This window comes from Photobacterium sp. 1_MG-2023 (genome assembly GCF_030547945.1).
Classification (GTDB): domain Bacteria; phylum Pseudomonadota; class Gammaproteobacteria; order Enterobacterales; family Vibrionaceae; genus Photobacterium.
In genome coordinates this window covers 1-107,321 of the sequence record NZ_JAUORR010000015.1, presented here as the reverse complement: position 1 = coordinate 107,321, position 107,321 = coordinate 1, and the positions used below count along the sequence as shown (strand labels likewise).

At 50.8% G+C, this 107,321-nt stretch carries 103 protein-coding genes; 36 read left to right on the top strand and 67 right to left on the bottom strand.

What is annotated here, in order from left to right:
- Positions 1-257: 257 nt before the first annotated feature.
- The 5 genes from Q4579_RS14380 to Q4579_RS14360 all read right to left on the bottom strand — a co-directional run bounded on the left by Q4579_RS14380 (position 258) and on the right by Q4579_RS14360 (position 4,815).
- Entirely contained in the window at positions 258-776 is a 519-nt protein-coding gene (locus Q4579_RS14380; protein ID WP_303565179.1) for a protein disulfide oxidoreductase, read from the bottom strand.
- Positions 769-2,880 (bottom strand): protein-disulfide reductase DsbD, encoded by a 2,112-nt coding sequence (locus Q4579_RS14375; RefSeq protein WP_303565178.1) that lies wholly within the window; start codon positions 2,878-2,880, stop codon positions 769-771. The genes Q4579_RS14380 and Q4579_RS14375 overlap by 8 nt, the downstream gene beginning before the upstream one ends.
- 59 nt (positions 2,881-2,939) lie before the next feature.
- Positions 2,940-3,305 carry a hypothetical protein gene (locus Q4579_RS14370; RefSeq protein WP_303565177.1) on the bottom strand — a complete coding sequence of 122 codons (366 nt, stop codon included), beginning with the start codon at positions 3,303-3,305 and terminating at the stop codon, positions 2,940-2,942.
- A 151-nt stretch (positions 3,306-3,456) separates the two neighbouring features.
- Positions 3,457-3,846: a DUF805 domain-containing protein gene (locus tag Q4579_RS14365; protein ID WP_303565175.1), complete on the bottom strand. Its 390-nt coding sequence runs from the start codon at positions 3,844-3,846 to the stop codon at positions 3,457-3,459.
- A 66-nt stretch (positions 3,847-3,912) separates the two neighbouring features.
- Positions 3,913-4,815: a LysR family transcriptional regulator gene (locus Q4579_RS14360; RefSeq protein ID WP_303565189.1), complete on the bottom strand. Its 903-nt coding sequence runs from the start codon at positions 4,813-4,815 to the stop codon at positions 3,913-3,915.
- A gap of 227 nt (positions 4,816-5,042) precedes the next feature.
- Here Q4579_RS14360 and Q4579_RS14355 point away from each other — a divergent pair, with 227 nt between their 5' ends.
- Complete coding sequence (locus Q4579_RS14355) at positions 5,043-7,859, top strand: FAD-binding and (Fe-S)-binding domain-containing protein (protein ID WP_303565174.1); 2,817 nt, start codon at positions 5,043-5,045, stop codon at positions 7,857-7,859.
- Positions 7,860-8,104: 245 nt separating this feature from the next.
- Here Q4579_RS14355 and Q4579_RS14350 read toward each other — a convergent pair whose 3' ends face one another.
- Positions 8,105-9,736, bottom strand: a complete 1,632-nt coding sequence (locus Q4579_RS14350) for a methyl-accepting chemotaxis protein (protein ID WP_303565173.1) — start codon at positions 9,734-9,736, stop codon at positions 8,105-8,107.
- A 585-nt stretch (positions 9,737-10,321) separates the two neighbouring features.
- Here Q4579_RS14350 and Q4579_RS14345 point away from each other — a divergent pair.
- The 7 genes from Q4579_RS14345 to Q4579_RS14315 all read left to right on the top strand — a co-directional run bounded on the left by Q4579_RS14345 (position 10,322) and on the right by Q4579_RS14315 (position 16,657).
- Positions 10,322-11,140 (top strand): phosphate ABC transporter substrate-binding protein, encoded by an 819-nt coding sequence (locus Q4579_RS14345; RefSeq protein ID WP_303565171.1) that lies wholly within the window; start codon positions 10,322-10,324, stop codon positions 11,138-11,140.
- Positions 11,141-11,232: 92 nt separating this feature from the next.
- Complete coding sequence (gene pstC, locus Q4579_RS14340; RefSeq protein WP_303565188.1) at positions 11,233-12,144, top strand: phosphate ABC transporter permease subunit PstC; 912 nt, start codon at positions 11,233-11,235, stop codon at positions 12,142-12,144.
- A gap of 5 nt (positions 12,145-12,149) precedes the next feature.
- Complete coding sequence (pstA, locus tag Q4579_RS14335; RefSeq protein ID WP_303565169.1) at positions 12,150-13,037, top strand: phosphate ABC transporter permease PstA; 888 nt, start codon at positions 12,150-12,152, stop codon at positions 13,035-13,037.
- A 16-nt stretch (positions 13,038-13,053) separates the two neighbouring features.
- Positions 13,054-13,803, top strand: coding sequence for a phosphate ABC transporter ATP-binding protein PstB (pstB, locus tag Q4579_RS14330; RefSeq protein ID WP_303565167.1), 750 nt, complete (start codon positions 13,054-13,056; stop codon positions 13,801-13,803).
- A gap of 215 nt (positions 13,804-14,018) precedes the next feature.
- Positions 14,019-14,396 (top strand): hypothetical protein, encoded by a 378-nt coding sequence (locus Q4579_RS14325; protein WP_303565166.1) that lies wholly within the window; start codon positions 14,019-14,021, stop codon positions 14,394-14,396.
- Positions 14,397-14,480: 84 nt separating this feature from the next.
- Positions 14,481-16,121 carry a mechanosensitive ion channel family protein gene (locus Q4579_RS14320; RefSeq protein WP_303565165.1) on the top strand — a complete coding sequence of 547 codons (1,641 nt, stop codon included), beginning with the start codon at positions 14,481-14,483 and terminating at the stop codon, positions 16,119-16,121.
- Positions 16,122-16,222: 101 nt separating this feature from the next.
- Positions 16,223-16,657: an META domain-containing protein gene (locus Q4579_RS14315; protein ID WP_303565164.1), complete on the top strand. Its 435-nt coding sequence runs from the start codon at positions 16,223-16,225 to the stop codon at positions 16,655-16,657.
- An 18-nt stretch (positions 16,658-16,675) separates the two neighbouring features.
- Here the strand turns inward: Q4579_RS14315 and Q4579_RS14310 are convergent, their stop codons facing one another.
- On the bottom strand, positions 16,676-18,352 hold the full coding sequence (locus tag Q4579_RS14310) for a CHASE domain-containing protein (RefSeq protein ID WP_303565162.1): 1,677 nt from the start codon (positions 18,350-18,352) through the stop codon (positions 16,676-16,678).
- A gap of 203 nt (positions 18,353-18,555) precedes the next feature.
- Here Q4579_RS14310 and metR point away from each other — a divergent pair, with 203 nt between their 5' ends.
- Positions 18,556-19,467 (top strand): HTH-type transcriptional regulator MetR, encoded by a 912-nt coding sequence (metR, locus tag Q4579_RS14305; RefSeq protein WP_303565159.1) that lies wholly within the window; start codon positions 18,556-18,558, stop codon positions 19,465-19,467.
- Between the two features lie 45 nt (positions 19,468-19,512).
- Here the strand turns inward: metR and Q4579_RS14300 are convergent, their stop codons facing one another.
- Positions 19,513-19,701, bottom strand: coding sequence for a DUF4250 domain-containing protein (locus tag Q4579_RS14300; RefSeq protein ID WP_211645396.1), 189 nt, complete (start codon positions 19,699-19,701; stop codon positions 19,513-19,515).
- Positions 19,702-19,880: 179 nt separating this feature from the next.
- Positions 19,881-20,552 carry a hypothetical protein gene (locus Q4579_RS14295; RefSeq protein WP_303565158.1) on the bottom strand — a complete coding sequence of 224 codons (672 nt, stop codon included), beginning with the start codon at positions 20,550-20,552 and terminating at the stop codon, positions 19,881-19,883.
- A gap of 312 nt (positions 20,553-20,864) precedes the next feature.
- Between Q4579_RS14295 and Q4579_RS14290 the strand changes: the two genes are divergently transcribed.
- Positions 20,865-22,088 (top strand): GGDEF domain-containing protein, encoded by a 1,224-nt coding sequence (locus Q4579_RS14290; protein ID WP_303565156.1) that lies wholly within the window; start codon positions 20,865-20,867, stop codon positions 22,086-22,088.
- 425 nt (positions 22,089-22,513) lie between these two features.
- On the opposite strand, the gene Q4579_RS14285 is transcribed toward Q4579_RS14290, so the two are convergent.
- The 19 genes from Q4579_RS14285 to Q4579_RS14200 all read right to left on the bottom strand — a co-directional run bounded on the left by Q4579_RS14285 (position 22,514) and on the right by Q4579_RS14200 (position 34,625).
- A complete protein-coding gene (locus Q4579_RS14285; protein WP_303565155.1) occupies positions 22,514-22,774 on the bottom strand; it encodes an AAA family ATPase in 261 nt (86 codons plus the stop codon).
- 136 nt (positions 22,775-22,910) lie between these two features.
- Positions 22,911-23,375, bottom strand: a complete 465-nt coding sequence (locus Q4579_RS14280; RefSeq protein WP_303565154.1) for a hypothetical protein — start codon at positions 23,373-23,375, stop codon at positions 22,911-22,913.
- 130 nt (positions 23,376-23,505) lie between these two features.
- Positions 23,506-23,805, bottom strand: coding sequence for a hypothetical protein (locus Q4579_RS14275; RefSeq protein ID WP_303565152.1), 300 nt, complete (start codon positions 23,803-23,805; stop codon positions 23,506-23,508).
- 77 nt (positions 23,806-23,882) lie between these two features.
- A complete protein-coding gene (locus Q4579_RS14270; RefSeq protein WP_303565151.1) occupies positions 23,883-24,752 on the bottom strand; it encodes a PhzF family phenazine biosynthesis protein in 870 nt (289 codons plus the stop codon).
- Between the two features lie 96 nt (positions 24,753-24,848).
- Complete coding sequence (locus Q4579_RS14265) at positions 24,849-25,319, bottom strand: GNAT family N-acetyltransferase (RefSeq protein WP_303565187.1); 471 nt, start codon at positions 25,317-25,319, stop codon at positions 24,849-24,851.
- Between the two features lie 60 nt (positions 25,320-25,379).
- On the bottom strand, positions 25,380-25,895 hold the full coding sequence (locus Q4579_RS14260) for a hypothetical protein (protein WP_303565150.1): 516 nt from the start codon (positions 25,893-25,895) through the stop codon (positions 25,380-25,382).
- 65 nt (positions 25,896-25,960) lie between these two features.
- Positions 25,961-26,395 carry an N-acetyltransferase gene (locus tag Q4579_RS14255; protein ID WP_303565149.1) on the bottom strand — a complete coding sequence of 145 codons (435 nt, stop codon included), beginning with the start codon at positions 26,393-26,395 and terminating at the stop codon, positions 25,961-25,963.
- A 148-nt stretch (positions 26,396-26,543) separates the two neighbouring features.
- Positions 26,544-27,140, bottom strand: a complete 597-nt coding sequence (locus Q4579_RS14250) for a DUF998 domain-containing protein (RefSeq protein WP_303565148.1) — start codon at positions 27,138-27,140, stop codon at positions 26,544-26,546.
- A 33-nt stretch (positions 27,141-27,173) separates the two neighbouring features.
- A complete protein-coding gene (locus tag Q4579_RS14245) occupies positions 27,174-27,767 on the bottom strand; it encodes a LysE family translocator (RefSeq protein ID WP_303565146.1) in 594 nt (197 codons plus the stop codon).
- 135 nt (positions 27,768-27,902) lie between these two features.
- Complete coding sequence (locus Q4579_RS14240; RefSeq protein WP_303565144.1) at positions 27,903-28,271, bottom strand: VOC family protein; 369 nt, start codon at positions 28,269-28,271, stop codon at positions 27,903-27,905.
- 258 nt (positions 28,272-28,529) lie between these two features.
- A complete protein-coding gene (locus tag Q4579_RS14235) occupies positions 28,530-28,925 on the bottom strand; it encodes a hypothetical protein (RefSeq protein WP_303565143.1) in 396 nt (131 codons plus the stop codon).
- A gap of 109 nt (positions 28,926-29,034) precedes the next feature.
- Positions 29,035-29,400: a VOC family protein gene (locus tag Q4579_RS14230; protein ID WP_303565142.1), complete on the bottom strand. Its 366-nt coding sequence runs from the start codon at positions 29,398-29,400 to the stop codon at positions 29,035-29,037.
- 127 nt (positions 29,401-29,527) lie between these two features.
- On the bottom strand, positions 29,528-30,034 hold the full coding sequence (locus tag Q4579_RS14225) for a GNAT family N-acetyltransferase (protein WP_303565141.1): 507 nt from the start codon (positions 30,032-30,034) through the stop codon (positions 29,528-29,530).
- Between the two features lie 32 nt (positions 30,035-30,066).
- Positions 30,067-30,930: an MBL fold metallo-hydrolase gene (locus Q4579_RS14220; protein ID WP_303565140.1), complete on the bottom strand. Its 864-nt coding sequence runs from the start codon at positions 30,928-30,930 to the stop codon at positions 30,067-30,069.
- Between the two features lie 132 nt (positions 30,931-31,062).
- Complete coding sequence (locus Q4579_RS14215; RefSeq protein ID WP_303565139.1) at positions 31,063-31,596, bottom strand: DUF523 domain-containing protein; 534 nt, start codon at positions 31,594-31,596, stop codon at positions 31,063-31,065.
- A gap of 41 nt (positions 31,597-31,637) precedes the next feature.
- Positions 31,638-31,982: a GNAT family N-acetyltransferase gene (locus Q4579_RS23075; protein WP_368501992.1), complete on the bottom strand. Its 345-nt coding sequence runs from the start codon at positions 31,980-31,982 to the stop codon at positions 31,638-31,640.
- A gap of 55 nt (positions 31,983-32,037) precedes the next feature.
- On the bottom strand, positions 32,038-32,538 hold the full coding sequence (locus tag Q4579_RS14210) for an OsmC family protein (protein WP_303565138.1): 501 nt from the start codon (positions 32,536-32,538) through the stop codon (positions 32,038-32,040).
- Positions 32,539-32,644: 106 nt separating this feature from the next.
- Positions 32,645-32,998 carry a VOC family protein gene (locus Q4579_RS14205; RefSeq protein ID WP_303565137.1) on the bottom strand — a complete coding sequence of 118 codons (354 nt, stop codon included), beginning with the start codon at positions 32,996-32,998 and terminating at the stop codon, positions 32,645-32,647.
- Positions 32,999-33,401: 403 nt separating this feature from the next.
- Positions 33,402-34,625, bottom strand: coding sequence for an MFS transporter (locus Q4579_RS14200; protein WP_303565136.1), 1,224 nt, complete (start codon positions 34,623-34,625; stop codon positions 33,402-33,404).
- Positions 34,626-34,728: 103 nt separating this feature from the next.
- Between Q4579_RS14200 and Q4579_RS14195 the strand changes: the two genes are divergently transcribed.
- Together Q4579_RS14195 and Q4579_RS14190 are read left to right on the top strand one after the other, a co-directional pair.
- Positions 34,729-35,643, top strand: a complete 915-nt coding sequence (locus Q4579_RS14195; RefSeq protein WP_303565134.1) for a LysR family transcriptional regulator — start codon at positions 34,729-34,731, stop codon at positions 35,641-35,643.
- 258 nt (positions 35,644-35,901) lie between these two features.
- Positions 35,902-37,092 carry an amino acid aminotransferase gene (locus Q4579_RS14190; protein ID WP_303565132.1) on the top strand — a complete coding sequence of 397 codons (1,191 nt, stop codon included), beginning with the start codon at positions 35,902-35,904 and terminating at the stop codon, positions 37,090-37,092.
- An 85-nt stretch (positions 37,093-37,177) separates the two neighbouring features.
- On the opposite strand, the gene Q4579_RS14185 is transcribed toward Q4579_RS14190, so the two are convergent.
- Both Q4579_RS14185 and Q4579_RS14180 read right to left on the bottom strand, forming a co-directional pair.
- Positions 37,178-37,483, bottom strand: coding sequence for a hypothetical protein (locus Q4579_RS14185; RefSeq protein ID WP_211645420.1), 306 nt, complete (start codon positions 37,481-37,483; stop codon positions 37,178-37,180).
- A 227-nt stretch (positions 37,484-37,710) separates the two neighbouring features.
- Positions 37,711-38,106 carry a MarR family transcriptional regulator gene (locus tag Q4579_RS14180; RefSeq protein WP_303565130.1) on the bottom strand — a complete coding sequence of 132 codons (396 nt, stop codon included), beginning with the start codon at positions 38,104-38,106 and terminating at the stop codon, positions 37,711-37,713.
- A gap of 363 nt (positions 38,107-38,469) precedes the next feature.
- On the opposite strand from Q4579_RS14180, the gene Q4579_RS14175 reads away from it, so the two are divergent.
- Entirely contained in the window at positions 38,470-39,126 is a 657-nt protein-coding gene (locus Q4579_RS14175; protein ID WP_303565186.1) for a DUF2982 domain-containing protein, read from the top strand.
- A gap of 34 nt (positions 39,127-39,160) precedes the next feature.
- Here the strand turns inward: Q4579_RS14175 and Q4579_RS14170 are convergent, their stop codons facing one another.
- The 7 genes from Q4579_RS14170 to Q4579_RS14140 all read right to left on the bottom strand — a co-directional run bounded on the left by Q4579_RS14170 (position 39,161) and on the right by Q4579_RS14140 (position 47,462).
- Positions 39,161-39,814, bottom strand: a complete 654-nt coding sequence (locus tag Q4579_RS14170) for an MBL fold metallo-hydrolase (protein ID WP_303565129.1) — start codon at positions 39,812-39,814, stop codon at positions 39,161-39,163.
- Between the two features lie 83 nt (positions 39,815-39,897).
- Positions 39,898-40,449, bottom strand: coding sequence for a YcbK family protein (locus Q4579_RS14165; protein WP_303565127.1), 552 nt, complete (start codon positions 40,447-40,449; stop codon positions 39,898-39,900).
- Positions 40,450-40,605: 156 nt separating this feature from the next.
- On the bottom strand, positions 40,606-42,402 hold the full coding sequence (locus Q4579_RS14160; RefSeq protein WP_303565126.1) for a murein L,D-transpeptidase: 1,797 nt from the start codon (positions 42,400-42,402) through the stop codon (positions 40,606-40,608).
- A gap of 137 nt (positions 42,403-42,539) precedes the next feature.
- On the bottom strand, positions 42,540-43,661 hold the full coding sequence (locus tag Q4579_RS14155; protein WP_303565125.1) for a DUF1513 domain-containing protein: 1,122 nt from the start codon (positions 43,659-43,661) through the stop codon (positions 42,540-42,542).
- Positions 43,642-44,649, bottom strand: a complete 1,008-nt coding sequence (locus tag Q4579_RS14150) for an imelysin family protein (RefSeq protein ID WP_303565123.1) — start codon at positions 44,647-44,649, stop codon at positions 43,642-43,644. The genes Q4579_RS14155 and Q4579_RS14150 overlap by 20 nt, the downstream gene beginning before the upstream one ends.
- Positions 44,650-44,658: 9 nt before the next feature.
- Entirely contained in the window at positions 44,659-46,095 is a 1,437-nt protein-coding gene (locus tag Q4579_RS14145) for a di-heme oxidoredictase family protein (protein WP_303565122.1), read from the bottom strand.
- Between the two features lie 113 nt (positions 46,096-46,208).
- A complete protein-coding gene (locus Q4579_RS14140) occupies positions 46,209-47,462 on the bottom strand; it encodes an imelysin family protein (protein WP_303565121.1) in 1,254 nt (417 codons plus the stop codon).
- Between the two features lie 516 nt (positions 47,463-47,978).
- Between Q4579_RS14140 and Q4579_RS14135 the strand changes: the two genes are divergently transcribed.
- Positions 47,979-48,479: a MarR family winged helix-turn-helix transcriptional regulator gene (locus Q4579_RS14135; RefSeq protein ID WP_303565120.1), complete on the top strand. Its 501-nt coding sequence runs from the start codon at positions 47,979-47,981 to the stop codon at positions 48,477-48,479.
- Between the two features lie 159 nt (positions 48,480-48,638).
- Positions 48,639-49,499, top strand: coding sequence for a LysR family transcriptional regulator (locus tag Q4579_RS14130; protein WP_303565119.1), 861 nt, complete (start codon positions 48,639-48,641; stop codon positions 49,497-49,499).
- On the opposite strand, the gene Q4579_RS14125 is transcribed toward Q4579_RS14130, so the two are convergent.
- Complete coding sequence (locus Q4579_RS14125; RefSeq protein WP_303565118.1) at positions 49,444-50,214, bottom strand: TSUP family transporter; 771 nt, start codon at positions 50,212-50,214, stop codon at positions 49,444-49,446. The two genes, Q4579_RS14130 and Q4579_RS14125, sit on opposite strands and share 56 nt — an antisense overlap.
- 203 nt (positions 50,215-50,417) lie before the next feature.
- On the opposite strand from Q4579_RS14125, the gene Q4579_RS14120 reads away from it, so the two are divergent.
- Positions 50,418-50,549 (top strand): hypothetical protein, encoded by a 132-nt coding sequence (locus tag Q4579_RS14120; protein ID WP_303565117.1) that lies wholly within the window; start codon positions 50,418-50,420, stop codon positions 50,547-50,549.
- Between the two features lie 66 nt (positions 50,550-50,615).
- Here the strand turns inward: Q4579_RS14120 and Q4579_RS14115 are convergent, their stop codons facing one another.
- The 8 genes from Q4579_RS14115 to cmoM all read right to left on the bottom strand — a co-directional run bounded on the left by Q4579_RS14115 (position 50,616) and on the right by cmoM (position 62,109).
- Positions 50,616-51,449 carry a PEP-CTERM sorting domain-containing protein gene (locus Q4579_RS14115; RefSeq protein ID WP_303565116.1) on the bottom strand — a complete coding sequence of 278 codons (834 nt, stop codon included), beginning with the start codon at positions 51,447-51,449 and terminating at the stop codon, positions 50,616-50,618.
- Positions 51,450-51,573: 124 nt separating this feature from the next.
- Positions 51,574-52,056, bottom strand: coding sequence for a globin (locus tag Q4579_RS14110; RefSeq protein ID WP_303565115.1), 483 nt, complete (start codon positions 52,054-52,056; stop codon positions 51,574-51,576).
- A gap of 144 nt (positions 52,057-52,200) precedes the next feature.
- On the bottom strand, positions 52,201-53,025 hold the full coding sequence (locus Q4579_RS14105) for a tetratricopeptide repeat protein (protein WP_303565114.1): 825 nt from the start codon (positions 53,023-53,025) through the stop codon (positions 52,201-52,203).
- 342 nt (positions 53,026-53,367) lie between these two features.
- Positions 53,368-54,414, bottom strand: coding sequence for a hypothetical protein (locus tag Q4579_RS14100; RefSeq protein ID WP_303565113.1), 1,047 nt, complete (start codon positions 54,412-54,414; stop codon positions 53,368-53,370).
- A gap of 304 nt (positions 54,415-54,718) precedes the next feature.
- Positions 54,719-59,224: a chromosome partition protein MukB gene (gene mukB, locus Q4579_RS14095; RefSeq protein WP_303565185.1), complete on the bottom strand. Its 4,506-nt coding sequence runs from the start codon at positions 59,222-59,224 to the stop codon at positions 54,719-54,721.
- Positions 59,221-59,949: a chromosome partition protein MukE gene (gene mukE / locus Q4579_RS14090; RefSeq protein WP_303565112.1), complete on the bottom strand. Its 729-nt coding sequence runs from the start codon at positions 59,947-59,949 to the stop codon at positions 59,221-59,223. The genes mukB and mukE overlap by 4 nt, the downstream gene beginning before the upstream one ends.
- A complete protein-coding gene (gene mukF, locus Q4579_RS14085) occupies positions 59,930-61,258 on the bottom strand; it encodes a chromosome partition protein MukF (RefSeq protein ID WP_303565110.1) in 1,329 nt (442 codons plus the stop codon). Before mukF ends, mukE begins: the two co-directional genes overlap by 20 nt.
- Before the next feature lie 56 nt (positions 61,259-61,314).
- Entirely contained in the window at positions 61,315-62,109 is a 795-nt protein-coding gene (gene cmoM / locus Q4579_RS14080; protein ID WP_303565108.1) for a tRNA uridine 5-oxyacetic acid(34) methyltransferase CmoM, read from the bottom strand.
- A gap of 117 nt (positions 62,110-62,226) precedes the next feature.
- Here cmoM and elyC point away from each other — a divergent pair, with 117 nt between their 5' ends.
- From elyC to Q4579_RS14060, 4 genes are all read left to right on the top strand, one after another.
- Positions 62,227-63,039, top strand: a complete 813-nt coding sequence (gene elyC, locus Q4579_RS14075; protein WP_303565106.1) for an envelope biogenesis factor ElyC — start codon at positions 62,227-62,229, stop codon at positions 63,037-63,039.
- 263 nt (positions 63,040-63,302) lie between these two features.
- The gene (locus Q4579_RS14070; protein WP_303565104.1) at positions 63,303-64,691 is read left to right on the top strand and encodes an L-cystine transporter; all 1,389 of its coding nucleotides are present in this window, start codon (positions 63,303-63,305) and stop codon (positions 64,689-64,691) included.
- A gap of 353 nt (positions 64,692-65,044) precedes the next feature.
- Complete coding sequence (locus Q4579_RS14065) at positions 65,045-65,260, top strand: hypothetical protein (RefSeq protein WP_303565103.1); 216 nt, start codon at positions 65,045-65,047, stop codon at positions 65,258-65,260.
- A gap of 9 nt (positions 65,261-65,269) precedes the next feature.
- Complete coding sequence (locus Q4579_RS14060; protein ID WP_303565102.1) at positions 65,270-66,232, top strand: carbon-nitrogen hydrolase family protein; 963 nt, start codon at positions 65,270-65,272, stop codon at positions 66,230-66,232.
- Positions 66,233-66,337: 105 nt separating this feature from the next.
- On the opposite strand, the gene Q4579_RS14055 is transcribed toward Q4579_RS14060, so the two are convergent.
- Positions 66,338-68,131 carry a sigma-54-dependent Fis family transcriptional regulator gene (locus tag Q4579_RS14055; RefSeq protein ID WP_303565100.1) on the bottom strand — a complete coding sequence of 598 codons (1,794 nt, stop codon included), beginning with the start codon at positions 68,129-68,131 and terminating at the stop codon, positions 66,338-66,340.
- Positions 68,132-68,397: 266 nt separating this feature from the next.
- Here Q4579_RS14055 and Q4579_RS14050 point away from each other — a divergent pair, with 266 nt between their 5' ends.
- The gene (locus Q4579_RS14050; protein WP_303565099.1) at positions 68,398-69,918 is read left to right on the top strand and encodes an aldehyde dehydrogenase family protein; all 1,521 of its coding nucleotides are present in this window, start codon (positions 68,398-68,400) and stop codon (positions 69,916-69,918) included.
- Positions 69,919-69,973: 55 nt separating this feature from the next.
- Here the strand turns inward: Q4579_RS14050 and kdsB are convergent, their stop codons facing one another.
- From kdsB to Q4579_RS14025, 5 genes are all read right to left on the bottom strand, one after another.
- Positions 69,974-70,720 carry a 3-deoxy-manno-octulosonate cytidylyltransferase gene (kdsB, locus tag Q4579_RS14045; RefSeq protein ID WP_303565098.1) on the bottom strand — a complete coding sequence of 249 codons (747 nt, stop codon included), beginning with the start codon at positions 70,718-70,720 and terminating at the stop codon, positions 69,974-69,976.
- The gene (locus Q4579_RS14040) at positions 70,720-70,899 is read right to left on the bottom strand and encodes a Trm112 family protein (RefSeq protein ID WP_303565096.1); all 180 of its coding nucleotides are present in this window, start codon (positions 70,897-70,899) and stop codon (positions 70,720-70,722) included. Before Q4579_RS14040 ends, kdsB begins: the two co-directional genes overlap by 1 nt.
- Complete coding sequence (gene lpxK / locus Q4579_RS14035; protein WP_303565095.1) at positions 70,880-71,893, bottom strand: tetraacyldisaccharide 4'-kinase; 1,014 nt, start codon at positions 71,891-71,893, stop codon at positions 70,880-70,882. The genes Q4579_RS14040 and lpxK overlap by 20 nt, the downstream gene beginning before the upstream one ends.
- 11 nt (positions 71,894-71,904) lie before the next feature.
- Positions 71,905-73,662: a lipid A ABC transporter ATP-binding protein/permease MsbA gene (msbA, locus tag Q4579_RS14030; protein WP_303565094.1), complete on the bottom strand. Its 1,758-nt coding sequence runs from the start codon at positions 73,660-73,662 to the stop codon at positions 71,905-71,907.
- Positions 73,663-73,777: 115 nt separating this feature from the next.
- Positions 73,778-76,042, bottom strand: a complete 2,265-nt coding sequence (locus Q4579_RS14025) for a DNA internalization-related competence protein ComEC/Rec2 (RefSeq protein ID WP_303565184.1) — start codon at positions 76,040-76,042, stop codon at positions 73,778-73,780.
- Positions 76,043-76,146: 104 nt separating this feature from the next.
- On the opposite strand from Q4579_RS14025, the gene Q4579_RS14020 reads away from it, so the two are divergent.
- The 3 genes from Q4579_RS14020 (at position 76,147) to Q4579_RS14010 (ending at position 78,184) form a co-directional block, all read left to right on the top strand.
- Complete coding sequence (locus Q4579_RS14020; protein WP_303565093.1) at positions 76,147-76,656, top strand: DUF2062 domain-containing protein; 510 nt, start codon at positions 76,147-76,149, stop codon at positions 76,654-76,656.
- 295 nt (positions 76,657-76,951) lie between these two features.
- A complete protein-coding gene (locus Q4579_RS14015; protein ID WP_303565092.1) occupies positions 76,952-77,602 on the top strand; it encodes a GntR family transcriptional regulator in 651 nt (216 codons plus the stop codon).
- Positions 77,603-77,614: 12 nt separating this feature from the next.
- The gene (locus tag Q4579_RS14010; RefSeq protein WP_303565183.1) at positions 77,615-78,184 is read left to right on the top strand and encodes a dicarboxylate/amino acid:cation symporter; all 570 of its coding nucleotides are present in this window, start codon (positions 77,615-77,617) and stop codon (positions 78,182-78,184) included.
- A 67-nt stretch (positions 78,185-78,251) separates the two neighbouring features.
- On the opposite strand, the gene lolE is transcribed toward Q4579_RS14010, so the two are convergent.
- The 3 genes from lolE to lolC are packed head-to-tail and all read right to left on the bottom strand — an operon-like array spanning position 78,252 to position 81,383.
- Positions 78,252-79,496, bottom strand: a complete 1,245-nt coding sequence (gene lolE / locus Q4579_RS14005; protein ID WP_303565181.1) for a lipoprotein-releasing ABC transporter permease subunit LolE — start codon at positions 79,494-79,496, stop codon at positions 78,252-78,254.
- On the bottom strand, positions 79,493-80,182 hold the full coding sequence (gene lolD, locus Q4579_RS14000) for a lipoprotein-releasing ABC transporter ATP-binding protein LolD (protein ID WP_303565091.1): 690 nt from the start codon (positions 80,180-80,182) through the stop codon (positions 79,493-79,495). The genes lolE and lolD overlap by 4 nt, the downstream gene beginning before the upstream one ends.
- Complete coding sequence (lolC, locus tag Q4579_RS13995) at positions 80,175-81,383, bottom strand: lipoprotein-releasing ABC transporter permease subunit LolC (protein ID WP_303565180.1); 1,209 nt, start codon at positions 81,381-81,383, stop codon at positions 80,175-80,177. The genes lolD and lolC overlap by 8 nt, the downstream gene beginning before the upstream one ends.
- A 188-nt stretch (positions 81,384-81,571) precedes the next feature.
- On the opposite strand from lolC, the gene Q4579_RS13990 reads away from it, so the two are divergent.
- The 5 genes from Q4579_RS13990 (at position 81,572) to Q4579_RS13970 (ending at position 87,654) form a co-directional block, all read left to right on the top strand.
- Complete coding sequence (locus tag Q4579_RS13990) at positions 81,572-82,147, top strand: PilZ domain-containing protein (RefSeq protein ID WP_303565090.1); 576 nt, start codon at positions 81,572-81,574, stop codon at positions 82,145-82,147.
- Positions 82,148-82,153: 6 nt separating this feature from the next.
- Positions 82,154-85,609 (top strand): transcription-repair coupling factor, encoded by a 3,456-nt coding sequence (gene mfd, locus Q4579_RS13985; RefSeq protein ID WP_303565088.1) that lies wholly within the window; start codon positions 82,154-82,156, stop codon positions 85,607-85,609.
- Between the two features lie 29 nt (positions 85,610-85,638).
- Complete coding sequence (locus Q4579_RS13980; RefSeq protein ID WP_303565086.1) at positions 85,639-86,451, top strand: peptidoglycan binding protein CsiV; 813 nt, start codon at positions 85,639-85,641, stop codon at positions 86,449-86,451.
- 61 nt (positions 86,452-86,512) lie between these two features.
- Positions 86,513-87,076 (top strand): GNAT family N-acetyltransferase, encoded by a 564-nt coding sequence (locus Q4579_RS13975; protein ID WP_303565084.1) that lies wholly within the window; start codon positions 86,513-86,515, stop codon positions 87,074-87,076.
- A gap of 104 nt (positions 87,077-87,180) precedes the next feature.
- A complete protein-coding gene (locus Q4579_RS13970) occupies positions 87,181-87,654 on the top strand; it encodes an FKBP-type peptidyl-prolyl cis-trans isomerase (protein WP_303565082.1) in 474 nt (157 codons plus the stop codon).
- A 252-nt stretch (positions 87,655-87,906) separates the two neighbouring features.
- Here the strand turns inward: Q4579_RS13970 and Q4579_RS13965 are convergent, their stop codons facing one another.
- The 8 genes from Q4579_RS13965 to hinT form a co-directional block, all read right to left on the bottom strand.
- Positions 87,907-89,196, bottom strand: a complete 1,290-nt coding sequence (locus Q4579_RS13965; RefSeq protein WP_211645486.1) for an NAD(P)/FAD-dependent oxidoreductase — start codon at positions 89,194-89,196, stop codon at positions 87,907-87,909.
- Positions 89,197-89,296: 100 nt separating this feature from the next.
- Positions 89,297-89,869 carry an alpha/beta hydrolase YcfP gene (gene ycfP / locus Q4579_RS13960; protein ID WP_303565079.1) on the bottom strand — a complete coding sequence of 191 codons (573 nt, stop codon included), beginning with the start codon at positions 89,867-89,869 and terminating at the stop codon, positions 89,297-89,299.
- Positions 89,870-89,963: 94 nt separating this feature from the next.
- Positions 89,964-90,818, bottom strand: coding sequence for a DUF6279 family lipoprotein (locus Q4579_RS13955; protein WP_303565077.1), 855 nt, complete (start codon positions 90,816-90,818; stop codon positions 89,964-89,966).
- 49 nt (positions 90,819-90,867) lie between these two features.
- Positions 90,868-91,725, bottom strand: a complete 858-nt coding sequence (locus tag Q4579_RS13950; protein WP_303565076.1) for a phosphotransferase — start codon at positions 91,723-91,725, stop codon at positions 90,868-90,870.
- Positions 91,726-92,316 (bottom strand): penicillin-binding protein activator LpoB, encoded by a 591-nt coding sequence (gene lpoB / locus Q4579_RS13945; RefSeq protein ID WP_211645498.1) that lies wholly within the window; start codon positions 92,314-92,316, stop codon positions 91,726-91,728.
- Positions 92,317-92,392: 76 nt separating this feature from the next.
- Positions 92,393-92,788: a YcfL family protein gene (locus Q4579_RS13940; RefSeq protein ID WP_211645500.1), complete on the bottom strand. Its 396-nt coding sequence runs from the start codon at positions 92,786-92,788 to the stop codon at positions 92,393-92,395.
- Positions 92,788-94,185, bottom strand: coding sequence for a COG3014 family protein (locus Q4579_RS13935; protein WP_303565074.1), 1,398 nt, complete (start codon positions 94,183-94,185; stop codon positions 92,788-92,790). Before Q4579_RS13935 ends, Q4579_RS13940 begins: the two co-directional genes overlap by 1 nt.
- Before the next feature lie 71 nt (positions 94,186-94,256).
- Complete coding sequence (gene hinT, locus Q4579_RS13930; RefSeq protein WP_211645504.1) at positions 94,257-94,607, bottom strand: purine nucleoside phosphoramidase; 351 nt, start codon at positions 94,605-94,607, stop codon at positions 94,257-94,259.
- Positions 94,608-95,004: 397 nt separating this feature from the next.
- Between hinT and Q4579_RS13925 the strand changes: the two genes are divergently transcribed.
- Positions 95,005-96,951, top strand: coding sequence for a methyl-accepting chemotaxis protein (locus Q4579_RS13925; RefSeq protein WP_303565073.1), 1,947 nt, complete (start codon positions 95,005-95,007; stop codon positions 96,949-96,951).
- An 80-nt stretch (positions 96,952-97,031) separates the two neighbouring features.
- On the opposite strand, the gene Q4579_RS13920 is transcribed toward Q4579_RS13925, so the two are convergent.
- A complete protein-coding gene (locus Q4579_RS13920) occupies positions 97,032-97,634 on the bottom strand; it encodes a CHAP domain-containing protein (RefSeq protein ID WP_303565071.1) in 603 nt (200 codons plus the stop codon).
- A gap of 181 nt (positions 97,635-97,815) precedes the next feature.
- Positions 97,816-98,553, bottom strand: coding sequence for a helix-turn-helix transcriptional regulator (locus Q4579_RS13915; RefSeq protein ID WP_303565069.1), 738 nt, complete (start codon positions 98,551-98,553; stop codon positions 97,816-97,818).
- A 145-nt stretch (positions 98,554-98,698) separates the two neighbouring features.
- On the opposite strand from Q4579_RS13915, the gene Q4579_RS13910 reads away from it, so the two are divergent.
- From Q4579_RS13910 to Q4579_RS13890, 5 genes are read left to right on the top strand one after another with little or no spacing between them, the layout of a single operon-like run.
- A complete protein-coding gene (locus Q4579_RS13910) occupies positions 98,699-99,691 on the top strand; it encodes an AvrD family protein (RefSeq protein ID WP_303565068.1) in 993 nt (330 codons plus the stop codon).
- On the top strand, positions 99,691-100,449 hold the full coding sequence (locus Q4579_RS13905) for an AAA family ATPase (RefSeq protein WP_303565067.1): 759 nt from the start codon (positions 99,691-99,693) through the stop codon (positions 100,447-100,449). The genes Q4579_RS13910 and Q4579_RS13905 overlap by 1 nt, the downstream gene beginning before the upstream one ends.
- 12 nt (positions 100,450-100,461) lie before the next feature.
- Positions 100,462-101,847, top strand: a complete 1,386-nt coding sequence (locus tag Q4579_RS13900) for an MFS transporter (protein WP_303565066.1) — start codon at positions 100,462-100,464, stop codon at positions 101,845-101,847.
- 15 nt (positions 101,848-101,862) lie between these two features.
- Entirely contained in the window at positions 101,863-102,969 is a 1,107-nt protein-coding gene (locus Q4579_RS13895) for an NADH:flavin oxidoreductase (RefSeq protein WP_303565064.1), read from the top strand.
- 25 nt (positions 102,970-102,994) lie between these two features.
- The gene (locus Q4579_RS13890) at positions 102,995-104,014 is read left to right on the top strand and encodes an NAD(P)-dependent alcohol dehydrogenase (protein ID WP_303565063.1); all 1,020 of its coding nucleotides are present in this window, start codon (positions 102,995-102,997) and stop codon (positions 104,012-104,014) included.
- A 352-nt stretch (positions 104,015-104,366) separates the two neighbouring features.
- On the opposite strand, the gene Q4579_RS13885 is transcribed toward Q4579_RS13890, so the two are convergent.
- Entirely contained in the window at positions 104,367-104,975 is a 609-nt protein-coding gene (locus Q4579_RS13885; protein ID WP_303565062.1) for a GNAT family N-acetyltransferase, read from the bottom strand.
- Positions 104,976-105,226: 251 nt separating this feature from the next.
- Positions 105,227-106,417 carry an MFS transporter gene (locus Q4579_RS13880; protein ID WP_303565060.1) on the bottom strand — a complete coding sequence of 397 codons (1,191 nt, stop codon included), beginning with the start codon at positions 106,415-106,417 and terminating at the stop codon, positions 105,227-105,229.
- 95 nt (positions 106,418-106,512) lie between these two features.
- On the opposite strand from Q4579_RS13880, the gene Q4579_RS13875 reads away from it, so the two are divergent.
- Positions 106,513-107,321 (top strand): LysR family transcriptional regulator (locus Q4579_RS13875; protein WP_303565058.1); only part of this gene is annotated, 809 nt, incomplete at its 3' end.

Below are 107,321 nucleotides of genomic sequence, written 5' to 3'. Positions count from 1 at the left end.
GATAACCGCCTGCGCGAAAGTGGCGGTATTATGATGAATTTAAAATCATTCGTCGTTCCCGCGCAGGCGGGAACCCAATGACGTTAATGCGCCGGAGCCTCGTCTGGGTACTGTGAACAATACTGCCGAATGGCTGAACTTGGCTGTGACTTGATCTGTTCAATGATGTTTTGAACGCGCTTTGAGCCCGGCGCTCGATGGATTCCCGCAAGAGCGGGAACCCAGATCACCAATTGATTAAAATGATAAAACCCACCTCAGGCCAGCCAGAGACGCGCAAGCATCCCCATTGGCGTGGTGATACCACTGGTGATGGATTCAACTTTGCCATCCCGGACGATGAAGATCGTTGGGGTGAAAGCCACACCCCACTGGCGGCCCAGCACATTGTTTGGATCGTTCACATTCGGAAAATCCAGCGCTTTATGATCGAAATATCGCTGCAACTTTTCATCCGGTCCGGATGAGAGCGATATCCCGACCGTCGGATAATACTGGCTCAGCCAGTTGACACTCGGCGTCACAAAACGGCAGACACCACACCAGGTGGCCCAGTAATAGACCAGCACGGGCTGGTCCTGACTCAGCGCAGCCAGATCAACTGGCTGGCCGTGAATATCTGTCGTCTTCAGCGTAAATGGCACATCATCCGGTACAGACTGGCTTCGCCAGAGATCGGCCGCCACGGTCACCGCCGTCAGCAGCACGGAAAAAAACGCAATCTCCCTGAGCCACTTTTTCCAGCCCTTCGCTTTCGATGTCGTTTGCTCAGCCATGTTCCGCCTCTCCTTTGGCCTGCTCAATGGCCTGCATCACTTGTTCACTGGTATAAATCACGGGCAGCGGGATCCCTTCCGGGGCCGCGGGTCCGTACACAATATTAAACGGCACGCCAAATCGTCCATAGGATTGTAAATACGACGTGACCGTATCATTCGGGATGGTCCAGTCGCCACGGATCCGGACCATGCCCGGTTGCTGAAGTGCGTCATAAACAGGTTGCTGCAACAGCACTCTGATTTTGTTCGCTTTACAGGTGATACACCAATCCGCAGTGACATCCACAAACACGGTATTCCCCTGCGCAACGGCCTGATCAATGGTCTGAACCGACAGCGGTTGCCATTCGAGTTCCGGTGGCAATGGTGTGGCCCATCGATCAGCCGTCATACTGCCCATCAGCAGCACGGCTGCCCCGCCCAGCAGGAAAACACTGCTCAGAACTCCGACCGGTTTTCCGCCATAAACGCGCACGCTACGCCAGAGAATCCCGGCAACCGCCACGAGTCCGGTCAGCCACAAGAACCAGATCGGCCAGTGGGGAGACAACAACGTCAGCAGCCAGACTGTGGTCGCCAGCATCATCAGGCCAAACACGACCTTCATTTTCCCCATCCAGGCACCGGGTTTAGGGAACAGGCGCACCAGAGCCGGGAACACCGCAATCACAATCCAAGGCAGTGCCATGCCGAGCCCCAGACCGGTAAAGATCAACGCCAGTTGCAGATAACTGCCCGCCAGCGCAAAAGCTACCGCCGTGCCCAGAAATGGCGCCGAACACGGGGTCGCCAGAAACGTTGCAAACATCCCTTGCGCGAAATGTCCGCTGTAGCCATTTCCGTTCCGGGTGCCCAGCCAGGTGCTGAGTCCAGAGGGTAAACGAATCTCAAACAAGCCCAGCATGTTAGCGCCGAAAATCAAGGTCATGCCCGCCATGAGCGCCAGAAAGCCTGCACTCTGGAACTGGATGCCCCAGCCAATCACCTGGCCGGACAATTTCAGCCCCCCCAGCACCAGCGCAATCAGCCAGAAAGCACTGACAATCCCGCCAGATGATGCCAGAAACTGCCATCGAATCTGACGCTTTTCCTGATGTTCTGCGGTCAGCACAGTTGACAGCTTCATCCCCAGTACCGGTAAAACACAGGGCATGATATTCAGAATCAACCCGCCAACCAGCGCCAGACCAAACATCACCAGCACACTGGTTTGTGTCGCTGATTGAATGCGCCCGGCTTCAACCTGGACCGGGTATTCAGCCAGCATGGCCTGATCTTTCACAGTCAGCCGGACAGACTGCCCACTGAGATTGGGTTCACCAAACCAGCTGGACACACGAAAGACCGCCGTCAGCGTATTCCCGTCGATTTGCATACTGGGTTTGGCGAAGCTGCTGTCTTTCACGGCGTCGGTATCACCATCGATAAAAGCATCCGGCGCTTGCCAGCCTTGCGGGCTGGTCAGCGTCACTTGCAACTGTTGCTGCTGTGCATCCCAGATGGCCCGAACCGATTCAGGCGCGGCAGGCGCCGCCGGGACCAGACTCATCGCCTGTGCATAGCGGCTGACTTCAGGACCGGATGGCTGTAGTTCCGACGGAATAAATGACAGATCAACTGGATAATCGGTGATCACACAAACGGTGGAGCAGGATGACAAACTCAGGTTTGCCAGCAGAATCACTGGTTGCGAAAAGTCTTCGACCGTCAGTGTCATCGGGAAGATCACATCCCCGGCATAACCGATGGTTTCCACACCGAGCACGTCATAACGCTCCGGCGCTGGCCAGTGCCAGGACAGATCGCGCAGGTTGGCAGAATCCTGCCAGTTCATCGTGGGCGCGACACCGCCTTCACCCGGGGATCGCCAGTAGGTTTTCCAGCCCTTGGCTAACCGGACTTCCAGATAACCGGCCACCGTGCCCTGCGACGGGTCAGTCTGGCCCGTCAGCACAAAACGTGTTTCCACGGGGGGATGTTTGGGATCGCTCAACCAGGGCGTACTGACTGGCGCCGCCTGAATGACTGCAGCAAAAAACAGACACAGGCCCATCCACCCGAAGCGGAACAGGCGTGATGTTAAGATAGAGTTACTTCGCATTTTCTTTCCTATATGAATTCACAAGACACATTCTCTGAAGGGTTCAGGAGACGGATCTGTCATTCACGGAAAGTACAAAACTGAAGGTGTAATCGTCGTTTGGGAACCTTCGGCTCCCGAAAAGGCGGCGGAGATATCCGGCTGGCACCAAAGAGTCCGGCAATCAGCAGCAACAGACCCAGCACCGGCAGGAAGAATAAATCCAGCTGTTGCCATTGCATCTGCACTAACTGGCTGGAGAGCTCACATTCAGACGCTGAAGTGGCCTCGGAAGTCTTCGCGTCCTGCTGCACCATCGCCACATGCTGTATTGCAGCCCCCCCATTAGGACACATGGACAGCAGACCGAGATTTTTCGTCAGACACACCAAAATCACCCAAAGCGTCAGCATCAGGGCGTAGCGGGCATTTGTCGGATGTTGCAACAATCTCTGCATGTCAATGGTGAACCGGAAACGATAGCCGTTGGACGCAGACGCGCCGTAAAAGTTTCAAACGGAAGGCAAGATAACACGAACCTGTCGAACCGGATAAGCCTCCGTCTGTTACAAGACGTATCCGTTGCCGCACAGCGGACTACACCGATATCCGCCCCATCCCCGGGTCTTCTTTGGGATTCAGGCCATATTCGTTCTCACCGGGCTGACCGTCCTGTACAAAAAAGATCACCAGCACGATGAAGCCAAGAATCGGCACCAGCACCAGAAGCATCCACCAGCCAGAGCGGCCAATGTCATGCAATCGTCGTGCGCCGACGGCCAGAGAAGGCAGCAACACGGCAAGTGAATAGATGCCACCCAGCATCCCTGTTCCCTCCTCAACACCGGGGGTCTGCAACAGATGATCCACAACCCCCAGCGCCAGCGTAATCACCAGATTGATCAGGAAGAAGTACCAGTATTCCTGTCGTTGTGCGCGTCCTGAAAACACCGCGTACTTTTTCAGCGCATATAAATACCAATTCATGCTCTGCCCCCCAGTACATTTACACTCAATTATAGGAGGCAGATCACAATCAAATCGGTTTTGTCTTTAAAAATAATGAGAAATCGCCTGATAGGCTTGCCGGAGATGCTCGATCAGCATGCGAATTTTTTGTGACGGTTGCCGGGTAAACGGATAGACCGCATAGATCCCTAACCTTTTCCCGACCCGGTTCGGCATCAAATCCACCAGCGTGCCCGCCATCAGATCGTGATACACCAGACAACGCGGCATATAAGCAATGCCATACCCTGCCAGCGTCGCTTTTCGCAACGCGGCGGCATTATCTGTCGTGAAGTTCCCGCTGATTTTCAGGGTATATCCCTGTCCCTGCTCATCCAGAAACTGCCATTCGGCTGCGCCCGTCGACTGATAAGCATACTGCAGACAATTGTGGTGGAGTAGGTCTTCCGGGGACACCGGTTTGCCCTCGCGGCGGCAATACGCCCCGGAGGCACAAACCACCCACTGTGAGTCAATCAGGTGCCGGGCAATCAGGCTGGAATCTTCCAGATACCCGGTGCGGATCACCAGATCATATCCCTCGCCGACCACATCGACAAAACGGTTTTCCATCGACATTTCAATGGTAATTTTCGGATGCTGATGACAAAACCCCGCGACAGCTTCTGCCAGCAGTAATTCGCCGGAAATCGTCGGCACCGACATCTTCACGTGTCCGCTCAGACTTTCGCCAAACCCGCTCACGGCATCCACCGCTTCTGCAGCGGCCTGTTTCACATGCTTTGCCCCCTGATACAGCACTTTACCGGCTTCACTCAGGCGGATGCTGCGCGTGGTCCGAAAAAGAAGCTGTACGCCAAGTTCATCTTCCAGCCGGGCAATATGCTTACTCACTATAGACCCGGTGATCCCCAGATTTTCGGCCGCTTTGCTGAAAGAGCCATCTTCGACCACCTGAACGAACAGGATCAGATCATCTGTTTTTATCATCGAATTCAATCAAATTTGGAAGGAATGAATTTCATTATTTCCATTTATTGCAAGAAAAGAAAGCGATAGGGTTCACAACCGATTCACAAAAGCACCCCAAACATGAAAAGCTGAGATCACAAACAGCCGCTGCAGGTGATCAAACGCTACACTTGAACCATCCTGATGTTTCATGAATAAAAACAAAGCATTTCACTGATTTCAGCCTCCGAGCAAGGGCAACTATGACAGACATTCACCAGCAACTCCTTTCGCGCCTTGAACCTGTTCTGGACGCCACACAAATCATCACCGATGAAGCCAGACGACTCGCCTATGGCACCGATGCCAGTTTCTACCGGATGGTGCCCCAAATCGTACTCCGGTTAGACAATCTGTCTCAGGTTCAGCAGGTTATCGCTCTCTGTGCCGAGCTGCACCTTCCCTACACATATCGCGCAGCGGGCACCAGTTTGTCCGGACAGGCCGTGTCTGATTCTGTGCTCATCACACTGAGCGATCAGTGGCGCGGGCATCACATTGAAGCAAATGGCCTGAAAATCACACTTCAGCCGGGCGTGATTGGTGCCGATGCCAACCGTTACCTGGCCCCGTTCGGGCGTAAAATCGGCCCGGACCCGGCCTCGATCAACACCTGTAAGATCGGCGGTATCGCGGCCAATAATGCCAGCGGCATGTGCTGCGGGACGGCGCAAAACTCGTTTCGGACTGTGAATGGCATGACTCTGCTGCTCACGGACGGGACCGTGCTGGATACCCGGGATGAAGCCAGTACCGCAGCCTTTCGCCAGAGTCATGCGCACCTGCTGGGCGAGATTGAAGCCCTGCGGGACGATATTCAGGCCAATCCGGCACTGAAAGAAAAGATTCAGCATAAATATCGCCTGAAAAACACCACAGGCTATGCCCTCAATGCGCTGACGGATTTTCAGGATCCCATCGACATCATTGAACACCTGATGATTGGCTCTGAAGGCACCTTGGGGTTCATTGCCGATATCACTTACAACACCGTTGAAGAACATCCGCACAAGGCCTCTGCCCTGCTGGTGTTCGGCAGTATTGAAGCAGCCAGCGAAGCCACCGCTGTGCTGGCCAGAACACCTGTTTCTGCCGTGGAAATGATGGATGGCCGGGCCATGCGGTCGGTCGCGGACAAACCCGGCATGCCCGAGTTTATCGCCCGGCTGGATCTGGAAGCGGCGGCCTTGCTGGTGGAAAGCCGTGCAGGTTCTGAAGAAGCGTTGCTCAGTCAATGCGAAACCATCATGCACAGCATGGCCGCATTCACCATTATTGAGTCCGTGCCCTTCACCTCGGAACCCACCACGGTGAACACACTCTGGGCGATCCGGAAAGGCATGTTCCCTGCGGTAGGGGCTGTGCGGGAAACCGGCACCACGGTCATCATTGAAGACGTTGCATTTCCGGTGGCCGATCTCGCCAGAGGCGTCCGGGATTTACAGGCCCTGTTTGAACAGTTTCGCTATGACGAAGCCATCATTTTCGGTCATGCGCTGGAAGGCAACCTGCACTTTGTCTTTACGCAGGGGTTCGATACGCAGACAGAAATTGATCGCTATGGCGCGTTGATGGATGCTGTTGCGGAACTCGTGGCCGTGAAATATCAGGGCTCACTGAAAGCCGAGCACGGGACTGGCCGGAACATGGCCCCGTACGTTGAACTGGAATGGGGAAAAGATGCATATCAGCTGATGCAACGCATCAAGCGTGTGTTCGATCCGCAAGGCCTGCTCAATCCCGGCGTCATTATCAACGACAATCCCAAAGCGCATATCACTCACCTGAAGCCGATGCCCGCTGCAGATCCACGGGTTGATCGCTGTATTGAATGTGGTTTTTGTGAACCGGTCTGTCCGTCCCGGACGTTGTCTCTCTCCCCGCGACAGCGCATTGTGTTGTACCGGGAGCTGCAGCATCGCCGCAGACAAGGCCAAACCGCTGAAGCCAAAGCACTGGAGGAAGTCTTCAATTATCAGGGGATCGACACCTGTGCTGCAACCGGGCTCTGCGCAGAACGTTGCCCGGTTGGCATCAATACCGGGGATTTAATCAAGCAGCTGCGCACCGAAAAATATCAGCGTTTTACACCCATTGCCCGCTGGACGGCCAATCATTTCGCCACCACCACCCGACTGGTGAAAACCGGACTGGGCAGCGCACACTCGGCGCAGTCCCTGCTGGGTGAAGCACGTCTGACCCGGATCAGCGATCGCCTCCATCGTCTGAGCCAGGGCCGGACGCCACAATGGCTGCCCGAGCTGCCCACGATGAACCGGCATCCACTCAGTCAGGCGAGCAGCACTCAGTCGCACGGCGAGCGAAAGATTGTCTACCTGCCGTCCTGCGCCAGCCGGACCATGGGCCAGCAATCTGACAACCCGGACACGCGCTCCCTGACAGAGGTGACACTGTCACTCATTGAGAAGGCCGGCTTTGATGTGATCATCCCGGAAACAGTCAATGATCTCTGCTGCGGGATGCCCTACGACAGCAAAGGGATGCAGGAGCCAGCCCATCAGAAAATCAGTCAGCTCGAGGATTCGCTCTGGGAAGCCAGTCAGCATGGCCGCTACCCGGTGCTGATTGATACCAGCCCCTGTGCCAAGCGCAGTCTGGAACACTTCACCAAACTCATGCACATTGTTGAGCCGGTCGGTCTAGTGCTGCACTATCTGATGCCGCATCTGACGCTGAAACGAAAACAGGAAACCATCATGCTCCATATCACCTGCAGCAGCCGCCGCATGGGGCTGGAACATGAAATGGTAGAGCTGGCCAATGCCTGTGCCAGCCGAGTGGTTGTGCCGGAACATATTCAGTGCTGCGGCTGGGCCGGTGATAAAGGCTTTACAACCCCCGAGCTGAACGCGGCATCCCTGTCGCCCCTGAAAGCGCAAATCCCGGATGAATGCACTCGGGGCTTCAGTAACAGCCGAACCTGTGAAATTGGCTTATCGCACCACAGCGGTATTCCCTACGAGTCGATTCTGTATCTCGTCGACGAAGTGGCACACTGACCCACCGAGGATAGAATGGATGATCATGCACGGGTGAGTAAATATGCTCACCCGGATGCATAATATTTCAATCAACAAGAATAAATGCTCACCTGAAAGTGTTAACCAGCGCTCATTTCTCACCCTTAAGACAGTCATTTTGAGGGGCGAGCACTAATATCAGTAATGCCTTTAGGTCTTACAGGTAAAGAAAAAACCCGCCAATGACACTTCATTTGGCGGGTTTGTTATTTTTGATTTTACAATCATTTAACCTGAAAGAAGCTCACCTGCTGTCTCACGTCCTGGCTGACGCGCTGCATGTCGTCACTGCACTGAACCGTATCGGACGCAATGGCTGAGGTTTTATCCGACAGGGCCTGGACTGTGTGAATATTCTGGCTGATATCCGCAGCCACTGCGCTCTGCTCTTCAGCAGCCGTGGCGATTTGCTGGGTCTGTTCATTCACTTCATGGATCATGTTCATGATGTCGGCCAGCAGCTGATTGGTTTCAGCCATGCGGGATTCTGCCTGATCCGCCTCTGATGTGCTGTCGGCCATCATATCGACAGCACTGCCGCATGCCTGTTGCAGCTGAGTCAGCATCTGCTCGATTTCATTCACCGAAGTTTGAGAGCGTTGTGCCAGGCCGCGAACCTCGTCGGCGACCACAGCAAAACCACGGCCCTGCTCTCCGGCACGCGCGGCTTCAATGGCGGCGTTCAGTGCCAGCAGGTTCGTTTGTTCCGCAATCCCGCGAATCACTTCCAGAATGCTTTCAATTTTTCTGGATTCGCCATGCAGGTCATTCACCACACCGGACGTTTCCTGCAAGGTGGACACCAAGCGCTGCACGACGGACTGGGTATGATTGGAGGACTCAATCCCCCGCTGGGCCAGTCCCATCATTTGATCGGAAGCTCGGGCAGAATCTGAGGTGTTGGAAGCAATGCTCTTACTGGTTGTCGACAACTCTTCAATCGCGGTGACCGCCAGAATGGTATGTTCCGACACTTCCCCGGCAGCAACCTGAATATTGTTGTTGGCTTCCTGAAGGATCCGGCTGTTCTCCGCCACCAGAGTACTGGAGCTGACAATGCCGCCCACGGTGTTTTTCAGGCGCTGGACTGTACTGTCGATGGCACGGCTCAGCACAGACACTTCATCTTTTCCGGGGACATCCGACAAGACATCCAGATGACCGCTTGCCAGCGCTTCCGCAGTTGCTTTCACCCGGTTGATCCCTTTGACCAGTCCACCCGCGATCCATTGGCTCAGCACAAAAGCAATCACCACAGCCAGTAAAATAGAAATATAGAAGACGATATTGGCGTTACTGATGGCCGCTACAGTGTCGGCATTGGCCTGAACGGCCCGGTCATTACTGGCCTGTTCTATCTGGTCAAACTGAAGATTCAGCGCTGCATAACTATCGACAAAGGCTCTGAACACCGGATAAGGGGCCTGATGATTGGGCGAGCTTTCCATGTCGCTGACAAACTGCCAGGTATTGTTCTGGTAGGTCTGGAGTTTGTCTTCAAATGAGTTCAGTAACCGGGGATCGCCACTGTAATTGGCCTTCAGTGCCTTCACCAGCTCAGGAGTTTTGGACGTGTTTTCGTCGATAATTGCACGAAACTCTGGCACCTGTTCCAGCAGACCGAGCAGATACACCACCTGCAACCCTCTGACGTTGCCAATGATGTCTGCCTGCGCCTGACGAATCTGACCGATCAATAACGACACCTGATAATTATGCTGATAGAACTGATTGAAGTTATTGCCAATCCGATCATTGGCCGATTTGATGAAAAGCATGGCAATCACGAACAACAAAGAGACCGCACTGCCGAGCACAAGAATTTTGTTGCGAATCGATAAATGACTTAACTGCATGAAAGTATCCCAACAACCGATTGACTGATAGTAGTGTTCACAAACTATTCACAAATTGAACACTAAAGGCAATAAAATGCTGAAAAAAGAATGCTATAATGCCACTTACGCTCAAATTTTTGCATAAAACTTATCAGGAGGTTTAAGTTTGACTTGAAAATCAACACCCCCTCCACCTCATCAGTGTGTACAATTTCATATAAAATAGAGCACATATCTTCGTGAGTCCTGTGAACATGGGTCTGACACACGCTCTATTTCATGCTTTCTGGCATCAGCACAAGTGTCATTGAAGTGAAATAAATCAGCGGCGATGTAGTTTTGCGGTCCGTGATGGCGAGAGATTCATCCCAAAAATCTTCGCTCTTTTTGGCTTTGATTATCGCCGTGAGGCATAGTTAATTTCATTTTCGAAATCTTAACTCCCGCTATTTCAAGCTTTTACGCTATGTATCAGCCACTTGATCCGACGTTCATAGAGTGTTCAACATTCTGTAACAGACCTGTCATAAAACTCTCCTAACCTGTGCCTCGTTCGTTAAACACATGATTGGCAAACACGCCAAAATCGAAAGGATTAGGAAAATGAAAGCAAAGGTTCTCGGCGCAATCGCAGTAGCAGGCTCAATGATTTTCAACCCGGCCATGGCGGCTGAAACCGTGTCAGTGGTCGGTTCATCTTCTGTAAGCCCACTGATGGAAGTTTTTGGCGAAACTTATGCAAAAACGCATGACGTTGTTGTTGAAGTGCAAGGCCCGGGTTCATCTGCCGGCGTTCGTGCAGCGCACGACGGTTCTGCTGACCTGGGGATGAGCTCACGTGATCTCAAGTCATCTGAAAAAGCAGCTGACATTCAAGAAGTTGTGATTGCACGTGACGGTATCGCCGTTGTGGTTCACAACTCCAACCCAGTCAAAGACCTGACGAAAGAACAAGTTTCTCAAATCTATAAAGGCGAAATCACCAACTGGAAGCAAGTTGGCGGTGAAGACAAGCCAATCGTGGTTGCAACCCGTGATACTGCTTCGGGTACCCGTGGCGCCTTCGAAGACATCATGTCACTGAAGCGTAAAGTGAACGGTAAAAGTGTTTCTGCCATTTCTCAGCGTGCTCAGGTTGCCAGCGGCAATGGTCAGCTGAAAACCATGGTTGCCAGCAACCCATTCTCAATCGGCTATATCTCTCTGGGCTCTGTCGACAACTCTGTGAAGCCACTGTCGATTGAAGGTCATCAGCCATCTGTTGAAGCCATCAAAGCCGGTGACTACTCAGTTCAGCGTCCATTCCTGGTCGTTTATAAAGAAGGCCGCCCTTCGAAAGCAGCGCTGGATTTCCTGAACTGGATCAAAACTGCTGACGCTCAGAAAATTGTTGCTGACAAAGGCTTCATTGCAACGCACTAATTGCCATACCTTTTGTCCGGCCTGACCTTCAGGCCGGATATTTTGATTCCTCAGTACCTGAATGATTTTCTTCAGGATCTGGAGTAAGCATGATGACCATCGCGAACAACCTTGAGAGCGCCAATAAAAAAGCCGCACTGAAAGCCGCGGACAAAATCGACTGGCGTGAACTCTTTTTTAAGTATCTGTTTATGGCGAGTGCCGTTCTGGGCATTCTCTCTCTGATCACGATTGCCTATTTTATTTTCCGTGAAGGCTATGCCGCGTTTGCAGAAGCCGGGGTTGGCGGGATTGTTCTGGGTGATGAGTGGCTACCACCTGCATTGTTCGGTATTTTCCCGATGATCGTCGCTTCTGTTGTCTCGACAGCAGGCGCGGTGATTCTGGGTGTCCCTGTGGGTGTGATGACCGCTATCTTCATTGCTGAAATCGCGCCGAAGCGCGTCGCGGATATCATTCGCCCGATGGTGGAACTGCTGGCTGGCATCCCTTCTGTGGTTTACGGTTTCTTCGGCCTGGTGATTATCGTTCCCCTGATTCAGAACGTCTTTGAAGTTCCGGCCGGGAATACAGTTCTGGCCGGGATTATCGTGCTGGCAGTGATGATCCTGCCCACGGTGATCACGGTTTCAGAAACCTCGATTCGTGCAGTGCCGCGTAGCTATAAAGAAGGCTCGCTGGCACTGGGTGCCTCGCACATTTTCACCATTTTCAAACTGCTGGTGCCAGCAGCACGTTCAGGCATCATGACCGGTGTGATTCTGGGGATTGCCCGGGCGCTGGGTGAAACCATGGCGATCATCATGGTGATGGGGAACTCTCCGGCACTGCCACGCGGTATTCTTGACTCCGCCCGGACCCTGACTGCAAACATTGCGATCGAAATGTCCTACGCCACCGGTATCCATGCCAGCGCACTGTATGCCACAGGCATTGTCCTGCTGGTGTTTATCATGATGCTGAATGCGGCCCTGCTCTACCTGAACCGTGAGCGTGCGAGGTAATCACAATGACTGTTTCAAATTCGAATTTCATTCAGCAGGCCGGTAATCCTGCAAAACAAAACCTGAAAGACAAAATTTATCTGGGCGTGATCTGGACGTGCGCCACCATCACTGTGGGCTTTCTGCTGTGGGTGGTCTGGTACATTCTGAGCAACGGCCTGTCCTATGTAGACTGGACGTTTATCTCCAGCAACTACACCACGCTGGGCGAAGAGTCCGGGATCTGGCCGATGATTGTCTCCACCATTTATATGGTGCTGGCATCGATTCTGGTCGCTGCACCACTCGGCATTATGACGGCCATTTATCTGACCGAATACGCCAAAGTCGGCAGCCGTCTGGTGAAAGTGATCCGCTTCTGTACCGAGTCACTGGCCGGAATTCCGTCCATTATTTACGGTCTGTTCGGGATGACGTTCTTTGTCGTCGTTCTGGGATTCGGTTTCTCGATTCTGTCGGGTGCGCTGACGCTGAGTATCCTGATTCTGCCCGTCATTATCCGTACCACAGAAGAAGCCCTGATGGCTGTGCCGCAAACTTATCGCGAAGGTTCTTACGGTCTGGGTGCTTCTAAAATTTACACCATCTGGCGTTTGATTCTGCCCAGTGCAATGCCAGGTATTGTCACTTCTATCATCCTCAGTGTAGGTCGTGTCATCGGTGAATCAGCGCCGGTCTTCATGACAGCAGGTATGGTGGCGCGTCTTCCGGAAAGTCTGCTGGACTCCGGCCGGACGCTGACCGTTCACCTGTACAAACTGACTCAGGAACTCTACACCATTCATGAATGGCACCAGGCCTACGCAACGGCCACCATTCTGATTGTTGTGGTTCTGGTCATTAACCTGATCACCAAGCTGATTGCACAACGTTTCAACACGGCGACTTACTGATTTCGAGGAAAAACACATGAACAAATTTAGCATTGAAAATCTGGACCTGTTTTACGGCGACAATCAGGCCCTGAAGAAAATTAATCTGCCGATTCCAAACCGTCAGGTCACGGCTCTGATCGGCCCTTCCGGTTGTGGTAAATCCACCCTGCTGCGCTGCCTGAACCGCATGAACGACCTGATTGAAGGCGTGAAAATCAAAGGCAAGCTGACCATGGACGACGAAGACGTGTATGGCAACATCGATGTGTCCAAGCTGCGTATCAAAGTCGGCATGGTGTTCCAGAAACCAAACCCATTCCCGATGAGCATTTACGAGAACGTTGCTTACGGCCTGCGCGCCCAGGGCGTGACTGACAAAAAGCAGTTAGATGAAGTCGTCGAGAAGTCCCTGCGCGGTGCTGCGCTGTGGGATGAAGTGAAGGATCGCCTGAAATCCCACGCCTTTGGTCTGTCAGGTGGCCAGCAACAGCGTTTGTGTATTGCCCGCACCATTGCCATGCAACCGGAAGTGATCCTGATGGATGAACCGACTTCAGCACTGGATCCAATTGCCACCAAGAAGATTGAAGATCTGATGGAGTCACTGAAAAAGGATTTCACCATTGTGATCGTCACGCACTCCATGCAGCAGGCACGCCGGATTTCAGACCGCACCGCCTTCTTCCTGATGGGTGAATTAGTCGAGCATGACGATACACACGCCCTGTTCAACAGCCCGCGCGATGATCGCACCCGTGGCTATGTGAACGGTGACTTCGGCTAATCCAGCCCGTCCGCTTTGTTTTGGGCAGGAAACACCTGCCTTCCTCGAAACGCCAAGATAATAAAAGCGATGGTAAACATTTGCCCCCTGAACCTGGGGGCTTTTTTTTGCATGTTTTTTACCCATCTCTGACATTTGCGATTCAGAGCCGCCATACACTGCAACTAAACACTGAATTAACCAGCCAGGCCGTTGTTCGCAGTCAGGTGTTTAAAATGCAAAAAAGCCAAGTCATTTCACAAGCAAGATCATGGATAGACATGTTATCCGCGCTGGAGAGAAAACCGCGCCTGACAGGCATTATCCAGTCATCCCGTATCGTTTCTCAGCAACTCGCCGCATTTTGCCGGCTCAACCATCTGATGTCGTTTGTTTATTCTCAAAACAGTCACCAGCAGTTGCTGGCGGAAACAATCGCCGTCTCGGCTTGCGACACGCTAATCTGTGACCAGCGACACTACCCGGCGCTCTGGTATATGCTGCATCAGGTGAAACGGCCTATGCTGATCATTCTGAATCAGGAAGAATGGACACCAGACTGGTGCTGGCAGTTTGGTCAACATCAGTTCTTGTGTCAGCAAGATTTACGCTGAAAAATATGACACCCTAGACCCTGATTGTTTCGCGGCACCCCGGTGACCGCGTTTTGTTTTTTTATTCACCCGGAAAAATGTTCAATGATACGTCAGTTTTTACGCCTCCTCATCTGCCTGACCTGGAGTGTCAGCGCGCTGGCTCAAACGGAAAGTCCTCCCAGCAAACTGGATGATCTCGCCCAGCTCAATCAGGAAGTCACCGAACTGTACCAGGCCAGCCAGCAGCGTGCCGGTTCCAGCCGGGATGTGCTGCGAATGCAGGTGCTGAATAAAAACAATGATTTAAGAGAGCTGCTCGGAGAATTGGTGAATACCCCGCCAGAAGGTGCTGAAAACACACTGATTCAGTCTGTCAAACATCAGATCCGCTACACAGCCGCTGCGGACAACTATCTGAATGAAAAAATTAAATCCGACGAACGCGTCATGGATGCAGCCCCTCAGGAAGAGCAACTGCTGAAACAGAAACAACTCAATGAAGAACGCCTGTTGTCTGCGGAAATGCTGGGGGATCAGTGGGAAAACTATCTCTGGCTGGAGCAACTGGGCATTCCGGCTGAAAAAGAGAAAGCAAAACTATCGAAGCGTATTTCAGAACGTCTTGAGTTCGTTTCCGCGTCGCTGGAATACAACAACCAGCAGGAACGAGTGCTGGCGAAACAGCTGAAAGAGGCATCTGAAAGCGAAAAAGCCACCCTGCAGCTGATGCATATTCTGGCACAACGCAAAGTGTCCAGCGACACAGAGCGCCTGAATTATCTGATCACCTTAGGCGATAAGGCACAGATCGATACTTCAGCATATAAAATGCAGCAATTTGAAGTCACCGGCGATCTGACCAATAACATTCTGAACGTTCAGGTGATCTACTCCATTCTTTCCACCTGGACAGAAAAACTCAAAAACTGGCTGATCGACAACACGCCGCAAGTGCTGTTCAAAGTCTTCATTTTTGTGCTGGTGATTCTGATTTTCCGGTTGCTGAAAAATCTGACCCGCCGGGTTGTGAAACGCGCCGTCTCCTCGCCAAATCTGAAAATGTCGCAGTTGATGCAGGACTTCTTTATTTCAATGTCAGGTAAGACTGTCTTTTTCATCGGCCTGCTGATTGCCCTGTCTCAAATCGGACTCAACCTTGCGCCGGTCCTGACCGGTTTCGGGGTCGCGGGTGTGATTATCGGTTTCGCATTGCAGGATACGCTGTCGAACTTCGCCTCAGGCATGATGCTGCTGATTTACCGACCTTTTGATGTCGGTGATTTTGTGGAAGCTGGTGGTGTGTCGGGGAAAGTCAGTCATATGAGTCTGGTGAACACCACCATTCGAACTTTTGACAACCAGATCATTATTGTGCCGAACAGCAAGATCTGGGGCGATACCATCAAGAACGTGACGCATGAACGTGTGCGCCGGGTCGATATGGTCTTCAGCATCGGCTATCACGACAGCATTGAGAAAGCCGAAGCCGTTTTACATGAGATTATCGACCAGCACCCGGCTGTCCTGCGGGCGCCGGAGAAAACCATCAAACTCCATACACTGAATGCCTCATCGGTGGACTTTATCGTCCGCCCTTGGGTGAAAACCGACGACTATTGGGATGTGTACTGGGATGTCACCCGTGAGGTCAAACTCCGTTTCGATCAGGCCGGGCTGACCATTCCTTTCCCACAGCAGGATGTGCATTTACACATGGTCAAATCAGACGATTCGAATCAATAACCAACAGCGCGCAAATCGGTTCTACAATAAAATCAGTTGCGCGCGGAATTTTTTGCCTTCCCGCAAGTCAAAAATTTCTCATCCATCTCAGGGGAAAACCAATGAAGAAACACCTGCTGACAGCCATGGGCACTGCCCTGTTTTTATCTGCCTGCGCCGGGACCGGCGGCAGCACTACCTCGAAGTCATCGGATGATCTGACACAGTATGAATGGGAACTGACGAAAATCGATAATCAGGCGGTGACCATTCCATCCATGGGTGCGGTGCCGACTCTGGGGTTTGAAAACACCACCATGGCGCACGGCCACTCTGGCTGCAACCGCTACTTCGGCAGTGCTGAAGTGAAAGACGGGAAATTCCGGATTGAAAAAATGGGCATGACTATGATGGCCTGCCCGGAAGATGCCATGAAGCTGGAGCGCGTGATGAGTGACACACTGAGCCAATGGAGCAACGCGGAAATCAGCGGCAATACTCTGACGCTGACGACTCAGCAGCACACGCTGACTTTTAAAGCCACCCAGTCCATGTAATCTACCAGATCTGATCCCTCAGTCGAGCACCTTCTCGACTGAGGTTTCCCGTTTGATCACCCGCACACTCAATTTCTGATTTCCTTCTTGCTGGGCTGCCTGAAGCTGCGATTCGGCAAGATGAAACACGCTTTCCGCCGTCAACCCTTCCAGATCAAACACCGTCAGCGCTCCGATTGAAATCGTGAGATACGGAGACGGATGCGTCGTCTGGTCTGCCAAATTCAAGCGTTCCGCCGCCGTGCGTAATTGCCTTGCCACCACTTCGCCATTATTCGTGTTGGGTAAAATCGCCACAAAACGATCATCATCCAGGCGGGCCAGCACATCCGCCGGACGCTTCAGCGTTCTGCTCAGTTCTGTCGCCAGCCGGCGCACACTCTCTTCAAACTGCTCAGGCGACAACTGATTTGCGAACAGCGCAACATCATCAATCTGAATCACCAGCAGCGCCATCGGTGATAAATCCCGCCGGGCAATTCGTACCGTGATATCCAGGCTTTCTTCAAACGCACGCTGGTTAGCGATACCGGTCAGCGGATCTTTCAGGCTGAGTCGTTCCAGCTTTTCATTCACGGCCCGTAGCTTGTCATGTTGCGCCGTCAGTTGCTCATACGTCTGCTGATCCCGTTTGAACACAAAGAAAAGGACGGTGGCAGCCAGGATGAACAACACATTCACCCCACCGAATATCCACCAGGGCAGTAATGAAGCATGTGCCTGAATATACTCAAGCCGGGGCACGGCTTCGATCACCCAGCGTCGTCCGCCCTTGGTCAGTACCTGATGAACGTATCGATAGCGAGTGTCATAGGTTTCTGAGATCTGATCAGATGCGAGATCTTTCTGGACGTAACGAAAACGCGTTTGCTGACTGGCCAGCCCTTTTTCAGCTTCCGGAACCAAGCTGAAAACGACCCGGTTCCCCGCCGGGGCCAGCGTATCAATCAGTGTAAAAGAAAAAGGCTGGGCAACCTGATTGCCCGCAGAAGACAGGAAAATATGTGCCGGACTGAACACGCCCCCGACAAAACCAATCAGGCTTTCCTGACGTTCAACCGAGGACATCGGTTCCGGAAATTCATACACAGGCAAGAGGCTGAGAATCCCCTGCGATTCCCCCTGATGACGCAATTGCAAAGGCACCGTTAACTGAAGGCGGCCGCTGTCCCGCGCCCTTTGAACGGCTTCAAAGCGAAATGCATGCGCACCCAGATCGTATCCGATCACAGCTTCATTGCCGGCCATCGGTGCGACATACAGTGCCGGGTAGTACACACTTCGCTCTCCCGCAGCGACACGCTCGCCAGAAGCGACCTGCTCCGTCACAACGTATCCCGGCAGCCATCTTGCCGCCTGAGCTTCATGGGCTTCACGCTGTTCCTGCGGCACCTCCGGAATCCATTCCAGCGCGGTAATCGCCGGGTAACGGCGAAGGATTTTGCCGGTCAGAGTCTCAAATCCTTCTGCATCGGGAATGCCCTGCGTATCCAGCGTTAACTGCAATGAATAGAGCGCTTCAAAATGCGCGTTCATGGCCTGAATAAACGCATGACCCGTTTCCGTCACATCCGACTGAAATTGTCGTTGGATCCGGTTGGTTTCAAGGTGACTAAAGAAAAACCACAGGGCAACCGACAGCAGCAGTCCTGCTGCCAGCAATGACCCCATCACAGTCAAACGTTGCTGCTTCATTGATTTCCCTTGCGATGTTGAAGTTTCACCTGTGTCATCCTAGTTGTATGTGACCGACTGAATATTTGCCAATTTATCAGTAATTATTCTCAATATGCGGCTGTAATTCAGCCCGAATGTAATTATTTATAGACGTCTAGATGTTTACACTGCTTTGAATTCCCAGTACTCTGACGGACAAAGCATTTCAGGGATGAGAACACATGATAGAAATTAAACACCTTCGCACGTTAGCCGTGCTGAGAGATACCGGCTCCCTGACCGCAACAGCGAATACCTTGTGCCTGACACAGTCTGCGCTTTCACATCAGATCAAAGATCTGGAGCAGCGGATTGGTGCGCCCTTATTTCTGCGCAAGACCCGGCCGGTAAGATTCACAGCGGAAGGCGATATTCTGCTGAAACTGGCCGATGACCTGATGCCCCGCATCGTCCGCGCTGAACACGAACTGGCGAATCTGAAGGAAGACGCAAAAGGCCGGCTTCATATGGCCATCGAGTGCCATTCCTGTTTCCAGTGGCTGATGCCGGCATTGAAGGAATATCAGATCCACTGGCCTGCGGTCAGTCTGGATTTTTCGTCCGGATTCAGTTTCGAACCCATTCCGGCGCTGGCAGCCGGTGAGCTGGATTTGGTGATCACTTCAGATATCAATCCACGCGCCGAAGTGCATTATGAGCCTCTGTTTGATTTTGAGATGCGTTTGGTGGTGTCGCCTCAGTCTCCGCTGGCAGAGCTGGGCACCATTAAACCGACCGATCTTGCCAGCCAGACCATGCTGACTTATCCGGTGCATAAAAGCCGCCTGGATGTCGTGAAGCATTTTCTGCAACCCGCCGGCATTGAGCCACGGGTGTGGAAACAGGCCGACAATACATTGATGCTGGTGCAGATGGTTTCGGCAGGGTTAGGTGTTGCCGCACTGCCGAATTGGGCCATTCATGATTTTGCCCGGCAGGGATTGATTGTGAGTAAACCGCTCGGAAAAGGGCTCTGGCGCAGACTCTATGCCGCGATTCGGGCATCAGAGCGCGACAGGCATTATCTTCAGGCTTTTTTTGCCACGGCCCGGCAGCAATGCCAGACCCATCTGGAGGGCATCAAAGCCGCCTGAAACAACAAGGGCGCTGTATTCGCGCCCTGGGTTGAATCTAATCCGCTACTTGAACTGATTTGACAGGGGATCGTACCGAAATCCCAAAGCTGCCATTTTGTCCCGCAGCGCTTGCTGATCAACGTCATAACGACTGGCAAGTTCTTCAATCGTGTCACACTCTAAGCGCAGCTTTTCATTCACGATACCCAGGACAATATTGCCATCCATACTGAGCAGGTTGCTGATTTCCACATGCCCTCCTCCGGCTAAAATGCCGTCTGCATATCCACCCGCCAGACAAAACTGACTTCCCGTAATCAAAGCATGGCGCTGCATTCAGAGCCAGTCGTACAGGTAAAGCCTAGCCTCGCTTTTCATCATGCTTTTAGCATAGACACTTCGCTCAGAGCCTGCATGCGGAATATAACCCCTTAGATAAACGACAGTTGTAATCCAACTGAGCCGGACAGCAGCAGCGCAGCACAGAGCAATTGCCAGAAGTTGACGGTTTTGCTCAGCAAAATATGACCGCCCCATACCACCTGGGCAGCAATCAGAAGCATCAAAGCTGCACAAATTGCCAGCATGTCCGCTTCTACAACGGATACGGGCAGACCATAAAGCACCCAAAGCAGCAACAAGACACTCAGCATGGCACTCAGTAATCCAACCGCAGGTAACACACGGTGGAACGCTTGCAGCCGGGTTCTGGCTTGGGTCAGCAGCACATGCGCCAGCAACGAACCCAGTAAGGCAATGGCGACAAAACTCATTCCGGCAACGGGTAATGTGCGTTCAGAGGCCATCATCAGCCAGCACACACCCGCCAGAACTGATGCTGTATACAGTGCCCATAAGGGGCCGGCATCCCGGGTTTTTCCTGTTTTCACCTGAAACGCAAACCAGGCTAAAGCCAGCAGGGGGAGCACCGCAACAGGCGAAACGATGGTAACCAGTAACCACCCCACCAGTAGAATCGGAAAAGTTTTGTGCACACGCCCGCGCTGACCGGGACAGATTTCCCCTTGGGTCAGAACCAGTGTCAAAATCAGTTGTGCTCCCAATAAAGCAGGGATCAAGAACGTACTATAAGCAATCGTCATAAATATCATGAATACAAAAGGCTGATAAAAAACCGCGGCATTATATCAGACATTCACAGAGAAACCCTGCGCCGGAGAGCATCGCTGAAGGGACTTGTTTTGTATTCCATTGCAGAATTCAGTCAGATAAACGCCCGCCATCAGTCATTTTTCCGTACAATTTTTCGAACGACTCACACCGTTTCACACGCCGTATATGAACCAAGATCACGGTTTTAGGCGCAGTCATGTAGAATAATTGTCCAATTATAATAATGACGGACGATGACCGTCTGTTTTCTTCAACAGATGTCGGCTGAGCTGGAAGCAAAGATGATATCGACTTTTAACCGTTTTCACAGACAACTGTGCCAGTCTCTCAAACTCTATGTCCCTGATTTATGGAGCGCGAAAGCACACAGTCAAAGTTTTCAGAATACTCGCAGCGGATACCTGCGCAGCCGGATTTCTCTGCTGTGTATCGTCTGGGCCGTGCTGATCATTGCATGGATCCCTTTTGATTTCTTCTATCTGGACGATAACGAAGAAATACGGATCGCCATTGCCCGGCTCATTCTGGCAACTTTTCTGATTCTGATTGCGCGCTTCAATGAATCGCACACCACACTGCGGCAATCCCAGTGGTGCCTGGTACTTCTGGTTACCGGGCTGAACCTGTTCTATAGCTATTGTATTTGGGTGCTCGGCTTTCCGAAGGTGTATAGCGGTTTTGAGTATGGCTATACACTCCTCCCGATCCTGCATGTTGCGATTCTGACGATTCTGCCGATCACTCTGAAAGAAAGTCTGTGTTTGCTGGCTCTGACAGCAGTGACAGAAATCATTGTGGATGCTCAGGCAGGCACCCTGCACACACCGGAAACGCTGGCCAACTACTGGCTTCAGAATGTACTGGCGATCATGGTGATCTGGTCACAATTATCCAAACTCTACATGCTGATGCGCCTTTACCGGCAAGCCACACTGGATCCGCTCACAGGCATCTACAACCGACGGATGCTGATGCAGCAAGCGCAAAAAGCGCTGGATGTCTGTCAGGCAAAACGCCAGCCATTCTCACTGCTGTTGTTCGATATTGATCGCTTTAAACGTATCAATGACTCCTGGGGACATGGCATTGGGGATAAGGTGCTCAGAGGATTTGCGGACCATTTGCAACAGTCCTCCCGGAAAACCGACTTGTTTGGCCGCTACGGCGGTGAGGAATTTATTCTGTGCCTGCCCTACTGTGATACGTTTTCCGCACAGAAAATCGCAGACCGGATGCTGCAAGAGATCCGTGATTTAGCAATATCAACGGATATCGAAGATACACAAATTGCCATTACGGCATGTATCGGCATTGCGACCTTTACCCCGGGTGACAGCCTGATGGCCATGATTGATCGGGCTGACCGCGCTTTATACGAGTGTAAAGATGCCGGACGTGACTGTTTCCGTTTTCATCCGCATGGCTATCGTCCATCCGAGCGGGATCGGCGTAAGTCACATAAAGCACGCACTAAAAGTGCACCGCGGATTGTTGTGGTGGAATAGAGCGCCTAAAATGATGAATCTGGCTGGGCCATAGCTCCCAGCCAGATTGATTAGACATGACGACGACAACCCTTTCAAAACCAAAGAAAACACACAACTGATCTCAGGAGGAGCATGCAATTTCCCCGAGTATGCTGTCTTGCTTCACTGATTCTTTTTGAGTGCGACAGGGACTGTTCATTCACCAGTGATCGAGTGATCCCTCGAACAATCACCATTTCAAACGGAAGATATCAAAATGGTTTTCCTGCAAGAATGATGCTTTCAGCATTCTTGGTGAAAGATCATGCTTTCAACATCTCAAACATGAATCATGAGAAGCGCATTCAGCAAAAGCGCTCGGATTTCTGATCAGAACAATGATGTGACAAGACTTCGTCTGACATGTTGAACATGGATACATCTCTATTTGGTGTAGCACGTACTTACTCCCGAATACAACGCCGCCATAAATCCCATTCATCGACCCCTGCACCATGAAGGGTATCTGATTTCAGGTTCATGAATAGCAGGCAATTCACCATGTCGTTATCACATGGATTAAGGTGACTTCTCACCGCCCTATCGGGCGATATGACCTGACGGCTCACCTCACTTGCTGTCTGATAACCCAAATGTCTTAAATAGGTGATCACAGCGGTTTTCCCGGCACCGGGTCCACCCGTGAAAACAATGCGATGATTCACAAAAAACCTCTTCTATTACAGCGAACATTAATTCTGTATATGCCAACGACGGTGGCAGTCATCTGACTCTCTCACCTGCCATACCATGACCTGTTTTTGTACGTGTTTGAAATTGTCCTTGGGGTCTATGCTATATTCACAACCCCATGACATTCACCAACACGTACATGACTATCGTTAAAGCAACAGAATAAAAAGTCGTCAATAGCCCATCCCGAACTAACTCTTGATGAACTTCAGTTATCGTCTTGACTGGATACTCTCTCTCATAAGTTAACCGCTCTCCATAAGACCATGTCATCCGGATATATCGATATACGACATAACCGAGAAGAATAAATCCGAATAAAGAAATTACCCCTGATCCAAAAGCAGGCCATATCATAAAAGATCCTATGCCACCTATATAGTAGATAAGTTGAAGCTTATAAGATTCAGTTTTCTGTGCCCACTTTAAAAGACGTTCTTCTTTTGAACTGTTCACCTGTCGTCTTGTATATAAAAGTCGAAAACGAGCATTTGAACTTAAATGAGCATAATCAGAAGGCTTTCGATAGCCATTTGTTTCTTTTCTTTTTATTCTATTTCTCTTGCCTTTCAAAATGAACATCCAAATAAAACAACAGATACTTTTAAAACGAACATAAAAGCAGAAACAATCATTCCGACAATATAATTGTTACATTTGGGAAGATTGCTATTCGATTAAATACTACAGTTTCAATACTTTGTTATGTTTGTTCAAAATTTGCAGAATCACACCAATAGACCGAATAGCTTTCATCAACCCAGCATTCAATTCTGATCGTGCCAAACTCCTGGCCTGTATTCAGCACTTCGGAAATCACGATCAGCTCAGCCATCAGCATATCACTCACCGAGTCGGCAAGTGCTTCATAGCCATGAAGTGTCAAATGCTGACTTTCAGTTTGTAGATTCACCTGGAGCATCCCTTGGTCTTCAATACGCGTCACATTCAGCCTGGTAATAAACTCAGGCCTCGCGCACTCAAACAGCTTTGTATCATCCACGATTTCCCCTTCCCGCCATTTCATTCGTATCTAATCACCCTGCTTGCCAAAGGTGACGAACCTGCTTGAATGGCTTATCACACAGAAATTGACTGCATTCCAAACGCGTGGGCTTCACCACCGACCCTGACTTTGATCACGGTCTGATCGTCCGACTCAACAGTCGCTGTAATTCTGGAAACACAGTTCATTGCCCGCCCTTGTTCGAAAATGAAATCATTCGAATGCTCACCATGACAGTGCTTGGTTAAATAACATGCCAGTGCGCCACTGGCACTGCCCGTGGCTGACTCTTCCGGAATGCCAAACAAAGGTGCAAAATTTCGGCAACTGGCCGTCAAGCCACTGTCTTTCTCACACAATTCGAAAGCATGAAGACTCACAAGATCATGCGCTTTACAGAAGTCAGATAATAACGTTTCATTCACTTGGATTTTGTCCAGATACCCATGTGGTACAGGAACAATCAGATCAGGTAAGCCGGTTGAAATCACTTCGTGCGGTAACTGTGTCGATTCAAGAACCGTTTTATCAATGCCAATGAGCGCCGATATCGTCTCAGGATTAAATTCACCCAGGTATTCAGGTGACGCCTGCGCCATCACGATATGCCCCAGAGGCTCAATTGTGACGTGAAGCAAGCCGGCTTTCGTCCGTTGAATATATTGCCCTTCGGTTACGAATCCTTTGTGGTACAGTGCTGAAAAAGCAGCTAAGGTTGCGTGGCCACAAAAATCCACTTCACCCGTCACCGTAAAAAAGGATAACGCAAAGTCGGCTTCATTATCCTGAGACACAAAGGCTGTTTCAGAATAACCAACCGCTTGTGCAATGATTAATTTTTCCTGGCGAGTTAAGTCATCAGCGTGCAACACCACACCTGCAGGATTGCCTCCGGTTCCATTTACGGTAAAGGAATTCACCAGATACGCTTCAACGTTTTTCAATGTAACTTTCTCCATGGAGCAATAGGATTGCAATCAGCCAGGCATTGCCCGCGCTTCTGCTGCAAACTGAAATATAAAGTACGCTTCTTGAACGATTTATTCGCCGACCATCTTACACAGCATGTGTGATTGTGCCTTAAACCCCAGCTTCTCATAAAAATGTTGGGCTGGCTGGTTAAAAGCCATCACCTCAAGCCTGATTTGCGCCGCGCCCTGGCTTTTAGCCCATTGGTTACAGGCCTGCATCAGTTCAGTACCAACGCCGGCAGTCCGGCAGTTTTCATCAACAACGATCGTCCCAACACGGCAGATCGGACAGCGGACAAGAAATGGAATCGCCTCATTCTTCGTGATGCATGCCGTGAGAAAACCGACAACACGATTCTCAGTTTCTGCAACCAAGAATAACCTCGACGGATCATTCAGAGCGTGCTTTAAAAATTCCTTATCCGCATCAGAAGGCTTGGTAAATGCTTCAGGTGCATTCTCAAAATGAAGCATGCCTATTTGCTCATTCAAGGCCAGTAATGCGGCTAAATCCGTTGTTTTGGCTTTTCTGATATTCATCATTTCCTTCGACACTGATGCTTCCTCATCACACAACAACAAATGATTTCTTACAATATCTCATTCACCGTAATCTTTATCATTCCTTGAATCGATCAACTGAACTCTAAAACCTTCAGATAAATTATATTGTTGAACAACCGACAAAACAGATTCTGTTTTCACGATAGAAGATACCATGAGGAAAAGCTGATCATAAATACGATGTAACATCTCATAACATGTGTCATCAGGAAGGCCTTCGTGATAAGGTGCTAAATCAAAACTTAATGTGCTTAATATTTCTTCAAGCTTTTCACTGGGTGAAACATCCACATTATATAAATAGAATTTCCAATCTGTCGTATAGTAATCACTATCTTTCTTCACCTTCTCTTCCCAGGCGTCTTCTCCTGTAACTAAGAAGTTAATGATTAACTCACATGCATGATCAGGGTTAAATTCAAAATCGATTACCTGAATTTCATAGTCAGCGAAAAAATCGCGTTGACTATCAAGATAACTTGTCAGTTCGTTTATTAATAACGGTTGATATTTATCAATCACATTGGTTTTAAACTTTTCAATATCAATCATACTTCTATCTTTTGTTAGAACACAGACATGAAAACCGTATCGTGCAAAGCATTGTTAAATGTAACCTAGTTATTTGACGCCAGCGAGAGTTCCATTTCGACCAAACGGTTAACTTCTGATCGCGTCGTGAAACCTTTAGATTCATATAACTTAATGGCTGGATTTTCACGAAACACACGCAGCACAAGTCGCTGACTTTTCCGCTTGAGTGCATGGTGCCGAACGATGTCAAGGCATTGAGTGCCAATCCCTTTTCCCTGAACGTCTGACACAAGCTGTAAATCTCTTAAATAGGTCGTATGCTCACTGTAACTCAAACGAACAACACCAACACGGATCTGACCGTTATAAACCTCGTAATTGTCGAACTCATCCCAAGAGCATAAAAACTGATGCCGCTCCCAGACGATACCACGCGTTTGATAGTAACCAGCCATATTCGTTTTGGTGAGATGTTCTGCAAAGGATGGATCTGTCCCTCTCACGAACGTTACTTTCATACTTGTTCTCTTGTGTTATGTTTTTCTGTCTTTGCGAAGCGACCTGAAAATGAAATAATGGCTATTGAAACACAATCCCCAGCCCTCAATTCATCCACTATATAGAAACCATCGCCAAATTCAGGCAGGATACATGCCCTATTCATGCTCACCCAAGCTCAAAGAAGGAATAACCAAACAGCCAGAGTATTTGAAATCCATAACTGAATCGTTGGTAAATACCCGGTACAGTTTTGGCCTTAAAAGCAATCGCCAAACGATACGAAAAAAACAAGCACCCGACAATACACACCAATGAAAACAGTCTGATAAAAAGAGGATAAGCCGCTGAAAAAACGATGATAGAAGGCGCAATGATAAGTGACAATAACATGACCATGCCCGACCAAGCATGAATGTGACCACTCATTGATGGCTTGGACGTATAGGGATCTGCATCCATTGGAAAAAATCCGCAAATCCAAGTCGACAATCCATGAACGATGACCATCGCTCCAACGAAAAATGTTGGCAAATACGTTACGTCAGTCGTGGTAATGAAATAGCCATATAAGATAAACAGCACACCTAAAGGGTAATTATTGATCAGGGGTGATAATTTCTGAGTCGGGCTTCCGAATGCGCCAAGCTCACTGCAGAACTGTCTTGAATGACTGTAATTCGGATAGAATAAAGAAGCGACGAAGATCCCCATAATTATCCAGACTGAGGCAACAATTCCAGTATATTGAATCCAACTTTCCATATTCACCTCCAAATAATGAACATCACCGATGATTTATTTTAGCTGGGTATACAACAAAAAAAACGCTGTTGAAACCAGCAGGAAACCCATCACCCAATTAAATACCTTTAGCCTGAGATCACTATTTAAAACAATTGTAGACTTTGCCCCCATAAACGACCACAGAGCCAATGAAATATAACAAACAATAAAATAAATCAGTGAGAAAATGAAAAACCGTGTATCACCTTCAGGTGATGAAAAAATCGATACACCAGCAACACATGCAAGCCATGCTTTGGGATTTAACCATTGCAGGAGAAAACCTTGCAGAAAGGTGGGCCGACTCTGTTTTTCTATCTTCACCTCGGGCTTGGCGGTTGCGATCAAATACCCCATATAAATAATCAATGCCGAACCGGCGACAGACAGGTATTTTAGAAAGTATGGGTACAGTTCGATGACTTCATAAAAGCCAAGACCGATGAACACCAGGAGCAATGTAAATCCTATTGTTGCTCCGGAAACAAAATAGAATGTCTTCCTGATCCCATAATTGGCTCCAGAAGATAGAATCACAAAATTGACTGGACCAGGCGAAATAGACATTGCCAGCGAAAATGAAACCATTGCTAAAATCAGAGACATTAATTTTCCTTCCTATGGAGAATTTTCAAATATCATCACATTTAGATCTGGGCGATTCATACCACTGCATCGCGATCACGAAACTCAGTCCGTGCAGATCATACCTGATGTTGCGAATCACTGTGAAAGACTTAATCAGGTCTCTTCATGGCACACCATTTCGATATTGTGTCCGTCCGGCCCAATCACAAACGCCGCATAATAGGTTCCGCTATAGTTCGGACGCAAACCTGGTGCACCATTATCTTGGGCTCCGAATTCAAGTGCGGCACGATGAAAGCGATCAACCTGCTCTCTATTTTCAGCAACAAATGCCAGATGCAGATGAGACGGGGTTTCTATCTGTTGAAGCCGGATACACAATAACGTTTTACCATCTGAGCTCAGTTCTATACCGAGTTCTCCTTCAGAGACAATCTCTATGCCAATCGGCTCTAACACTCTGAGAAAGAACGATTTACTTTGTTCATAATCACTCGCTCCGAATACGACGTGGTCAAACATATATGCTCCTTGCGTTCAGTCGATTCATTAAGGGCTAACAACCCAAACAAAAGTCACCAAGCATTGCGAATCCTTCAGTTAGGCGCGTAGCCGCAGTGGGTAAGGCGGTTTTCGCATACCTTGGATTTTCACGCACAACGACTATCTATAGCACTGATAAAATGCGAATTCCCTTGTGTGTTCTTAGGATTTCTTTACGAAAAAAAACACAATTTCAGGTGGCCATAGCCAATCATCCGTTGCACGATAGCCACGTAACTAAGGTCCTGCATCATCAGCTCTGAGATAAAACCCTGTTGGATGGATTTCATCTGAACAAACTGGGATTGAAGCCACAGTTAAAATCGTTCCCTTGACCTGGGTTCGATACGTCAATCTCAGGTATGCGGCCAGCTCAAATGCACAAGGCGCTAACCCTTGATGTTTGGCTGCTTTCAATATATCGGCAAACAAAGTGCCTTCGGTAAAACCTAATTCATGAACGCTCACCCCCATGAGCTCTACCGTTTGCCGTTCAGTTGAAACTTCAAAGGCTTGAGACATGAACAGCATTGCGGCGTAAGCATTGAGATTGACTTTATACTCCGAAAGCGCAAGCAGTAACTGCGCTTTACTGTGAGTCCCCGTCTCTACTTTCCATGTTTTGCCTTCCATCAAACTGATTCCCTGATACAGATACCTAAGCTAAACTTTCGAGTCTCCAAAAATACATCGATTTTTCCTCAGATTTAGAGATGTGTTTCAGCGAAACACTCTGTCAGTGCTATTGATTTTCAGCGATTCGCCATAACACACCACTGGGATCAGTCAGGCAAAATTCAAGCATTCCCCACGGTTGTTCAACGAGATCGGTCACTTGAACATCATACGTTTCAGAAACATTCAGCTTCACTAAGTGTTCGTGCCAACTTTTCGCATCCTCAACCAAAAGATGCATCATATAATTTTTGCAATGTTCTGGTTCATAAAAATCTTGAAGTAAAAATGCGCAAACGCCTGATTTAAAATAAGCAACACCGTCAAACTCAGATGCCATTTCAAAACCTATCTGCTGATAAAATCGCTTCGAGCATTCAAAGTCCTTCGCAGGGACAAAAGATTTTATTTCAACTGTATTTAAATTATCCATTTCTTTCCCTCTGCTCGACTGTTTTTAGACGCATTTCAATCTGTTTACAATACACGCGCAAGCCAAACCTGTGAATTTTTTCGTACGAAACCAAGGCAAATGAACAGCGCCATATCAACGCAATTTTCTAGCCTTTCACTCGCTTGGTCATCAAAACATCAATGATGGTTGTTTCTTCGAACACCTCGGATATAAAACCATCAGAGAACTTAAAACCATGTTTCGAATAGAATTGAATGGCTGATTCATTATTATCGAGTACATAAAGGTGAATGTTTGTCATTCCCAGAGCTTGAGCATCTATTTCCAGGTAATTTAGAAACCTGCTGCCCAACCTTTTCCCATAAACGGTCGGACAAAGATACAGCTTACGCAGCTCTATTGTTCCAACCTGCTCAGGAAGGACACTGTAAGACATAAAACCCACAACCTTACCACCAGACTCAGCAACAACGACTGTCTCGGCATTCGAACGGATTATTTTCCGCCATTCTTCCACACGATCAGGCAGTGTATAGCTTTCAATATACCTTTCAGGCATTAATCCATCGAATGCCGCTTTCCATGATCGAACATGGATATCTGCGATTGCGTGAACATCTGCTTGTGCTGCGTTTCTTAAATGAATTTCCACGGTATCTTCCTTGAATGATGACTCTCATATCATTAGTGAATGGGGTTCAAATCGTATTGAGCCGGATCGTTTTCCATTCTCTCCATGGCCTGTTTTTCTTGCTGTTCAATAAACTGAAAAATACTTGCTTCATCAACAAATGCATTAGGCGAACTGGCCTTCGTATTTCTATCCCGATTCGCAAACAAATGATTTTTATGTGGATGGTTCGATAAGTTCACCGTGACTGTTGGACTTTCAGTCACCAGTTTCTTGATTCGAGCCATACTCGCCAAAAACATCTTGGCGAGTTGTGGCTGCTCGAAATTCACACCATGCCCACCCACGACAAAAGCCCGAAATGACTGGCCATTCTCTTTCACCATGAAGTCGATGGAAAGATCGCCCTCGGTATGCCCTGGTGTAATATAGAATTTGAACTCGATATCACCCACCACAATATGGGAGCTGTCCTTGGCAAAGGATTGAACATCAGGCGGCAAGAATTGACTGTTGCCTCTACTTTTATTCGCTTGCTCTATGGCCAATTCAAGCCCTTTTTCAGTCAGAATCACTTCGGAACCATACATTGATTGAAGATACTCTGCGCCCCCGACGTGGTCTGAATGCCCATGAGTGACGAGGATATGGCTCACTGGCTCCTGCTCTAATCCCAGCTTTTTTAAGTTCGCCGGTATCCACTTGCTATACGGAAAATCAAGGGTATCTATCAGGACAAGCCCAGATGAAGTTTGAACAACATATGACGAAACCCACTGGTCACCAACGTAGTACAAGTTATCAAACATTTTAAAAGGCTCAACATAGCCATTTTTGCCCGTCATTTCTGGCGCTTCCATTGCCGCCAAAGCTTTTATTGAGATCAAGAAAAGCACAACAACGATCAGTCGATTCATCTAACTTCCTTTTTACTTACACCGCATCCGATGTGCACCATGACCACCAAACTGAGACCAGTTCCCGTAACACGACACCCAACGTTGCACTGAAAATTCCAAGCGTCGGGAATCACGCTTCAATACCTCTTCTCAATGTTGTTCCAGCTCAGCCCGGAGACTAGCTATCGTATGCTGGCTGAAGACTTTAATACCCGCTTGCTCGAATAATGCGGCGGTTACACCTGAACCATCGATTTGAGTGCCATTAAATGTCCCGTCATAGATTTTAGAACTGCCACAGGAAGGACTGCGCTCTGCGAGGATGGCATACTTTATGCCTTGTTGCATACACAGCTCGAATGCGTTTTGTGCTCCAGTAACAAATTGCGCCGTCACATCAATGCCATCATTGCCGACAACACTTGCAGACCCCTGGAGGACATCGATACCTTTACCTGCGATGATTTCAGCAGGCGCTCTGGGCACAGGCAAACCTGATGAGAGCTCAGGGCAGAAAGCAACCAATTCAACATTTGATTGCAGCCAGTTGAAATCATGGGCTGGTACTGAAAGACAACTCGCATTGTATCGGACCTTATTTCCGACCAAACACGAACTGATGAAAACCTTTTCCAAAATGCGTTCCTTTGAATGAGAGCACAAATTAATCACACGCTCAGCCATGGCACATCTGAACCATTTTAATTTTCTTGGAGCAGAAACATTTATTTCCAGTTATGCCAGTTTAAAACCGACCTTTTCATAGGTTGTATTCGCTGAACTATTCTTGGTATATACATCAAGATAAAAGTCAAACATACCTCTGCTTTTACCCGAAGCCATTCACGACCGATGCGCTTATAATGAATCCCTTGGCTCCGATGACCTGGAGATACATACATGAATTCAAGATAGAAGTGCTGTGTTTTCTTCAACGATGGCTTCGAGTCGCTGACTTGCGCATACCCAGCACCAATAACCTCGTGTTCTATTTCAGCAACCAAAAGATGCAAGTCAGGACATGAAATCAGCCTTTCTAGATCGTATTCGTTCGCAGAGTTACCTTGCAATAAAGAATTATAAAACGGAGTGAAATCCTAAATTTGGTTCGGAAACAGTCGCCCCCTATTCAGCATCAATGTCCGATGTCATGCTTGTTGAAGAAATAATCTCAGTGATAACTTCAGTTTTTACAGAGTTTGCAATAAAGCACTGCTCATGTGATTGATGATGCATTTTTTCAAGTTGCTCTAGGGATGGTTGTTTCTCGCCTGAGAATTTCACTTCCGGACGCAAAATCACTTTCGTCATTGCTATTTTCCCATTGCTGTCTTTCTCCATCAAACCAACAGCATTGTCTGTATATTGATCAATGATGAATTTTTTCTTTGCAGCAATAGCCAGAAAAAACAGCATGTGACAGCTTGATAAAGACGCGACAAATGCTTCTTCTGGGTCAACATTGGCTTCAACGGAATATGGTAAAGGCACCACGTGAGGAGACGAAGACGCTGGAACCGTCACGCCTCCATCAAACATCCATTCATGACCTCGACTGTACTGATTATCTGTATACTGCTCATCACTTCCGCGGGTCCACACAACTTTTGCATAATACTTTGACATGATTTTCCCTTTTCAAAATTTTGCCTTCAAATCGAGTAAAAACGATAATGCGACGAAACATGCTTCCTTGATGACCAAGCATAGAAAATCGGCCTGAGACACTTAGTTATTTGGTTTCACCCCGGAGACCAATTAAGTTTCCAAATGGATCTTCCAGTTGGCACATGGAGAGCCCATTTTCTATTTGCATTGGACCCCGATAAAGATGCGCACCCAGTGATTCGAAGCGCGCTAAAGTCGTTGATAGATCGTCAACAGACCAATAAATGACAGTCCCATGTTTACCCGAACCCACTTTTTCGTCTGCCTGAACGAGCTCTATGGAAAATCCATTGAGGTCAAGTACGGTAAAATCGAAATCCTGATGATAGATTGGCACTGCTTCAGGGAAAGCTTTCTGATACCACTCAAGCCCTTTAGCCACATCGGAAACATGAACAAGAACAGCGGACGGGACCATACGTATCTCCAGCCAAATAACGCAAGTGCAACGTTGGATGGTAAATCGTGACTTTACAAGTTACTTTTGCTCAATAAAACGACTCAAGCCAGTACAGGAATTACGCCGGCTTTAACGCTCTGAAATACTACACCGATTCTTAGTCCGGCCAGCATCCATCACTTTGGGGTGATCAATCCGATTGATACGCCGTTTCAGGCACGCTACCGCCCCTGACAACCAAGTCACGACTGATGCGATAATAAAATTGTCAGATATGATAAGGAGTTAACAGAGGGCTTTCACGAACTGATGCGTTTGACGTTGCATATCTGTGGAGAACCGCAAAGTTGTCTTGTTCACCCCGGAGAAAAAAGGCAATTGCGTCACTGCGCTATCCGGCAGCCGGATAGCGCATCATGAATCAACCACTTGAAGAAGAACTTGACGCTGCAGAGACAGATGTTTCTGATATCGTGCTCAAGCTCCCCAGTTTCCAGCACAGGGCGTAGAGCACCAGATAAAGCACACTCCCCCCAGCAAGCACGCCGTACCAGCCCCAGTGTTGCCAGCAGGTGATCAGATAAAATCCACCGAAACTGCCTCCCACATAATAGTGAACCAGATACAGCGCTGTGGCTGTTGCTTTGGCACTTTTCGCTTTCTGGCTGACCCAGGCATAAGCCAGTGAGTGCGTGAAAAAAGCACCAGAGCTGATCAGTAACAGGCCGCTCAGCATGGCAGAAACAGAATCAATCGCGGCGACCCACATCCCCAGCACGCTGATTGTGGTCCCCAGCACCATCCCATTCAGCGGCTTAAAGCGCAGGCTCCAGCTTCCGCTCAGCTTTGCGGTCAGTGTCCCGCTGAGATAGCACAGAAAGATCATCGACGCCCAGCTGACCGGCAAGTGGTAAGGCGGTGCAACCAAGCGAAAACCCATCACGGTATAAAGGTTCACAAAAAGCGCAAAGTTGATCCCGCCGATCAACATGGGCACCCAGAGCACGGGTTGCTTCAGGTGACGAATCACATGCTTGGTGTGATGTCGTAACTGGCCGCGCTGGGGGGTAAAATGCTGCTGTGCGGGTAGTAATCGAGCCACCAGCACCGCACCCACCAGACTGATCACCGCCATGCCCGCAACTGCACCCTGCCAGCCCCAGGCTTCCGAAGCAAAGCCACCGAACAAGCGACCGGCAATACCGCCCAGAGAGTTCGCGCTGATATAACCACCCACGGCTAACGACAACGCCTTCGGAGAAAACTCCTCGGCCATATAGGCCACGGCAACTGCCGCAAACCCGGCCAGCGACGCGCCCATCAGGGCTCTGGCCAGACTTAGCATCAGCAAGCTTTCTGCAAATAACATCAGCCCGCCCACGACAGGCAGCAAAAACAGGCTCAGCAGCATGACTTTGCGGCGGCCAATCATTTCTGAACTCACCGCCCAGGGCACCAGCGTAATCGCCAGCGCCAGGGTTCCCGCCGCCAGCAGCCAGTTCACTCGGGTCGCACTGGCTGAGAAAGCCTCAGTCATCACCGGCAGCATCGGCTGGAACAAATATAAGTTACAAAACACCAGAAATGAGCCAAGAGCCAGCGCAAAACTTGCGCGGCGATAAGCAGCGCTATGGGTTTCTATCATGAAATGAGCCTCAGACGGCAAACTGATGTGAAAACGTTAGCAATTTCTATCTGATAGTGAAAATATATTAAACATATCGAACTAATAAAAAATATTTATAGACATGGATATCCGTCAACTCACCTACTTCATCGCGATTGCCGAGTGCGGCAGTTTTACCCGCGCGGCTGAGAAACTGCACATCGCGCAACCTGCGCTGAGCATTGCCATGAAGAAGCTGGAGCAACAGCTGGACATGCCCCTGTTCGATCGCAGCGATCGCCATATCGCCCTTACTCATGAAGGTGAGGTGTTGATTCAGCATGCCAGGCTTATTTTGCAGCAGGTTGAGGATGCCCGGATTGCGATGAATGAACTCAAGGGACTGCAGAAAGGTGAAGTTCGTCTGGGCGTACCCAGCATGCTGGGGTCTTACTACTTTCCGGATATCCTGATGGGATTTAAATCCCGCTACCCCAAGCTGAAACTCACCCTGGTGGAAGCCGGGACGCAATCGATTCGCTCCATGTTACTGAATGGCGAATTGGATCTGGGGGTGATCCGCAGTGCCGATCTGCCCGACAGTCTTGAAGCTGAGCCTTTACTTACCTCGGAGATGGTTGCAGTTGTCAGTCCGAATCACGAATTCAGTCAGTATGAATCCGTCACCTTCGAGCAGTTTTTCAGTCAGGAACTGGTGATGTTCAAACAAGGCTATTTTCACCGGGACTACATCGACAATGTCTGCCAGAAGCACCACCTCAAACCAGAGATAGCTTTCGAAACTAACCTGTTACCCATGATCCTCAGCATCATCCGACAGGAGTTTGCGATTTCAGCCCTGCTGGAAATGGTCACCCGCCATGAACCCGGACTGGTTGCCGTGCCGTTCAGTACGCCCGTCCATTTAAACCTGGCCATTGCCTGGCGCAAGAACGGATATCTGTCACTGGCAGACCGAGCTTTTATGGAGTTCATCAAAGAACATCAGCGGCACCGGAAGGAAGCGGTTTCCCGCGGAGTGCATGCCGAATCATAATGAGAATTTTGCAAATAGCATTGTGATGTAAATCACATGAAAATTTCTGATTGATGATATTTGTGTGTCATTTTCTTTTACAATGGAAAGCGACCTGGGAGCCTGATCGCAGCGGAATGTCAAAACCCGTACCGGATTTCTGTTTACCTGATCCCTTTGCGATCGACAGAACTTCGATCAGAGTCACATGACCATATTAATTTCATGGTCTTTCCGGGCCCGTCAACCGTATCACTGACTAGCATGGATGATTCACGAATGTTTGAAAAAATCGTTGCCGCACCTGCCGACCCGATTCTGGGTCTGACTGAAGAATTCAAAAACGACGCCCGCGCTGAAAAAATCAACCTGGGCGTGGGTATCTACAAAGACGAATCCGGCAATACACCGGTTCTGGCGACAGTGAAAAAAGCTGAAGCTATCCTGCTGGAAAAAGAAACCACCAAATCTTACCTGAGCATTCCGGGCACCGCAGAATATGGTCTGGCCGTACAGGAACTGCTGTTTGGTAAAGATGCAGCCATCATTACCGAAAAACGCGCTCTGACAGCACAGGCACCTGGCGGTACAGGCGCACTGCGTGTTGCGGCAGAGTTCATCAAACGCCAGCTGGGTGATGTCACCGTTTGGATCAGCAACCCAACCTGGGCGAACCATTTTGGTGTCTTCGGTGCTGCAAGCCTGAATACCGAGCAATACGCTTACTACAACGCAGAAACCAAAGGCATGGATTTTGATGCAATGCTGAGCTCGCTGAGCAATGCCAAAGCCGGTGATGTGGTTTTGCTGCACGGATGCTGCCATAACCCAACCGGTATCGACCCGGATCTGGCGCAATGGGAAACACTGGCGAAATTCTGTGCCGAGAAAAACCTGCTGCCGATGTTCGATTTCGCGTATCAGGGCTTTGCCAAAGGCGTTGAAGAAGATGCTGCCGGTCTGCGCATTTTCGCAGAGCACAATACCGAGCTGCTGATTGCCAGCTCCTTCTCGAAAAACTTCGGCCTGTACAATGAGCGAGTTGGTGCCTTCACGCTGGTTGCTAAATCTGCAGACGTTGCCAGCACCGCGTTCAGCCAGGTGAAAAGCATTGCACGTGTGATTTACTCTAACCCGCCAGCACACGGTGCCGCTGTGGTGACTGAGATTCTGAATGATGCAGCGCTGCGTGCTGAATGGGAACAGGAAGTCGCAGACATGCGTGACCGAATTCAGGAAATGCGGACCCTGTTTGTTCAGACGCTGAAAGATTTAGGTGTGGATGCTGATTTCAGCTTCATTGAACGCCAGAACGGCATGTTCTCTTTCTCGGGTCTGAACAAAGATCAGGTGGCGCGTCTGAAAGAAGAATTCGCGATTTACATCGTGGGTTCCGGCCGCATCAGTGTGGCAGGCATGACCAAAGACAACATGATGCCGCTGTGCAAAGGCATTGCAGCCGTCATCTAAATCGGGCAGCCATGTCAGAAAACACATCAGGGGCGCTTATCGGCGCCCCTGCTTTTGGATGGTATTCGATTCGCCTGGGTAGCCCTCAGCCGGATTTGTCTAAAGGCAGCACATTACAGAACAATTCACGCTCGTACTGATGCTCGAGCTGTTCGCGCCAGGAACGCTTGGAGATATGAACCAGATAAAAGTTTTCCCGCGACGTGTCCGTCACAAAAGCCATGCCGTACTGCATCAGCTCATAATGAATATCGTGAACAAATCCCAGAGAAAAACTCTGACGGCCGGTCAGTTGATTAATGTCTTCCCGTGTTAAACACACACCCTGTTCATCTTCAGCAAAACGGTTTCTTAACCATTCGGAAAACTCTCGAGCACTGATCATCGTCATATTACCTCGTTTACGCGTGCCTACATCCGTGAATCATCCGATCCTTTCATTAGGTATAGCAGAACCAGATTATTTCGTCAGAATAAAACGAAATTACACAATAAAATCAGCCATACAGCCGTGTTATCGTCGGAAAACAAGAAAAGAAACCTGAAGGGAAAAGTGTTGTAAATCAGAGGGGGAAGGTTTACCCGCTCCTGAATTGTCTCAGGAACGGGACAGGACAATTATAGCGCTTTATATACGACTTTATTGCCAGCCAGCTGAATTCGCTCTACCAGGCTTTCTTCAACTAACTTTTTCAGTGCGCCAGTTGCCCAGGAGGCAGCTTTGCTGTCTTCCTGACCGGCTTCGAGACCGATGCTCTTCGGGTTAATCCCCTCAGCATTCTTTGCAACGATATCCAACACCTGCTGCTGCTTTGGTGTCAGAGAAACTGAGGTCGCGACCGGGGCCGCTGGTGCCGTTTGCTTCTCTTCAACCTGAGGCTTTGCCACAGCCGCTTTGGCTGGTGCTGCCTTCTTCACCGCTGCTTTGGTGACAGGTTTTTGAGCAACTGTGGTGGCTGCTTGAATGCGTTTTTGCAGTTTAAGCTGTACTTTACGTTTGTGAGAGATTCTCATTAACTTCCTACTCCGTTGTACTACTTTCAGTCGCCAGTTTGAATGTCCAGCGGGAAAAAAGTAGCGCGTGTTATACCAAGGATGTCAAAGAAATGCCAGCAAACGGCCATTTTAAGCACCATAAAAGCCAGATTAAGGGGATTTTAAGCGACAAGATCTCATTTTAATCTTTTTTCTGATCATGCCATGTATGGCATAAAAAACCCTTTTCATGCACACTAACTTCCTTGCACACAAGCATTTACTGTCAATGAATTGACCCATCCTGTGCCCAAATGCAGCGCTGCGGGACTCACTGAAAATTTGCCATACTCAAATCACAAGGGTTGCAGAACTATCCCCTTCGGAGTTTCTTTGAATACTGTGTATATTACCCCTCGTCATCCCAAGCCCGGTGCTTATCTCATCTGGCTCAGTCTGCTTGCTATTCTGGGTCTGGGGATCACTGTTTTCATTTTTCCCGACATCAATGGCGTGGCCGTCGCCGTTCTGCTATTTGCCCTGCTCTGTCTGCTGCTGATTGGCGTCCAGCTCAATCGTCAGCAGCCAGTGGGCTTTACCCTCACATTCATGCACATTCAGTACCACAGCCCGCAGGGCGGCTGGATGACCAAATGGCAGAATATCGCCGACATTGACCGTGCCACGATCAGCCGTGAAGGCTGGTACAAACCCCTGCCCTGGGTGGGTGTACGGTTAAAACAGTACGATGAGTTTCTGGACACGATCTGCCCCCGCATCGCCAGCCAGATCCTGATGGAGCAACGCGGGCTTCTCATCATGGCGTATAAGCGTGCAGAATCCCCGCCTCATGATATTGAAGACATGCTCTTTGACGACAAACACTACGTGAGCGGAAGCGGTAAGATCAGTAAGGGACTGATCGCGATGCTGGCCAACCGGATGCGGTATAACCGGGAACTGACCGGGTTCGATTTCTTTATTTCGGAAGATTTACTCGACCGGCCAGCCGATGATTTTATCGGGCTGGCCCGCCGTTTTCTGGCGCAATCCAGATAGATGATTTAGCCTGCATCCTGAGATAACTCAGGCATCAATACAGAGGCATCTGATCGGCAACGTGGGGATTTGAAGCACGTTCTTCACCAAAGGTCGACATTGGGCCATGACCGGGAATAAACCGGGTGTTATTCCCCAGCGGCCAGAGTTTCTCTTTGATGGATGCAACGAGTGTGCGGTGATCCCCGCGCGGAAAATCTGTCCGGCCAATACTGCCGTTGAACAGCACATCTCCCACAATGGCAAGCTGTGCAGCTTTGCTGTGCAGAATGACGTGTCCCGGTGTGTGACCCGGCGTATGGTAGATATCCAGCGTCTGTTCACCAAAGGTGATCGTGTCCCCCTCTTCCAGCCAGCGGTCCGGCTGAAATTCTGGCACAGGCGGGAAACCGAACATCTGACACTGCTGCAGTAAAGCATCAATCCAGAAGCCATCTTCTTTGTGAGGCCCCCACACAGGCACATTCAACTGCTGTGATAATGGCTTTGTCCCGCCCACGTGATCCAAATGACCATGGGTCAGGACCAGCCTGACAATCTGAATGCCCAGCGATTCGGCTTTGGCTGTAATCCGTTCGATATCTCCCCCCGGATCGACAACAATGCCTTCCATGGTTTCATCGCACCACAGAATTGAGCAATTTTGCTGGAAAGGCGTGACCGGCACGATTTCAAACTGCAGACTCATAAACTTGTCCTAACTGTTCCAAAACCGGGCCAGCATATCACATTCATTCACATGCCCGTAGTGAGCATGTGAATGAAGGATCTTTACCAGCGGCGTACCGGTCCGGTATCAAGATGAACGAAGCCACTGTTTGGGTAATAACCAACACCGCCAAGTTTCAGTTCCAGCGCAGCATTGCGCACGCGGGATAAAGAAACCCCTTCCAGATTGAAGTCGATGGCCTGTCCGGTCATATGGAAACTTTTCTTCGCAACCCCTTTGGTGGAGCCACGCAGCATCTGGTTGGTTTTTGGGGAACGGTAGCCCGAAATAATGCGGACCTGCCCCTGGTGACCTAATGCTTCCTGAATCTGGGAGATGCCGTCAAACAGACGACGATCCATGGGTGCAACTTCATTCTGACGATAATCGCGGCAAATGTGGTTCAACCGTTTCAGTTCGCGATCAAGGTAGATCTTTCCATCGAAATAGCGCGTTTCCAGCTCTTCTTTCGTATGAATGTTACAAAGGTACAACTCTCGGGGACTTTTTGCCCGGTATGGGCTCGCCACTGCCATTTGGGGCAGCATCATAGCGCCTAAAGTCAGTCCGCTCGCAATCAGAAACTGACGACGCTTATTATCTACTTCTGACATCCTGAAAAAACTCAACTGGAAAACACAAAAACACAGGCGCGCAAGCCCGTAAACGAATGCAAGATAGCGATGTGTTTTCTTTGAGTCAACGCACAGATGTCAAAAAACAGACATCAGAAAGACGTCATTTTGACTAGTTATTGACGTATAAGGAATTTAGTTTTTGTAAACCGATGCAAATTTTTCTGAGTCTGGTGAATTTTTGTCCTGCGCATCGTACTGATACACATCCGGCCGGAAATTCACTAACCCTTGCTCATCCACCCAGGCCGTCTGATAGATCAAAAAAACCTCAATCCGGGTTTTCACCCCCACAGTCCGGGTTGATGTTCTGCCTGCCAGTTCCTCAAACCTTGCTTCAGAGACACCGGCATAAGTCAGTAAGACTTTCGCCAGCTCATCGGCACCCTGTACACGGATACACCCCGAACTGAAAGCTCTGAAGTCTTTATTGAACAGGCTTTTTGACGGCGTATCGTGCAGATAAATAGCCTGATTATTGGGAATGTTGAACTTAAAGCGTCCCAGTGCGTTATGTGCACCAGGCTTCTGGCGTAATCGGTATGGGAAGTTTTTCGCAGACACATAACGCCAGTCGATACTATTGATTGGAATCTTCTCATTACTGTTCCAGCCCCGCAGCACATCATAATGATGTCGGTAGAGATAACCCCGGTCATAACGGACTTTTGGCAGGATATCTTTTCTCATGATCGAGTTGGGCACATTCCAGTACGGATTAAATACCACGGCTGAAATGCGGGAGGTCATCACTGGCGTTGGACGCTTGGGCTGTCCGACGATCACCCGGGCATCAAACACGCGCTGGTTATCCAGCCAGAGTTTGAGCGCAAAACCGGGAATATTCACAATGAGTCTGGATGGATGGTCTGACACCCACAGTCGGCTGCGTTGCGCATTCAGCGCCAGCAAGCGGATCCGCTGCTGTGGCGTGACCGCCAGCCAGCCCCGGGTCTGCGGGCCAATCGCGCCGTCCACTTTCAGGCCATGGCGCTGCTGAAAATGTTTAACGGCTGTAACAAAGTCGACGTTGTAATGCTGCTTTCCAGACGCTCTGAGCTGAGCAGCTTCGCCGGGTGACAGATCTCCCAGACGTTCAAGCATGGTAATCAGGGCATCCGGATTGCTCAGCCAGGCCCCGAGCCGGATGATCCCCGCCTGACTGAATACCGGCCAGGGTTTCTGTGCAATCTTTTCCATCCGATCAATGGCTTGCAATAATTGCGGATACTGACGGCCAGCAGGTTTCAGGGACGCAACGAAAGTGTTCAGCTGATCACGTTCCAGTGCCGCCATCAGGGTGTCGATGGTTACATCTGCTGGGGCCGGAATCCGGGCGGGCACTTCCTGTCCAAACAGCCACTGGGAGCCGTCATCCAGTACATGCTCGATAAAACTCAGGTAAGCGAGGAGCGTGTCTGTCGCCAGCAGATCATACTGACGCCAGTCCCGGCTCTGTTTCAGATGCTTGAGCTGCTTTAACCGGGCTTCAAAATCCGGGCTGACTTCCGCCAGTGTAAGTACCCAGAGTTGCTGTTCTAAATCAGAGACAGTGAAGCTGTCTTGCCACAAGGGCACATAACCAACGCCGTGATAGAGTCTTGCCAGCTGTTCCCGGTAGCGTAATCCGGGAATCTGTCCGGAAACCTCATCAATCCACGCCAGAGATTTTTCGCGAATCAGAGCCAGTTCAGCCGCTCTTTCCTCCGCCTGAATCTCCTCCGGGGTCATCGCCGGGGGAGGCGGCGCTGGTTCTGCGGCAGGCATGGCATGTGTTGCATCCTGCGCTGGTGCTGCGACGGGCGCAGACTGGATACGGGCGTAATCCCCTTGATTTTCCCCTGAATCATCATAAAAACCAGCCTGTGACTGAAGCGGGAGTATAACGCTGCCCACCAACAGAAGAAGCCCGATACAACCTAGCCCCGACATGTGTGCTCTCCGGTTCTGACACTGTGATTATGGCAAAGCAGCGACAGATCCGCCTGAATACAAGCGGCCTGCCCCGACTTTCTGTTCATCTTCCATAAAAGTAGTGTTTAGAAACGAATCGCGGCTGTTTCAAAGTTTCAACTCAGAAGCAGATTCCAGTGGTTATCCCACATCACCGCAGATTGGGCGATATGTCCGGCATCGGCAGGCGTGCGGGTCAGAATCTTCCCGGCCCCGGAGCCCACCAACCATTGCCCCTGACTGACAGCCACACCGGAGGCATCCGTTAAAGGCCGCAAATCAACCAGTTCGCCGCTGGCTTCATGCCAGATCCCGTAACAGTTGCCTCTGGGGGAGGTGGCCAGCAGAAATCCGTCGAGACTGGCAATACTGGCGATATAATGATTGAAGTGCATCCAGTCTTCCGTTTCACCCAGTAAAGGCCGCAATGCACCGCCTCGCTGATGTAAGTGCACCAGTGGCGCAGCCTGATCCGGTAACCCGCGGTACTGCTGACCGCAGGCAATTTCACCGGTATCGGTCACGGCCAGGTGACGGATACTTAAACGTTTATCGGTCAGCACGGCCTGCTCCAGCACGGTCCCCGTCCGGATATTGAGATACACCAGTGCAGGTTGCATCGTCTCCAGATTCAGCGCTTCCCGGCCCCGTGTATGCACGCCGCCGACGCCAATCGCCAGTGTGTGTTCATCGGCCAGCACCACTTCATGCGGCCCGATGCCAAAGTGAGTGTACTCGGCAACTTTCTGTAAATCAGCCGTCGTGTCATACACACCGATCACGCCCTGACTGGTGGCGCTGACGCCTTCAGTCGTGAACAGATAACGCCCGTCGGCAGAAAAGGTGCCATGCCCGTAATAATGCCGCCCGTCATCAGCCTTCCTTAAAGGCAGGGCTTCCCCGGTATCCGGACGAAATGCCTGCATATAACTGCCCGGCCGTCTGGCGAACGCCACTGCGAGCCCGCCCCCCGGCTGAATCGCAACACCATGCCCACGCTCTGGCAATGCGATCTGATGAATCGGCTGACCAAGCTGATCCGCGACAACCACGGCGAACTGACCCGCAGGTGTGCGGCTACAGCCAATAATCCGATCCCCATTCGCCGCTGTTTTGCCCGATCCGGCACCGGCAGACACGCAGGCCGACAACAACCCGGTGGCCGGCAGAAAAATAGCGGCGCCCAGTGCTTTTTTCAGCAGGGCCCGCCGTGTTAAATCAGTCACCATCTGTTGCATTAAACCCGACGACAATTCCTAAAGCTGGCGACACTTCATCATGAAGTGCGTAACGAATGTACTCAAGCCCGTTATTCAGGCTGATGAGAGAGCGATAACCGTCCCGCGTTTTCAGCAATGCGCCCAGCCCCGCTCCCTGCGGCCAGTCTGTCAGCAAGCTGCGGAACTGTCCGGCCAGACGGTCCGCCAGCGCGGTTTCGCCCCGTGCACGCAAGAGTGCATCTAAACCCTGACCATCAGCCAGATACAGCGCCTGCATGGCCAAGACGTTGGCTTTTAAATTGGCCAACGACGTCTGAGAACGCCAGGATTCCGCCTGATAAGGCCGTGGTTGTCCCGGTTTCCCCATCGGCAGCGAGAGCTTCTTCATCGCAAAATCCAGCTGATTGGTCAGCGCACCCACATACTCGCCCAGCGCCATCTGCGGTGTCATGGCCTGCCATGGATTTTGCTGCCAGACCTGCTGCAGTGAATCACCGCTCTGATGCAGACGCTGACCAATCGCGACCGCCAGCGCACATCCGTGAACGTCCTGCAGACGTTCCGGATGGTCATAAAGCAGCCATTCCATGGCACCGACACCCTGAACCGCGACACTTTGCTCGCTCAGTGCCTTTGCCGTCCAGGTTGTATCCTGCGCCAGTAACTGTGCCATTTTCCGGCCCGTAATATCTTTTTTATCCGGCCAGAACTGAATCTGCCAGGACAACGCCAGGGCTGCTTCACTGCCTTTTTCTCGGCCCTGGAAAGTCATCCAGTGCTGCATGAGTTGCTGCCAGGCGTTCCGGCTGTTGGTCAGTGCCTGAGCTGAGGGCGTCTGACAATAGTTTTCGACAGCGGACGCCAGTTGTTCAGCCGAAGTCAGCAATTGTGCTGCGGCCTGCTGGTGCTGCTGATGAATGGCGGCCGAGGTTGCAGCTTCATCGTCCTGACACCCTGTCAGCGACAGAATCGAGAACAGGCTCATGGCCACAAATGTTCTTTTCATGGGGTTTCCTTACAGTGAATTCAGGAATGCCATCAGCGCTTCCCGATCCGTTTTGTTCAGTTGTAATACCCGATCCCGGCTCGACTGCGCTTCCCCGCCATGCCACAACACGGCTTCCATCATATTTCGTGCGCGGCCATCATGCAGATAATAGGTATGTCCGTTGACCTCTTCGGTGTAACCAATGCCCCACAATGGCGCAGTCCGCCACTCGCGGCCATTGGCCAGAAATTCATCCCGGTGGTCCGCCAGTCCTTCGCCCATATCATGCAGCAGCAAATCGGTGTACGGATGAATGATTTGTTCCGACAGCGCCGGTAAAGCATCCACTTTGGCCGTTTTCAGATTGCTCTGATGGCAGGTGCCGCAACCGATGTCTGCGAAAAGTTGCTCACCACGCAGGGCTTTTGGATCGTCCAGCTGACGTCGCATCGGCACCCCGAGGTGGCGCGAGTAAAACTCGACAAAATTCATGATTTTATCGCTGACTTCAGGTGCCCCTCCGTTGGGCAGGGTCTGACAAATCGTCTGACCGCTGGTGCAGTTTTCGACCGGAAACAGCGTGGAGGTCAGGCCGACATCTCCATTGAATGCCGCAGCATTTTGCTGTTTCAGCGTCGGCTGTCCGGCTTTCCAGCCAAAGCGGCCAGCGACGGTTGCTTTTTTCTCAACATCCCAGACGCGGTTTATTTTGCCGGAAATCCCCTGCCCTTCATCCGCCTGCGCTTTCGCCAGCGCTTCCAGCATTTGCTCCGGGATTTGCTCCAGCAAGCCTAAACCGATCATCGGTGGTGCGATGCGGGCAGACATCATCACGTCTGGATGCAGATCACCGTAATTCAGGTCGGTCAGGGTCAGAATTGGCTTGCGCAAAGACACTACTTCGCCATCGGCAAAGGTCACAGGAATTTCGGTGTAATCGACCCGCACCTGACCTTCCGGCTTGGCATCCGGCAGTGCGAAATCCTGCAACTGTCCGCCATACATCGGATCTGGAATAACACCGTCGGTGATCAGGGCTTTTTTCTGGGCATCGGTCAGTGCCGGTATACTCAGGCGCACCAGCATCGACACGACATTGGTATCCCCGTCTTCCGGCGGATGGCCGCGACCATCTTTGATATGGCAGTTCTGGCAACCGTTGGTATTGAACAGAGGGCCCAGGCCATCGCGGGCATCCGTCGTGGCCGGCGCCTGAACCCAGGGGTTGCGGAAGAAACTGTTCCCGACACTGAAATCCAGACGGTTCACCAGGGGCAGATTGGCAGTTGGCAGCGAAAAGGCGTTGGCTCCTGTTTTACTCACACTGGTGTCGCCCCCGGATTTCACCTGAACCAGCCGGGTAGCGGCTTCCTGCGAAACATCTTGCTGAGCAGAAACCGGAAAAATAAAAGAAAACGGTAGAGAAAAAACAGCCATCCGGGCTGCAATCGACATCAACTTCATAATCAAAAACTCACATTGCGTTGAATTCAGACTCAGCGACCCATCAACATCTTGACGACAAAAGGGCTCTCGTGAGCCCTTGTTTCGTTATTATTTTTTGACGCCAATACAGATTAAAACTGATGATCGGCCGTGTCCGGATTCAGGTTGGTTACACCAATGATCCCTGCGGCGCGCTCAATCTCCGCGGTTTGTTTCACCAGCCCTATAATTGCATCGTTCACCAGTTTGTGACCGGCTTTGTTGCTGGCTGCAATCAGCTGATCAAAATGCTGATTGTTCTTCTCAGCCGATTCGACCAGGGTATAGACCTGCGCACGAGCCTGATCGAACTCAGCCTGAATTTCTTTGGCTGCGTTCGCATCTTTTTCTGCAACCAGATCATGCAGACTCGGACCCTTCAGCATGCTACCGTCTGCACGCTTGTAGCTGCCCGTGTAGACGTTGTAGATTCCTTGCTCGTTGTAATAATGCGAGTTGTGAGTGTTATCCGAGAAACAATCGTGCTCGTCTTCGGTAGAGTTGGCTTCCAGCGCGACTTTCATCCGCTCACCCGCCAGTTCCCCCAGAGAAAGTGACCCCATGCCAAACAACATCTTACGCAGGCCGTTGTCCGGTGAGTCTGCCAGCAGCTCCGCACGGTAGTTATCTTTCTCGGTCGCCGACCATTGTTTGGTCATCCAGTCTAAATCGGTCAACAACAAATCCGATGCCGCTTTCAGGTAAGCACGGCGGCGATCACAGTTGCCATGGGTACAGCCTTCGCCAGATACAAAATCTGTATAAGCACGCTCACCGGCACCCGCGTCTGTCCCATGCAGATCCTGTCCCCACAGCAAGAACTCAATCGCGTGATAACCCGTTGCAACATTCGCTTCAGAACCACCAATTTCATTCAGATTGGCCAGCAACTCAGGCGTGATTTCCGTGGCGTTGATGGTCACATTAGCCACCTGAATCTTTGGATTCGCGATGATATTCGCGGTCGCGCCTTCATTGCCCAGCTCGTGGTGATAGCCTTTCGCGACATAATCGATCAGCCCTTCATCCAGCGGCCAGGCGTTCAGCTGGCCTTCCCAGTCATCCACAATGGCATTGCCGAAACGGAAAACTTCAGATTGCTGATAAGGGATTCGCGCCAGTTTCCAGGCAGCTTTCGCTTCCGCCAGCGTCTTCTCAGAAGGGGTCGCAATCAGAGCATCAATGGCTTGATCAAGGTGTTGTGCCGTTGTGTGGGCATCGTGATAAACGTGAAAAGCCAGATCGGCATAGTGATTCACAACAGCTTGTTTGGTCGTCGCAGCCTGCGCGCTGCCAGCCACCATCACTGATGCGGCGAGAAATGAAAGGGTAAACGTCTTATTCATGTAACTTTCGTCCGTGGTCAGGTGAGTAACAATAAGGTTAAAATTGATAATCATTATTATTCACGCAAAAAACAATAACAAGTAACAGACAGACACAATTTGAAAGATATCGCGTAAAATACATACAAACAGAAAAATGCGACACGAAAGACACCCATCTGACGCTGTGCTTTATGAAATGATGCTTTATTCACCTGACCGCATTGTGAGTCTTCCCAGCGCCGAGTAACAGATGGGTCTCAAAAACCAGACAAAGCCGAGAATCTCTGGCCAGAACCACTATATTCGTCAGGAAAGCTTGAAAATCGAGCAAATCATGGTTTTCATTGTGTTTTTTGATAGAAGGCTGAACAATTCACATGCTAGAATTTCGCTTTCGCGAAGGGGACCTGCCTGCACCCCAATCATTCACGCAGCTGTTTACCCTAAAATAAGAAATAATTCATGAATTAGCCGTGACAAGCATTTATCTGGCCAGCCGGATAATGCATGCGGCTGATCAGGTGGGAGAGCAACATGGACAAACATGAAGAAGTCCTTATCGCCCTGCGACAGATCATTCGAGCAATCGACCTGCATTCAAGGCAACTGAACAAATCGACCGGTTTGACCGGGCCACAACTTGTCTTAATGAAAGCGATTCGCGATTCTGGTGAAGTCACCATTCGCCAGCTGTCGAAAAATACCAATATGAGTCAGGCGACGGCGACAACGATCCTGGATCGATTAGAAAAACGCGGGCTGGTGGTTCGCGAGCGAAGCACACTGGATAAACGAAAAGTCCATGCGCATCTGACCGATGAAGGCAAAGTTTATCTCGACAAAGCTCCCCTGCCTTTGCAGGAAAGTTTTGTCTCCCGGTTCCAGAAACTGGATGAGTGGGAACAGTCGCTGCTGCTGTCTTCGGTACAGCGCATTTCTACCATGATGAATGCAGAGCATCTGGATGTCGCGCCGATGCTGGAAGTGGGCAGTATTACGCAAGCACATCCGGACGATAACACCGGCACGCATTGACGCATCCTTGATTCCAGCTTGATTCACCGCCGGTGTTTCCTCCGGCGGTCTGATCCCTCCCCCAATTTGTGATTCATTTCACCCCGGGCTCATTTCTCACCCCACCAACACTCTGATAGTATCCATGCCATCTTTTCAACGATTGGAAGTGAGCATCGCATGCTGCTTGAGGGAGTCGAAACCTTACTGGTCCTCGCCAAAGAAGGCACGATGAGCCGGGCCGGGAGTCGTCTGTATATCAGTCAGAGTGCCGTTAGCAAGCGCATTGCACGGCTGGAGCAGCGTTTAGGAAAGAAGCTGGTGGTGCCGGATGGCCGGAATATCAAACTCACACCCGACGCCCTGGCATTGGTGGCACAGGTTGGTCCCGGATTTCATGAGCTGAAAGGTCAGATTTTTGAACAGCAAGCCATTCAGGATCAAACACCCATTACACTCGCTTGCTCTGAAACACTGGTTGCAGGCTATCTGGCCCCGCTGATGGGCCGTTATCTGCAGCAGGATCCCCATCTGGTGATCAACACGCATCATACCCCCGTGATTATTGAACGGGTGCAGGCCGGTGATGCCACGCTGGGCTTTTGTGCCGGTCACTTGCCCCCGCAACACGGCTTGCAGGTTGTCCATTTAATGAATGAGCCCTTCACCGTGGTCTTCAGTCACCCCTTATCTGGCCCACCCGAGGTGCTACTGACCAATGATCTCAGCAATCCGGCCAATGCCTATCAGGCAGGACTCCTGCAACAGACCGGGATTCGCCCGCTGATGGAAATGGACTCTTATACTGCTGCCGCGCAACTGGCTCTGGCAGGTGCCGCACCCGCACTGGTGCCTTTGTCTGTGGTCAAAACACTGGCAATCGATGATTCACACTGCCAGTATTTTGCCTTTCTGGACGGGTTTAACCGCCCGATTTATCTTTGCTATCGACAGCACAGCTATCGTTCCGATCGTGTCCGGCGACTTATTGAAACCATTGCGGATTTTGTTCCCAAAGCAGCTTCAATGCCATCAGCATAGACATCACCACCACCATGGGCCGGATCAGTTTCCGGCCTTTGCTGACCACCACTTTCGCGCCCATTCTCGCACCAATAAAACCACCGACTGCCATCACCAGTCCCACTTCCCAAACCGGTAAACCCGCCAGAATGAAAAACAATAGCGCCGCAATATTTGAGGTAAAATTCAGGACTTTGGTCCGGGCGGTGGCTTCAACGATCCCCAGTCCCGCTAGCGTTACAAAACAGATCGTGAACAGCGAGCCCGTCCCCGGTCCGAAAAACCCATCATAAAAGCCAATCCCGATCCCGACGCTGAAGGCAAATGCTCCCTCTGAAATTCTGGCTTTGCCGCCATGAATACTCGCCTGAGGCGCCAAAAGGAAATAAAGCGAGATCGCAATCAGCAAGATAGGAATCAGACTCGTCAGGATACTGGCATCAATCCGTTGGACCATTTCAGCCCCAAAGGCAGATCCGGCAAAAGTAAAAACGATGGCCAGTGCCATCTGTCTGAGATTGACCATGCCATTGCGAACAAAATAATAAGTCGCAGAAAAGCTGCCAAAGGAGCTTTGCAGTTTATTGGTGGCCAGTGCCTGTGTCGGCGGAATGCCCGCCGCAAGCAGCGCCGGGACCGTCAGGAGTCCACCGCCTCCTGCAATAGCATCAATGAAAGCCGCCAGCCCGGCGACGAAAAATAATAACGCGAGAATTTCAACAGATATATCCATACATCATTCCACAAAACCACACCAAACATCCCCAAAAGTCATACTGAGCAGGGGCTTACGGACAGAGAAGTTATCATCCTTGCTTAGCAGGCAATAGCGAAAGAGAAGATATCAATTCATTCCGTTTTGGAATCATTGAGTGACGCGCCAATGACTCAGGCGCAGGCTGTGTCAGCACTATAATTGAGGAGGAGGTATCGCTTATGTGGCTTGTTTATCCAAACACAGTGGAGGGGGTGACGCCGAGATTAGAATCCTTGCAAACCTGGGTGGATGCAGCGCTTCAGGCGCTGGAAGACTTTTTCAAATCACCGCAGGACAACGTCGCCGAGTGAGTTGCAGGTTTGCGTACGAATCCGCATGAAAACAAGGGAGCGACGGCTCCCTCGTCGTTTTCCAGATTAAGATTGGCGGACTTTCACCCGTCTGTTTCTGTGCAGTGTGCCTGCCAGGCCCAGTAACCCGATCCCAAGCAGTGCCACACTCGCGGGCTCAGGCATATCCTGTGGCGGCTGATTCAAGGTGAGATCACCCAGCGCCCACTCTTCGTAACCCGAGTCAAACTCATCGAAGCTTGAGTACAGCACGAAGTAAATCTGATCATTCGGGATACTTGAGAAATAATCCTCATTGATAAAAAAGGCTAAGTCCGTCGAACCACTGCCCGGGCCATTGTTATTCTTACTTGCATCCAGCCGAATTGAATTATCCTGAAACGCCCCATTGTCATCCCAGTCCAGACTCCAGAGTAACGTCTGATCCTGCAGATTGTTGATATCATCCACATTCTGCATCGGTGTACTGGTGGCGAACAGCATCAGGTTCGTCAGGACAATCTCAGTATCCTGCCCGGTTTCGTTCACATCCAGAATAAACGAGTAAAAGCCATTGTTTAACTGAAGTTCAGACAACAGCACATCCCGTGTAAAATTTCCTGACGGTAGTTGATCCATCATGTACGGATCCGTTGTACTGGTATTAAAGCCTTCCTGAATACCATTCCCATCGCCATTCGCATTGGCGCCGTTCCCGCCTTCAAATATTCTCAGAAAAGAACCCAGATTGCCGGAGCCTGCGCCATTTTGCTGATACACAGTGACATAACTGTCACCCTGATTTCCCATATTTAACAAGGCTTGATCTGTCCCTGATACCGCCAGATTGATCTCAGTTGCATTCGCTGAGACGACGAAACAACACGATACTGCCAGTGCTAGTTTACTCAACAATTTCATGCCTTGATCCTCTGTTACAACTGTTAGGCGATGAATAAGTTGCAAGAATTAGTCCAAAAGTTAACCACTTCAAATCACAACAAAAGTTTTAAGCCTTTTGGGTGAGGTGTAAAAAATACTGACACTAACTTTCGGGTGAAGGGTTCCGGATCATCTCCGCCGCCAGGCCGAGCTGAACCATGACATAGCGTTTGAAGACTTCATCGTAAGGTTGCGCATCAAGCGCTTTTTGCATGCAATACAGCCAGGCATTTTTCTCTGCAGTTGTCAGCCGGAGACGTTTGCGGTTAGCCGACAGATAACGCCGACCATTCGATTTGGTATACAACGGTGTTTCTCCTGACATCCATGCCTTGAGAAAAGCCTGTAAGGACTGGTGGAATTCTGCCAGATCGTCAGGATACTTTTGTCGCAGCACAGCCACTTCTGGCAGTGTGTCCAGACAATGACAGAACGCATCGGCCAACTGGCAGATCCCTGCCTGCCCTCCAGCAGCATTCAGCCGATTCTGGCCTTTTGAATAGTCTTTGATGTCCAGACTGACAATGTCAGAAATATCACGCTCGGGAGGTATCACAGTCACGCTTTCCAGAACTCGGTGCTTCACCTAAGTATCGGCAAAATATCGGGGCGCGTGCTGAATTTATGTATTTGAAATGGGACAAAAGAAAGCCTTCGCAATCTGCGAAGGCTGTAAGTTGCATAACAGGAGAAGAAAGTCTGCCTTTCGGCACAGTTATGCGACAATCGATTACAGTGAAGCGCTGTAAATTGTCTGATTCTGCTGATAAAGTCTCAGGCGTTCTGTAAACTTGGCAATCCGATGAGATTCCGCGCTCTGTTCTAATTTCTCTAACGCAATTTCCTGAGCACGAACCGCCTGCGGGAACTGGCCACATGCGGCATAGGCAGCAGCAAGGTTGTCGTAGTCTCCGGCGTCTGCCTGTGCTTTATGAATGACTTCCTTGGCCAGCTTCAATGCCAGATAACCGTCACGCTCCTGATCGTTCTCACAAGTTGCATACAACCAGACTAGATTACGCTTTGAATTGAGGGAACCGCCGTTCGATGCCTGTGTAAACCAGTGAATCGCTTTCCCGCAGTTCACCTTGCCATTGGCACCGGATGCGTAATAGACACCCAGTTCTTCCATGGCCGGTAAGTCGCCTGCTTTGGCCGCTTTGGTATACCAATGCACAGCCAGTTCGTTATTCTGTGGCAGCAACTGACCGTTTTTAAAGAGATCACCAATCATAGTTTTCACTTCTGGCATATCAACGGATGCTTTTTCCAGCCAGTACAAACCTTTCATTGGATCGGCTGCAATTCCGCGATTGCCTTCCAGATAAGCGCGGCCCAAAAAGAGCTGCATATTTTTATCGCCTTCTTCGGCCTCAAGTTCTACATATTTCAACGTTGACTTCAGATGATTGGTTGGTTTAGTTGTCACCGAAGCTTGGACCGGCTGAAGGCTCACCCCCACCAGGGCAATACCAAATAGTGTGCCGAATGCAATCTGTTTCAAATTGATGAGTCCGTTCAATGCAGGTGCAAGCAGTTTGCCACTAGATGTCATAGTTGTTTCTCTTTGTTCCTTTACACGCAATGGAAAAGAACTTTAAACAAGGGCAGGTCAAAAAACAACCAGTCAAATCTGGACAACAGTGACTGTATAAAGTGACTTTTTTTTCAAAGCGTACAAAAATCAGCGAGTTGAAAGATAACGGATACGATTATTTTTAGGCAAAAATGAGATATAGATCTTGTGTTAAATTAAGATCAATTACAATTTCAGCACATTATTCTGCGTCTTAAGGAAGTATTCAGTTTGGTGGGCACTGTGCCTGAACCGGCAAAGAAAAACCGGTTGGTGCGAAGCCAACCGGTTGTATGTGGCGTATCAGATAAGGCTTACTGCTTATTCATACCCCAGATCGTAGCTGCCATCGGCGTTATCTGTGACTTCCACATCGTAACTGCCATACCCGGAGAACTCAGGAATTGCATCATCGACGTCACACATGATTTCGAAGTCATAATAACCTTTCGGTACACTGGGCATGCCATAAGAGTAAGATCCGTCTCCGTCATCATTGGCCGTTGTGATGTAGTCCGGATCATCGCCTGATGTCGGGCCGTCACCCAGAGACTTGAACAGATAAATCAGTTTCATGGCATCTTCAACACAGGCCGATTCCAGTACATCGCCCACGATATCAACTGCATCTACATGATTGACCAGCCACATACCTTTTCCGGTCAGGCCATAAGCACCACTGTCTTGCATTTCCAGAGCACTGTATGGGTCGATCATCATGGAATAAGCTTGCGGATAGCCTGCTTTATCTTTCAGATTAAAGCCAGCGAATTCCAGCTTACCGCCCAGGTCAATGGCTTTATAGTCACCATCATATTCCTGCACATAGGAATACGGGCTGCCAGTACTGATATCAACATCACCATCGAAGTCGATGTCATAACCGCCATAAGTGCCCTGATCATTGATATTCAGCGTAACGCTCACATAATCGTCAACAGGTAATCCCACACCTTTGAGCAAGTAAGCCAGATCATCACTCATATTCAGCAGGTCAACCAACACCATACCGTCCGGTAATGCATCTTTAATGATTTCAGATGGTGGCACACAGTCAGGATCAGACTTCAATGCTTCTTCAATCACTTCATTGGTGTATTCAATCACATTGCCCGCGCTGCCCTTCAGTTCCAGACCGGTAATCGCCAGACACACTTTGCGTGGACCGTCATAGCCGTCGCCTGGATCTCCTGGGTCGCCCGGATCACCCGGATCGGTTCCAGGGTTCTCTGGCACCACAATGGTGACAGGAACTTCCTGCTGACCATCTGAGTCCAATGGTGTATTGGCAGCATTATCTGCACTGTCTGAATCACTACAGCCCGCCACTGCCATCATGGCGAGCATTAATAGAATTATACTTTTCATGTCATCACCCCTACGACAATACTTATTTGTTCGTTATTCATTCAAATCCGGCCGCCACGCCTTGGTTTCAGTCATTGAGTGGTTAGTCAGATGGCCGACTCCAACACTAAAATTCTAGGCACTCTGCCGAGTCAGAAAGCGCAATCGTGTGTGACACTAACGAATGAGAAAGAGGTCTTACGAACAAGACAAATCTGACAGGGCTATCTGCCGTGAAGCAAAAAAGTAAGACAAAATTCGCAGATTGATGCATCAAAAAAACCAGCCGAAGCTGGTTTTTTCAAATCATATCCAATGAGAGGGTTCAGGCAGGGTTGATTGCGGCATCCTGAGCATCGGTATCCAGAGTATCACCCAGTACCAGTTGCTCAGACCCCGAATTCGGTAATGATTTCGGCTCCTGACCGAAACCACGCAGACCGACCACATGCACATGCTCGCGATCTTTAAAGATCTTCCGCACCAGTTTATAGGTCGTCCCTCGCTCCGGACTGATGTTCTCTGGCGCAGCAATCAGCAACTGCATATCCAGACGTTCACACAGCTCAAAGAGCGTCGCAATCGACTTGGCATCCAGGCGCGCGGCCTCATCCAGGAACAACAGACGGCACGGAATAATATCTTTTCCACGCAGGCGTCGGGCTTCTTCTTCCCAGCTCTGCACCACCATCAGCAAAATTGCCTGACCGGTACCAATCGCCTCACCCGTCGACAGTGCGCCGGATTCAGCCTGCAGCCAGCCATCCGTCCCGCGGTTGACTTCAATGCTCAGCTCAAGGTAATTCCGGTAATCCAGCAATTCCTCGCCCAATGTTTGCGGCGAACGCTGGCCCAGCTCAATATGCGGGTTCAGGCGCTGGAACAACTTGGCAATCGCTTCTGAGAACGTCAGGCGATTGTTGCCAAACAGATCCTGATGCTGATCCTGCTGTTCAGACAGACCGTTGAGCAATGCTTCATGCGTTTCACGCACGTTCACATTCAGGCGCACGCCTCTGACCTGACCAAAGCCGATATTCTGCAGCCCCTGGTTCAGCATCTTGATTCGATTCTGCTCACGCATAATCGTTTTACGGATGATGTTCGCCACACTGTCGGAACTGATCGCCAGACGTTTTTCACGAGCCGTCAGTTCTTCGGTCAGGCGCGCCAGCTCCACTTCCATTTCTTCAATGGCTTCCACCGGATCATCGGTGCGGATAATATCGTGACGGATCCGCTCACGCAGGTGCTGATACACGGCAATATAGAAGAGCACTTTCCGTTCCGGACGGGAAACATCTTCCGACTGACGCAGCGCATCTCGCAAGGTCTCGTTATCCGATACCGCCAGACGCAGGGCACCCAAGGCTTTATCCGACAGGGAACGAAGCTCATCGGCACTCATATAGGCCATTTCACGACGGTGCAGTCGACGCTCAACATCACTTTCACGCGCCAGGCGCAAGACCGCACACCAGCCCGCCTTGGTATTGACCACCAGGGTGCGCAGCTCTTTGTAATCCTTCTCGACTTTACGCAGACGCTTCACCAGATTGCGCATTTCCATGTCAATCGAGGTGGTCGATTTTTCCAGTTCGCTGCGACGATTGCGAGAGCTATGCAAACGTTCATGCAGCTCGTCTCGGCGTAAACGGGCTCGTTCTTCTGCTTCCGCATCGGCACGAACCCCAAGTTCCTGCAGTTCGCGCTCAAATTCCTGAACCGTTTCCAGTTTGGCCTGATGCGAACTTTTCAGAGATGCCAGTAACTGGTTGTACTGATTATTCTGAGTTTGTGACTGCTTGAGATTTTCACGCTGTCGGGTCCGTTCACGCTCTGCTGCTTCCAGCTTGGTTTTGAGTTGCTCGTTCAGTTCTGAACTCTTACTGAGCAGTTCAACTGCATCGGCATAACCAAAGTGGTGACGACGTTCAACCAGATCAGACAACGCAAAGATTTGCGTTTTCAGCGTTTGCAGGGCTTCATCCGCAGCCTGATAATCCGCCTGCATCGCATCGAAGCGCTCCGGGTCTGTATCCAGCGCCGACACCAGCCCTTCCAGCTCATCCAGTGCTTTACCGAAACGATCCAGGTACTGACGTGCGTCATCAATCTGATTCAGTTGCTGCTCAACTTCTTCCAGACGGGCGGCCAGTGTTTCATCTTCCAGCATGCTGACCACAGGTTGCAGCTTAGACAACAGCGACAAACCTTCACGGGCAGCCGTCAGTTGGCTGCGCTGCTGTTGCTCCGTCGCTTCTGTATCATTCAGCTGACGCTGAATCTGACTGCGTTTTTCACGGGCGATACGAATGGCTTCTTCCGGATCCGCTTCAAAAGCAACAGCCAGATGACTTGCCACAAAGGCATTAAAACTTTGATACAGACGTTGGAGCTTCTGCGCATCAAACGACGCTTTGGCATGATCTTCAACAATCTGATCCCGAGATTCACGCAGAATCTCCAGACGCTGTTCACGGGCAGCACGGCCAAACAGCGGGACTTTCGGGAAACGTGAATAGCGCAGTTGCTGTTCGTTTAACTGAACACAAACCGCCCCTTCCAGTTCATCCACGACAAAGCTGCTGTCATCAAAAGAATCGGCATCACCCTCAATGATGTACAGGTCATCCGGGCAATCATCCAGCATCGGCAGTTTTTCACGGATAGCCTGCAGATCCTGCACCACAATGGCATGACGGGCCGGACCATACATGGCACTGAAATACGGAGCATCATCAATCGTGATGTCGTCATAGATTTCAGACAGTAAGGTGCCACCCAGCACTTCTGCGATGACGCGCAGACGTGAGTCATCACTTCCGCCCGGTAACGCCAGACGCTCGATTTCCTGCGCCACGTCCTGCTTGCGAATCGCCAGTTTGTCACGGGTGTGAATCGCTTCACGCTCCGCTTCCAGCGTTTGATGCATGGCCGTCATGACAGCCTGACTGTCATACAAATCCTGATCGGACTGAGCCGCCAGTTTTTCCAGTGCATCACTGGCCGCAATCCAGGCCGGTGCTTTGGCTTCCAGGGTCGTAATGTCCTGCGACAGTTGCTGCTCCTGACGACGCAGCTCACCCCGTTGGTCGACCAGTTCAGACTGGTTCAGTTCCAGACTGTCGAGCGTGGCTTCGTGACGTGCCTGCTCTTCTGCCAGTGCCAGTTCGCTGTCGACAGTCACTGCAAATTTTTTGGCATAAGTATCGGCCAGTTCCTGCGCCTGACGCTGGTGACGCATGCTGCGTTCCAGATCGCGATACTGAGCACTGAGCTGTTCGCTGCGCTGAGCAATCATGCGCATTTCACGGCCGGTAGCCAGCAGTTCACGTGCTTTCTCACCCGCCACGGCACGGTCGACCGCACCGGCAATGGTGATCACCAGTTGCAAACCTTTCTCAAACTGCTGCGCTGCGGCTGCAGACATATCCAGCTTATGCTTCAGGGCCAGCAAAGCCGTGGTTTGCGTGTCCTGCTGTTGTTTCAGTTCCGACAAACGCTCCGGCGCATTGTCTTTGTCCAGCGTGTCATCGCCAGTGATCGCGCACGCTTTTTCCAGCGCCTGAACCGCCTGCTGATATTGCAGTGCCCGGGTTTGCTGGGAGTCCAGTGCCTGCTGGTAATCCGCCAGTTGTGATTTCAGGCTGTCGACTTCTTCTTCACTCAGCATGGCCTGTTCTTCAACCATGGCGAGCTGTTCCGCCGCTTCCTCGACAATCATCACCTGCTCTTCCAGGCGTTCTGTCAATTCCAGCAGGTCATCGCGGTAACGCTCGATTTTCTCCTGCTGACGCACAGCCGTCTGAACCAGTTGCAGATGATCAGATGCCGCCTGATGATCTTGCTCCAGTGCACTTTCGTTTTCTTTCAGCTCGTCGAGTTCCATCGACAGATTGCTGTATACCTGCTGTTGATCCAGCAGGGTCTGGCGCGAACCCAGCAATTCATTGCGGAGCGTCAGTGTCTGTTCCAGCTTGGCACGGCGCTCGTTGGCGTGGCGCATATAGTCCGCGGCAACATAATGGGTCGCTTCCGTGATCAGATGTTTGAAGAGATCACGGTCATTTTGTGTCACTTTAATCGCTTCCAGCGTCATGCGGTTTTCACGCAGCGCTGCTTCCATATCCTGGAACGCTTTTTTAACCCCGGAGTTATGCGGCAGCAGGTAATCCCGCAACGATCGGGTGATCGCACTGGAAATCCCGCCGTATAACGAGGCTTCAATCAGACGGTAGAACTTAGAACGATCGGTGCTGTTGCGCAGTTTCTTCGGCAGCACACCAAACTCGAACATCTGTGTGTGGTAATCGGTCACCGAGTTGAAGGTTTTGAACTGCACCCCTTCGTACTGTGCCACAGTCTCTTTCACGTCATTCAACTGACGGACCCGAGCCTGATTGTCGGAAATGGTTTCGACCAGAATGTCTGTCGGTTTCACTGCCGCGGGCAGGCCCTGAATCAGAAAAGGTTTAATGTCGACTTTCTTATCACGTCCGGCAACCTGCTGCAGTTTCACCGCAAAGATCACACGCTGATTTTTGGAGTTCACCACATCCAGCGCGGAATAACAGGCACCCGGCTTGAGTTTCCCGTGCAACCCTTTGTCACGCGATGCTGCCGAACTGCCCGCTTCCGTGGTATTCCGGAAATGAAGCAGGCTCTGATCCGGGATCAGCGACGTAATAAATGCAGCCATGGTGGTTGATTTACCGGCACCATTACCACCAGAAAGCGTCGTCACCAGCTGGTCGATATCAAAGGTCCGGGCAAAGAAGCCGTTCCAGTTCACCATGGTGAGAGACTGATACTTACCGCGCTCCATCAGGCTTGTTCCTCCTGCGCTGTTTCTTCTTCATATTCAGACGCATCGTCGGCCAGATTCTCAATCAGGCTGGATTGTGTCGGTAACTGCTGATGAACGATGGCTTCGCCATCGCGGATCAGTTTCAACTGTGCTTCCCGGATATCATCGCTGGTGCGTACATCGGCACCAAAACGGAACACCGCTTCACTGATCCGGAACTTGCCGGTATCACCCAGCATGATCACCATGCCCAGACGACGCATCCGGCGCAGTGAGGTTTTCACTTTATCAAACAGTTTTTCACGGTCGAGATCCGAGCCGGACGCCCGGTTCGTGACCAGTTTCATCAGCTTTTTCTCGTCTGCCAGCGCCAGCAGTTCGTCGAAGAGTTCCTGATTGGTAAAAATGCCTTCATGGGCCAGACGTTCAGGGCTGAGATACAGGAAACACAAGACTTTCCCCACCAGCATATCCAGTTCCGACAAGACAGAGCGGCCAATCAGAGACGTCGATCGCGGGCGCAGGTAAAAGAAGCCTTCCGGCGCGCGAACCAGTTCAGCGTTGTATCGCTTGTAGAACAGCATCAGATCCTGCTCAAATTCCAGCAGGAAAGCATGGTTGTCCAAATCTTCGCTGGACACGTGACGGCCAGAACGAAGCGCGTTGTCCAGTGCCGGAAACAACGGATTGGCAATGGCTTTGGCCAGATTCTCTGGCATAAATTCTTCAATAGGTGTCAATGACATTGGCTTGTACCTTGGCTCCGTAGTCGTTGATCATTTCCCAGTCAGGCTGGATTGCCGTGAAGTCTGACTCGGAATATCCCAGTCTCACGGCCTGATCGACAATCATACGAGCTAAATCAAAATGTTGTGCATGAGGATGCTGCGCAAGATAATCCCGCATCAGTGTGCCGAGTTGAATGGCTGCGCCTTGCGACTTATGGCTATCCAGCATCGCGGCAATCTGTTCACTGAGCTGATCATTCACCACACTCAGTTCTTCAAATTCCACATTATCCGGCACCATACCGGTCACTTCATCATCCCGCAGGACCAGTTCCTCATCCCGCATATCCAGCAGACGCTCCGCATCGGCGTAGGTCAGCTGCCACGGGGCATCAAAGAACTCAGCCACCGACTGACGTAACCGCTGACTGAACGCGCGGTTCTTGTCCATATCAATGGCGGTCCGGATAAATTTATGGACGTGACGGTCATAGCCAATCCACAGGTCAATCGCCTGCTGGCCCCAGTTCACAATCCGATCGAGTTTGGCCTGGAGGGAATACACCATGCCATCAATGTAATCCAGCGCCAGTTCAGACTCTGAACCCACAGCTTCCTGAATAGACAACAGCTGGGTTTGCAGCTGATCGCCTGCCGCCTGCAAGGTATCCTGCAATTCCCTTAAGGTGCTGGATGTTTCGTTCAGCAGGCTTTCACAGTTGGTAATGGCGGCGCGCCAGTCCTGATTCAGCAGTTCAGCGATGTCTTGCTTGACCTGCTGCTGCTGCTCATCCATGGTGCGCTGGTTCAGATCAATCCGATCAAAAATTTCGGCCACTGAATATTTCAGGACCGCATAGACATGCAATTTCCAGTGCTGTTCGTCGCCTCCTTCATGGGCAGCCACGGCAGCTTTGTTGAGCTCATCCGCCACCATCGCCAGCTGAATCGACAGCTTCATCGACGAAAATTCACGGTGACGGGAATAATAATCTGCGATGCCCAGTGCCAGCGGACTCAAGCGGTAAATACTGGCCCCTTCGGTCAGCTCACTGGTAAAGCGGGAAATCAGGCGTTGCCTGACCAGTTCGTTAATTGCATTGTTTGCCCGAAAAACCAGCGTGTCTTTCGACTGCTCAAACAGGTCGCTGACGATTTTAAACGCATCGACCAGCTCGCCTTCTCCCAGTTCTTCATCCAGGCGTTCACCACTCAATACAGCAATCGCCAACAAAAATGCCAGCCGTTCCGTGGGCAGGTTAAGGGCGAATTCATGCTGTTTCACCCAAGTCACCAGCTCAGGAACGGTCTGGGATTGGTCACTCATCCGTTGTCCTTATTTGTTAGATTTATTGCACGCAACAGGCTATGCGGGCCTGCTGTTTACTGCAACGGCTTTTGGGCGTAAACGTGAATGTAGCGCCCTAAAGATAAATACGGTTCCTGACGACAGATACCTTGTTCCATCGCCAGCAGTTGTTCGAGGCTGAATTCGCCAATCTGGCTGGTTCGCATGTAATCATGGAAAGTCCGTACACCCGTCTTTCCCAGGATCTGAAAGCCGCCTTCCGTGAGCCAGGCATACACCTCTTCCGGCTTTTGCGCCGACTGAGGCTGAAGCTTGAATCGTTTGCGGTGAGGCATCCCCTGTTCAACGTGAGTCAGATTACCGCAAATCAGATTTTTAAACAGCAGGCCATTATAGTTATAAAACATGACAGACATGATTCCGCCCGGTTTCACCTGCTGCATCAGCAATTCCAGAGCTGCCCGAGGATCGGTCAGCCATTCCATGACAGCATGAAACAGCACTAAATCAACCGGCTCATCCAGATGTTCATCCACCTGCTGAACCGGACAATGGACCAGACGATATTGCTCAAGCAAGCCGTTTTTGGCAATTTCCTCTCGGGCCAGCTTGAGCATTTCTCCAGAAAGATCACATAAAGTGATCTGATGTCCCAGCCGCGCAATTAATTGGGACAACTGTCCCATCCCACCACCAGCATCCAGCACGCGTAATGATGCGCCCGGACCGGCCTGATTGGCGTCAAGGGTGTGTAAAATCTGCTCCAAATCTTGCCATACGACAGTCTGACGGATCAGCCCTTTCGCTGTACCGTAGATGTTTTCTGAGAACTTTTGGGCTAAATCATCAAAATTTCGATCTCTGATCACGTCAGTTTTCGTTATGATAGCGTTCTTGTCAGACGCTTATTGTGTCACAAGCTTTAGAGGAATAAAGGCTTGGAGCATGTTTTCAAGCTCAATTGCTGAAATTTCGGACGACCTGATATGTTTGAACTGAAAAAAATCTTGTCGGCGTTTCTGATGCCCCTGCCATCCCTGCTGTTGATTGGCTTGCTGGGACTTCTGATACTCTGGTTTACCCGCCGACAGAAACTGGCTTCATGGCTGCTGACACTCTCTTTATTCGGGATATTCCTGATCGCTTTTCAACCGGTTTCCACCGCGTTACTCAGCCCGCTGGAACGCGGCTATAAAGGCTACATCCACACCGGAAAACCGGTCGATTACATCATGGTCCTTGGCAACAGCCATGTGGTTGACAAAGATCTGCCCATCACCTCTGAACTGTCCCGCGCTTCGCTGATGCGTCTGGCTGAAGCGATCCGGATTCATAATTTATCTCCCGGCTCGCGAATCATTCTGTCTGGTTACGACGGTGGCACAGAGATCAGCCAGGCCCGGATGATGGCCAAAGTCGCCATCGCACTGGGGGTGAACAAGCTGGATATTCTGCTGCTGGAAACCGCCAAAGACACCTGGGAAGAAGCGTTTCAGGCTGCATCTGTGGTCGGGAAGCGGAACCTGGTGCTGGTGACTTCAGCCAGTCACATGCCGCGGGCGCTTGCAGAATTCAAACAAGCCGGGCTCAATCCGGTTCCAGCTCCGACGAACTTTCTGGCCAGCGATGAAATCCATCAGCCCTGGCTGAAATACGCTCCCAAAGCCCAGTATCTGGAACAGACTGAACGCTTCTGGCACGAAACCCTCGGACGCTGGTGGCAGCACCTACGGGATATGGCAGACAACGCTGCACCGGTCAATGTCGTTCAGCCGGATACCAAAGCCGACGCAGCCTGACCGCCTATTTCACATACACTCCCTTTCAATCACAGCCGGAAATCTTCCGGCTGCTCGTTCGAATCGAACACAATTCAGCCAACCTGACGACAAATCCACTCCATATTCTATTTAGTTTTATCATGTGACATTTTTGAATAGTTAAAGTTATGAGTAACCATTCCTTCCGGTCGACTGAGTCCCTATGATGCGGAAAACCTTTTCGTCAAGACAGCCTGATGCAACATAACCTTCGGGCTGCACACTTTTGAATAGAGAGAAGTATGTATCTAGTCGTGAATCTGGCGATTTTTGCGTTGCTTATCGCCCTGCTGGTGAAACAGCAACAATCTGATCAGTCACTGTCCAAACGCGTCTTTACGGGTCTCGGACTGGGGGTTGTCTTTGGTGCCGCGTTGCAGTTTTTCTATGGCGAGGGGAACGAAGCCGTTGCCGCCACCCTGAAATATGTCGGCATTGTGGGTTCTGGCTATGTCAGCCTGCTGAAGATGATCGTGATGCCACTGATCATGGTGTCTATCATTGCCGCCATCGTGAAAGTTAAAAACGCTGGGTCTCTGGGTAAAATTGCCGGTCTGAGCATCGGAATTCTGCTGGCAACCACCGCAGTGTCTGCACTGATTGGTATTCTGGTCAGCAACATGTTTGGCCTGACTGCCGAAGGGATTGTTCAGGGTGCGCGTGAAATTGCCCGCGGGGAAGCCCTGCAAAACCGTCTGGCGACCGTGGAAACCCTGTCGCTGGCTGACATGATTATTTCTTTCTTCCCGGGGAATCCGTTTGCCGATCTGGCAGGCAGTCGTCCAACTTCGACCATTGCCGTTGTGATTTTCTCTGCTTTTGTCGGGATTGCGAGTCTGACTGTGATTCGTACCCAGCCTGAATTGGGTAAGAGTCTGGAAACCTTCGTCAATGTGGCTCAGGAAGTCGTCCGGACTTTGGTTCGCATGGTTTTGGCCCTGACCCCTTACGGCGTTCTGGCTCTGATGACCAAAGTTGTGGCTGGATCGAACTATGGCGATATCCTGAACCTGCTGAACTTTGTCGTTGCTTCTTATGTGGGTCTGGGACTGATTCTGGTCATGCACCTGCTGCTGGTTGCTGGCATTGGCGTGAATCCGGTTCGTTTCCTGAAAAAGATTCTGCCGGTCCTGACCTTTGCTTTCACTTCCCGTTCAAGTGCAGGCACCCTGCCACTGAACATTGAAACTCAGGTGAAGAAACTGGGTAACGGTGAAGCGGCCTCGAACTTCTCAGCATCTTTTGGTGCGACCATGGGCCAGAACGGTTGTGCGGGTCTGTATCCTGCCATGCTGGCTGTAATGATTGCGCCAACCATAGGTATTGACCCGCTGGATCCGGGCTTTATTCTGACTCTGATTGCCATTGTGACTATCAGTTCATTCGGAATTGCCGGTGTGGGTGGCGGTGCGACCTTCGCTGCAATCATTGTGCTGTCTGCACTGGATATGCCAGTTGCTCTGGCAGGTCTGCTGATTTCCATCGAGCCGCTGATTGATATGGGCCGTACTGCAGTCAACGTAAGTGGTTCCATGACGGCAGGCACCATCACCGCCCGTGTGTTGGGTCAGGCGGATCAACGCATCTTCGACGAAGATGAAGAAATCAGTGGTGAGCGTGCAAACGCATAACCCACTACTCTCTTCATTTATCATGCATCAGCCCGGTCGAGTACCGGGCTGATTGTTTTCTGCACCACGCTGAAACACGCTCGCATTCAGCCTTACCATTCACGCGTCCATTTCCCAATTACTTCGATGCAAATTCAGAAAGGCTACTGACCTCTTCAGCAGATGATCAAGGTCTGGAATCTAAGTTTGGCGCTGGGTGCTGCCGTGTATGTAGCAAAAAAATGCCTCTCTGCACATTGACCGGTGCTTGGCGCTTTTGTTGTGGCAGGTATCCTTGCGGCAGCCATTTCCACCATCAATCGCCAATGGCTCTCTTCTGCGAGTGTCGTCGCAGAAGATGTTGTGAACTCACTGTGCAAATCCCCCATGACGTCTATCAATACAGTATTGTCGGTCATGGGCTGTTCGGATTGATCATTAATGTCATCGTCTCTGTGGTGATCAGTCAGAAAACACAACTGGTCTCGCAAGACTCAGTGACCCAGTATCACAATATGTATGCCGCGCATATGACCGACAACGTCTCGACTGACGATGAGGTCAGCGTTCGTATCGTCCCCCAAAAGTAAGGATACAGAATGAAAAATAAAACGAAGGTGGCTGTTGTCCAAGACAGCAGCGTCCCGTTTGATGCTGAAAAAACAACAGAGAAAGCCATCGCTCTGATTGCGCAATGCGCCAGCAATGGTGCTGAACTCGCCGTCTTTCCGGAAGCCTTTCTGGGCACATACCCCAAAGGGCTTACATTTGATGCGCCGATTGGGACACGCCTTCCTGAAGGAAGAGAAGACTATTCCCGATACTATGAGGGCGCAGTGACACTCGACGGTACTGAAGTCCAAAAACTGACGGATGCAGCAGCGGAACATCATATTTTTGTGGTGATGGGTGTGATAGAGCGGCTTGGTACGACCCTTTATTGCAGCGTGATATTCATCGATCCGGCTGAGGGGTTGGTAAATATCCGCAGAAAGCTCATGCCAACAGGCTCAGAACGTTTAATCTGGGGCTTTGGTGATGGCTCAACGCTGAAGGTTGTTGAAAGCAGCATCGGAAAAATTGGCGCGGTCATCTGCTGGGAAAACTACATGCCAGCGCTACGGGCCGCGATGTATGCACAAGGCGTTGAAATTTATTGTGCTCCGACCGCCGATGACAGAGAGTCCTGGCTCTCAAGTATGCGTCACATCGCCATGGAAGGGCGCTGCTTCGTTCTGAGTGCTTGCCAACACATCACTCGCGGAGAATATGGTGAACATTATCGCAGCGTCTTACACGCTGACAGCAATGACGTTGTGATGAAAGGCGGTAGTGTGGTTGTCGGCCCGCTTGGCGAAATGATTGCGGGTCCTGTATTTGATGAGAAAACAATTATCTATGCAGAACTGGATAAAGAAACCCTGATTCGGAGCAAGCTAGACTTTGATCCCGTGGGCCATTACGCACGGCCAGATGTGCTCTCGATCAATGTTGATACGACGCGTAAGTCAGCCGTCTGTTTTCACGCCTCATCATCACTGCCACATCAAAGCAGATACTGACCATGAAAGAGCGGCATGAACGTGTGTGAGAATGCCTCCACCCCATTAAGTATCTGAATCTTCAAGCCCGGTTGAATCGTCGGGCTTTTTGCCTTTGATTCTCAATCAGATCAAACCAATTTTTCGCAACCGCCGGTACAGCGTATTCCGGCTGATACCTAAAGCTTTTGCGGTGCGGGAAATATTGCCGCACTGAGCCTCATACGTTGCCAGCATGGTCTCTGAAATGGCAGCCTCTAGTTTTCCAGCTGTAGGTTCTTCGGACGGCAACGATGCCGAAGAAAAGTGGCATCGTTGGTGCTGTGGCACATGATTCAGCGTCAATTCCGACTCCCCTTCTGCCAGCGCGACGGCCACTTTCATCAGGTTATCCAGCTCACGAACATTGCCGGGCCATGCATAACATGTGAGTTGATGGGCCAGTTCGGGACAGATCGCCAGCAAGGGATCGCCGCTATGCTTTTGCAGCAGGGCCTGAATCAGCATGGGTTTATCCTGTCGGTCACGCAGCGCGGGAAGTGTCAGAACCAGCCCGTTGAGCCGGTAATACAAGTCTTCCCGGAAGCGTCCTTCTGCAACGGCCTGTGCCAAATCCTGATGAGTGGCCGCAATCACCCGGATATCAACCGGCACCGGTTGTGTGGCCCCAACGGGGACGACCTCTTTATCCTGAAGGACATGCAGCAAACGGGTTTGAGCCGACAGCGGCATCTCCGCAATTTCATCCAGAAACAATATACCCTGATGAGCCTGCCTGATTTTTCCGGGCTGTCCCTGACGGCTGGCACCGGTAAACGCGCCCGGCATATAACCAAATAATTCGGATTCAATCAGGGTCTGCGACAAAGCCCCGCAGTTCACCGCAATCAGGGGAAATTTTCGTCGGGTGCTGTTCTGGTGAAGCAGTTTCACGAACGCACCTTTCCCGACACCGGTTTCACCCAGCACCAGAACAGGGATATCTTTTTCAATCAACTTACAGGCCTGCTGCCATGCCTGTTCAATCCGCGCATCTCCGAAATGGAGCGGGCAAGAGGGAGACAAGGTTTGACGGGCTGACGATGTGCGGTGTGATGGCCGTTTTTCAGTATTGAGTCTGTGTTTCTGATAAATCAGTGGTGCAACATCTGACACCCCAGTTTCACCCTCCCCGATGAGTTCTTCCAACTGCCGTCCCAGCATCTGGTGTGCGCCTAACAGCCGCTCTGCAGCTGAGTTATGTGCCAGAATCTGTCCCTGCTCATTCGCGATCAGAATCCCCTGCCAGCCAGAATTCAGAACCGTCGAATCGCAAGCCAGATCCACCCGAACCGAGGCATCCGGTAACTGACAGAGCAATGCATTTTCAACCCACTGAACCATCTGCTGAACCAGTAACCGGGTTTGTTCGGTATGCACTTGCTGCTCACTCGTGATATCCAGAACACCAATCAAAGTCCCAGACGGGCTGAGCAATGGGCTCGCTGAGCAACTGATAAACCTGTGCTTGCGTATAAAATGCTGCGCGCCCATCACGGTAATCAACTGCTGCTCAGTCAGCGCATTACCGATCGCATTGGTGCCTTTCAAAGATTCCTGCCAGCACACGCCGGATTCGAGCGCGATACCGGTTAATCGGTTTTCAAATCTGGACTGTCCCCAGGCCTGAATGATCACGCCTTCGGCATCGCCGAGTAACAAACGGCTATTCGTGCCTGCAAAAACCTGATTAAACAAGGGCAATGCGATGGCCTCAACTGCCGCGATCATTGCGCTGGCCTGTGCTTGCCTTTCCTCTAATGCAATCCGATCTAACCGGATGTTTTCCGGCATTTGGCTTTCCCGTAAACCTGCACGCTGGCATCGGTGCCAGGAATCGGACAGCCAGTCTGAACCGGTCGCTGTAACAGAAGTTGGCATCATCAAGTGTTCCATTTTAGAACAGTGTTCCACGTACCACTGAGCAGCAATGAAACACTGATCGCGGTGATCAGTCTCAGTGCCGGAAGCAGCACTCATTCAATAATATTTGATTCATCATAGCGTTACATTTATTTAACAACAAGTCGACCCAGTTGGCCCGGGACTTGCGATGACTCCCCGAATGAACAACATGACCCAGCAGCCTATCTGACTGAAAAGTGGTCAGTTCATCACAACCAGAATCGACAAAAAAGGAAATTGCTATGATCTATGCGCAACCGGGAACGCCAGAGTCAATTGTGAAGTTTAAGTCACATTACGATAACTTTATTGGCGGAAAGTGGGTGAAGCCTGTGACCGGGCAATACTTCGACAATGTGTCACCCGTCAACGGCATGGCCTATTGTCAGGTGGCTCGTTCAGAAGCTGCGGATATCGAACTGGCGCTGGATGCCGCGCATGAAGTCCGTGCCAAATGGGCCAGCACCAGTGTGGCCGATCGTTCCAATATCCTGCTGAAAATTGCGGATCGGATTGAAGCCAACCTTGAAATGCTGGCCGTTGCTGAGTGCTGGGAGAACGGGAAACCCGTTCGGGAAACACTGGCTGCAGACCTGCCACTGGTGGTCGATCACTTCAGATACTTTGCCGGGTGTATCCGGGCGCAGGAAGGCACAGCGGCAGAGCTGGATGCCCATACTGCCAGCTATCATTTCCCTGAGCCAGTCGGCGTGGTGGGTCAGATCATTCCCTGGAACTTCCCGATGCTGATGGCAGCCTGGAAACTCGCCCCTGCCATGGCCGCGGGCTGCTGCGTGGTGCTGAAGCCCGCAGAGCAAACCCCCACTTCCATTCTGGTGCTCATGGAAACCATCGGCGATTTAATTCCTGCTGGTGTGGTGAATATCGTGAACGGGTACGGCAACGAAGCCGGTCAGGCACTGGCTACCAGCAAACGCATTGCCAAGCTGGCCTTCACAGGCTCAACGGATGTGGGTCACCACATTCTGAAATGCGCTGCAGATAACCTGATCCCTTCCACCGTAGAGCTGGGCGGCAAGTCACCGAATGTCTATTTTGAAGACATTTTCGATCACGAAGATGCTTATCTGGATAAATGTGTCGAAGGCTTGCTGCTGGCCTTCTTCAATCAGGGTGAAGTCTGCACTTGCCCGAGCCGGGTGTTGGTACAGGAATCTGTTTACGACAAATTTATTGCCAAAGTTGTCGAGCGAGCCAATACCATCAAACAAGGCAATCCGCTGGATACCTGCACTCAGGTCGGTGCACAGGCCTCTCAGGAGCAATTTGATAAGATTCTGAGCTATCTGGAAATCGGACGTCAGGAAGGGGCTGAAGTCTTACTGGGCGGTGATGCGGCTGTGCAGTCCGGAGAGATTGCATCCGGCTATTACATCGCACCCACCCTGTTGAAAGGCCATAACAAGATGCGCGTCTTTCAGGAAGAAATCTTCGGCCCTGTGATTGCGATTACGACCTTTAAAGATGAAGCCGAAGCACTGGCAATTGCCAATGACACCGAATACGGCTTGGGTGCCGGGGTGTGGACACGGGACGCCAACCGCGCTTATCGCATGGGCCGGCAAATCGAAGCGGGCCGGATCTGGGTCAACTGCTACCACGCCTACCCCGCTCATGCAGCCTTTGGCGGCTATAAGAAATCCGGGATTGGCCGTGAAACCCATAAGATGATGCTGGATCACTATCAGAACACCAAAAACCTGCTGGTGAGCTATGATGTGAATCCGCTGGGTTTCTTCTGAATTATCGGTAAAAGTGCAAACAGCCGGTCTGATGACCGGCTGCTGAATGTCGTGTTTACTGAATCAGCAAACGGACTTTTTCCAGATCTTCCGGGGTATCGACACCGGCTGGGGGGGGCTCAATCGCGACATCGACATGGATTTTCTCACCATGCCAGAGCACACGCAGTTGCTCCAACGACTCGATCTTCTCGAGCGTGCTGGGCTCCCAACGGATATAAGTGTTGATGAAACCGGCCCGGTAGGCATAAATCCCAATGTGACGCAGCAGGTTCTGATGAATCTCCTGCGGGCGTTTTGCGAAGTTATCGCGATCCCATGGAATCGATGCACGACTGAAATATAAAGCGTAGCCGTTTTTATCTGTCACCACTTTGACCGCATTGGGATTGAACACTTCATCCGCATGATCAATTTCAACCGCCAGCGTTGCCATGGGTGCATCACTCCGGGCCAGATTGTCTGCAACCTGACGAATGATACTCGGCGGAATCATGGGCTCATCGCCCTGCACATTCACAACGATTTCATCCGCGGCCAGTTGGTATTGTTCAACCACTTCCGCCAGACGTTCCGTGCCGGATTCATGATCCGCGCGCGTCATGCACACTTCACCACCAAACGCTTTCACAGCATCAGCAATGCGTTGATCATCTGTCGCGACAATCACCTGAGTAGCGCCCGCTTTACAGGCCTGCTCGTATACCCATTGGATCATCGGTTTTCCGGCGATATCAGCCAGTGGTTTGCCCGGCAGACGGGAAGACTGATAACGCGCGGGAATAATGACAGTAAATGCCATTACATCACCTCTTCTGCGCTCAGGATACGGGCTTCCGGCTCCAGCAACACAGGAATACCGTCTTGGATCGGATACGCCAGGCGATCAAACTTACAGATCAGCTCATGGTTGTCTTTGTCAAAGTGCAGCTTCCCTTTACAAACCGGGCAGGCAATGATTTCAAGCAGACGATGATCCATATTCTTCCTTCACTTTTATGATTTGATTAATGAATGCAGTGGCCTGAGGCTCTGAGAGTTTGGCATCAACCGGCAGATACCACCAGTTGGGCTGCGCGAATGACTGGCATTTCACTGCATCTTTTTCGGTCATGACCAAATGTTGGCCTTTTGCAGCCAGATCCGCCAGTTCACTGGCCTGAAAAGCCTGATGATCCGCAAATGGCTGACAGTATACCGGCTGGACATTCAGTTGTTTCAACGTGGCAAAAAATCGCGGCGGATGACCAATGCCCGCCATGGCGACCACATCCTGTAAGCTGCTGGCATCCCGTCGTTCACCCGTTACCAGATTCACCATCCGACCCGGCGACAGTTGCATGGCGATTTCTCCGGGCTTGGCGTCACCGCCGTTGCAGATCAGAAAATCCACAGAAGCCAGACGCGCACAACTTTCACGCAACGGGCCAGACGGAATCATCTGTTCGTTCCCGAACCGGCGCTTGCCGTCAATCACGACGATTTCCAGCGCTCTGTCGAGTGCATAATGCTGCAGGCCATCATCAGTGATGATCACATCTACTTCAGACTCTAAAGCCTGCACGGCCTCCGCACGTTTGGGGGCAACCACCACAGGCGCGCCTGTTCTTTTCGCGATCAGAACTGGCTCGTCACCTGCTTCTGCCGTCGTCGTTTCTGCCGTCAGCCGCAGTGGGTACTGTGCCGCCTTGCCGCCATAACCGCGGGAAACGACACCCACTCGGTAGCCTTTGGCCTGTAACTGCTCGACCAGCCAGATCACCACCGGCGTTTTACCATTCCCGCCAGCGGTAATATTCCCCACCACCACCACAGGCACAGCGGCACGGTAGGCTGGTTTTTTTCCGCTCAGATAATCACGACGCCGGGCACGGCTAATCCAGCCAAACACCTGACTCAAAGGCCAGAACACAGGCGCAAGCGCCCACCCGGCCGGGTGGCGCTCAAACCAGATTTTTTCGATCAGGTTCGCCATAAAATGCCTGCTCAGTCACCAAACTGAATGCGGTGAAGCTGTGCGTAGGCGCCGTCTTTTTCCAGCAACTTCGCATGTACACCACGCTCAATGATTTCACCTTCGTCCACCACCAGAATTTCATCGGCGTTCTCAATCGTCGACAGGCGGTGTGCGATCACCAGCACCGTTTTATCTTTCTGGAGTTCATCCAGCGCGGCCTGAATGGCCCGCTCAGATTCGGTATCCAGCGCCGAGGTTGCCTCATCCAGAATCAGGATCGGTGCATCACGCAGCAATGCCCGAGCGATCGCAATCCGCTGACGCTGACCACCGGACAGGCTCACACCGTTCTCACCGATCACGGTGTCCAGCCCCTGCTCCATGCCATTGATAAAGTCCATCGCGTAAGCCAGCTCAGCGGCTTTTTCGATGTCTTCACGGCTGAAACGATCCTCACTGGCGTAAGCGATGTTGTTCGCGATGGTGTCATTAAACAAGTGAACGTTCTGAGACACAATCGCAACCTGATCACGCAGATTCGACAAGCGATAATCGTGAATATCCCGCGCATCAATGGTGATCAGACCGGAATCAATATCGTAAAAACGGGTCAGCAGATTGGCAATGGTACTTTTCCCGGAACCGGAGCGGCCAACCAGCGCCAGTGTTTTACCCGCTGGCAGTTCAAAACTGACATTGCGCAGCGCAGGCGTCTCTTTGGTCGGATAGGTAAAGGTCACACCTTTGAATGCCACATCCCCTTTCACGCGAGCCGGCGCATGTGTACCGTGATCTTTTTCAGTTTCCAGTTCCATCAGGCCAAACAAGGTCTGGCAGGCGGCCATCCCGCGCTGGAACTGCGACGTCACATTGGTCAGGGCTTTCAGCGGACGCATCATGCCGAACATGGCACCAAAGATCAGCGCAAACGTCCCCGGCGTCAGGTCGTTGCGAAGACTCTCGGTATTTGCCAGTACCAGCACAGCGACCAGCGCCATCGATGCAATCAGCTGAATCACCGGGTTCGCAATCGCCTGAGCAGACACCAGTTTCATGGTTTGCTGACGCATGCTGTTGCTGACTTTTTCAAAGCGTTGCTGTTCGACCTGCTGACCGCCGTAGCTCAGTACCACTTTGTGGCCTTTGAGCATCTGCTCTGCCGACGAAGTCACTGAACCCATAGTGTCTTGCATGTTTTTAGAAATCTTACGGAAGCGTTTCGACACGATCCGAATACTGATCGCGACAACAGGCGCAATCACGAGCAGGATTGCCGACAACTGCCAGCTGTTCCAGAACATCATGCCCATCAGCGCAATAATGGTCGCCCCTTCACGGACCAGACTGACCAGCGCGCTGCTGGTGGCCGAGGCAACCTGCTCGGTATCGTAAGTAATACGTGACAGCAGTGAGCCCGCAGATTCTTTGTCGAAAAAGCTCACCGGCATTTTCATAAAGTGATTAAACACCTGACGACGCATGTTCATGACCACGTTCCCGGAAACCCAGGACAGGCAATACGTCGAGACAAACCCGCTGATCCCACGAACCAGCATCAGGCCCAGAAGATAAAAAGGCATCACCGCCAGAAAGTTGGATTCGACACTGTCCAGCCCTCCGAAACTTTCATCCATCAGCGGCTTAATCATTGAAAGCATCAGTGCATCGCTGGTGGCATTCACAACCAGAGCGATCACAGCGGCAACCAGCCCTGCTTTGTATAAACTGATGGATGGCCAGAGTCGTTTGAACGTATCCCAAGTGGATTGATCGTTTACTTGTGTCATGTAAAACCGATGGTTATCTGTGATTGGCGGCTATTCTACTCGTTAACTTGAGATGCACCAAGTCGGTAACTGTCTCATGACAGCCTCTTATGTTTGTTTTTTCAGCAATCTGAGCCTATCGGCAGCAATTAACAGATGAAGGTCTGAACAAAGACTGATACCAACCCCGCCGGATATCCTGCCGATACCGGACCACGTCAATCTGTCCCTGATGAATACGTAAGCGAATTTGTCCGTTTTCTGCGGTATCCAGCCAGTCGATTCCCCGCGAGATATACCGGGCTTTCACCTGCGCGGATGGCAAAGGCCACGGGCTGTATCTGCCTGTTGAGACCAGCGCATAACGCGTATCTAGAGACTGCAGCCAGGTCTGCGTTGAAGACGTCTGACTGCCATGATGCGGGACCAGTAAAATGTCTGCTTTGAGCCTGGGCTCCAGCTTTGCCAATAAAAGCTCAGAAATGGCATCAATGTCACCGGTCAGCAAAAGCGTTGTTGCTGCGTCCGGGTTCAAAAGCCGATCGCTGACTTCGACAACACAGGAATGCGGATTTCCCGCCCGCGCCACCCGCTTTGGCGGCCAAAGCACCCGAAAGCTCAGATCCTGCCAGCGCCAAGCCTGACCGCGGACACAAGGCGCAAATCTGGCCCGGTGATCGCTGCTTCGCTGCCAGTTTGGATTCAGGCGTGTGATCGCATCCTGTGCCCCACCGGCGTGGTCGGCATCTGCATGACTGAGGATCAGACCATCCAAGCGAGTGATCCCCTGCGCTCTGAGCACGGGTTCTATGACGGATAACACCATGCTGCCGCCTGGCCAGCGAATGCCGGTATCGTACAACACGGCCCGTTCATGTCGCTGAATCAGCACCGACAGCCCGTGCCCTACATCCAGCATATCAATGCGCCAGTCTTGCGGCGGTAGCACCTGCTGCTGATACCACGCCCGAATGCCGAGCAACGCAATCAATAAACTCAGTTGCAATCCCACAAACTGACGCCAAGGCAGAAACCACCAGCTCATCACTACAGCAACGGCAATCAATAACCCCGTAAACACAGTTTCTGATAACGGCCACCAGCCTCCTACAGCCAATTCCCCCAGCCACACAACCGGTGTGATTGAATGGTCCGCCCATTGCCAGAAAAGCCCGGAAAGAGAGGGAAAAGCCATCAGCGACACAGCCGCCAGCACCAAAGGCACAGTCACCAGGCTCACCCAGGGTACCGCCATCAGATTCATCAGGGGCGACAGCGGTGAAATACCGCCAAACCAGATCCACTGAAACGGCAGCATCAGTCCGAGTAAAACCAGTTGCAGCAGTACATACACCCGCAGTGTTTCCCGCCAGGCAACCGGAAGCGAATCACGCATTCCCTTTCGCCGCCGAATCCCGCCAGTATTGGCAAGATAGAGCACCAGAACCGCCCCAAACGATAACCACAACCCGGCCGAATATGAAGCCAGCGGATCCAGCAACAAACAAACCGCCAGCACGACCAGCCAGATCCGCAAGCCATCCCAGACAATGCCGCACCGAATCAGTAACAAACAAAACGCCGACATCAGCAAAGCTCTTTGTGTCGGCATGCTGAACCCGGCCAGCCAGGCATATCCGCAGGCGAGTCCAAGCGCGAGCCATAACGGGAGCCAGCCCAGCCAGTTGACCTCAGGCAACCCACCCCGTATCCGTCCCCCAAGCCACCACCCCATCGCAACCACAAGACCGATATGCAGCCCGGATATCGCCATCAGATGCGCTAAACCACTGTCCCTCAGCATCGCCCAGTCATCCTGATCCAATCCGTCACGCTCTCCAAAACTCAGTGCGATCAAATAAGCCTGATGCTTGAAACCCGCTGTCAGATTCAGTGCCTGTGCATAGAGGCGCTGTCTGAGAGAGACTGAATCCGGTGCGGACAATAACTCCCCGGACAAAACCGTTCCCGTCCCGTGAATCCCGGCGCCCAATGCATACTGCTCTGCATCAAATCCCGCAAGATTCACCCGGCCACTCGGACGCCGGACCCGCACCGTCAGTTGCCAGTCTTGTCCTTGCCTTAATTCAGGCCCTTCAGACCAGTCGAGATGTAACTGCATGTTTTCTTTGCGCAGAAGATCGCGCTCCTTCACAGACTTCACAAAGAAATGGAACCGGCTATCAAGAATATTGTGATTTATTAGGCTGCTAACCTCGCCAACTATGGTAATATTCTCGCGCTCCTGAGGCAGGCGGTTCACTGTCTGACTGTAGTCTGCAGCATGCCACCAAGCCCAGAGCCCGCCTAACGCGAATACCAGCACAAAAACGATTCGCAAGTAGAGAAATATCGCTCCACCTATAATCATGGCTGTAATCAACCATATGTAGTCTGGCATGGATGGCCAGTAGTGAAGTGACAATATTCCGAGTATTAAACCGGCTGTCATCTGGTACATCGTGACAACCCGACGCATACAGCCATCAGACAATATGACAAACGATGCCAAGACAACTTATTAAACGTTTCTTGCCCAGCCCGGAGAGGATTAAAAGCCAAAAGGCTTTGAAAGTATTCGGTACTGTGCTGCATAACCCTAACCTCTGGTGTCTGAACCGCCGCTCGGCTTCCGGCGCTTTTGCGGTTGGTCTCTTTATGGCTTACGTGCCTTTGCCAAGCCAGATGATCATGGCTGCTGGTCTGGCAATCTTGTTTGGTGTGAATCTTCCGCTGTCTGTCTCCCTTGTCTGGATCACCAACCCCATCACCATGCCGGTGATGTTTTATGCCGCGTATAAAGTTGGTGCCTGGCTCATGAACGTGCCCTATCAACCCTTTCACTTTGAATTGTCCTGGGCATTTCTTCAGGAACAAATGGGCTACATTGGACCGCCATTTTTACTCGGCTGTCTGGTCTGTGCCACGATTTGTTCACTGATTGGTTACTTTGGTATCCGGGGATTCTGGCGCTATTCCGTCGTTCGTAGCTGGAACAAACGCCGCTTTCGCTAAGTTGTCATCTCGAGCCGGCATCTTCCCGGCTCTCTCATTTCCTGTCCGGCCAATAAACTAATCTAAACGGCGCAGAAAAAAATCCATTGTTCTCTCGACAATGAACTCACTCGCAAGCCCTGTTTCTGCCACTGCAAAACCACATCAAAATCCCCGACACAAGCCTTAAGCCTGTCGTTGCACACCCTCAGTTTGCAATCACAATATTGTGCATTTATTTTGATTATCATTTGACCCATAAAAAACAACCGACTCTAGATTGAATCCCACTCAAACTGGTCTACCGGTATTCCAAATGATTTATGAACTGGATAAATCAATCGCTTATTCAAAAATCATCGCCTTAATTCAGTCCGAAGGCTGGCCGCCCGGCACCAAACTGTCCGAGCGTAAAATATCAGCAGAAATCGGCATGGACCGGGTTCCAGTTCGTGAAGCCTTAAAAGATCTGCAGCGATATGGCGTCATTGATGTCAGTCCTGCCAAAGGATCCTTCCTGCGCCGTGTCGCCCTGAAAGATCTTCAGGAAACTTACGAAATCCGGGAATTACTGGAAGTGAAAGCCGTCGAACTGGCTACAATTCACCATCCGGAAGGGAGTCTGGATCAATTCGAAACGCAGTTTCATACGTTGATCGCGGCGGTAAATCAATACAGCATTGAAGCCATTGATGAATTTTGCAGCCAGTTTCATGATTATTTGTTTCAACTGGCCGATAACCAGATTCTGGTGGAAACCTTCAAACCGTTTAAATTAAAAAATGCGCTGCTTTTTCAACTCCCGGCGCAAGCGTCATCCCACCGGTTCAACCTGAAAAAAGACATTCTGGAAGAACATCTGACAATTTTATTACTGGTGAAGGAAAGAAATACCCTGGCTTGCCGTTCATCCATGAAAGCACACTTAAATGCGGACTTTGCACTTCGCGAGAAATATTTTCAGTAAATTCCCACTGTGATGAACAATTTTCTGTTTACTTATGCGCTGATCACACGATTACAAATCAATATCGGCCCATTTGAACTCATCAAACGTTGCCATGAACAGGTGCTTTTTACGTTAGCAACCACCAGCTGTGTCGCGACACTGCCAGTCTCAATCAAAACCGCCCGGGAAAAATTCGGCGTCAGGCCGAACATTGCCAATTTCTGTATCCCGCTTGGATCGCAGATGAACAAAGATGGCAATGCTATCTTGCTCCCGATTGTGCTGATATTTACCGGAAATGCCGCTGGCATCGATTTCACCTTGATCGATCTTGCCCTCATGACGGGGTTTTCCATCCTGATGACGCTGGGCGGCGGTGGTATTCCGGGTTCAGGTATCATCAAAATTGCCGTCGTGGCTCAGGCCTTCCATCTGCCGCTTGAAATTGTCGGTATTGTCGCTGGAATTTACCGGCTGCTGGATATGGGCATCACCACACTGAATTGTTTGGGAGATGTCGTCATTGCTGCAGCGATCGATGCGGACGAGAAACGCACGGAAATGACATCGACGCTCAAAATGTCCCGGGGAAACCCCTGAATTTTCAAGGAAGGGAAGGAAAGGCAACGCCCGGCGCGTCTTGAAACACGCACCGGGCATACTCAGTTTATTTCGCGCTCAGCACCTGCGCAGGTTGCAGCGCACTGGCCCGTCGTGCCGGATACCAGGTCGCCAGTAAACTCAGGATTGTGGCCGTGATCGTGACCAACGCGACATCCTGCCACTCCAGTTGTGTCGGCAGGAAGTTGACGAAATAAATATCGCCGGACAGAAACTGATGCCCGATCAAACGCTCAATTCCCTTGGCAATGGTTGTCAGATTCAACGCAACAACCGACCCGAGCAGAGCGCCGAAGAGGCTGCCGATTAAACCCGAAAGCAATCCGTGCCAGACAAAAATCATCCGCACCAACCGATCCCCAGCGCCCATGGTTCGCAAAATCGCGATATCGGCGGCCCGATCTTTCACGGCCATCATTAACGTCGAGACAATATTGAAGCAGGCCACACCAATCACCAGCACCATGACGAGATACATGATGGTTCGAACCAGCTGAATATCGCGATACAGATAGCCGTATTTCTGCGTCCAGCTTTTCAGGTAGACATAAACCGGCAGGGTATAACCAACTTCCTTCACGATGGTCGTCGCATCCAATACCTGATCGACATTAATCGAGATCCCGGAAACCCCCTGCCCCAGAGACAGATAGTCCTGCGCATCCCCAATCGGAACCAACGCAAAGTTATGATCAATCTGCCCACCCAGCGCCAGAATGCCAGCCACCTGCAACCGAATCCGCTTCGGTGCTTTCAGTTGCTGGCCACTGTCACGATTAGGCAACATCGCCGAAATCCAGTCCCCGACCTTCACCCCCAGAACATTGGCGACCCCTTGCCCCAGAATCATTTGCTTCTGACCGGCATGCAAGTTCTGCCAGGCGTTGTCCTGAACATAACCGGGTAACGCACTGACCTGCGTTTCCTGTTGCGGATCAACACCCCGGACTTCCACGGCTTTCAACTGAGTGCCTTTTTCAAGCAACGCGGTGAACTGAACATAAGGTGCGGCGGCCTTGACGCGCGGATGCTTCTCCACGGTTTCCAGCACCGACTGCCATTCATTAAACGGCGGCCGGACTGCTTCCAGTTCGCCGTGAGGAATCACAGCCAGAACCCGGTTCTGCAACTCACGTTCAAACCCGTTCATCGCGGATAAACCAATGATGATCACTGCCACGCCGACAGCAATCCCCAAAATCGAGGAGATGGAGATGAAAGACACCATGCGATTGCGCTGTCTTGCCCGGCTGAACCGGCTTCCGATAAACAGAGACAAGGGTCGCATCAGGCCACCTCGAACGCTGCCAACTGGCCGTCTTGCATGTGCAGACAGCGATCCAGTTTTGCAGCCAGTTCATTATCATGGGTCACGACCAGAAATGCTGTACCGAAGTCCCGGTTCAGGCGGCGCATCAAATCGTAAATTTCCAGGGCTGTTTTGTGATCCAGGTTTCCCGTCGGTTCATCGGCAAGGACCAGTGCAGGCTGATTGACTAATGCCCGCGCAATGGCGACACGCTGACGCTCTCCCCCACTGAGTTCTGAAGGTCGATGGGTATAGCGATGACTCAGGCCAACCTGATCCAGGATCGCTCTGGCCTGCGCTTTGGCTTTCGCAGCCGCAACACCGCCAATCATCAATGGCATCGCAACATTTTCTTCCGCAGAAAAATCAGCCAGTAAATGATGAAACTGATACACAAAACCAATTTCCTGATTTCGGAGCCTGGCCTGTTTGTTGGCACTCATGCCATTCAGTTTTTGTCCTTTGAAGTAGACATCTCCCTTGGTCGGCGTGTCCAGTGCACCCAGCAGATGCAGCAAGGTACTTTTGCCTGAACCGGACGAACCGACAATTGCCACCAGTTCTCCCGGCGCCATCGTCAGGCTGACATCATTCAGCACCTGGGTTTCCAGTTTGGCTTCACGGTACACCTTGAACAGATTGTGGCATACCAACAACGAATCACTCATAACGCAAGGCCTCTGCTGGACGGACCGATGCCGCCCGGTAAGAAGGAAATAGGGTGGCGACTAAACTCAGGCTGATTGCCCCCAGAATAACAATGGCAACCTGTAAAGGCTTGACCTCAACCGGCAATGCCCCGCCCAGACTGGCCAGATCAACCCCGAGTACAGACAGGATCGGATTAATATAAAGGGCCAGTAAGATGCCCAGGACACCGCCGGTCAGCGCCCCGATAACCCCGCTGCTGGCTCCCTGGACGATAAATGTCAGCAGAATCTGTCCACTGGTCATGCCCTGAGTTTTGAGAATCGCGACTTCTGCTTGTTTTTCCATCACCACCATGATCAGCGCAGAAATAATGTTGAATGCAGCCACACCAACCACGAGTCCCAGCATCAGTCCCATCATGTTCTTTTCCATTTTCACGGCCTGAAACAGTTCCCCGCGTTGCTCGCGCCAGTCTGACCACTGCCAGCCGTCGGGCAACGGCGATTGCGACAGATCAGTCACACGAAACGGATCATCCAGGTAAAGACGCCAGCCCGTGAAGCTATCTCTCTGATAGCGCAGCAAGCGGCCAGCATCCTGAATATTGGTCAGCACAAGTGACTTATCGACATCCGAACCGGTGAAATAGATCCCGGAAACAATGAAATTACGCTGGCTGGGAATCCGGCCAAGCGGGGTATAGACACTGACACTGGTCACCATCAGGCGAACCTTGTCCCCGACTTTCACACCCAGTTGCTGCGCCATGCCGTTGCCCAGAATCACCCGGTAGCTGCCCGATTTCAGATCACGGAGATCGCCCTGAACCAGACTGCCTGCCAGCGGCTCATAACGCTCTGGATCAATGCCAAGCATGGAACCGGCAGATAAAGCACCCGCACTTTGCAGCACTGCTTCTGCACGGGTCAGCGGCGTCGCCTGGGTGACATGGGGTAATGCTGTCAGCGCGGAGGGCGCTTGTCCGGTATCCGTTACCGGACCGTCCGCCTGTGTGATCAGCGCCTGAGGCAACACGCCCAGAATCCGGTTTTTCAGTTGTTGTTCAAAGCCGTTCATCACAGAGATGACAATGACAAGCGCAAGAACACCGATGGTAATCCCCGCCGTCGACATACCTGAAACAAAGCGACTGAAACGATCGCCGGACCGACCTTTGAGGTAACGCAGTCCGATAAAGATTGGCAATGGATGAAACATCATTCAGTTAGGAACCATCCTGTAAACAGTGCTCGAAAGCATACCTGCTGGCGACTATGATTACCACGCAGTCAAGCAAAAGAAATGCAAAAAGAGTGGCTAAAAATCAAGCTCTTGATACCTCTAACTTGCCCGTTTGTCTGTGCTAAGTGATAATCGAAGCATAAACAACAAATCACGAGTGTGACATGAATCAGGACGAGTACTTTTCAGTCCATGCCGGGCTTACCATCAATGTTGAACCTTTACCGGAACAATTTTCGCTGCCCGACGATCAGGCATTTCTTCAGGAAATCCCACCTTTATTTCGTGTTGCCAGTGAATGTAGCGAACTGGAACACAACGCAGACAAAGTCTTGCAGCAAGAAAGTAAAAGCATGAACAGGACTCTGCTGGATTATCTGGCAGCCCAGAATAACAAAATCAATTTGCTGCTCGCTTTTGTGCTCAGGCAACAAGATGACCCAGCCTATCGTCAACTGACCGAAACCTTCGGCGCCAGCCAGCTCACCTATGTTTCTCAGCAGCCTTTAGAGACCGGCAACCAGGTCCGGCTGAAACTCTTCCTTGAAAATCCGCCCGCCGCCGTGTATTGCTATGCCGATGTGCAGGATTGTCAGCCTGTCGATGGGGATGCTTTTCAGATCACCCTGCATTACACGAGGCTGCAGGAAGAAGACCGAGATCTGCTTATTCGTGCAGCATTGCACATTCAACAGAAAATGCTGCGCCAGCGCGCGTTGCAACGAAGCGAAAAACAATAATTTGTCATGACCACACAGACTTTATTTTCTCTCCCTTTACCGGGCAAAGCGGGCGATAAGCGATTTGTCGGGAACGTGTCTGGTGCTGCGCTGGCAATTTCGATTGCCGAACTGGCCAAAAGCCATCAGGGTCCGGTGCTGGCCGTTGTGCCAGACACCCAGACAGCCCTGCGCCTTCAGCCTGAAGTCAGCCAGTTCACCCAAGTCGATGTCCATGTGTTTCCCGACTGGGAAACCCTGCCTTACGACAGCTTTTCTCCCCATCAGGATATCATTTCCGATCGATTGGCCCGGCTGTATCAGTTACCGACCCAGAACGACGGGATTCTGCTGGTCCCGGTCAGTACTCTGCTGCAACGACTGACGCCGCGCAGTTTCCTGCATCAGCATGCCCTGCTGGTCCGCAAAGGGGATCGGTTGTCACTCGAAAAGCTACGTCTTCAGTTAGAAGCCGCGGGCTATCGTCATGTCGATCAGGTCATGGAGCACGGTGAGTACGCCAGCCGTGGTTCGCTGCTCGACCTGTTTCCGATGGGGAACAATGAGCCCTATCGCATTGACTTTTTTGATGATGAAGTTGATTCCATTCGTCAGTTTGACCCGGAGTCGCAACGTTCCACCGGTGAAATCGATAACATCAATCTGCTCCCGGCCCATGAGTTTCCAACCGATGACGTGGCCGTTGAAAACTTCCGGATGCGCTGGCGGGAACGATTTGAAGCGCGCCGGGAACCGGAATCCGTCTATCAGCAAGTCAGCAAACGGACCTGGCCGGCGGGTATCGAATACTGGCAGCCTCTGTTCTTCGAACAGACCGATACCCTGTTTGATTATCTGCCGCAGGACACCCTGCTGCTGACTTTGGGTGAGCTGGAACAAGCCGCTGATCATTTCCTCAACGATGCGGCATACCGTTTCGAAGAACGACGGGTTGACCCACTGCGACCGCTCCTGCCCCCCAAAGAACTGTGGCTCACAACGGAGGAGATGTTTTCCCACTTCAAGAACCTGCCACAGGTGAAGCTGAGTAAAGTGAAAGAAGAGGAAAAAGCGGGCCGCTTTAACCCGGCGCTCTCTCCGATTCCGGCACTGACCCTGAATCATCAGTTGAAAGAGCCACTGTCCGCACTGCGCCAGTTTCAGGAAAAGTTCACGGGGAAAATCATCTTCTCCGTCGCCAGCGAAGGCCGGCGGGAAGCCCTGCTTGATCTGCTGGCACGCATTAAGCTGCGTCCCATGGTTTGCCACAGTCTGGAAGAAGCCTTGTCGGCAGCCAGCCCGTATACCCTGGTGATTGGTGCGGCGGAACAAGGCTTCATTCTGGAAGAACCGTCCGTTGCCTTCATTTGTGAAAGTGATTTACTGGGTGAACGCGTCATACAACGACGCCGCCGGGAAGAAAAGCGGACCGTCAGTTCGGACACCATCATCCGCAATCTGGCTGAGCTCAAAATCGGGCAGCCTGTTGTCCATTTAGATCACGGCATTGGCCGCTATCAAGGACTGCAAACCCTCGAAGCCGGTGGCATCACCACAGAATACGTAACACTGGAATATCAGGGCGCTGCAAAGCTCTATGTACCGGTTGCTTCTCTGCATCTTATCAGCCGCTATTCCGGCGGTGCTGAAGATGCCGCACCGATCCATAAACTGGGCGGTGAAAGCTGGCAGAAAGCCCGCCGTAAAGCCGCCGAGAAAGTCAGAGACGTGGCCGCCGAACTGCTGGATGTGTACGCCAAGCGTGAGCTCAAACCCGGCTTCAAGTTCAACCTCGACCGCGAAGCCTATGCTGATTTCTGCACCGGCTTCCCGTTCGAGGAGACACACGATCAGGCCATGGCGATCAATGCCGTGCTGTCGGATATGTGTCAGGCCAAGGCCATGGATCGCCTGGTGTGCGGTGACGTCGGCTTCGGTAAAACGGAAGTGGCGATGCGCGCCGCCTTTGTCGCCGTTGATAACAGCAAACAGGTCACCGTACTGGTGCCAACCACCCTGTTAGCTCAGCAGCATTTCGAGAACTTCCGAGACCGCTTTGCCAATACGCCGGTTCGGGTGGAAGTGCTGTCCCGCTTTAAAACCGCCAAAGAGCAGAAAAGCATTCTGGAAGATGTCAGAAATGGCAAAATTGATATCCTGATCGGCACCCACAAACTCCTGAATGCTGAAGTGAAATATCAGGATCTTGGTTTGTTGATCGTCGACGAAGAGCACCGCTTCGGCGTCCGCCAGAAGGAAAAACTGAAATCGCTGCGTGCGGATGTCGACATCCTCACACTCACGGCCACACCCATTCCGCGAACGCTGAACATGGCGATGAGCGGCATGCGGGATCTGTCGATTATCGCGACCCCACCTGCCCGCCGGCTGGCCATTAAAACCTTTGTGCGCGAACGGGATGATTTAATTGTCCGCGAAGCCGTGCTGCGTGAAATCATGCGGGGCGGTCAGGTCTATTTCCTGCACAACGATGTCGACAGCATCGAGAAAACGGCGGAAGAACTGGCGAAACTTATCCCAGAAGCACGCATCACCACCGCCCATGGTCAGATGCGTGAACGTGAATTAGAGCGCGTCATGAGTGATTTCTATCACCAGCGTTTCAATTTACTGGTGTGTACCACCATTATTGAAACCGGGATTGATGTGCCGACCGCAAACACCATTATTATGAATCGCGCCGATCATCTGGGTCTGGCTCAGTTGCATCAACTTCGGGGTCGCGTTGGCCGCTCGCATCATCAGGCTTATGCTTATCTGCTGACACCGCATCCGAAACGAATGACCAAAGATGCCGTCAAACGCCTTGAAGCCATTGCCTCGCTGGAAGATCTGGGCGCCGGATTTACGCTGGCAACCCATGACCTTGAAATTCGTGGTGCCGGTGAATTACTTGGCGATGAACAATCCGGTCAGATTCAGTCGGTCGGTTTCACCCTCTTCATGGAAATGCTGGAGCAGGCCGTGGAATCGCTGAAAGCCGGGAAAGAGCCTTCACTGGACGATTTGCTGCGCGAACAAACTGAAGTGGAACTGCGCCTGCCTGCGCTCTTACCGGATGACTACATTCCGGATATCAACACCCGTTTGTCGCTCTATAAGCGTATTGCCAGTGCCGATCAGGAATCTACCCTGGATGAACTGAAAGTCGAGTTGATCGACCGCTTCGGATTGCTGCCCGATGCGGCCACCAACCTTCTGACGCTGAATAAACTCAAGCTGAAAGCGGCAGGCTTAGGTGTGCGCCGGATTGAAGCCGGCGAGAAAGGCGGTTATTTTGAATTTACTGAAAATGCTGCAATCGACCCCGGTTTCCTGGTCGGTCTGTTACAATCGAAACCACAACAGTTCCGGATGGATGGCCCGACCAAACTCAAGGTCATTGCATCACTGACGGATCGCCGGGAACGCATCAAGTATGTTGACGGCTTCCTAACACAATTAGCTGAAAACACCCTATAATTGGCTGCATACCAGTGCGGAGTATTACCTTGAAAAATCTGATTTATTTGCTGCTGCTTGTCATCAGTCTGCCGAGTTTCGCAGCACGACAATTTGACATTGAAGTCATCATCTTCAAGCGCAACGTTAACCCGGACCAAACCGGCGAATCGTGGCCGGATCAGCCGGCCACGCTGGATTACGCCAGAACGGTTCAGCTGGTGAGTTCATCACAGTTAGCGAATCGCGGAATCACCATGATGCCTGCGAGCCGTTACGCGCTGAACAGCCAGTACCAGCGCCTGAAAGATCACGCCGGATTTACGCCACTGGCGCATTTTGGCTGGCGTCAGGGCGATCTGAACAAAGCGCAGGCCCCGACTTTCCGTCTGACGGCTGGCCGTAATTTTTCCGGCCAGTATCTGCCTGATGGGACCTCCATTGAGGAAGCTGCCCGTCGTGAACGTGACGGCCAGCCCATGACGACACCACCCAGTTTTGAACTGGCTGCAGAGACGCAAGAAACAATACCTGCACAGCCGGATCAACCGCTGTACGAGCTGGAAGGTAAGATTCAGGTCTATGTGAATCATTATCTGTTTACGAATACACAACTGGACTTGCGCGAGCCGGGTCGCCGGGAAGTCGTTGTCGGCACTGAGCTGCCGGAAGGCGGCACCACCGCATTGAGTGAAACGGTTCAATTTGGCCAGCTTCAGGAAGTGAAGAAAAAAATTGAAGTGGAAGAGTTCCTGAAAACATTCCGCTTTGATCAGCAGCGTAAAATGCGCAGCGGCGAGACCCATTATCTCGATCACCCGCTGATGGGCATGGTCGTCCAAATCCGACGTCTGGATTCATAATTGCAACCACGGGGCCAGCGCTGGCCCCGTTTTTGATTCAGTGAATGCCGCAGGAACTCAGATGAAACTGGATATCGAACTCACCTCGCCCCGCCTCTACCTGCGCCCCTATAAACTGGCCGATCTGGAATCTCATCTGATTGCGGTACAGGAGTCCTACAAAGATTTATCTCCCTGGGTCGAATGGTGTCATACCAATTACAACCAGCAAGATGCTCATGCCTGGATTTCTGCCTCCCAGATGAACTGGAAACTGGATAATGGCTATGAGCTGGCCATTTTCACGCGTCATCATGACCACTTTATCGGCACAGTTTGCCTCAATAATCTCTCTCAGCTTACCAACGCGGCAGAGCTGGGTTACTGGATCCGCAGCAGCAGCCACCAGCAGGGATTTGCTCAGGAAGCGATTCATGCCCTGGCCCGTTTTGCGTTTGATACCCTTGCCCTGACCCGGCTTGAAATTGTGATGCATCCGGGGAATCTGGCCAGCCAGCGGACCGCAGCACGATGTGGTGCCCACTATGAATCATTAAGCCGCAACCGGATTTACAGCCGCGGACAAGCCAGAGACGGCCTCGTTTATGCGCTGATCCCTGAGGATTTATCAAAGCCCAGACCTTAAAACACGCTCGAAAAACACTTCAAAAACAATCATGAGAGATCAACAAAGCCGTGCATTTCAGCTAGAATTGGCCTCAGTCAATCCGTCATCAGGTAGGAAATTCTGTGTCAAAAATCATTATTGCGATCATCATTATCGGCTTGGGTATTTTTTTCTTCCAGCGCAGCCAGAATAATAAACAAGCCGCACAGCAAAATGTTGAAGAAGGGAAAGCCTTCCTGGACGCCAACAAACAGCAGGAAAGCGTCCAGACCACAGCATCCGGACTACAGTATCTGGTCCTTCAGGAAGGCACCGGGACGGTACATCCGAAAGCTTCAGATAAAGTGACGGTTCACTATCATGGCACGCTGATCGACGGGACCGTATTCGACAGCTCTGTTGAGCGGGGTGAACCTATCGCCTTTGGTCTGAATCAGGTCATCAAGGGCTGGACAGAAGGGTTGCAGCTGATGGTTGAGGGCGAAAAAGTCCGCCTGTTTATTCCGGCAGAGCTGGCTTATGGCAACCGCAGTGTGGGTAAAATCGGACCGGGTTCGGTGCTGATATTTGACGTAGAACTGCTGAAAATCAACTAATACCAATCAAAGTAAGTCAGTGATCAAAAATAGCGCCGGAAAAATGTTTGAGAACAAGGCAGATTTTTTAGATAAGTCCTGATTCTACAATCAAAAAATCTAACGCAGTGATCGAATTTGAACAAGCTAGGATGACCAGTGATTTACTGCGATTGGTATAAGCCGTCTGTTTGCAAGACAATCAGTTTCAAACTGAAAGCCACAAAAAAACCGCCGAGCCCGGCGGTTTTTTTGTTTCTGACACTGAAGGCATCAGTGCAGTTTCAGATTCGGCCTCAGCACCCGGTTAATCCGTCCAACCAGCATCATCAGGCTGGTTTTGAAGAATCCGTGCAGCGCGATATGGTGCATCCGGTACAAGGAGATATACATCACCCGGGCAATCCGGCCTTCAATCATCATTGAGCCTTTAGTCAGGTTCCCCATCAGGCTGCCGACGGTCGAAAAACGGCTCAGTGAAACCAGAGAACCATGATCCACGAACACATAAGGCTTTTGCTGTCTGTCGGTCAGTTTGGCCACGATATTCGAGAAGCAGCGGCTCGCCATCTGATGCGCGGATTGCGCACGAGGTGGAACCAGTGTGCCGTCTTTCTGGGTACAGGCTGCCAGATCACCAATGACATAAATGTCTTCATCACGTGTGGTTTGCAGCGTGTCCTTCACAACCAGCTGGTTAATCCGGTTCGTTTCTAATCCGGCAATCTCTTTCATGAAATCCGGCGCTTTAATCCCTGCAGCCCAGACCATCAGCTGTGCCGGAATATGCTCGCCGTCTTTGGTGGTCAGGCCGTTTTCATCCGCTTTAGTGACCATGGTTGCTGTATGAACCGTGACACCCAGTTTGGTCAGCTCGCTGTGTGCGGCAGAAGAAATACGCGGGGGTAACGCAGGCAAAATCCGCTCACCCGCTTCAATCAGATTGACATTGAGTCGGGAGCTGTCCAGATCGCCAAACCCATACAGACGCAGCTCCTTCACAGCATTGTGCAGTTCAGCAGACAGTTCCACACCCGTCGCACCTGCACCCACAATGGCAATATCTACTGTTTTTTGCGCTTTATTGGCATGAAGTTTCAGGAACTGGTTGTTCATTTCAGTTCTGAATCTGTGCGCCTGCTCAGGGCTATCGAGGAAAATACAGTGTTCGCGGACACCCGGGGTATTAAAGTCATTACATTTCGAGCCAATCGCCAGCACCAGAATATCGTATGCCAGTTCACGCTCCGGGATCAGCAACTCCCCGTCTTCGTCATACAAAGGATGCAGCGTAATCACTTTGCGTTCGCGGTCGATGTCTTTCAACATGCCCAGCTGAAAATCAAAATGATGGTTTTTCGCGTGGGCACGGTAGCTCAGCGCATCAACGCCCTCATCCAGGGATCCCGTCGCCACTTCGTGCAGCAATGGCTTCCAGAGATGGCTGCTGTTTTTATCGACCAGTGTGACATTCGCCTTGCCTTTCCGACCCAGCGTTCGCCCCAATTTAGTGACCAACTCCAGGCCACCTGCACCGCCTCCAACTACGATGATTCTCGTCACAGTCTTTTCCTCTAGTTTTTATAAATCTTGTACAAACCAGCAGGGCAGCGCCCTGCCAGCTATGAATCTGACTGACGTAGAGTGGTTCAGGTGATGACTGTCATTCACCTGCAGAGGGAGAGGCATATACGCAATTCGTTGCTTTAAACTGCTTTATTCTTTGTAAGTGCTGGGAGATTTTTTTGAATTTATGCGTTTGAGTCTCGTCCCAGATCACCTGGTAATATGCGTCCAATGTTCTGTTTGTTGATAGATTATCTAACACTTCATCTTCGGTTGAAAGTATACAGAGACACTTCCCTGCATTTTTTTCCCGAAAATCAGCGACACATTTGGTTGCAATATCCGCGTACTCTTCCGGACGATCAATTTTACCCTGCATCATTGTTTCAGGATGTAAATTCGGGTTAAAGATCACTTGCTTAATCCCGCAGAGAAAACCGATTCGTTCTGCCCAGTAGCCCCCTAGCCCAACACCACAGATGAGCGGGGACGGATCCTCGCTGGCAGAAATCAGCTTATCCACTTCCTTTAATAAATGTTGCATATCGTGCTTGGGATGGAAAGTACTGTAAGTGACTGCCCGAACATCCGGATCGATGAACTGAAGCTGCAGTACTTTTTCATGATTGCCCGGGCTGGTCGAATCGAATCCATGCAAATAGATAATCACAGTGATCTCCTCAGATAACTGAAAAATACTTGGAACCATGACTATACGAAAACGACCCCGTTAACCACAACAAGAATATGGTTATAGCCTTTCATTACCGCTGGATCAGCACAGCAATGTCTTTTCGGATTTCAGTCAGCTTATCGATGAAATGCTGACGTTGCTTTGCAGACAGACTTTGGTTCAGGCGGGCCAGTAATTCAAATCTGCGCTGAAGGTAACGATCGAACTGAGACTGAACCGGCGCATACCGGAAAGCCAACATATCCTGCAGCAGTTTTTCCAGTTTCCCCTCAAACTCCGGTCGGTGACGTTCTGTCATCAACTGCTGCCATTGCTGATACAGGCCCTGGCGAACCGAGAAAAATACAGGTTCAATCTCCAGCTGATACTGCGCCAGCTCCGCAATCATGGCCGACTGTTCGTCAGTCAGTGAGCCTATCCATTCCCGGCTGATTTTCTCAAACCGGGTCCGGTAGCGCTCAAGTTTCTCTTCCTGAGTCAGCTTTTCACGCTTGGTTCGTAATTCATCCAGATCCTGATTCACTTGGGTATTGATTTGCTCAACCTGAATGTTGCTGAGATACCGCAGCAGGTTGCCCACAGGCGGCGTAAACACCGTAATGCTGTCCTCTCCCAACCCAGTGAAACTGTGATGATAGCCTTCAATCTGAGCCGTCGTCATCGGCTGTGCTAAGTCACGCTGTAACGCTGTGATCGCTTGGTGGACTCTGGGCAGTTCTTGCCGGCGGTGGATCGCTTGTGCTTGCCGGAACTCTTGAATAAACCTGGACTCCTGAGCGGATGTGAGACTGACATAATCGTCCAGATACCACGGAATCCAATAATCCATGGTGTTATAGGCAAGCCGGGCAACGCAGGCAGATATCAGGAAAGCAGACAAGGAAAGGATCAGCAATCTTTGCCACACAGAACGGAACTCAGGCACGCAAACCTCCTTCAGCAGGCAGATGAAACTGAAAAGGCGGGCTGACAAGTCAGGCGATAAGCTTGGCCAGATACGCATGAGCTTCAAGACGATAAGATTCATCTTGCCAGAGATGTGCGCCAGCATAATACCAAAGCATAGCCAAGAAATCGCACCAGGGAAGCCATTGCTGCACGGCATTTGAGACCGTCAATTCATCGTATCCGGCAAGCTGCGCATAGATTTTGGCGGCCGCTTTTGCATCCAACCCGTTGGCCTGAATCGTCAGCGCCAGATCCAGCATAGGATCCCCAGCCGCAGCATACTCCCAGTCGATCACAGCCAGCTGACTGTCCGGACGCCGGATCAGATTATAAAATCCCAGATCATGATGGCAGCAGGTTTGCGGAAATAAACGATCCGGAATCTGCTGAAAAAATCGCTGGCAAACTGAGTTGAGCGGGGCGCTTTTATCCGACGGCTGAATCGAAGCCAGATAATGTCCGGCCTTTTGTCTGACATCCAGTGCCCACTGAGGGGCCGAAAGACAATGAACCCGGTACAGCAATTGCATAAGTTCTTCAGTCGATGGTGGTTGCGTGAGTACCTGCCCTTCGATCCATTCCACCAGAATACCGTGCCGGTTTTCAGCCAGTGCAGCCGGTGCAATACCGCTGGATTGAATGGCTGCCAGCAGCTGAAATTCATGATGCCGGTGAACCCCAAACGCACGACTGATCGGACTGTCTGGACGCCAGACGGCTTCCACCAGCGTCGTCTCAGGCGCATCAAAGTGAGGTGAAGTGTTTAATGTGAGGTGCCAGCATCGGTTACTGAGCCCGCCGCTCAATGGGCGGGCGCAGCGTACTTCATAGCCAGCAAGACGGGAGAATGGAAACGCTCCCGCAGAAGAATGGCCGGAAGACACTTACCAGCCCAACAGGCGCTTGGCTTCCTGCTTCCGGATTTCTGTTTCGTCAGCCCACTCAATCAGGCCGCTTTCCAGATCCATCAGACGCATGGTCATTTTGTAGTACACATCTTTGTCACTGCCCGCTTGTTTCACAATGCTCGACAGGTTGCCGTACAACATGTACTGTGCACCAACCATCTTACCAAACTGAATCGCCGTGCTCTGGTTCACCAGCTCATCGTTATTCTGGAAGTTCAGTTGCTTGCGCACTGACTCAACCCGCGTCATATCCACAAAACGGAATTTGCCCGAGTTCAGGAGCTTGGTACTGATCGAATCGGTCACCGATTCCGTATCAATGTGCTCGCTGGTTTTGTTTTTAATGCTTTCGACAAAAATAATCGGGCGCTTACCCGCGGTAATCGCACCCACCGAGCCGGAAGACAGCATGCTGTCGGTCATATCTTCAGCAATTTTCTGCAGATCGCTGGACCCGAATTCAACCGTAGTCGTCTCGATGGACTGAGCATCGCCGTAAGTGACCTGTTTCGCACAGCCACCCATGAGAGCAGCTACACCCATTAAAGCAATGACGCGTTTATTCATTTCTGACCCTTAATCGGTTTTCTTTTCATTTTGGATGTTGAGGATGGGCTAAGCCTGTCAGCCCAGCCTGATTCTGTTACCAGGTCGTGGTGGCTTCACGAATATAGATCCGGTAGTTTTCCGCATCTGGCGTCTTTGCCATGGCTTTGATTGTCATGGTGTCTTTGCCATGCAGCACAAACTGACGCCACGGACTGTCGCTGCCATTCACTTCCAAACCTTTGCCATCATACCAGTAAAAGCGGTATTGCAGCTTAATGTCTCCGTCAACCTTACTGACCACAGGAACACCCGCCATCAGCAGACCATTTTCACGGGAGACCGCAGCCTGCTCGATCCCTATCTGGCTGGCCAGATGCGGGTTGGCAATCACAACATGCTGATTGCTGCTATCGATACTGATTCCCGACGTTGTCGTACGTGCACAAGCTGTCATCAGCAGCGCAACACAAATTGCTATCACATATTTCATCAGTTTCCTCCTAGTAGCACTGACCAGCCATTCATGGTTTGCCCCTGACGAGACACCCAAACGAAAGTCGTTCGACCTTGTTTGATCTCCGCTTCCACGGATTGCCCCTGCCATTGAATGAGATGGCTGCCGGGCATTAAATCTTCCTGATACAAGGCCACTTGTGCAGGCAAGCTCTGCCAGCTTCGTGTATCAGGCTGTTCTGTAAGCGTATTGAAGATGTTCGCGAGCGCATTGCCAAGTTCATCACCGTTCTGTGCTGCGGCCTGACGGAATTGATCTTTTGCAATCACCCGCAAAGCTTGCCGCAACACTCTGGCCGGCATGGCTTCATTCAGACTTTGCCGGGCCATTTGCGTTACATTGGCCAGTGGCGTCGCCTTCAGCGGACGCCCATTCATCACCATCGGCCCCGGCAAAACCATGGGGCGCGGCGGGTAATGCGGCAATGCCATGTTATAGAGCACATTCTGGCCGTTACTCTGATAAACCCAGAGCGGTGCCCGCCAACCTTCAGGCGCCTGCACCACACCCTGCTCATCTAAAATAATCAGGCGACCAGTTGTACTCGGGGGTGATTGCCAAGGGCCATATTTTCGGGTCAGCAGCTGTAAATCATCTTTCATATCGAGCCTGACAGCCAGTCGCTGAACGGCTTGCGCAACATAGTCGTTATCGGGCGCAACTGCCAGTGCACGCTTATAATCGATATAAGCATCACTCAGGCTGCCATCGGCTTCATAAAGCATGCCTGACAGATAAAACAGATACCCATTCTGAATGGCAGCTAATATCTTCCCTGCCCCCGGATAACGGGATAACACGGCGCCGATATTGTCGGAAAGCCCTTCGCTTTCCATGCGTTCTTCTGCGGCCGCAAGCTCTGCTTCCCGCCGCTTTTTCGCCGCTTCCTGAACCCGATTCGCCCGACGGACCTCGACCAGTGCAGCATTGAGATCATGCTTCTGAATGTAGTTCAGCGACAGGTATAAATGCAAAAAACCCAGTTCGTAATCAGAGGCTTGGTAAGTGATCATGTTGTCGTTGGTAAACAGAGAACCGGCCTGATTCAACCCTTCTGAGATTTGAATTTCAGCCGCATCTTCCTGCACTCTGACGGCAAGATCGGATTGCTGAAAAGACGACAGACTCTCGGGATAATCCTGCAACAAAAAATTCAGACGGCCTTTTTCCATGCCATCCAGAATTGGCCCTGCAATATCATCCGGCAGCACATCCAGCGCCTGCTGATACTGTCCCTGACCCAGAGCTGCACGACTTTCTGAAGTACTGGCACTGTAATGACTGAACAGGCCGCGACCCGATAAATTGGCACAGCCCGAAAGCATATAAACGCAAAAGAAGACACATGTTGTCCGCAGGAAAAGTTTGTTCATTCGATCCTGTCTGTTTTAAAGCAGCCGTCATACGCTTTGACAGACGACTGCCCAGTCCATTTTTTTAAACTTTAACCAACCAGCATTGGCCCCAGCGGGCGTCCACCCAATAAATGCATATGGACGTGATACACTTCCTGACCACCATGAGGATTACAATTGACGATCAGACGATAGCCGTTTTCGGCAATACCTTCCGCCTCAGCCAGTTTGCGAGCAACCGTAAACAAACGCCCCATCATCGCTTCATCATCGGCTTCAACATGATTGACCGTAGGGATCAGCTTATTTGGAATGATCAGGATATGGCTGGGTGCACGCGGATTAATATCCCGAAACGCAGTCACCAGATCGTCCTGATAAACAACATCGGCCGGGATTTCTTTCCGTATAATTTTGCTGAAGATTGTTTCTTCTGCCATGGCGAGCTCCATATTCAACGATTTACCAGTGGTGAGTATGCTTGAGGAACGCCGACAGAGCAATATTGAACACCGTTTTAAACAGAATCACAATCATTTATTTTTTACCGTGTTCTGACTTTTGTTATCTCTGGCAAAGTATGTACAGGTTGTTTTTCTTTAGTCTCATCGCAAACCAACATGTGATTTTGATGACATCGTCACGGCTTTTACATCACTTATTTTACGTCGTGAAGTAAACGTTGTATCACTGATCATGACAATAACAAATGAAAGACAAAGCAAAACAGAGCCGCAAGGTATACAGACGGTTCATGCTGTACATGTTTTTAGGGACGAGAACGCAATGAGAAAACACACCTCTGTAATCAGGCGCATGTATGCAGGATTTGCAGTCATGATTGGCCTGTTTGTCATGACCAGCACCCTGACCTTAATGGAAACCAGAAACATTTTCGGCCAGCTCGAGAATGTCAATACAGAGTCCCTGCCTCTGGTCACGGTTTCCAGTCAGGCCAATGTCGAACTTCTGACCGCAGACAAAATTTTTAAAGACTTCCTGACCACCAATGATCCAGCGCAAATGGTACGTTACGAAGCACAATTTACCGAAGCTTATGAGACCTTTCGGCAAACGCTGAAATTGCTGGTGAACACAGCAAAGGATTTTCCGGCACTCAGCAGCCAGTTAGACGCGTTACAGGCACTGGAAAACCGCTATTTTTCTGAAGCTCAGGTCGCGATGACGAACTATCGCGATCAACTGGCCGCCAACGAAGCCCGTCAGCAATCCATTCGCCGATTCCAGCAATTACACCGCGATCTGAATGTAAGAATGAAAGATGTGATTGCAGAGCGGAGCCGTGTTTCAGAGCTGATGATGGCAAAAAGCTATTTCGACAAACTCAGTCAGACCGAAGCCATTACCTCAGATGCACTGGCTTCATCGGATGTTGAAACCATCAATGAAGCCATCAAGAACAACAAGCGTCTGGTCAATCATCTGAAAAATGCTTACCGCGCGTTAACATCGATGAATTCGGATCTCAAGCGCACCTTTGATACACCAATCGAGCAGTATAATCAGGATATCGGGCAACCCGGCGGTGTACTGGATGTTCATTTCAATTACATTCAGGCTCAGGAGCGGCTCTATGCCAGCATCACGCAGCTCACGCTTGAAATCAATCAGGCCAATACGCTGCTGGAAAGTTTTCGCAGTCAGGCCAGAACCGATATGGACAGCGCCATCGCGCAAGCCGGTGAGTTTTATCAGTCAAGCGTGACGCACACGGTTTTGTTAGGCTGTCTGGCTTCCGCACTGGCGCTGGTCATTGGCTGGTTTCTGGCAAGAAATGTCCGTCAGCCGCTCGCAGCAACCTTACGGATACTCGAAGCACTGACCGACGGTGATATGACCCAACGGATTACCGAGAACAAGTTTGTCGAGTTCGAGCAGCTCAGTCACCATATCAATACATTAGCCAACCACCTGCAGCAGCTGTTAGGCCAGCTCAGTGATGCCTCAACCGAACTCACTCAGGTCGCGACACAGAACCAGTCCACAACCACGGATACAACCAGCCGTCTCAATGAACAACGGCAACAGACCGCATCCGTGGCAACCGCGATGACAGAAATGGAGCACTCTGTTTCTCAGGTGACCCAAAGTGCGCAGCACACTCTGGATAAGGTCAAGCATGTCGCCTCGGCTGCCTCAACCGGTCGTGACGTCATGGGGCGCAATATTTCAACCACGCATCAGTTGTCGTCCCAGTTGGATGACTCAGTTCAGGCCGTCAACCACCTGCAACAAATGAGCCGCAATATCGGCAGTATTCTTGATGTGATCCGGAACATCGCTGATCAAACCAACCTGCTTGCGTTGAACGCAGCGATTGAAGCTGCACGCGCAGGCGATCAGGGACGAGGTTTTGCCGTTGTTGCCGATGAAGTGCGCATTCTGGCGCAGCGGACGACGGATTCAACAGGAGAGATTGAATCCATGATTCAGGAACTTCAAACCTCATCCAGCCAGGCTGTCCGGGTCATCGAAAGGTGTGTTCAGGAAATGGAAAACAGCGTCAGTCAGACGTCTGAAGCCAGCAGTGCCATGGAGGAGATTGAGGCCATCATTATTGAAATCAATGAGATGAGCAGCCAAATCGTTCAGGCGACTGAAGAACAGCGAAGCACAACGGTGAGTATTGCCCGCAGCCTGGAGGACATCAGCGAGATTGCCGATGCCAACCTAGCGGCCATGGAAAGTGTCACCGGCGCGAGTCTGAAACTCGATCATCAAGCAAAGGAACAAAATGCCTTAGTCCGGCGGTTTAAGCTGTAAGCCGAAAAACAATGCACTGACGGTTCCGGACACACCGATTGCTCTGTCCGGAACCACACGACATCACACCTCTGTTCCGATCACCCTGCTTTGTGCAGCCAGCCCAGGATGTTGTCGTGCTGGATTCGCCATTGCGCGTTGTTGTGCTCCAGGTGATAAGTTTCTCTTGAGGTCGAAAACGGGCCCGGGTTCTGCTGAATGATTTCAATCGTACCCGCCTCGACACTCACATCAGACACAATCGCAACATGCCCGTACGGGTTCAGCCAGCTTGCATCATACACCAAAATATCATTCACTTGCGGCCGTTGCCCCTGCCCGTTCCGGTACTGAATCAAGTTTCTCTGGGTATTCAGCGTGCCTGACGCCAGTGTTGGATTGAAGAAGTCTTTGGCATGTCCGTAGCTGTCGGGCATCCGGTGATTCAGGTGTTCAAAGTAGTATCGTTTGATAAATTCTACACACTGATATTTCAGACCAATATTGTATCCGTCTTCAGAGACATTTCTCTCTGAAACATGGTTCACCCCGCCATTGAAATAAACCGCCACCCCGTTGAGGGAATCAATCACCTCTCCGACCTGACGGTCAGTATTCAGGTTTAATTTTGTCAGGCCGAAGTACCCCCCGACGCTCACGGCGCCGACGAGACAAACCGTTGCCAGAACAAATTTGATTTTCATGAACCTATTCCTGTCTTAACAGCGATCACTGTATCGCGCGATATGTATTCAGGAAACGACCATCAAATACTGTGCGGTAAATTTTTCAAAGCACCTATTTCTTGCTCTCGAAAACGGTGAATTTTACCAGAAGCAAATAGCAGAAAGCATAAAAGCGCCTTCATCGACGGGATTGAGTGGTTTAACGTAACCCCAATAACTCACCACCAAGAGCGACGATATGTGCACGATTATTTGCGCCTAGTTTCTGGGATAAATTGGTCACATGAAATTTAACGGTATGCTCACTGATATTGAGTATTTTGCTTACTTCCCAATTTGTTTTACCACCGCATAACCATTCCAGGACTTCATATTCTCTTTGCGTCAATTGAATATCCCCTTTGGGATAAACTGGCTGACTGATATTCAAAACACTGGATTGCGCCAACTGCAGGTGAGGCAAACATGCTGTCAGCATCTGTCTGTGTCTGGGGTTATCTGCCAAATCATCCCCAGCCATGGAGCACAACACCCCGACCATACTTTGCGTGGGTTTAATCACGCCATAGAGTCCTTCCGTGATGCCGTAACGAATGGCATCGGCACCTGCTTGTATCTTCTTCTGCACATCCTGCTGATGCCAGGTGTTCACAAACAATGGATGCTGCTGAATTAAAACCTGACAGTTTTTCATGGCCTTGGCTTGTTTAAAGTCAGCCTCCCTTTCCGCCGGAAACCCCTGATTGTGTAATGCCTTTAACCGAAATACCTGCCCTTCCTGACAATATGCGACGATTGCGAGCTGCTCATTTGGAAATAAAGAAGCAAAGGAAGCTAAATAATGCTTAAAGTCGGTCTGATTTTTAATATGAATAGCATCAATACTAAGCTGCTGTAATTGAATTAATTCATCCCTAGAAAGTAATCCGTATTCCATCACCGAAATCCAGTTAGAAACAAATTCTTACAATTATAAATCCTTTATTCATTTCAGTACAACCTAGCTATACGGCTAGGTGACATATTGCCTGCACAGCGAGCAGACTATTAAAACTATCAGCGGACAAGACTTGGATACGGACATGCAAGAAAATCACTTAGCTGTTTTAGAGTCAGAGTGTTATGAAGATATTGACCAATTACTTGGCCATAAAGAAACCCGGTATTTCGGTCAGGGATTTAAACAAGTCTCGTATCAAATTATTGAGCATCAATTCCATCCGGAGCAATTTTCTTTTCATGCAATCGTCGATGTGGCCTATCCCTCTTCTTGGTCGAAAAAAGGAGAAAAAGGCCTCACACCTCACCTGAGTACCATTGATGCCATGTGGCTGAACTGCTACGCCTGTGAACAACTACTGAATGCTTTCTTTGACATGTCAGAAGAAGTGGTTCTGCCATTGTTCAGAAGCGTTGAAATGAAAGCAGGCCAAGAACCAGAAGAAATTCTTTCCGGTGTGAGTTTAGCGGTCCGACTTCTTGATACGGTTCGGATAAAAGAGTTTTACACCTATCGTTCCACACTTCAGATTGAAGTCGGCAGCATGAAGCTGCAGACGATCATTGAACATGGCGGTGTGAAGCGCCAGACCCCGGTTCTAATGAATGCCAACGATGAAACATTTTTTCCTTTTCATTATACCGACCAGTGCTACCGAACGATTGATCCCAAGAACTATCACGAAATCATCCAAATTCAGTTCCGGCAGGACATGAAACACATTCAGGGCCGCATGAATATATCCAAATCCAGTGCTCACCCGCTTTGTTTCCTCTCCCCGATAGAAGTCATTATCAGTCTGGCCCAATTGGCTCAAGCACTGATTTACAAGCGTGACAACCTGAACCGCAAGGATTCTGAAACCTTGTGGATGCGGACTGTACTGCTGGAAAACTTCACGCATTACTACGACATGAATGATTGCCTGGTCAATGTCTGGATGGAGAAAGACAGATCGGTCACCAAGCACGGGGAAACCTGGCGCATGTACCGCATGTTGGGCACTTTAGGTTCAAGCCGTTGTTCCTATTCTCTCGCCCATAAACTCCCGTCAAATACTTCGGAGAACTCATAATGCGTATCGCAATTTCAGGCACTTATTCAACCGGTAAAACAACGACAACAGAAGCGCTAGCTCTGCTGACTGGCATTCCTAGAACACAGGCCAGAACCATGCGGGAAATACTGCCTGACGCAGTGCCGGGAAAAGATTTAGAACAATGCACTCCTGCAGAACTGATTCAATTGGGGATCTGGCGATTCAAAGAACGTGCCATCAATGAAAGCCATGCGGGTGAAACCTTTTTCTCAGACGGTTCCTGCCTGCATGAATGGGTTTACGGAAAAGCCAGAATGACGGTTGGGATCAATCCAAATCTTGGTCCGGTGAACCAATGGTGTGCTTCTGTGCTCGGGATGCCAGTCAAACGTGTTTTCGCCGACGTAATAGAAAATATGGGCAATGCTGTCAAGCAACATGCAAAACAGAATTATGACGAATTCATTCATCTTCCTGTTGAATTCCCGTTAGTAAAAGATGGCCACCGTCCCGTTTCAGAGCGTTTCCGGACACTGTCTGATGAGATTCTGCTTTCAACGCTGGACACCCTGCGCATCCCTTATCAGGTCGTAGGTGGCAGCATCGAAAACAGACTTGAAAAGATTGTCGCACTCTATGACTTGCCTCAGGTGATGTCGATTGATGATGCGGTTACTCAGGCAAAAGCAAAAGTTTCTGCACTGAATGCCGAAATTGCGCAGGAAGCACTCAGCCGGCATGTACAGCAACCCTCCGTGCGCAGAAATTTCATGAACTTACTCAGTCGTATTTAATTTGGAGGAAACATGAGCACACTGAATCATGTGTCGCAATCATCCTCAGCAAGAAAAATGTCACCAGGCTGGACATTAATTGCTGTCGCACTCGGTTTTGTTATGGCCACACTGGATGTCACCATCGTCAACGTGGCCCTTGCAGAATTGCAGCGCAGTTTATCTTTTCGTGTTTCAGGGCTGGCCTGGGTGATCGACGGATATACACTGACTTTTGCATCGCTGCTCCTTGCCGGAGGGACACTTGGAACAAGGCTGGGAGCAAAACAAGCTTATCAGGCAGGTCTGATCATCTTTCTTGGCGCATCACTACTTTGTGGGATCTCCACCAGCGATACCATGCTGATTGGTGCAAGAATGCTTCAGGGGTTTGGTGCTGCTGTGTTTATGCCAAGCTCGATGGCACTGCTGGTCATGGCCTATCCGGATCAAACTGACCGCGCAAAAGCAATCGCTCTCTGGGCAGCCATCGTCTCCATTGCTTCCGGTTTGGGACCATTGATCGGCGGTGTCCTGACTGAACTGTGGGGATGGCGCAGCTTATTTCTGATCAACTTACCCATCGGCATTGTTGGCGTAGCATTAACAGCCTGGGTGGTCTTGCCAACCGAGCCTAAACTGCAAGCATTCAACCTTCGCTCGCACCTGCTCGGCATCCTGATGATTGGCGGGCTGTGTTTCTCACTCATTGAAGGCCCTGAAATCGGTTGGATGAGCGCACCTGTGATTACGAGCGTCGCAGTCAGTCTGGCCGCCTTTCTTCTGTTAATTCTACATGAGCATCATTCAGACAACCCTGTCATCCCCGCCCGGATATTTCAGGGAAATGGCATGATTCCACTAAATTGTGTCGGCTTCCTGCTGAATTTTGCCACGTTCGGAATTATTTTTCTGCTGAGTCTTTATTTCCAGCAAGGTCAGTCACTCTCTCCCATTGAAGCGGGGACTCAACTGCTGCCCATGATGGCTGTCTTTGCTGTCGCTAACTTAGTTGCAGGCAAGCTTGCGGGTCATTTCGGACAAATAACACTGCTCAGAGCGGGAACCTTTCTGGCTGCAGCAGCCATCCTGCCTCTCATTGTCCGGCCAGATCTTGCACTGCATTCTCCTTGGATTTTAACCCTGTGCATTAGTGTCACCAATCTAGGTGTGGGGTTATCTGTCCCGATGATGACAGCATTAATCATGCATCGTGCCGGACCAGAGCATGCATCTATGGCATCCGCCATTCTAAATGCAAACCGGCAGCTCGGCGCTTTGTTTGGTGTTGCCGCCATGGCCGTCATCATTCAAATCCATACAGACTGGGCAAACGGACTTTACACCGGCCTGGGCCTGCTGATTGGCGCCCATGGACTTTCTTTCATCATCACTCGTGTATTAACACAAATAGACTAAAAGGATTGCTGTGATATGAATTCAGGTAAACAGACTTTATTCGATACTTTTCAATTCGGCCCGCATCAGTTGAAAAACCGGATCGCGATGGCTCCGATGACCCGGAGTTGTTCTCCAGGCGGTGTCCCCGGACAAAATGTCGCTGAATATTACAAAAAGCGTGCAGAGAATGATGTTGGCCTTATCATCACCGAAGGGATGGCGATTCAACATCCTGCATCCGTGGCAGACCCTAATATTCCACGCATCCATGGTGATGACGCATGTCAGGGATGGAAACAGGTTGTTGATGAAGTGCACCGCTGTGGTGGAAAGATCGCCGCTCAAATCTGGCACATTGGATTAATGAGAAAACCGGGTGATGCCCCCAACCCAGATGCAATGCCCATAGGGCCATCCGGACTGATGGCGCCCGGCGTCAGGATTGCGGAACCAATGTCAGTGGCAGACATTGAACAAATCATTGAGGCTTTTGCTGATGCAGCCGGGACAGCAAAATTGCTGGGATTTGATGGCATCGAAATTCATGGTGCTCACGGCTATCTGATTGACCAGTTTTTCTGGCAAGCCACAAACGAACGAAATGACCTTTATGGCGGTTCGATGGCAAAACGCAGTCGTTTTGCTGTTGAGATTATTCAGGCGTGCAGGAAACGTGTCGGCCCTGATTTCCCGATTCTGTTCAGATTTTCTCAATGGAAAGTGCAGGACTTTGAGGCTCGCTTATTCACTTCACCTCAAGAACTGGATGATTTTCTTTATCCGCTGGTTGATGCCGGTGTCGATATGCTGCATGTCTCGACCCGCCGATTCTGGGAGCCTGCATTTGAAGGGTCCCCACTGACACTTGCAGGCTGGACGAAAAAACAGTCTGGTTTACCTGTCATGGCAGTTGGTTCCATTGGCCTTAACAGCGATTTTCTGGCCGCTCTCGTTGAAGGCAAAGGTGCAGAAAATACTGGCATTGAGCGGGTTGAACGACTAATTGATGCGTGTGAAGCCGATATGGTGGCTGTCGGCCGTGCACTGCTGACTGATCCTGCCTGGGTACGAAAGGTTCAGGCAGGCCATCATCATGAACTGAAAAACTTTGATGTCAGTGCATTAGCAGAATTGAATTAACTATCTGATTGGAAAGGAATACCACATGAAATCTTACATCATTCAAGAAGGTAATGACGCACCCAACGCATGGCTGTGTTCAGAACAAGCCATCCCAGAAACAGGACCGGGACAAATCCGGGTCAAGATGAAAGCTGCATCGGTCAACTACCGTGATTTGCTGGCGGCCAAAGGCCTGTACAAAGGTATGGTGAAAGAAAACTGTATTCCTGCATCCGACGGTGCTGGCATTGTTGATCAGATCGGAGAAGGTGTACATCACCTGAAGCCAGGTGATCGGGTTGTCGCTGCATTTTCTCAAACCTGGCTAAACGGTCCGCCACAGGACCAGTATCGCCTGACAGCGCTTGGTGGCCCAATTGATGGCGTGCTGACCGAGTATGCTGTCTTTGATGAATCTGGTCTGGTCAAATTACCTGATGGAATGTCTTTTGAAGCGGCTTCAACAGTCCCTTGTGCAGCCGTCACTGCATGGCATGCGTTAATGACACCGTCTGTCCCCCTGCCGGGGACAAGTGTGCTGACCATAGGTTCAGGTGGCGTCTCTGTCTTTGCCATTCAATTTGCAAAGGCCGCAGGTCTGAAAGTCATCGCCCTCACAGGCAGTGAAGAAAAAGAAGCCCTGTTGTATGAGTTAGGTGCAGATGTCGTCATTAACTCCAAAGCGTATCCTGAGTGGCCTCAGGAAGTTCTCAGACAAACACAGGGCAAAGGGGTTGATCAAGTAGTTGAAGTTGGCGGGCCAGGAACATTGCCATTATCAGTCAGTGCAATTCGCCTGGGAGGAAAAGTCAGCTTGATCGGATTACTGGCAGGCGTTGAAAGTCAGTTTAACCCGCTGCAAATCGTGCAGAAAAATGCCGTCATCCAAGGCATTACCGTAGGTTCCGTTGCAATGCTGGAGCAGGTGCTCAACTTCATGGATGTCAATCAGATCAAGCCTGTTATCGATAGCCAGTATTCTTTTAAAGAGGCGCCGTCTGCATTGGAAAAACTCGCAAGCGGGACCCAGTTTGGCAAAGTCGTTATTCGTATCAACGAATAAATCATGTTAAATCATTGAAGCCACTTGCCAGGCGAGTGGCTTCATCAATCTTTCATGCACACCAGATCTCCCCTGAAGTCCAACCCCTGCCACAAATGATTTCCTGTTTTCATCAAAGCCACGATGCATTCACTCATGCCTAAGATAGAACTGTCGACAAAGCAAACACACCCCGCGCGCTCAAACAAACAGGAAAAACAGCAAATGAAAAGAAACATTGATCCCATCACCATCGTTGTCGTAAGTTTCCTGCTCGGTTGGGGATGGACCAAATTCACCCATGCGCTGCTCTGTCTGCGCATCTTTACAGAGAGAGGAAATCAGTACAGAGCATCATTCCCATTGCATGCGATCATATCTCTCTGACGTTCATTGCGGATTCAGTGGCTGTAACCACTAACGCTGAAAATGGTACTTTGTAAACAACCTGATCTAATTCATTTCCTGCCATCGATTCAATCACTTTCTCCGCAACCACCTGACCGCCCAAGCGCTCCGGAATCTTCCGGCTGGCAATGTTCACTTTGGAGACCGGGTAAATGGCCGCGTCAAAATCAACATGCTGAATGGCCCACGCGCACAGCACTTGAATCGCTTCAAAACCATACCGATGCCCATGCGCTGCTTCTTTCAGCCAGATCCCTAATTCAGGTGTGCGGTACTGACCACGACCATGAAATCCGCAGCAGCCTAAGAACGCGCCGGTTTCCTGATGACTGATCACCAGAACCAGTTCCTGCTTGGCCTGCATCGCGGCCACAGACTGCGAAATAAACTCCAATGTATCTTCAATGCACTCGGCAGGCTTTGGCATCATATAACGTGTCACGCTCGCATTAAAATGCTGAAAAATATCCTCGGCATTCGCTTCGCAAATCGACGTCAGTACAATACGCGGCCCCTGAATGGTTATATCGGTTAGGGGTAAATCTTTTCCGTCCTGAAATTGAAATCTTTCCATCGTGGTCATTCTCATTGTTGGCTGAACAGCATCTTCTCACCGGAAAAGTCAGAAACATGGCACAAGCCCGGTTGAAATACTTCACCTTGCCTGAATCAGAAAACCAGTGTTTCAAACATCACCAGCGCCTCACATCGCTGTGGGTCTGACACCATAACAAATATGCCGGATGTGCGTACACTTCTGAATCAAATCAATCCGGAGCAGGTGCGCGAATCACACCTGCTCCGGATGCTCAAAAAACAAACGGATTAATGAGCCTGAATCTGCTGCGTCGCAGATTGCGCAACGCCCGGATGAAGCTTGGGAGACAAACCAATCACGGCCAAACCTGTCAACGCCACTGCGGCGCCGACCCAAAGGGTTGTGTTCAAGGGCAACCCCATATCCAGGGTCAGACCTGCCACAAAGCTGCCGAACATAATCCCGCCGTTAATCACTGAGGCATGCAGGGTATTAATCAAGGCGCGTTGTCCCTGAGGTAATTGCATCAACCGGCTCACCAACGCCGGATTCAGGCTGACACCGCAAAACCCCATCAGAAGCAGACACATGACAGCCACCCAGACGATCTTCGCAAACAGTGCAAATACCACAAAGACCAGCAGCATCAGCACCAGCCCGCCCACAAGGGTCGCTTTGGCATGCTTCCCGGCCAGAAGCGCGACCAGATGGTTGCCAGCCAGCATACACAACCCGTAAACGAAGAGTAATGCTGTGACTGTGCCTTCAGGCAGCGCAGTCAGCTCAGTCAGAATCGGCACAATGTAACTGAAGGGTGCATAAACAGCCCCAATCACGCAGAAACTGGTCGCAAATACCCACCAGAGTTTGATATCCAGCGTCGCTTTCAGTTCTTGCTTCAGCGGCTGCGCGGCTTCCGCTGGCAGTTCCGGGATTGCTTTCAGGGTCACTGCCGCACTCAACACAGCCAGCACGACGACGACAAAAAAGCTCTCACGCCAGCCCCAGTATGCTGCGATCAGTTTTGCCATCGGCAAGCCGATAATGGTGCCGAGCATAATGCCAGCGAGGACCAGCGCCACGGCACGCAAGGTGTCTTTTGGGCCGGTCATTCTGGAACACAGCCCTATCGCAACCCCAAAGAAAGCACCGGATACCATTCCGGTGACAGCACGGGCCAGCATCAATTGCGCATAACTTTGCGCAAAGGCGCCCAGTAACTCACCCAAAATGAAAATCACATACAAGCAGGCAAGAATCATCCGGGGCGGATAACGAGACAGCACAAGCATCAGAACAGGCCCGCCAACGGCCATGCTGGCAGCAAAAGCTGATACCAGATAGCCCACATCAGCAATGGCGATCCCGAGATCGGCCGCCAAAGCAGGCATAAAGCCCAGAACCTGAAGCTCACAGGAGATCATGACAAAGATACCGAGACTTAAAAGGTAAATTCCGGAAGGTAAAGGAGATCGCATCAATCGTTTCCTAATGACATTGAAGATGCATCGAGTATCATTTATGAATTAGAATCGATAAACACTTAGAATTCATTTCACTAATGATTTTAATCATGGATGCTGATCTCAATGCCATCCGGCAATTTGTGAAAGTTGCCGACAATCTCAGTTTCACGCTCGCTGCAACTCAGCTGGGGCTGACGCAGTCGGGACTTTCCCGAGCCGTCAGCCGGCTGGAAACCCAGTTAGGCGTCAAGCTCCTGCACCGCAACACACGCAGCCTGAGCCTGACTGCCGACGGTGAATTGTTTCTGTCCCGGGTTCGTCCCTTAATCTCCGGACTTTCCGACGCGCAGCATGAAATTCAGTACCATGGTCTGATCCCCAAAGGGACGCTAAAAGTCAGTGCCCCCTCCGCATTTGGTCGGGCGATTCTGATTCCCATCGTGAATGCGTTACTGGAACAGCATGAGGCGTTGGATATCGAACTGGTGCTGACCGACAGAAACGTCGATATCATTGATGAAGGGTTTGATGCCGTGATTCGCAGCGGCCCGATTGCGGATGCCCGGGTCATCGCCAGACCCTTAGCATCGGCCGATTGGGTGACCGTCGCCTCAGCCCGATATCTCGCCCGACGGGGCGTCCCCCAATCTATCGCAGATCTGGCGCAGCATAATTGCCTGCGAGTCCGGTTGTCATCAAACGGACTTATCAACCCATGGCGTTTTACGGCACAGGGACAGGTCACCCGCCTTGATGTCACGGGCAACCTGATTCTTGATCATGGTGATCCCCTGGTTGAAGCGGCCGTGGCAGGTACAGGCATTGCGCAATTGCTGACCTTTTTTGTCCGCCCGTATCTTGCCGACGGACGCTTACAGGAAGTCCTGAGCCAACACGCACCACCTCCCCAGCATCT

Excerpts from the sequence above, each read along its gene's own strand:
- Q4579_RS14125 (WP_303565118.1), bottom strand. The coding sequence starts at position 50,214 with ATGGATATATCTGTTGAAATTCTCGCGTTATTATTTTTCGTCGCCGGG.
- Q4579_RS14295 (WP_303565158.1), bottom strand. The coding sequence starts at position 20,552 with ATGACGATTGCTTATAGTACGTTCTTGATCCCTGCTTTATTGGGAGCA.
- Q4579_RS14345 (WP_303565171.1), top strand. The coding sequence starts at position 10,322 with ATGAAAGCAAAGGTTCTCGGCGCAATCGCAGTAGCAGGCTCAATGATT.
- Q4579_RS14250 (WP_303565148.1), bottom strand. The coding sequence starts at position 27,140 with ATGGAAAGTTGGATTCAATATACTGGAATTGTTGCCTCAGTCTGGATA.
- Q4579_RS14015 (WP_303565092.1), top strand. The coding sequence starts at position 76,952 with ATGATTTATGAACTGGATAAATCAATCGCTTATTCAAAAATCATCGCC.
- Q4579_RS14245 (WP_303565146.1), bottom strand. The coding sequence starts at position 27,767 with ATGTCTCTGATTTTAGCAATGGTTTCATTTTCGCTGGCAATGTCTATT.
- Q4579_RS14320 (WP_303565165.1), top strand. The coding sequence starts at position 14,481 with ATGATACGTCAGTTTTTACGCCTCCTCATCTGCCTGACCTGGAGTGTC.
- Q4579_RS14235 (WP_303565143.1), bottom strand. The coding sequence starts at position 28,925 with ATGGAAGGCAAAACATGGAAAGTAGAGACGGGGACTCACAGTAAAGCG.
- Q4579_RS14025 (WP_303565184.1), bottom strand. The coding sequence starts at position 76,042 with ATGCCAGACTACATATGGTTGATTACAGCCATGATTATAGGTGGAGCG.
- Q4579_RS14190 (WP_303565132.1), top strand. The coding sequence starts at position 35,902 with ATGTTTGAAAAAATCGTTGCCGCACCTGCCGACCCGATTCTGGGTCTG.
- mukF (WP_303565110.1), bottom strand. The coding sequence starts at position 61,258 with ATGAGTGACCAATCCCAGACCGTTCCTGAGCTGGTGACTTGGGTGAAA.
- Q4579_RS14350 (WP_303565173.1), bottom strand. The coding sequence starts at position 9,736 with ATGCAGTTAAGTCATTTATCGATTCGCAACAAAATTCTTGTGCTCGGC.
- Q4579_RS14215 (WP_303565139.1), bottom strand. The coding sequence starts at position 31,596 with ATGGCTGAGCGTGTGATTAATTTGTGCTCTCATTCAAAGGAACGCATT.
- lolC (WP_303565180.1), bottom strand. The coding sequence starts at position 81,383 with ATGTTTCATCCATTGCCAATCTTTATCGGACTGCGTTACCTCAAAGGT.
- Q4579_RS14260 (WP_303565150.1), bottom strand. The coding sequence starts at position 25,895 with ATGATTGATATTGAAAAGTTTAAAACCAATGTGATTGATAAATATCAA.
- Q4579_RS14325 (WP_303565166.1), top strand. The coding sequence starts at position 14,019 with ATGCAAAAAAGCCAAGTCATTTCACAAGCAAGATCATGGATAGACATG.
- Q4579_RS14145 (WP_303565122.1), bottom strand. The coding sequence starts at position 46,095 with ATGAAGTTGATGTCGATTGCAGCCCGGATGGCTGTTTTTTCTCTACCG.
- Q4579_RS13895 (WP_303565064.1), top strand. The coding sequence starts at position 101,863 with ATGAATTCAGGTAAACAGACTTTATTCGATACTTTTCAATTCGGCCCG.
- Q4579_RS14050 (WP_303565099.1), top strand. The coding sequence starts at position 68,398 with ATGATCTATGCGCAACCGGGAACGCCAGAGTCAATTGTGAAGTTTAAG.
- metR (WP_303565159.1), top strand. The coding sequence starts at position 18,556 with ATGATAGAAATTAAACACCTTCGCACGTTAGCCGTGCTGAGAGATACC.
- Q4579_RS14170 (WP_303565129.1), bottom strand. The coding sequence starts at position 39,814 with ATGAGTCTGCAGTTTGAAATCGTGCCGGTCACGCCTTTCCAGCAAAAT.
- lolD (WP_303565091.1), bottom strand. The coding sequence starts at position 80,182 with ATGAGTGATTCGTTGTTGGTATGCCACAATCTGTTCAAGGTGTACCGT.
- Q4579_RS14040 (WP_303565096.1), bottom strand. The coding sequence starts at position 70,899 with ATGGATCATCGTCTGCTTGAAATCATTGCCTGCCCGGTTTGTAAAGGG.
- Q4579_RS13910 (WP_303565068.1), top strand. The coding sequence starts at position 98,699 with ATGCAAGAAAATCACTTAGCTGTTTTAGAGTCAGAGTGTTATGAAGAT.
- Q4579_RS13890 (WP_303565063.1), top strand. The coding sequence starts at position 102,995 with ATGAAATCTTACATCATTCAAGAAGGTAATGACGCACCCAACGCATGG.
- elyC (WP_303565106.1), top strand. The coding sequence starts at position 62,227 with ATGTTTGAACTGAAAAAAATCTTGTCGGCGTTTCTGATGCCCCTGCCA.
- Q4579_RS14355 (WP_303565174.1), top strand. The coding sequence starts at position 5,043 with ATGACAGACATTCACCAGCAACTCCTTTCGCGCCTTGAACCTGTTCTG.
- Q4579_RS14210 (WP_303565138.1), bottom strand. The coding sequence starts at position 32,538 with ATGTCAAAGTATTATGCAAAAGTTGTGTGGACCCGCGGAAGTGATGAG.
- Q4579_RS14180 (WP_303565130.1), bottom strand. The coding sequence starts at position 38,106 with ATGAGAATCTCTCACAAACGTAAAGTACAGCTTAAACTGCAAAAACGC.
- pstA (WP_303565169.1), top strand. The coding sequence starts at position 12,150 with ATGACTGTTTCAAATTCGAATTTCATTCAGCAGGCCGGTAATCCTGCA.
- Q4579_RS14165 (WP_303565127.1), bottom strand. The coding sequence starts at position 40,449 with ATGTCAGAAGTAGATAATAAGCGTCGTCAGTTTCTGATTGCGAGCGGA.
- Q4579_RS13990 (WP_303565090.1), top strand. The coding sequence starts at position 81,572 with ATGAATCAGGACGAGTACTTTTCAGTCCATGCCGGGCTTACCATCAAT.
- Q4579_RS14150 (WP_303565123.1), bottom strand. The coding sequence starts at position 44,649 with ATGAAAAGAACATTTGTGGCCATGAGCCTGTTCTCGATTCTGTCGCTG.
- Q4579_RS14070 (WP_303565104.1), top strand. The coding sequence starts at position 63,303 with ATGTATCTAGTCGTGAATCTGGCGATTTTTGCGTTGCTTATCGCCCTG.
- Q4579_RS14240 (WP_303565144.1), bottom strand. The coding sequence starts at position 28,271 with ATGTTTGACCACGTCGTATTCGGAGCGAGTGATTATGAACAAAGTAAA.
- Q4579_RS13940 (WP_211645500.1), bottom strand. The coding sequence starts at position 92,788 with ATGAAATATGTGATAGCAATTTGTGTTGCGCTGCTGATGACAGCTTGT.
- Q4579_RS14105 (WP_303565114.1), bottom strand. The coding sequence starts at position 53,025 with ATGACATCTAGTGGCAAACTGCTTGCACCTGCATTGAACGGACTCATC.
- Q4579_RS14060 (WP_303565102.1), top strand. The coding sequence starts at position 65,270 with ATGAAAAATAAAACGAAGGTGGCTGTTGTCCAAGACAGCAGCGTCCCG.
- Q4579_RS14055 (WP_303565100.1), bottom strand. The coding sequence starts at position 68,131 with ATGCCAACTTCTGTTACAGCGACCGGTTCAGACTGGCTGTCCGATTCC.
- Q4579_RS14315 (WP_303565164.1), top strand. The coding sequence starts at position 16,223 with ATGAAGAAACACCTGCTGACAGCCATGGGCACTGCCCTGTTTTTATCT.
- Q4579_RS14120 (WP_303565117.1), top strand. The coding sequence starts at position 50,418 with ATGTGGCTTGTTTATCCAAACACAGTGGAGGGGGTGACGCCGAGATTA.
- Q4579_RS13925 (WP_303565073.1), top strand. The coding sequence starts at position 95,005 with ATGATTGGCCTGTTTGTCATGACCAGCACCCTGACCTTAATGGAAACC.
- Q4579_RS14255 (WP_303565149.1), bottom strand. The coding sequence starts at position 26,395 with ATGAAAGTAACGTTCGTGAGAGGGACAGATCCATCCTTTGCAGAACAT.
- msbA (WP_303565094.1), bottom strand. The coding sequence starts at position 73,662 with ATGACACAAGTAAACGATCAATCCACTTGGGATACGTTCAAACGACTC.
- pstC (WP_303565188.1), top strand. The coding sequence starts at position 11,233 with ATGACCATCGCGAACAACCTTGAGAGCGCCAATAAAAAAGCCGCACTG.
- Q4579_RS13900 (WP_303565066.1), top strand. The coding sequence starts at position 100,462 with ATGAGCACACTGAATCATGTGTCGCAATCATCCTCAGCAAGAAAAATG.
- Q4579_RS14205 (WP_303565137.1), bottom strand. The coding sequence starts at position 32,998 with ATGGTCCCGTCCGCTGTTCTTGTTCATGTTTCCGATGTGGCTAAAGGG.
- pstB (WP_303565167.1), top strand. The coding sequence starts at position 13,054 with ATGAACAAATTTAGCATTGAAAATCTGGACCTGTTTTACGGCGACAAT.
- Q4579_RS14265 (WP_303565187.1), bottom strand. The coding sequence starts at position 25,319 with ATGAATATCAGAAAAGCCAAAACAACGGATTTAGCCGCATTACTGGCC.
- Q4579_RS14185 (WP_211645420.1), bottom strand. The coding sequence starts at position 37,483 with ATGACGATGATCAGTGCTCGAGAGTTTTCCGAATGGTTAAGAAACCGT.
- Q4579_RS14100 (WP_303565113.1), bottom strand. The coding sequence starts at position 54,414 with ATGAAAAGTATAATTCTATTAATGCTCGCCATGATGGCAGTGGCGGGC.
- Q4579_RS14155 (WP_303565125.1), bottom strand. The coding sequence starts at position 43,661 with ATGCAACAGATGGTGACTGATTTAACACGGCGGGCCCTGCTGAAAAAA.
- Q4579_RS14230 (WP_303565142.1), bottom strand. The coding sequence starts at position 29,400 with ATGGATAATTTAAATACAGTTGAAATAAAATCTTTTGTCCCTGCGAAG.
- Q4579_RS14220 (WP_303565140.1), bottom strand. The coding sequence starts at position 30,930 with ATGAATCGACTGATCGTTGTTGTGCTTTTCTTGATCTCAATAAAAGCT.
- Q4579_RS14200 (WP_303565136.1), bottom strand. The coding sequence starts at position 34,625 with ATGATAGAAACCCATAGCGCTGCTTATCGCCGCGCAAGTTTTGCGCTG.
- Q4579_RS13975 (WP_303565084.1), top strand. The coding sequence starts at position 86,513 with ATGAAACTGGATATCGAACTCACCTCGCCCCGCCTCTACCTGCGCCCC.
- Q4579_RS14140 (WP_303565121.1), bottom strand. The coding sequence starts at position 47,462 with ATGAATAAGACGTTTACCCTTTCATTTCTCGCCGCATCAGTGATGGTG.
- Q4579_RS14290 (WP_303565156.1), top strand. The coding sequence starts at position 20,865 with ATGATATCGACTTTTAACCGTTTTCACAGACAACTGTGCCAGTCTCTC.
- Q4579_RS14365 (WP_303565175.1), bottom strand. The coding sequence starts at position 3,846 with ATGAATTGGTATTTATATGCGCTGAAAAAGTACGCGGTGTTTTCAGGA.
- Q4579_RS14195 (WP_303565134.1), top strand. The coding sequence starts at position 34,729 with ATGGATATCCGTCAACTCACCTACTTCATCGCGATTGCCGAGTGCGGC.
- Q4579_RS14375 (WP_303565178.1), bottom strand. The coding sequence starts at position 2,880 with ATGCGAAGTAACTCTATCTTAACATCACGCCTGTTCCGCTTCGGGTGG.
- Q4579_RS13880 (WP_303565060.1), bottom strand. The coding sequence starts at position 106,417 with ATGCGATCTCCTTTACCTTCCGGAATTTACCTTTTAAGTCTCGGTATC.
- Q4579_RS14020 (WP_303565093.1), top strand. The coding sequence starts at position 76,147 with ATGCCAAGACAACTTATTAAACGTTTCTTGCCCAGCCCGGAGAGGATT.
- Q4579_RS14380 (WP_303565179.1), bottom strand. The coding sequence starts at position 776 with ATGGCTGAGCAAACGACATCGAAAGCGAAGGGCTGGAAAAAGTGGCTC.
- Q4579_RS14115 (WP_303565116.1), bottom strand. The coding sequence starts at position 51,449 with ATGAAATTGTTGAGTAAACTAGCACTGGCAGTATCGTGTTGTTTCGTC.
- mukE (WP_303565112.1), bottom strand. The coding sequence starts at position 59,949 with ATGTCATTGACACCTATTGAAGAATTTATGCCAGAGAATCTGGCCAAA.
- Q4579_RS14310 (WP_303565162.1), bottom strand. The coding sequence starts at position 18,352 with ATGAAGCAGCAACGTTTGACTGTGATGGGGTCATTGCTGGCAGCAGGA.
- Q4579_RS14160 (WP_303565126.1), bottom strand. The coding sequence starts at position 42,402 with ATGTCGGGGCTAGGTTGTATCGGGCTTCTTCTGTTGGTGGGCAGCGTT.
- lpxK (WP_303565095.1), bottom strand. The coding sequence starts at position 71,893 with ATGGCGAACCTGATCGAAAAAATCTGGTTTGAGCGCCACCCGGCCGGG.
- kdsB (WP_303565098.1), bottom strand. The coding sequence starts at position 70,720 with ATGGCATTTACTGTCATTATTCCCGCGCGTTATCAGTCTTCCCGTCTG.
- Q4579_RS13905 (WP_303565067.1), top strand. The coding sequence starts at position 99,691 with ATGCGTATCGCAATTTCAGGCACTTATTCAACCGGTAAAACAACGACA.
- Q4579_RS13915 (WP_303565069.1), bottom strand. The coding sequence starts at position 98,553 with ATGGAATACGGATTACTTTCTAGGGATGAATTAATTCAATTACAGCAG.
- Q4579_RS13885 (WP_303565062.1), bottom strand. The coding sequence starts at position 104,975 with ATGGAAAGATTTCAATTTCAGGACGGAAAAGATTTACCCCTAACCGAT.
- Q4579_RS14135 (WP_303565120.1), top strand. The coding sequence starts at position 47,979 with ATGGACAAACATGAAGAAGTCCTTATCGCCCTGCGACAGATCATTCGA.
- Q4579_RS14010 (WP_303565183.1), top strand. The coding sequence starts at position 77,615 with ATGAACAATTTTCTGTTTACTTATGCGCTGATCACACGATTACAAATC.
- lpoB (WP_211645498.1), bottom strand. The coding sequence starts at position 92,316 with ATGAATAAACGCGTCATTGCTTTAATGGGTGTAGCTGCTCTCATGGGT.
- Q4579_RS14130 (WP_303565119.1), top strand. The coding sequence starts at position 48,639 with ATGCTGCTTGAGGGAGTCGAAACCTTACTGGTCCTCGCCAAAGAAGGC.
- Q4579_RS13935 (WP_303565074.1), bottom strand. The coding sequence starts at position 94,185 with ATGAACAAACTTTTCCTGCGGACAACATGTGTCTTCTTTTGCGTTTAT.
- mfd (WP_303565088.1), top strand. The coding sequence starts at position 82,154 with ATGACCACACAGACTTTATTTTCTCTCCCTTTACCGGGCAAAGCGGGC.
- Q4579_RS13920 (WP_303565071.1), bottom strand. The coding sequence starts at position 97,634 with ATGAAAATCAAATTTGTTCTGGCAACGGTTTGTCTCGTCGGCGCCGTG.
- hinT (WP_211645504.1), bottom strand. The coding sequence starts at position 94,607 with ATGGCAGAAGAAACAATCTTCAGCAAAATTATACGGAAAGAAATCCCG.